We start from the raw sequence: 115,343 nt of genomic DNA on the forward strand, positions 1-115,343 counted from the left end.
TTGTGGGCGATTTCCAGCCCCGGGCGCGCCCCGCATTTCGGACGGGACCCGGCGATTTCGCTTACAGTAGACGTTTAGCCTTTACCAACCCCCACATTTTCTGCCGGAGTACCGATGTCATTCAAACCCTTGTCTTCCCTTCGCCGGGGTTTCGGCGTGTTCTGGAGAGCGGTCGACAGCACGCGCCGGGGCGTGCTCAACGTACTGTTCCTGGCCATCGTCGTGTTCCTGCTGATCGCCGTTTTCAGCGGCGGCGGCGTCAAGCCGATGGCGACCAAGACCGCGCTCGTGCTCGAAATTAAGGGCAGCCTGGTCGAGCAGCACAGCGGCAACGTGCGCGAGGCGCTCATGGCCAACGCCGGCGCCGGCGAAGTGCGCAGGTCGGTGCAGCTGCGCGACGTGCTCACCGTGCTCGATCGCGCCGCCAAGGACCCGCAGATCAGCAGCGTGCTGCTGCTGCTCGACGAAATGGATGGCGCCGGACTTGCCATGCTCAATGAAGTCGGCCTGGCCATCGACCGCGTCAAGGCGTCGGGCAAACCCGTCATCGCCTGGGGCAGCGCGTTCGACCAGCGCCAGTACCTGCTCGCCTCGCACGCCACCCAGGTCTATATGCATCCGATGGGCGCGGTCATGATCGAAGGCTTCGGCCGTTACCGCAATTACTACCGCGATGCGCTCGACAAGGTCGGCGTGACGGTCAACCTGATGAAGGTCGGTACTTACAAGAGCTTCGCCGAGCCGTACATCGGCAACGGCCCCTCGCCGGAAGCGGCCGAAGCGGACGCCTTCCTCTTTAAAGCGCTGTGGAGCGGCTACACCACCGACGTCGAGAAAAACCGCAAGCTGCCGGCCGGCTGGATCGCCCAGCGCATCGAGACCCTGCCCGCCGAGATGGAGCAAGCCGCCGGCGACACCGGCAAGCTGGCCCTGACCAGCAAACTGGTGGACGGCCTGAAAACGCGCGACGAAGTGCGCGCCATGATGATCACGCGCGGCGCCAAGGACGATGAAGGCACGAGTTTTCGCCAGGTCGGTTTCGGCGAGTACCTGATGCGCGTGACCCCGGAGCTGATGGGCGACGCCGTTGGCGTGATCGTGGCCTCCGGCGAAATTAGCGACGGCAATGCACCCGCGGGCTCGATCGGTGGCCTGTCCACCGCGAACCTGATCCGCAAGGCGCGCGAGGACAAGCAGATCAAGGCCGTCGTACTGCGCGTCGATTCGCCCGGCGGCAGCGCCTTCGGTTCGGAACTGATCCGGCGCGAGCTGGAACTGACGCGCGCCGCCGGTAAACCCGTGGTGGTGTCGATGGGCAGCGTGGCGGCGTCGGGCGGCTACTGGATTTCGATGGCATCCGACGAAGTGTTCGCCGACCGCGCCACCATCACCGGTTCGATCGGCGTGTTCGCGATCCTGCCGACGGCCGAAAAGGTGGTCGAGAAACTGGGCATCCACACCGCCGGCGTGACCACCACCTGGCTGGCCGACGCCTACAATCCAATGCGTCCGCTCGACCCGCGCTTCGCCCAGCTGATCCAGAGCAGCATCAACCATATTTACAGCGACTTCACCACCAAGGCCGCCGCGGCGCGCAAGACCACCCAGCCGAAGATCGACGAAGTGGGGCAGGGCCGCGTGTGGACCGGCGTGCAGGCCAAGGAACGCGGCCTGGTCGACACCATCGGCAGCTACACCGATGCGCTCAAGTCGGCCGCCAAACGCGCCAAGCTGGCCGACGGCTACCGCGTGGCCTACGTCGAGCGCGAGGTGTCGGCATTCGAGCGCGTGCTCACCTCCGTGTTCGGCGTGAGCGCCGCGCACGCGGTCAACATCGAGGTCAAACTGGGCCTGATGCCGACCGGCGTGCCGTCGAGCGCCGTGGCCGAAGTGAGCAAGGAACTGAGCTGGCTGGCCGACCTGGCCAAGGATCGCAAGCCATTCACTGCGGTCACCCACTGCATGTGCACGGCGCCCTGACGCCTTGCTGTACGCGGATGGGCAGTCCATGCCCATCCGCGCGCCACGCCATCGATTTGTAGCGGGTTTGTAACGCCATGTAGTTTGTTACAAACTCGCCCGTATCACCCATTCCCCCTATGACAATGCATGCCCCGCCACCACTCGAAGCGTGCCGGCGGCATGCGCTTGCCATCACAGCCCATGAATCGACCCGCTTTGGGGCTTGAACCTGCCCCGGCCGAAACATGTCAAACCCCTTGTCCATGCTAGAGTTCCTTCAATAATCGTTGCAATCAAGACAAGGAAATGCATGAACCCATCACCCTCCCAGCCACGGCGCGGCCGCCGTGCCAAGCTTATCGGTAGTGTGATTGCCGTACTCGCCATGGCCGGACTGGGCGGACTCGCCTGGTACCTGACCCACCAGAGCCCGGCCAGCGGCCCTGGCGGCGCGCCGGGCGCGGCTTCCGGCCCGGGCGGTGTCGGCGGTGGCCGTGGTGGACGCGGCGGCGGCATGGCCACCACGGTCGGCGTGGCCACGGCCGAACGCACCGACATCCCGGTCATCCTCGACGCTCTCGGCACGGTCACGGCGGCCGCCACGGCCACGGTGCGCCCGCAAGTGGCGGGCATCCTGCAAAAGATCCACTTCAGCGAAGGACAGCTGGTCAAGGCGGGGCAGGTGATGGCCACCATCGATCCGCGCCCGTTCGAGATGGCGCTGATGCAGGCGTCCGGCACGCGCCAGCGCAACGAAGCGCAGCTCGATAGCGCCAAGGTCACGCTGGAGCGCTACCGCACCCTGCTCACGCAGGACTCCATCGCGCGCCAGGAGGTCGATACCCAGGCCGCGCTGGTCAAGCAACTGCAAGGCACCGCCATGACCGACCGCGCGGCCGAAGGTGTGGCGCGCCTGAACCTGAGCTACACCCAGGTCAAGGCGCCGATCACGGGCCGGGTGGGCCTGCGCGTGATCGACATGGGCAACCTGGTCGGCAGCGGCGACGCCAACGGCATCGCCGTCATCACCCAGCTCTCGCCCATCGACGTCGAACTCGCGGTGCCGCAAGACCGCGTGCCGGACCTGCAGGCGCGCATTCGCGACAGCGCCAGCCTGGCCGCCACCGCGTTCGACCGCACCCGTACCACCTCGCTCGCCAGAGGTGAATTCAAGGCGCTCGACAACCAGGTCGATGTGCAGACCGGTACCGTGCGCGCCAAGGCGCGTTTCGCCAACGGTGACCAGGCGCTGTTCCCCAGCCAGTTCGTCAATCTGCGCCTGGAGATGCGCACCATCAAGGATGCCGTCGTGGTGCCGGTGACCGCGCTGCGCCACGGCAGCACGGGCGACTTTGTCTACGTGCTCAATGCCGCCGAACGCACGGTCGCCGTGCGGCCCGTTACGCGCGGCCAGGCCACGGTGGACAAGGTGGAAGTGAAAACAGGCCTGAAAGCGGGTGAGCAGGTGATTACCGAAGGCGCGGACCGCCTCAAGGATGGCGCCAAAGTGACCCTGCCGACCGACAAGCCGGCTGTCGGCGCCGGTGGTGGCCGTCGCCGCCAGCGCGAAGGAGCGCCGAAATGAAGGGCGTGCGATGAATCCGTCCGCCCCGTTTATCCGGCGCCCGGTCGCCACCTCGCTGCTGATGCTGGCGATCGTGCTGGCCGGCTTCGTCGGCTTCAAGTTCCTGCCGTTGTCGGCGCTGCCGCAGGTCGACTTCCCCACCATTCAGGTGCAGACGCTGTATCCAGGCGCCAGTCCGGAAGTCATGGCGCGTACCGTCACGGCGCCGCTGGAACGCCGCTTCGGCCAGATGTCCGGCCTGCAGCGCATGAGTTCCACCAGCGCCTCGGGCGTCTCCATCGTCACCCTGCAGTTCGGCCTGGGGCAAACGCTCGACGTGGCTGAACAGGAAGTACAGGCGGCCATTAACGCCGGCGGCTCGCTGCTGCCGGCCGACCTGCCGGCGCCGCCGGTGTACGCCAAGGTCAACCCGGCCGACGCGCCGGTGCTCACGCTGGCCATTACGTCCGACACGGTGCCGCTGACGGAAGTACAGAATCTGGTCAACACGCGCCTGGCGCTGAAAATCAGCCAGGTGTCGGGCGTGGGCCTGGTTACCCTGAGCGGCGGGCAGCGGCCGGCGGTGCGCATCCAGGCCGATACCGGCGCGCTGGCCACCTACGGCCTTGGCCTGGATACGCTGCGCAGCGCGATCTCGGGCGCCAATGCCAACAGCGCCAAGGGCAACTTCGACGGTCCCACGCGCTCTTACGCAATCAACGCCAACGACCAGCTCCTGACCGTGCCCGATTACGAAAAACTGATCGTCGCCTACCGCAACGGCGCCCCGGTGCGCCTGTCCGACGTGGCCAAGGTGGTCGACAGCGCCGAAAACGTCAAGCTGGGCGCCTGGGCCAACATGAAGCCGGCCATCATCCTCAACGTGCAGCGCCAGCCGGGCGCCAACGTCATCGCCACGGTGGACGCCATCAAGGCGCGCCTGCCCGAGCTGCAGGCCAGCCTGCCCGGCGCGCTGCGGCTCGACGTGCTGTCGGACCGCACCACCGGCATCCGCGCCTCCGTCACCCACGTCGAACTCGAACTGCTGCTGGCCGTGGCGCTGGTGGTGCTTGTGATTTTCGCCTTCCTGCACAGCGTGCGCGCCACCGTGATTGCCAGCCTTGCGGTGCCGATCTCGCTGATCGGCACCTGCGGCGCGATGTACCTGCTCGGCTACAGCCTGAATAACCTTTCCCTCATGGCGCTGACGATCGCCACCGGTTTCGTGGTCGACGACGCCATCGTCATGATCGAAAACATCGCGCGCTATATCGAAGAAGGCGAAACGCCGATGGCGGCCGCCGTCAAGGGCGCCGCGCAGATCGGCTTTACCATCATTTCGCTGACGGTGTCGCTGATCGCCGTCCTGATTCCGCTGCTGTTCATGGGCGACGTGGTGGGGCGCCTGTTCCGCGAATTCGCCATTACCCTGGCCATCACGATCCTTATTTCGGGCGTTGTGTCGCTGACCTTGGTGCCGATGATGTCGGCGCGCTGGCTGCGCAGCCACGAAGACGAAAAACCGGGGCGCATGGCGCAACGCACCCAGGCATTTTTCGACCGCGTGATCGTACGCTATGACCACGCGCTGAACTGGGTGCTGGCGCGCCAGGGCCTGACTTTGCTGGTGGCGCTGGCCACGCTGGTGCTCACGGCCGTGCTGTATGTGCTCATTCCCAAGGGCCTGTTCCCGACCCAGGACACCGGCCAGCTCCAGGCGCGCGTGGAAATGCGCCAGTCGATTTCGTACGACCGCATGGCCGAACTGCAGCAGGCGGCCGGCAAGGCAATCCTGGCCGATCCGGATGTGGAGTCGCTCAGTTCCAACGTCGGCGTCGACGCGGCCAACAACACCATGCTTCACACCGGCCGCATGCTGATCAACCTGAAACGCGACAAGGCGTCCAGCCAGGCCGAGATCATGCAACGCCTGCGCCGCCGCGTGGCCGAGGTGGCCGGCGTCACCCTGTACCTGCAACCGACCCAGGACCTGACCATCGACGCCGAAAGCGGTCCGACGCTGTACCGCGTCTCGCTCGAAGGAGCCGACAGCGCCACGGTCAGCCAATGGGCGGGCACCTTGGTCAGGCATCTGCAGCAGAACAGGCAGGTGACGAATGTGGTGACCGACGCCGGCGCCACGGGCGTCTCGGCTTTTGTCAGCATCGACCGCGATACCGCGTCGCGCCTGTCGGTCACGGCCGCCTCGATCGACGACGCCCTGTACAGCGCCTATGGCCAGCGCATCGTCTCGACCATTTTCACCGAGACCAATCAGTACCGCGTGATCCTGGAGGCGCAGCGCGACCCGCACATGTCGATCGCCGCCCTGGGCCTGTTGCCGATCAAGACCGGCTCCGGCAAGACCACGCCGCTGTCGGCGGTGGCAAGCATCACCGAGCAGCCGGCGCCGCTGCAAATCACCCACGTGGCGCAGTACCCGGCCACCACCATCGGTTTCGATACCGCGCCGGGCGTCTCGCTGGGCCAGTCGGTGGAGGCGATTCGCGCCGCCGCGCTTGAGATCAAGCTGCCGGCGTCGGTCAGCATGACCTTCCTCGGCGCTGCGGGCGCCTACCAGGCGTCGCTGTCGAACCAGCTGTGGCTCATTCTGGCGGCGGTGATATGCGTCTACATCGTGCTCGGCGTGCTGTACGAAAGCTATGTGCATCCGCTGACGATTCTGTCCACCTTGCCGTCGGCCGGCGTGGGCGCGCTGCTGGCGCTGATGATCAGCGGCCAGGACCTGGGCGTGATCGGCATCATCGGCATCATCCTCCTGATCGGCATCGTCAAGAAAAACGCCATCATGATGATCGACTTTGCCATCGAGGCCGAACGGGAGAAGGGCATGGCCCCGCGCGAGGCGATCCAGCAGGCCGCGCTGCTGCGCTTCCGCCCGATTTTGATGACTACCCTGGCCGCGCTGTTCGCGGCGGTGCCGCTGATGCTCGGCTGGGGCGAGGGCGCCGAACTGCGCCGCCCGCTCGGCCTGGCCATCTTCGGTGGCCTGATCGTCAGCCAGATGCTCACGCTGTTTACGACGCCGGTGATTTACCTCGGCTTCGACAGTCTGGCGCGGCGCTGGTCGCGTAAAGACGCCGTTACGGCGGGCGAGGTAGCCAAGTGAATTTGTCCGAGCCTTTCGTACGGCGTCCGATCGCCACCGTCCTGCTCACGCTCGGCATCGCGCTTGCCGGTATCGGCGCGTTCTTCGTGCTGCCGGTCTCGCCGCTGCCGCAGGTGGACTTTCCGACCATCTCGGTGAGCGCATCGCTGCCGGGGGCCAGTCCCGACACCATGTCGACCAGCGTGGCCACGCCGCTGGAGAGGCGCCTTGGCGTGATCTCCGGCGTGAACGAAATGACCTCGTCGAGCGGCAGCGGCTCGACCCGTGTGAGCCTGCAGTTCGATTTGAACCGCAAGATCGATTCGGCCGCGCGCGAAGTGCAGGCGGCCATCAGCGCCGCGCGCGCCGACCTGCCGTCCACCCTGAAGAGTAACCCGACCTACCGCAAGGCTAATCCGTCCGACGCGCCCATCATCATCCTGGCGCTGACGTCGAAAACCAAATCGCCGGGCCAGATCTTCGAGTCGGTATCGAACCTGGTGCAGCAAAAGCTGGCGCAGGTGCAGGGCGTGGGCGACGTGGAAATCGGCGGCGGCTCATTGCCGGCCGTGCGTGTCGAGCTGCTGCCGTATGCGCTGAACCGCTACGGCATCTCCACCGAAGACGTGCGCGCCGCGATCCAGTCGACCAATGCCAACCGGCCCAAGGGCGCGATCGAAGGCAACGGCATGCGCCTGCAAATCTATTCGCAGGCCAGCACCGCCACGGGCGGACGCAGCGCGGCCGACTACCGCAGCCTGGTGGTCGCCTGGCGCAACGGTGCTGCCGTGCGCCTGGACGACGTGGCCCAGGTGATCGACGGCGTCGAAAACGTCAATACATTGGGTCTGTTCAACGGCCAGCCGGCGGTGATCGTGCTGATCACGCGCCAGCCCGGCGCCAACGTCATCGAAACGGTGGACGGCGTGCGCGCCCTGGTGCCCATGCTGCAGGCGCAGCTGCCGCAGGATGTGAAGCTGGAAGTGGCGTCCGACAGCACCAACTCGATCCGCTCCTCGCTGGCCGAGATCGAGCTGACGCTGATGATCTCCATTTTGCTGGTGGTGCTGGTGGTCAGCCTGTTTTTGCGCAGCGTACGCGCCACCATCATTCCGGCGGTGGCCACGGTGGTGTCCCTGCTCGGCACGTTCGGCGTGATGTACATGCTGGGTTTTTCACTGAACAACCTGTCGCTGATGGCGCTGACCGTGGCCACCGGTTTCGTGGTCGACGACGCCATCGTCGTGCTGGAAAATACCGCCCGCCACATCGAAAACGGCATGGACCGCATGCAGGCGGCGCTGCTCGGTGCACGCGAAGTCGGTTTTACGGTGCTGTCGATCAGCCTGTCGCTGGTGGCGGTGTTCATCCCGCTGCTGTTCATGGGCGGGCAGGTGGGCCGCCTGTTCCGCGAATTCGCCGTCACCCTGTCGGCGGCGGTGATGATTTCGCTGGTCATTTCGCTCACCACCACGCCGATGATGTGCGCCTGGCTGCTCAAACCCACCGACCATGAGCGCAAGCCGGGCCGGCTTGCGCGTTGGGCCGAGCGCGGTTTCGACCGCATCCACAAGGCCTATGAGCATTCGCTCGACTGGGCACTCGACAGCATCGCGCTGGTGATGCTCATTTTCGTGTTCGTGATCGGCCTGAACGTGTACCTGTTCAGCGCCGCGCCGAAAGGCTTCTTTCCGCAGCAGGACACGGGCCAGATCAGCGGCGGCATCCGCGCTGACCAGAGCATTTCGTTCCAGGCCATGCAGGCCAAGTTGAAGCAACTGGTCGACATCATCCGGCGCGATCCGGCGGTGGCCACGGTGGTTGGCTTTACCGGCGGCGGACGGGCCGGCGGTGGTTTCATGTTCATCAACCTGAAACCGGTGTCCGAACGCAGCGATGGCGGCCAGGCCGTGATTGCGCGCCTGCGCCCGCAACTGGCCAAAGTGACTGGCGTGTCGATGTTCCTCAATCCGGTGCAGGATCTGCGCATGGGCGGGCGCCAGTCCAACTCGACCTACCAGTACACCTTAAAGAGCGACAACCGGGCCGACCTCAAACTGTGGGCCGGCAAGCTGGCCGACGCCATGAAACGGCAGCCTGCGCTGGTCGATGTCGACACCGACCAGGCCGAAAACGGGGTCGAGATGTTCGTCCAGATCGACAAGGACAGCGCCGCGCGCCTGGGCATCAACCCGCGCGACGTCGATAATGCGCTCTACAACGCCTTCGGCCAGCGCCAGGTGACGACCATCTACGATGAACTCAATCAGTACAGCGTGATCATGGGCGTGGCAAAGCAGTACCAGCAGTCGCCCGAGGCGCTGAACGATGTGTACGTGCCTTCGCGCGGCACCGCCAGCGCCGGTGGCACCGCCAGCGCCGGTGGCGCGGCCGCGCCTGCCAACACCACCGCGGCGCGCGATCCGTCCAGCGGCCAGGCCCTGAGCAGCGAAGCGACCACCATGGTGCCGCTGTCGGCCATTGCCAGCTTTGCCGAAAGCTCGACGCCGACCTCCGTCAACCATCAGGATGGCGAACTGGCCACGACCGTGTCGTTCAACCTGGCGCAGGGCAGCAACCTGGCCGATGGACAGGCGGCTGTGAAGCAGGCGGAGGCCGACATCGGCATGCCGAACAATGTGCGCGGCAGCTTCCAGGGTACGGCGCGCGCGGCCGACGAGTCGAACAAGGAGCAGCCGATGCTGATCGCCGCGGCCATCGTCGTCATCTACATCGTGCTCGGCATCCTGTACGAAAGCCTGGTGCATCCGATCACCGTGCTCTCGACCCTGCCGTCGGCCGGCGTGGGCGCGGTGCTGGCCCTGCTGCTGTTCAAGATGGAGTTTTCGATCATTGCCCTGATCGGCGTGTTTTTGCTGATCGGGATCGTGAAGAAGAATGCGATCCTGATCATCGACTTCGCGCTGGAAGCGGAGCGCACGCGCGGCCTGACCCCGCTCGAAGCGGTGCGCGAGGCCTGCCTGCTGCGTTTCCGCCCGATCCTGATGACGACCCTGGCCGCCGCACTGGGTGCCTTGCCGCTGGCGATCGGCTTCGGCGAAGGTTCGGAGCTGCGCCGCCCGCTCGGCATCGCCATCATCGGTGGCCTGATCGCCAGCCAGGTCCTGACCCTGCTCACCACGCCGGTGGTCTACGTCGTCATGGACAAGCTGCGCCGCCGCAGCCCTGCCGAGCGCCAGCTCGGTCATCACGCCGACAACGCTGCCTCACCTAATCCACAATGAGTAATCCTATGCGCGCAATTGAGTTCCTTCGCCTTTTACCGCTGGCCGCTTTCCTGCTTGGCGGCTGCGCCGCCGGCCCGGCGTATGTGAAGCCCGGCACGCCCGAACCGGCGGCATTCAAGGAAGCGCAGGGCTGGTCGCCCGCCGCCCCGGCCGATGCGCTCGACCGCGGCCCGTGGTGGACCCTCTTCAACGATCCGGTCTTGAACGAACTGGCGGGGCAGATCGAGGTGTCGAACCAGAACGTGGCCGCCGCCGTGGCCTCGTATGCGCAATCGCGCGCGCTGGTGCAGCAGCAGCGCGCCGGCCTGTTCCCGAGCGTGTCGCTCAGTACGAGCGGCGAGCGTTCGGGCACGCGCAATGCCGGCGCCGACAACAATTACCGTCTCAACATCGGCACCAGCTGGGAGCCTGACCTGTGGGGCCGCCTGCGCGCCGGCGTGACCGCGGCCAGCGCCAACGCCCAGGCCAGCGCCGCCGATTTGGCCTCGGCGCGCCTGTCGGCCCAGGGCGAACTGGCGGCCAATTATTTTGTGGTGCGCCAGACCGACGCCCAGGCGGCGCTGCTGGCGACGACCATCGAAGGCTACCGGCGGGTGCTGCAGATCACGCGGAACCGCTTCGACGCCGGCATCGCCACCAAGTCCGACGTGCTGCAGGCGCAAACGCAATTGGCTAACGCCCAGATCGACGCCTTGTCGCTGGCGCGCCAGCGCGCCCAGTTCGAGCACGCCATCGCCATCTTGCTGGGCAAGGCGCCGGCCGACTTCACCCTGGCAAGCGCACCATGGCAGCCCTTCGTGCCTGAGATTCCCGTCGGCGTGCCATCGGCGCTGCTGCAGCGCCGGCCCGACATCGCCGCCGCCGAGCGGCGCGTGGCGTCGGCCAATGAGCAGATCGGCATCGCGCGCTCGGCCTATTATCCGAATATCAGCTTGAACGGCTCCGTGGGCAACGCGGGCAGCCGCGTGTCGGACCTGTTCAGCGCCTCGAACGCGCTGTGGTCCTTCGGCCTGAGCGCCGCGCAAAGCCTGTTCAATGCCGGCGCCACGCGCGCCAGCGTGGCGGGCGCCGAGGCCGGGCAGCAGGCGGCGGTGGCGCGCTACCGGCAGACGGTGCTCGACGCCTTCGGCGACGTGGAAAACCAGCTCTCCGCCACGCGCGTGCTGGCGCAGCAGCTGGTGCTGCGGCGCCAGGCGTCCGAGTCGGCCGATCAGGTCGAGGCGCAGATGCTCAACCGCTACAAGGCGGGGCAGGTGGGATACAGCGACGTGGTGCAGGCCCAGGCCAGTGCGCTGTCGGCGCGGCGCGCGCTGGTGCAGGCGCAGGGCGACCGCCAGAGCACCGCAATTTCGTTAATTCAGGCATTGGGCGGCGGCTGGCAAGCGCAGTAAAATAGACGTATGAACACCACACCCTCCACATCCAGCAAAACCGAGCCCGCCTGTTACGAAGTGCGGCGCTCCACCATCCACGGCAATGGCGTCTTCGCCACCCGCGATATCGAACCGGGGGAGCAGATCGCCGAATACACGGGCGAGCGCATCTCGTCCGACGAATCGGCGGTGCGCGCCGAAGCCGGCGGCGGCCCGGTCAACCACACCTTTTTCTTTTCGCTGGCCGATGGCATGGTGATCGATGGCGGCTGTGGCGGCAACGATTCGCGCTTCATCAACCACGCCTGCGAACCGAACTGCGAAGCGCAGGAAGACGAGGGCAGAGTGTTCATCTACGCGCTGCACCCGATCATGCGCGACGAAGAACTCAAATACAACTACGCGCTGATCTACGAAGAGCGGCACACGCCGGCCGTCAAGAAAGCCTTCGAATGCCGCTGCGGCGCGCCGACCTGCACCGGCACCATGCTGGCGCCAAAGAAGCGCAAGCGCGCCAAGGCAGGCTGACCTCAGCCAGCCTTGCCCGTGCTGCGGAAGGCGGGCGGCACCCGGCTTTCGCGCTTGTTATTGGTGCGCACGGCCAGCGCGTAGAGTGCGGCCGTCATCAGGCGTTTCGGCACATGCGCTACCGCCTCCGGGTCGATGCCGACCGCCAGGTCCACCATCGCCCGGGTGATGCGGCGCCCGGGGATTTGCGACAGCACCAGCGGATTGGAGCGCAGTTCCTCGAGCACCATTGCCTCGTCGGCTTCATTGAAAGCGCTGCGCGCGATGGTGCGCAGCCAGTCCGTGTCGACCGCCGGCCCGAATTCGGGCTCGTATTCGCTGCATAAGGACCGCACCTTGGCTGCCTCCCCGGCAGCCCGAAACGCCTGCCCGTTCGCGCGGTATGCGCTGGCCAGCACGTAGTGCATGTGCGCGGGATCGTCGACATGCCCGAGGGCCAGCAGCGCGTCGCTGATCGCGCCTTCCCAATTCCTGTTCCACAGCCGGGTCCAGGCACGCAGTGCGTGCCAGCGGCAGCCGGTTTCCTTTGTCCCGGCCGGGCCCTGATGGCGCGCGATGATGCTTGTGGCGATATCTTCCTTGAGCGCGTCCGGCACGCCGGAAAACGCCTGCGTGTTGCGCTTGACCGCCGCCAGGCAAAGCTCGGGGCTGCGCAGCGCTTCGGGCAGGTAGCCCAGCGACATCGGATCGGTCTTGATCCAGTCCCGGCATACATCGGCGCTCAGGAGAGCCTCGGGGATCAGCGCAAGATCGCCGGCATCGACGCGCATGACCATGTCCGCCGTGATGGATGCCCGGGGGATGTGGCGCAGGTTGGCGCTGCTGCCGAGTCGGACCGTGGCGTACATGGTTTCGCTGCGCAGCCACAGGGGGACCGAGCCGAGATCGGCGCCGGCCGCCAGGGCCCTCATGCAAAATTGTTCGTCGATCAGGCAACCCCAGACGTCGTAAAGGCAGTTGACGTCAAACGTGGTGGGGACGCGCGAGCCGCGCTTGTCGCGCCGGCACCAGTCATCGTCATCGCCGTACAGCGAGCGGGCCAGGGCCAGTCCCTCGGCCGTCATGCAGCGGCCCGGCACATCCGCGGCGTGATCGGCGCCACGCCTGATGATGCGTTCCAGCCGTGCCGGCGTTTGCAGGTGCGCCGGCAGTTCCTGGAGGGCGTCCGCGTCGCGCTCGACGGCGTAGTCCGCGACGGCGTCGTCGATCAGTTCCGGCGGCATGTGCGTGATGGCGTGTTTCGCACCATAGGCCCAGTCAAACCATTCCTGCGCGGTTTGCGGCACGGGTTTTACTTCGACCGCTGGCGCCGGAGCGGCCGGGCAGCGTCCTGCGAGCGCGGCCTCCAGCGTCTCCTTGGAAGGGGAGCAAAGCAGGCGGATGTTGTGCCATTCGTTGCCGTCGCCATTGTCGCTTTCCAGGTCTATGGACAGCCATAACTGGTTCGATTCGGGCCGGGGCGCATCCGGACCGGCAATCGGCTGGCGCAGCGCGACCTGCCATGCAGGCAGGCCGTCCCCGGGCGAGCCGTCCGGAACGTCGGGGTCCGGGTCGGCCGGCCCGAAGTGCGCAACCAGTCGCTCCATGCAACGCGTGTACATCGCTTCGGACATCCGCTCGCGTTCATAACTGAGGAATTCATACACGGCGTTTACGTGTCCGTCCACGTAGGACTGATAGATGCGGCGTGAGGTGCTGACCGATTTTGCCAGCTTCTCGTCGCTGTCGAGGTCATCGTCCTCATCCTCGTCGTCCTCGTCGTCCTCGTCGTCATCCTCATCCTCATCCTCATCCGTGCCGTCGGGCGCTTGCAGCAGGGCGTCGATATTGTGCAGTTTTTCTTCCGCCTTCAGCATCATCGCTTCCACGAAGGTGATCAGATCGTCCACGCTATCGATCGCTTCGAGCAGCGCATCGGCGGACACGGAGAAAAACGGATGGGGCATGTGCTGCGCCGCATGTGGCGCTCCTTGCCAGAGAAGGGCGCCAGCGGCGTCGTACAGTGCCGCATGGCGGCCTTTCGGCCCGCGCTCGGCGCGCAGGCGGTACGCCACGCGCGCATCGCGGTCGAGCAGGGCGACGCTCTTGTCGCTGGCGATGAAGGCAGCCAGGGGCGTATTCGCCTCGGCCGATACAACCATGCAGTCGTCATCCGTTACCGGTTCGAGCACGTCGGCGGGTGGCATGGCAATGCTTGCGTCGTCCCTGGCAATGGCCCATACGGGCGGCAGATCGACGGCGCCCTGCGGTGTTTGTTCGACGCCGGCGAAGCGCGCGATGCCGAATCCGAACTGGTTGAAACGGTGTGCCCAGCTGACGTACACGCCGAAGTCCAGCGTTCCTTGCGCGTTGACGTACGCGCCGTTGGCTTCCACCGCGAACCCGCACGACATGCTCGGCGACAGGCGCCGCTTGTGGCGGATCACGTGCTCGCCGCGCGCGTTGATATAGCCGCCATCGTCCCAGCGCTCGCCGGCTTCTTCGCAGTAGGCCAGGCCGTCTGCATTGAATTGGCCGATCTTCCGGTGGCAAGGCTGCAAGATCCACTCTCCCCGCAGGCCGATCAGCCCAAACAGCTCACCGTCTTCCGAGGCCGGCGCCACACCTTGGGCGCTGAACGCCAGTGCCCTTGCGAAGCGCGGCGCGATGGCCCAGTCGCCGCTGGCGTCGATGTAGCCGAACAGGTCGCGCTTGGTGCTTGCCACGGCCAGGCCGGCGGCGCTGAAGCTACGCGCTTCGCGGAAGGCGCCTTTGAAGGCTGGCTTGCCGCTGGTGTCGATGTAGGTCCATTTGTTCGCGGCTGTCCGCACGGCTGCCAGTCCTGCGCTAAACGCCTGTGCGTCTTCGTACTGCGGCGCGATGACGGTGTTCCCTGTCAGGTCAAGATAGCCCCATCGCCCATCGCTGCAAAAGCGCGCCAGGCCGTTGTCGGCAAAGGTACGCGCCTTGTCGAGCGTCGGCTCGATCACCCACGCGCCGTGCGTATCAAGGTAGCCATAGCGGCCATCGGCCGCCTGGGCCGCCGCGATGCCGCCGCCCTGGCCATTGTCGTGGAAAGCACCCAGGACGTGGTTCAGGGCCGGGGCGGGCTGTGTTACCTGGCCATGGTTCAGCACCAGCAGGTAGGGCTCTTCATCGGGGGCATGCATGTAATTTCGGATGAGGATTGGCTGCTCGATCATGTGCGGACGGCTTTCGTGTGAGTGATTGTTCAGACGGACGATGTGGCGAGCGCGCCAAGGACGGCTTCACGCAGTGGCGCGGGCACGTCGTCGATCACCCAGCTATTTGCGCGCACCGATGCGATGCACAGGGCGAGCGTGCGCAACTCCGGCGGCACATGTTTCAGTTGGTAGCCTTGCTCGTTCACGGCGGAGAGACAAAACGCCTCGCTCATGACCGGCGGCGGAAGCTGCTCGAAGTGCTTGCAGCCTTCCCTGAATGCCAGTTCGTAGAGCGCTGTCGTCATCAGGCGTCGCGGCACGAATTGCACGGCTTGCGCATCGACGCCAACGGCCAGGTCGACCATTGCGCGGGTGATGCGTCGCCTCGGGATGGTTGCCAGCAGGTGCGGCTGCGATGCCAGTTCTTCCAGCAGCGTTGCGTCGTCCGCCTGGCTTGCCGCCCCCTGTGCCAGGGCGTGCAGCCAGGCGATATCGGCGTCTGCGTCGAACCGGGGAACGTAGTCGCTCCACAGCGACAGCACCTTGGCCGCTTCCAGCGCGGCGCGCTGAAGATCGCCTTTATCGCGCCAGGCGCTGGCAAGCACGTAGTGCATGTGCACCGGGGAGTCGGTGCGGCCGATTGCGCACTGGGCATCGGCGATCGCTGCATCGCGATCGCCGTTTGCCAGATGTGTCCAGGCGCGCAAGGCATGCCAGCGGCTGCCGGTGCCGCCCGCCGCGCCCGGATCGCGCGCGATCAGCGCGTTGGCCACTGTCTCCCTGAGCGCATCGGGCACCGCGGCAAACGCGTCCTCGTTCTTCAGAACCGCCCGCAGGCACAGTTCCTCGGTCAGCAGCGCGGGCGGGATGCGTGCCATCAGCTTCGGGTTGCCCCGGCTGGCCACGTACTCGGCAAGTTCCGGCGTGATCGCCGAGCGGTCAATGAAATAGATGTTGTTGATGTTCGCGGCAAGCGCCATGCCGGCGATCTTCTCGCTGTGCAGCCACCACGGTACATGGCGGATATTCGCATCGTTGAACAAGGCCGTCTCGCACATTTTCTCGTCGAGCAGGCAGCCCCAGATGTGGTCCAGGCACGCATGATCAAGTTTGGAGGGGATGGCCGAATTGCGCGCGTCGTAGTACTTCCATTCGGGGTTGCCGGCATATAGCGAGCGCGCCAGGGCCAGGCCGTCGGCGTTCATGACCATCGGCGGGATGTTCGCTGCAGTCGATGCGTCACGCCGAATCAGCGCCTCCAGCCGTGCAGCGGTTTGCAAACGCGGCGGCAAGAACGGGTAAGCGCGGATGTCGGACTCGATGGCGGCATCGGCGATTGCGTCGTCGATCAGTTCCTCTGGCATGGTAAGGATGGTTTCAGGCGATGCGCGTACGCGCGCCAGGCACTCGCCAGTGTCTGGTGCGTGATCGCCGTCATCGTCGTCAACGCGGTAGGCTAGGTCGCGGCCGGTGAGAGCTGCTTCCAGCGTCTCTTTCGAGGGTGCGCAAACCAGCCAGATGTGGTGCCATACGTCGCCGTCACCATAGCCGACCTGGGTGGAAATGCCCAGCCAGAGCTGGTTCGATTCCGGCCGCGCCGATTCCGGTCCTGCCACCGGTTGGGCAAGCTGGATACACCAGGCCACGGTGTCGGGCGTGGCCGCTTCGCCGGCGTAATCGGGGTCGCGCTCCGGTGAACCGAAGCGCTGCGTCAGGCGTACCACGCAGCGCGCATGCATCGCTTCCATCAGCGCTTGCCGTTCGGCCGCGAGAAACTCATAGCGGGCGTTTTCATCCTCGTCGAGATAGGAGCGGAAGATGCGGTGTCGCGTACGTAACAACTTCGCCAGCTGCTCTTCGTTGCTGAGGCTATCGTCGTACTCCTCGAAGTCATCTTTATCGTTGTTGTAAATGGTCCCTTCGTCCTCGCCGCTTGCCAGCATCTGCAGCAACCCATCGATATTGTGAAGTTTGCCCTCGGCTGCCTGCACCATCGATTCGGCCAGCCCGGTCAGATCGTCGAACTTGCCGAGTTCAGTGAGAAGGGAATCGGCGGACGCTGAAAAGAAGAACATCGGTGCATGCAGCACGGCGTTTGGTGCCCCTTTCCACAACAGCTGGCCGGCGCCGTCGTACAGCGCGGGGTATTTGCCCTCGGGGCAAGGCTCTGAATACCAGCGGTAGGCGATGCGCGCGTCGCGGTCGATCAGGACGATGCTCCTGGCGGGAGGGGCGCCGTCCGGCCGGGCGACGCGCGTGTCGCTCGCCAGGAAGGCGACCAGCGGTGTGTTCGCTTCCGACGGAACGACATGCGCATGCTGAACCTTGAGCGGTTCAATGACGTCGGCGGGCGTCGCGACGAAGGTGCCGTCGGTGCGGGCGATACCCCATGCAGGCGCTTGCGTTGCACTGCGCAGATGCGCGACCGCGAAGCCGTCGGCGTTGAACTGGTCGCACCAGTCCAGGGAAGCGTCGAATGACAGCTCGCCTTGCGCAGTCATGCACGTGCGATGGGAATCGACGGCAATCCCGCACTGCATGGTCTGCGACAAGCGGTCCATGTCGCGAATGACGAGCACACCATGCGTGTCGAGATAGCCGTCATGGTTGTACGACTCCCTGCAGAAGGCGAGATTGTCGTCATTGAAGTCGTGGATTTGCTCGTAAGACGGCTCAAGAACCCATTTGCCTTGCTGGTCGATGAGGCCATATTTGTTGTTTTTCTCGGTTGCCGGCGCTACGCCTGCCGGCGCGAACGCGTACGGCAATGCAAAGCGCGGCGCGATCGCCCAGGCGCCAGTGCGGTCGATGTAGCCGTATTTGCTGGAGGTGCCGCGCGCGGCGGCCAGGCCGATCACGCTGAACGAGTTGGCGAGGCCGAAGCTGGCGTCGAATGCGAATTGACCGCTCATGTCGATGTAGCGCCATTTGTTTCGTCCCATCTGAACGGCGGCCAGTCCTTGCCGGAACGGTTCCACCCGCATGAACTGAGCCGGGACGGCGACCTTTCCGCTCAGGTTCCGGTATCCCCATAAGCCATCTTCGCAGAAATGCGATAGTCCTTCGCTGAACGGAAGCGCATATTCGAGTGTCGGCGCCACCACCCATTCGCCTTTGGCGTTCAGATAACCGTACATGCCGTTGACGGCCATCGCGGCGACAATGGTCCCTCCTGCGCCGTCATCAAGAAATGGCCCGAATACTTGCAGCAGTCCGGGGGACGCGACGTGGACCTGCCCATCGTGGAGCACGAGCAGTTCGTTCCACTCGTCGGTTGGTCGCATCATGTAGTTTCGGATGAGGGTAGGCTGGGTAATCATATGTCGCATGTTTCAGTCGATTGGGCGGTGGTAATGGGCGCTCAGGGCGCGCCGTGGCTTGCCAACGCCGTATCCAGCGCTTCCCGGGATGGTGCGCAGACGAGCCAGATGTGCTGCCATGAGTCGCCGTCGCCATACTCGCTGTCGGCCCAGATTCCCAGCCACAGCTGCCCGATACGCCAGGCTTGCGTGTCCGGCGCCGGTGCGGCGCCGGCGTAGTCGGGATCGAGCGAGGGCGGGCCGAAATGCGCGGCCAGGCGCGCCACGCAGCGCGCGTACATCGCCGTCATCATGTCGTGGCGCTCGTCATTGAGGAATTCAAAACGCATGTTCTCGCCCTCGTCGAGGTAGGAGCGAAAGATGCGGCGCCTGGTGCGCAGCGATCGTGCCAGCCTGGCACCGGCGTCGGGGTCGTCGTCCTGGTTGAAGACGTCGTCGTTGCCGGTGGTGTAGGCGTAAGCGTCTTCTGTCTCCTCTTCGCCGTTTTCCACGGCTTGCAGCAGCGCGCCGATGTTGTGAAGTTTGGCATTGGTTGCCGCAACCATCGTTTCGGCATACGGGACCAACCCGTCGACGGAGCGCACTTCGACCAGCAGCGCCTCAGCGTACGCGCAGAAGTAGGGCTGCGGCAGTTGCAGCGTGGCGCACGGCGGGCCTTGCCACAGCAGGCGGTCCGCATCGTCGTACAGCGCCGCGTAGCTGCCGTTGGGGCCTGTTTGAGCGCGCAGGCGGAACATGACGCGGGCATCGCGGTCGAGCATGGCGATGCTGCCGTCGCGCGCGAGGAAAGCGACCAGTGGCGTGTCGGCCTGTGATCCGGCGATGTTGTGGTCCTTGTCCGTCAGCGGTTCAAGCATGTCGGCTGGCGCCATCGCGAAGGTCGCATCCGCGCGTGCGATGCCCCACACTGGTCCCCGCGCCGCGTCACGGGCGCGCGCAAGCGCGAAGCCGTGCGGGTTGAAGTCGCCGAACCAGTCCAGGGTAGCGTCGAATGCCAGCGGGCCGCGCGCAGTCACGTATCTGAGGTTGTTCAGCACAACGATGCCGCTGCACATGGTCGGCGACAGCTTGTACATGTCGCGGATGACCGGAACGCCGCTCGCATCGAGGTAGCCTTCGTGATTCCGGCCAGCCTGGAAGTAGGCCAGACCATCGTCGTTGAAGGCGTCGATCTGGCTGTGGCAGGGCGCCAGCACCCATTCGCCCTGCTGATTGATGATGCCATACAGCTCGCCGTTCTCGGTGGCCGGGGCCACGCCGAGCGGCGAAAACGGCGCCGGCCACTCGAAGCGCGGCGCGATCGCCCACGCGCCGCTGCGGTCGATGTAGCCGCATTTGTAGGTCGAGCCGCATGCCACGGCCAGGCCGGCTGCAGTGAACGGCCCGGCATGGGGCAGGATGCCGTCGAACGCGAACTGCCCGCTGGTATCGATGTAGCGCCATTGACGGTTGCCGATCATGACGGCGGCCAGGCCGAAATTGAACGCTTCCGCCTTTTCGTACTGGGCCGCGATGACCACGGCGCCCTTCAGGTCGCGGTAGCCCCACAGGCCCTGGTCGCAAAAGCGCGCCAGTCCATCGCTGCCGAACGAACGCGCGTCTTTCAAGGTGGGTTCGACGATCCAGTCCCCGCTGGCGTTAAGGTAGCCATGGCGCCCGTCGACAGCGACTGCCGCCACGATGGCGCCGCCGTCGCCGTCGTCGCAAAATTTACCGAGCACCTGCAACAGGGCGGGGACAGGCTGGCGCACCTGGCCGTGATGAAGCACCAGCAGATCGGGTGGCTCGCCCGCTGCTTTCATGGGGTTTCTGATGAGGATAGGCGATGTAGGCATGGAGCGAGGGTAATTATTTATTAACTATTGATTGTAACGCAGGACTTTGAAGATGCCGCCGCCCCGCCGGCGACCATTCGCTCCCGGCGCGCCGTCCGTCAATACGCCCCCGACAAAATCATTTCCACCGCTTTGCATCAGCGATATACTCCCCGCTTGCTTTTATCTTCTGGGGTATATCTTGTTGAAATCCATCGCCTTACCCGTCGCCCTGCTCGGCGTATTCGTTACCGCGAATGCCGATGAAGGCCAGTGGCAGCCATACCAGCTTCCGCAACTGTCGTCGGAACTGAAACGCATCGGCATCACCATCCCTGCCGAGAAGCTCGCCGACCTGTCCAAGCACCCCATGAGCGCCATCGTGTCGCTGGGCGGCTGCTCGGCGTCGTTCGTGTCGGGCGATGGACTCGTGGTCACCAACCACCATTGCGCCTACGGCGCCATCCAGCGCAATTCGACCGCCGACAAGAACTACATCGTCAACGGCTTCCTCGCCAAGACGCGCGACGCCGAACTGCCGGGCGGGCCGAATACCCTGGTGTACGTCACCGAAAAAGTCGAAAACGTCACCGACCGCGTGCTCAAGGGCCTGTCGCCGTCCATGTCCGGGCGCGAGCGCAACGAAGAAGTCCAGAACCGCATCAAGGCCCTGACCGCCGAATGCGAGACCGACAAAGCCTACCGCTGCTCGGTACCGAGCTTTCACCGCGGCCTTGAGTACTACCGCATCCGTCAGCTGATGATTCGCGATGTGCGCCTGGTGTATGCGCCATCGGACATGATCGGCAATTTCGGCGGCGACGTCGATAACTTCGAGTGGCCGCGCCAGACCGGCGATTACGCTTTCCTGCGCGCCTACGTCGGCAAGGATGGCCGTCCGGCCGATCCGTCACCGGACAACGTGCCGTACAAATCGAAGGACTTCCTGGTCGTCTCGGCCGAAGGCCTGAAGAACGGCGATCCGATCCTGCTGGCCGGCTATCCGGGCCGCACCAGCCGCTACAAGCTGCCGTCCGAGATCCGTTTCGCGCGCGACGCCAACTTCCCGGTGCGCGTGGCCGAAATGCAGGCCGACCTGGCCGTCATCGCCGCCGCCACCAAGGGCAACGCCGCCCACGACGTGCGCTACGCCAGCGTGGTCAAGAGCATCAACAACGTGCTCAAGAAAACCCAGGGCCTGCTCGACGGCTTCGCGCGCAAGGACATCGCCTCGATCAAGGACGTGCAGGACGCCGAATTCCGCGCCTGGTTCAACAAGCCGGGTAACCAGCAGGGCGTGTCGCCAACGCTGCTGGCCGACCTGGACGCCGCCATCGCCGCCGACATGGCGCTGTCGGAACAGGAATTCGCCTGGTCGGTCGCCAATAACAGCGACCTGCTGAAAAGCGCGCGCACGGTTTACCGCCTGGCGCTGGAAGCGGCCAAGCCCGACGCCAAGCGCGAAACCGGCTACCAGGAGCGCGACCTGTCGTTCATCAAGGCGCGCCTGACCCGCCTCGAGCAATCGTACGTCGGCAGCGTGGACGAGGCACGGTTTGCCGCCGGCCTGCAGCGCTACCAGAAGCTGGCCGCGAAGATGCATCCGCAAGGCCTGGACGCGCTGCTGCCGGCGCCTGGCGCCGTCGGTACGCTGTACAAACAGTCGGAACTGGGCGACACCGCCAAGCGCCTGGGCTGGATCGGCAAGGATGCCGCGGCGTTTGCGAAATCGGACGACGCCTTCATCCAGCTGGCCGTCAAGCTGCACGACGTGACCATGGCGCTGGAAAACCGCCGCAAGGAAATCGACGGCAATCTCGAACGCATCATCCCGCAGTACATGTCGGCCGTGATCGCGTGGAAGAAATCGCAAGGTAAGCCGGTCTACGCCGACGCCAATTCGACCCTGCGCGTGACCTTCGGCACGGTAGCGCCGTACTCGCCTCGCGACGGTATCGTCAAGGGTCCGTTCACGACCGTCGAAGGCATCGTCGAGAAGCACACCGCAGCCGAGCCGTTCAACGCACCGAAGCCGCTGCTCGACGCGGTCAAGGAAAAGCGTTACGGCGTGTTCAAGGACCCGGTGCTGAACACGGTGCCGGTCAATTTCCTGTCCAGCGCCGATACCACGGGCGGCAATTCCGGTTCGGCGGTGATGAACAAGCGCGGCGAACTGGTTGGCCTGAACTTCGATTCGACCTATGAATCGGTGACCAAGGACTGGTACTTCGACAGCGACATCACGCGCGCCATTCACGTGGACATCCGCTACATGCTGTGGGTGATGAAGGAAGTCGACCATGCCGATAACCTGCTCAAGGAAATGACCATCAAGTACCCGCGCAAGTAAAGTGGGAAGGGTGGGGCCGCGTCCCCGCCTTTTGGGAAGCGGCGCATACGCTACAATTGCGCCACTTTCCGCCACTACCTCCGTATGAACGAATCCTTTGTCCTGCTTGGCCTGACCACCACACCGCTCGAACTGACGGCGTCGGCCCTGGCGGTCATCACCGTCGTACTCAATATCCGCCAGACTCACTGGGCGTGGCTGTTTGCGATCATATCGTCGGCCGTCTACGGCATCGTCTTCCTCAACGCTCGCCTGTACGGCGACATGTGCCTCCAGGGCGTGTTCATCGCCGTGTCGGTGTGGGGCTGGTATCAGTGGCTGTATGGCGGCGAACAGCATTCCCCGCTCGTGGCGACGCGCTCGAGCCGCATCGGCTGGATTGGCGGTATCGCCGGCTGGCTGGTGCTGTACGCCGTGATCGGCTACGCGCTGCACAGATACACCGACTCCCACGTGTGGCGCATCGACGGCTTTCTAACGGCGGGCAGCCTGCTTGGCCAACTGCTTTTATCGCGCAAGAAGGTTGAAAACTGGCTCGTGTGGATCGTCGTTGACGTGCTGTATGTCGGCCTGTACATCCACCAGAACTTGCATGTGACGGCGGTGCTGTACGCAGCTTTTGTCGTGATGGCGTGGTTCGGATGGCGCGCCTGGGTGCGCATTGCGGACGGCAAGCAATGACGCCGGTGCTGCGGGTTGCCATCCTGGGCGCTGAATCGTCTGGAAAATCGACGCTGGCCGCGGCGCTGGCGGCGCACTTCGGAACCGTGTGGGTGCCCGAGTACCTGCGCGAGTTTGTCGATACTACCGGCCGCGTGCCGCAAGAGAGCGACCAGTTTTCGATTGCGCAGACCCAGATGGCGCGCGAAGACGCGGCCGCCCGGCAAGCCAGCCGTTTTCTGTTCTGCGATACCACGCCGCTGATGACGGCCATTTACAGCCGGTGGTACTGGAACAGGGTGGATGCACAGTTGTCGGTGCTGGAGCAGCGCCACGCCTATGCGATAACGCTCGTGACGGCACCGGACGGGCCGTGGGAGGCGGACGGATTGCAGCGCGAATCGGAGGCGGTACGCCAGACGATTCATGAGCAGGTGGTTCAGATGCTTGATGAGCGGGGGATCAGGTATTCGCTTGTCACAGGTAGCCTGGAAGAGCGGATGGTGCAGGCGGTACGGTTGCTCACCGCGTACCGCTAACTCGACGTCGGCTCTGGCATTGCCAGAACCGACTTCCCGCGCCAAGGCGGCACTCGGCGAACTTGGGTTCCCGCCTGCGCGGGAACGACGGTCTTTAGGTTAGCGGTGTCGGTACCTTACTTAAAAGTCAAACTGTGCCGACACCCGCACCGTACGCGGTGCACCCGGCAGCAGGTATCCGCCCAGTTCCTGCGTCACGTCGCGCCAGTAGAACTTGTCGGCCACGTTGTCCACCGTCGCGCGCACCGTCGTCGACACACCGGCGATACGCGTCGCGTACGCGGTTCCCAGATTGAACACACTGTAACCCGGCACCATCGTCTTGTTCTCGATGTCGAACGCCTTTTTGCCGGTGTACTGCCACATGCCGTTCACCTTCAAACCCGCGACCGCCGGCACCGCATATTCCAGCACCGTCGCCGTTTTGAACTTCGGTACATTGGTCACGCGCTTGCCGTCCAGTGATGCGGTGCCGGTACCTTCCTGCTGCGTGTCCAGCGCCATCAGCGAGACGCTGTACTTCAAATCCTTGCCAGCCTTGCCCTGGGCAGCCAGTTCCAGCCCGCTGTGTTTTTGTTCGCCGCTGCGCACGAACGTATTTGCCGCGTTGGTGTATTCCAGCCCTTTTTCGATGCTGAACACCGACGCCGACATGCTGAGCGCCTCGTTGACCATCGCCTTGACGCCAAATTCCACCTGCTTCGAGCGGCTCGGTTCGAGCGACGCAAATTGATTGCTGGTGCGCTTGGGCGCCACGCCGCCGTGTTCCATGCCGTGCGCCAGCGAGCCGTAGATCGTCCAGTCGGGCGTCGGGTTGTAAACCAGTGCGACGTTCGGCAGCAGGAAGCTGGTGTCGGTGCTTGCATTGCGCTTGATGGCGGCATAGCGCAAGCCGGTGTGCAGCTTGAACTGCGCGCTCAGCGACAGGATGTCCTGCACCACAAAGCCGCGTTCATGATCGTTCAAGCGTTCCGTGAGCGGTCCGGTCGTGCGGCTCGCGTCCACGGGCGGCACGATCAGGTTGTTGTAGATATTGCTGAAGCCGACGTAGTCGTACACGTATTCGCCGGCCTTGTCGCTGCGTTCAAGATAGGTCGCGCCGATGGTCAGTTCGTGGCCGATTGAGCCGGTAGCGAACTTACCCTGCAACAGGGCTTGCGCGCCGAGCGGCGACTTGCGTTCGTCTACGCTCTGGTAGTCGTACACGTCGTAGTCGCCGTTCGAGCAGTAGCCCGGATAGAAACCCTCGCCCTCGTTGCTGCAGCCGTAAGGGAAGGCGGTGAAGTCGTCGCGCTTGAATTCATGCTTGTTGGCGGTGATGGTGGTACGCCAGGCGTCGTTGATCAGATACTCGAAGCGCAGGCCGATATTGCTGGTGCGCGTGTCGACGGGCTTGGTCCACGGCTGCTCATTGAGCAAGGTCTTGGCCGAGATATTGGTCGGCAACGCGACGCCGCGAATGAGCTGGTAGCCGGGCGCGGTAATCTGCGATTTCTTCTGGTAGTCCATGTCGAGCTGCAGCAGCGCCTGGGGCGAGATCTGCCAGTCGAACGCGCCCGACACGAAGGAGCGCTCGCCGTCCGCACCCTTGACGTAGGAGCGCAGGCGCTCGCCGGCGGCGTTGACGCGGTAGCCGAAGCGCTTGTCGTTGAAGCGGCCGCCCAGGTCCACCGCGCCGTACACGGTGCCGCGCTCGCGCGCTTCCACGGTGACCGAGCGCAGTGGCGTGGCGGTCGGGCGCTTGAGCGCGTAGTTGACGATGCCGCCCGGCGCGGTCACGCCAGCCTGCAGGCCCGACAAGCCCTTGAGGATCTCGATGCGCTCCTTGTTTTCGAGCGGGATCTGGGTGTCCCCCGAGATGGCGATGCCGTCCTTGCGGTAGCTGGCGCCGTTATTGAGCGCGAAGCCGCGGATCGAGAACTGCTCGGCGTAGCCGACGGCGTTGTACGAATCGCTGACACTGGCGTCGAACTTCATGGCGTCGGTGCTGTTGCGGATGCTGTAGTCCTGCATCTGCTCGCGGCTGATCGACACCACCGTCGCCGGCGTGTACAGCAGCGGCGTGTCGGAGAAACCGGCCACGCTGGCGCGGTCGGCGGCGATCTGCTTGGCGCCGGTGACGACGACTTCCGGCATCGACTGCGAGGTCGTTTGCGCGTGAGCGGAAAAGGCGAACGCCTGCACGATGGACAGGGCGATGACGGACTGCTTGAATTTTGGCGATGACATAGTGTGCTCGTATTACGCGCCGGCGTGCGGTGCGTTGCTTGAAAAAGCCGGAGCCAACGGGGGAGCAAACAAAGGAGGGGACTACTTTGCGCTTTCCTTCGCTGGCATTATCCAGATCAGGTACGGAGGGTATCTCTCACCCGGAAAGTAAATTCCAGGACCCCTAGCGAATGTCGATTTTATCACAGCTGGCACGGGCGGCGCTGCCCGCGCCAGCGTGTGCGGCGTGCCTGACGCCCTGTTACAGGCTCATTTCCAGCACTTTGCGGCTCACGTCGAGGGTGACGTCGCGCTGTTCGCCGAGTTTGACCATGCGGTGCGCTTCGAGGGCGCTCAAGATGCCGTCCAGGTCCTTGGCGCCAAGACCGTAGTCGCCCAGGCGCGTTTTCACGCCCATCTGCTCGAAGAACTCCTCGGTGCGGGTGATGGCCGCTTCGATGCGGGTATCTTCATCGCCGCCGGACAGGTTCCACACGCGTTCGGCGAACTGCAGCAGCTTGGCGCGCTTGCCCTCCTTGCGCACGCGCAGCATGCTCGGTAACACGATGGCGAGCGTCTGGGCGTGGTCGAGATTATGCAGGGCGGTCAGCTCGTGGCCGATCATGTGAGTCGCCCAGTCCTGCGGCACGCCGGCGCCGATCAGGCCATTCAAGGCGAGCGTGGCGCACCACATGACGTTGGCGCGCACGTCGTAATCGTCGGGATTGGCCAGTGCCTGCGGGCCTTCCTCGATGAGCGTAAGCAGCAGGCCTTCGGCAAAGCGGTCCTGGACCTTGGCACCGACCGGGTAGGTCATGTACTGCTCCATCACGTGCGCAAAGGCGTCCACCACGCCGTTGCCGACCTGGCGCGTGGGCAGCGAATAGGTTTTGCTCGGGTCGAGGACGGCGAACTTGGGGAAGCACTTGCGGCTCATGAACGAGAATTTTTCGTGCGTCGATTTGCGGGTAACGACGCCGCCGCTGTTCATTTCCGAGCCGGTCGCGGGCAGGGTCAGCACCGCGCCGAAGGGCATGGCGGCGACGATATTGTTACCGCGCTTTTCGAGGATCGTCCACGGGTCTTCTTCAAGCAGGGCGCCGGCGGCGATGAACTTGGTGCCGTCGATGACCGATCCGCCGCCGACGGCGAGCAGGAAGTCGATTTTCTCGGCCTTGACCTGGGCGATGGCGCGCATCAGCGTTTCGTAGCTGGGGTTCGGTTCGATGCCGGCGAATTCGGTGACGGTAAAATCGGCCAGGGCGGCCAGCACTTCGTCGTAGACGCCGTTTTGTTTGATGCTGCCGCCGCCGTAGACGAGCAGCACGCGCGCGGACGCGGGAATCTGTTTGGCGATGGCGGCGATCTGGCCCTGGCCGAACAGGATCTGCGTCGGATTGTAGAAGTCGAAGTTGAGCACGGTGGTTCCTTGTATGGGCAAACTGGTAGTGGGAGATTATCGCTCAAGCACGGGATTCTTGCGGAAGGCGGGCGAAAACGGCGGATGGGCCATAATCGTCCCTCGACTGATCCATCCAAGGGGGCACGATGACGTACGAACTATATTACTGGCCGACGATCCAGGGGCGCGGCGAATTCATCCGACTGGCGCTGGAGGAGGCCGGCGCCGCGTATGTCGACGTGGGACGCCAGAAAAATGGCGCCGACAAGGTCGCCGCCGCCCTTGCGGCCCAGGCCACGCCATCGTTCGCGCCGCCTTTTCTCACCGCCGGGGCGCTGACCATCGGCCAGACTGCCAACATCCTGCTGTACCTCGGCGCCCGCCACGGCCTCGCGCCGCGCGCCGAAGCGGGGCGCTTGTGGGTGCATCAGTTGCAGCTGACCATTACGGACCTCGTCAACGAAGCGCACGACACCCATCATCCTGTCGGCGTGTCGCTGTATTACGAGGATCAGAAAAAGGAAGCCAAACGACGCGCCGCCGACTTTATCGGGAACCGGATTCCCAAGTTCTTGTCTTACTTTGAGGGCGTGCTGCAGCAGCCCAAGCGCCGCGGCGGGTTTTTGGTGGGCTCGCGCCTGTCCTACGCGGATTTGTCCATGTTCCAGGTGATGGAGGGCTTGCGCTATGCATTTCCCAAGGCAATGAAGCGGCTGGAACCGGCCTATCCCGGGCTGGTCGCGCTGCACGACCACGTGGCACAGCGGCCGAATATTGCCGCCTACCTGGCCTCGAAGCGGAGGATTGCGTTTAACGAAGACGGCATATTCCGGCATTACCCCGAACTCGACCGCTGAGTGCGGGGCCGTACGCCGCTGGGGTGAAGAACAGCACGACACTGGCTGCGGGTCTGTCGCAGCCCGCAGCCCGCGCAGCCCGCAGCCCGCGCAGCCTGTGGCCGCACGCCGGCACTCAGTGCGCGGCGACCGCGCGGCCAGTTCCCGCCACATGCACCAGTCCGTCGCGGCGGTCGAGCCAGCCGGCCAGCGTCGTCAGTCCCAGCGCGCCGACCACGACAATGGCGCCGATCCACGGCGTGGCCATCAGCCCCACGTGCGCCACGATCAGCCCGCCGCCCCAGGCGCCGAGCGCGATGCCGACGTTAAAAGCGGCGATATTCAGGCCCGATGCCACATCGACAGCCTGCGGCGCGTCGCGTTCGGCACGTTGCACCACGTAGACTTGCAGACCGGGTACATTGCCGAAGGCAACCGCGCCCCACAGCAGCACCGTGCCCAGCGCCAGCCACATGTTCGATGCGGTAAAGGTCAGCAGCAGCAAGACGGCGGCCAGCAGCGCAAACACAATCTGCAAAGCCTTGATCGGGCCTTTCTTGTCGGCTAGTTTGCCGCCCCAGATATTGCCGCATGCGACCGAGACGCCGTAGACCAGCATCACCAGGCTCACGCTCGACGCCGAAAAGCCGGACACTTCCTGCAGGATCGGGGCGAGGTAGGTGAAGGCGATGAAGGTGCCGCCGTAGCCCAGGGTGGTCATGGCGTACACCAGCAGCAGGCGCGGCTTCTTGAGCACGGCCAGTTGCGTCATCAGGCTCGCTGGCGGGCTCATGGCGATGGTGGACGGTACCAGGAAGTAACTGCCGATAAATGCGATCACGCCCAGCAGCGAGACCGCTAAAAAGGTCGATTGCCAGCCGAAGCTTTGGCCGATCCAGGTGCCCAGCGGAACACCGGTGACCAGCGCCACGGTCAGCCCGGTGAACATCAGGGCGATGGCGCTGGCGGCTTTTTCCTTGCTCACCAGGCTGGTGGCGATGGTGGAGCCGATCGAGAAGAACACACCGTGCGCCAGGCCCGTGAGCACGCGTGCGGCCATCAGGGCGAAGTAGCCGGGGGCCATCCAGGCGACCAGGTTACCGATGGTGAACAGCGCCATCAAGCCGAGCAGCAACTGCTTGCGCGGCACGCGGCCGGTGAGGGCCGTCAGGACAGGCGCGCCGATGGCCACGCCCAGCGCGTACAGGCTCACCAGCAGCCCGGCGGACGGAACGGACACGCCAAGGCTGGCGGCAATGGTGGGGATCAGGCCGACGATGACGAATTCGGTGGTTCCGATGGCGAAAGCGCTGAGTGTCAGCGCCCAGAGTGCGAGTGGCATGGATTCTCCAGTTGAGGCAGTGTGCGATGCCATGCAGTGTGCCCGGAACAAGAAGGAAGAAAAATGCCCCACGGCACACTAGACTTTTGACTGGGAGTCACTAATGAAGGGGTTTGGGATACATTCATCCCGCCTGTACGAAGGTAATGCGGGGACGGCTACGCGCTGTAGCGCAGATGCTCAATCAGCGCGCGCAATGCCGCTGGCAAATGCTTACGGCTTGGATAATACAAATAAAAACCCGGCCCCTCGGGCGTCCAGTCGGCCAGTACGCGGCGCAGCCGGCCTTGCTCGATGTGCGGCGCAACGTAGTCGAGTGCCGAATAGGCTAGCCCCAGGCCGTCCATTGCGGCCCGTACGATCAGTTCCTGATCGTCCATGAGCAGCCTGCCACCGACGTTGACGACCCGCTTTTGCGTGCCGCGCTCGAATTCCCATCCATACAGCGTTCCGGAACTGAGCAGCCGCAGCTCGATGCAGGCGTGTGCTGCCAGGTCCTCGGGCGATACGGGGGCCGGATGCACCTCCAGATAGGCCGGCGCGGCCACGACAGCCATCGCCACCGGCGCGCTGATCGGCACGGCTACCATGTTCGGCTGCAAGGCTTCTCCCAGGCGGATGCCGGCATCGAAACCGTTTGCCGCCAGGTCCTGGAAACCGTCATCGACGCTGATCTCCAGCGCGATGCGCGGGTAGGCACGCGCGAACGAGGGCAGCGCCCGCGCCAGCACGGTGGACGCCGCCATGCGCGGCGCAGTGATGCGCAGCCGTCCGGACGGCGTGTCGCGCACCTCGTTCAATTCCTCCAGCGCCCCGGCAATATCGTCGAGCGCCGGCTTGGCGCGGGCCAGCAATCGCTTTCCGGCGTCGGTCGGCGTCACGGCGCGCGTGGTACGGCGCAGCAGGCGCACACCGAGGTCGCGCTCCAGCTTGGTCATGGCATGGCTCAGGGCGGATGGGGTGACGGCGCGTTCCGCCGCCGCCGCGCGGAAGCTGCCGCAGCGCACGATGTCGGCAAAGGCGGACAAGGCGTCCAGATTGATTAAGGTCATTGCTGAATGATATTCAGTTGTCGGATGAACGCAAAGCCCTTTTTCATGAATGCACCGGGTCTCGTGCTGTATTTCATCGACACCGCAGCCGCTGGCGGGAGACGACGCGCTGCGCAGTTTGTCCCGCGGCATGCTGCTCGCCTTCGAGAACGACATCGACGGTGGCAACGGACGGGTGACGATCATCGACCTGCGCGGCCGCCGGCCAAGCTTGACCACGCTCGCCGACGGCTTGGCCGAGCCTGTCAGCGGCGTGGTACGCGACGGGCAAGTGATTGTCGTGGAATCGCAATTTGGCATCCTGTCCGGCAAGCGGGGCGGACAGGTGACCGGGCCGTTTGCGCTGCGCAGCATTGCCCTGTCTGAAACCCCGGCGGAGGCGGCAGTGACCGAGAGTGCTCCCTGAAACCCCGTCGCTGCTCTCCCGTACAATGCCCTTCTGACATGAGCCAAACAGGGGAGAGCGAGCAATGATCGACGTTGAAGCGCTGAGTGCGTTTGCCGCAGTCATCGATACCGGATCATTTTCCGCCGCCGCCGAACGGCTCGGGCAAACGCCTTCCGGCATCAGCCGCGCCATTGCCCGCCTCGAATCCCAGCTCGGCATGACGCTGATGCACCGCACCACGCGGCGCCAGGACCTGACCGAAGAGGGCGACTGGCTGCTCGGCCGCGCGCGCAAGATCCTGGCCGAACTGGAAGATACCGAAGCACAAGTGTCGGCGCGCCGGTCCCAGCCGTCCGGGCTGGTGCGGGTCAACGCTGCCACGCCCGCGCTCGACCATCTGGTTGCGCCGCTGGTGCCGGCCTTTCTGGATGCCTATCCCCTGATCCGGCTTGAACTGGCCAGCGGCGAAACGCTGGTCGACCTGATCGAAGAGCGGGCCGACGTGGCCATCCGCATCGGCCAGCTTGCCGATTCCAGCCTCAATGCGCGCCGCCTCGGCAGCAGCGCCCTGCGCCTGCTGGCCGCGCCATCGTACCTGGCCCGGCACGGAATGCCTGCCACGGTGCAGGAACTCGGCGCACACCGGCTGCTGGGCTTCACCGCGCCGGCCTCGCTCAACACCTGGCCGCTGGCGGACGCGGGCGTGGAGGGCGTCGGTGTGATGCCGGCCGTGATCGCATCGAGCGGTGAAACGCTGCGCCACCTGGTGCTGGCGGGGGCGGGCATTGCTTGCCTTGCGGATTTTCTGACGCGCGCCGATGTCGCGGCGGGCCGGCTGGTGCCGGTGCTCGAACCACTGACCCTGCCATGGTCGCAGCCGGTGTGGGCCGTGTTCTACAAGCAGGGTGCGCTGGCGCCGCGAGTGGCGGCGCTGGTAGACTTCCTGGCGGACCGGCTGGGCGCGACGGTACTGACGCGCTGAGCTGGCCCGCCGGTTGCTAGCGGTCGAGTTTGCGCAAGTGTCTGGCGATCACGTCCGCCGCCTTTTCGGCCGTCTCGTAATCGGGATGGATGCCGTCGCCGATATGCGTGTAATCCTTCCAGATATCGAGCACGATGGCGCCCGGCAGCTCGGCCTTGAGGCGCGTCGTGCCGAGCGTGCGCAACTGGGTGTAGTCCTGCTCGCCGATCACCCACGCCAGCCCGAACGCCGACTGGAACTTCGGCAGATCGAGGTGGTCATACTGTGGAGCGACATCAAAGATCGGTGTGACGCCTTTCGACAGCGCGAATTTGTCCACCGCAACGAGGCGGTCGACGCTTGCGTTCATGTCGTTCAGCGTGCACGGCTGCGATTCCGACTGGGGTATGCCGGCGGCGTCCGCATGCAGGCAATCGTTCGCTGTCGTCACCACCACGTACTTGGCCGTGTACGAGGTAAAGGTCGGCGGCAGGGCAACGCGCGACAGGGCACGTTCGAGCTGGGTCTGGTAACTGTCCCAGTCGGCCGGTCCGCAGGTGGCGGCGCCGGGTGCGCAGAAAGGATGGGCAAAGGTGCCCGCGCCGGCCTGTGCCTCGTTGATCACATAGCCTGGCAGCTTGCGGTGGCGGGTGAGCGCCTGGCCCAGGCTGAGGTAATTGCCGAAACCAACGGCGATGCCGCCCAGTGGCGCATCGGCACCGTGGTATGGCGTCTTACCTTCGGCGAACGAGGCGCCGATCAGCAGCAGGGGAGCTTGAGACGGAGGAGGTTGGGACGGTTTTTGCTGGGCGAACGAGGATTGGAAAACCAGCAGACTGCACGCGGCGACAATCCATTTTGACTATGCATTACCAAGGTGACTCCCAAAGTGACTGCCGCCGCGCGAGGCGCGCAACGGACCAGCTGACTATCGACATCGCACGGCCGGGGAGCTGCGGCAGCTCCCGCGACTATGTGAGTACGATACTACTTGGGCAATCCTCTCGATTGAAAATAAATTTGTCTTCGGCAATTATCAGAGGGTGACGGTGATGCTGCGCGGCGCCTGATACATTTCCTGGGTCATCAGGTCGACGCCGCAGGGCAGGGTGTCAATCCAGTCGAGGAAGCGCGCGATCATGGCGCGGCCCTTGAACGGCGCGCCGTGCTGCGGCACCATCCATTCCGGATCGAGCTTGCGCACCATCTCGACCCAGTAGCGGCAGACTTTGTTCGACACCATGTAGCGCGAGTGAAAGCCGCGCATGTAGGGCAGGTGCTTGTCGAAATCCTGCACCGGGTCCATGGCCAGCCCCTCCGGCAGCATCGATGCCCCCATGTCGCCCGAGAACAAGATGCGGCTGACCGGGTCGAAGAACTGGAAATTGCCTTCGGCGTGCAGGAAGTGGGCGGGCAGGATCTGGAATTCCGTTTCACCCAGCGGCACCAGGCTGCCTTCGTCCGGAATGGCGATGATGCGGCCCTCGGTTTTGCCTTGCGCGCAAAAATGCGGCACGAAGCGCGACCAGATGGAAGAAATCAGCAGTTTGGTATCCGAGCCGGCCAGCCAGCGCGGCAGCGAGGCGATGATGTCGGGATCGGCATGGGAAGCGAACACGTAGAGTAGCTGTTTGGGCGGAAAGTACTTGCTCATTTCCATGTACAGCTCATTGTAGGTCAGTACCCCGCCCGGATCGAGCAGGATGCCGGTACCGTCCTGAACAATCAGGAACTGGTTCGACTGCACCGACGCTCCCTCGCCTTCATCGACCAGGTCGGAGAACATCAGGCAGATGTGCTTGCCGTTATTGAACAGTTCGATCGCCATAATAACCCTACTTATAAAATGGTTTATTCTAAGCCATCAATTGGTTTTTAGCAATGTTTCCGTTTCAAATAGTCCGTGTTGTGCAGCTTCACGCGGATTTTTGCGGTAGGCTTATGCGGATGACATCAGGAGCAAGCGCATGAGCACACCGTATTCCCCGGCACAGCCGGATCGCAGCGATATCGACGCCACGCCGGGCGTCGTGGTGCTGGACTTCGGCACCGACTGGTGTGGCCATTGCCGCGCGGCGGCGCCGCTGATTGAACAGGCGCTGGCCGCGTTTCCGGACGCGCGCCATATCAAGGTCGAAGATGGCAGCGGCCGCAAGCTTGGCCGTTCCTTCAAGGTCAAACTGTGGCCGACCGTGGTGGTGGTCAAAGATGGGCAGGAAGTGGCGCGCGTGGTGCGGCCGGCTGATACGGACGAAGTGCGCAAGGCGCTGGCGGCGTAGACGCATGCCATTGCCTGCACGCCAGCGCGTGCGGCGGTCTCCCGATCCCTGCCAGGCTGTCCCAACCGGCTCCTGCGGCGAGGAAGGGGGGAAAGCGCCTCCGTCATGACGGCGCGGATGGCGATGAAACGCTTCATCCTGCCCGATCTGCGCTGGCTTACGCGGGAAGGGTGCATTTGCGGGTCAAACAGTCGCGAAATGTTGTTTTATGTGTTACGGTTGAGGTAAGGGTGATGCCAGAAAAACATCGCCCCGCGCACCCGATTGGACATCATGATCTTTGCCGCCGACACAGAAGAATGTTCCCTGCTCGTCTTCCCCGACGCGCTGACGGCGTCCGCCTACTGCGACGCGGTCGATGTCGAGGCGGCGCTGTGGCGTTTCTGGGATGACGAAGGGGCACCGCTGATGCCGGCGTTCACCGTCCCTAACGAGCGCCACTTTTTCACGACCACTACGGGTGTGTACAGCCTGGTGCCGGTGCGGGAGGGGCAGTATGAATTCTTGTGGGATGCATTGCGGCATATCCGCCAGGTGATCGGAGAAATGCCGTTTACCGACGTGCGCGCGGTGCGCGACTACCTTGTCACGCAATGCGGAGGCCAGCCGTCGCCTTGCTGAACCTGGCGCCATCCATGACTTTTGCCCCGCGCGGGCGGGACGACGGTTCAAGCTGCAGTGCGCGGCTTGAGCGGGACCTTGAACCCGGCGTGCGGCGCCGGGCCAGGCCCCATCCATCAATTACTGACGATTCGGATTGTTCGGCCGTTCATCGTGACGGTTCGGAACGCCATCGCCGTCGTTATCGCGTCGCCCGCGTGCCCAGTTACCGCGTTGCATTTCCCAGCGGCCATCGCGCTCCTGCCATGCCGGCGCGGTGTAGTGGTAACCCTTGCGGTCGCGAATCCAGGCACCGCGCACCCATACGTGATGATTGTTGCGCCAATCCCAGTGTCCCGGCGCCCATACATAGCCGCGGCGTGGCGGCGGCGTACGTTCGGAACGCGGTTCCGGGGGCGCCTCGCGCACGATGATCACCGCCGAGCTGGCGGGGATGGCGGCGCTGCCGAGCGAGCCGGCGATCAGGGCGGCAATCAACAGTTTCTTCATCATCTTCTTCTCCTGGTTATGAACAGTGTTCTACCGTTATACGTCTTGCATAAATGCACGTATGTGCGAATTCGCGCATAGCGTTTCGCGTGCAACATGTTGACTTTTGCGTAGCGCGCGCCTATCGTCATCGCCACCATCACCCTACGAGAATGAGCCCATGATCCTGCGCACCATTGCCATCGTTCTGGCCAGCGCGCTGGCGCTGCCCTGCAATGCGGCCGACACCAACGGCGCGCGCGATGCATTTTTCGCCAACCTCGGCAAGTTGTGCGGTGCCGTCTACGAAGGCGCATCGGTCGCGCCCAACGATGGCGGAGAAGCCTTCGCCGGCAAGAAGCTGGTCGCCACCGTCAGCGCCTGCAATGCCGGCGAGATCCGGATTCCCTTCGCCGTGGGCGAGGACACGTCGCGCACCTGGATCGTCACCCGTACGCCGTCCGGCCTCACCCTGCAGCACGACCACCGCCACGCGGACGGCACGCCGGACGCGCAAACGATGTACGGCGGCGCGGCCGGCAGCAACGGCAGCGCCATTGCGCAATCGTTCCATGCCGACGCCTACACGGCCAAGCTGATTCCCGCCGCCGCCACCAATGTCTGGACCCTGAGCGTCTCGCCCGACGGCCTGAAACTGATCTATGCGCTCGACCGCGACGGCAAGCCGCGCTTCAGGGCCGAACTGGTGCAGACGCGCGTGCCGAATCGATGACAGTTCCGCAGTTCGATGCCGTCATCATCGGCAGCGGCTTCGGCGGCCTGTGCGCAGGCGTGCGGCTCAAGCAGGCGGGCATCGACAACTTCGTGATCCTCGAAAAGGACAAGCAATTCGGCGGCACCTGGTGGGCCAACACCTATCCCGGCTGCGCGGTCGACATACCCAGCCATCTGTACTCGTTTTCGTTCGCGCCCAACCCGCACTGGACGCGCCGTTTCGCGGGGCAGGGCGAACTGCTCGACTACACCGGTTCGGTGGTGCGCGACTTCGGCCTGGCGCCGCACCTGCGCCTGTCGACCGCGTACCAAGGCGCGCAGTTCGACGAAGCGGGCGGCTACTGGACCGTGCGCACCAGCGCAGGCACGCTGACCGCCAGAAGCGTCATCAGCGCCCCCGGAGCGCTGAGCCGCGCAGCCATTCCCGCCTTGCCCGGCCTGGACGGCTTTACCGGCCCCACGTTCCATTCGAGCCGCTGGGACCATACGGTCGACCTGTGCGGCAAGCGCGTTGCCGTCGTCGGCAACGGCGCCAGTGCGATCCAGTTCATTCCGGAGATTGCGCCGCTGGTCGCGCAGCTCGATGTCTATCAACGCACGCCGCAATGGATCATGCCTCGTCCGGACCGCATGATCGGACCGCGCGAGCGCTCCCTGCTGGCGCGCGTGGCGCCGCTGCGGCTGGCCTACCGCGCGCTGAACTACCTGCTGTACGAATCGCGCGCGCCGCTGTACCTCTACACGCCGCGCATGCTGGCGCTGCCCCAGTGGCTGGCGCGGCGCCACCTGCACAGTCAAATCGCCGATCCGCTGCTGCGGCGCCAGCTCACGCCCGACTACAAGTTCGGCTGCAAGCGGGTGCTGATGGCGAACGATTTCTACCCGGCCCTCACGCGCTCGAACGTGAAGCTGATCACCGGCGGCGTCAAGCAGGTGAGCGCAAGCGCCATCGTCAGCGAGGGCGGCGCCGAACGGGCTGCCGACGTGATCATCTTCGCCACCGGTTTCGAGGTCGAGCGCGTGCTGCATGCCGTCGAGGTGCGCGGACGTGGTGGCAAGCGCATGTTCGCCGACAGCCTGGAAGCCTACAAGGGCTGCACCGTGGCCGGCTTCCCCAACTACTTCACGATCGTCGGGCCGAATACGGGCCTGGGGCACAGCTCGATGATCTACATGATCGAATCGAGCGTCAATTACGCCGTCGACGCCATCAAGACCATCCGCGCGCGCAAGCTGCAATCGGTCGAGGTAAAGGATGAGGTGCAGCGCACCTGGAACGCGACATTGCAGCGCAAGCTGCGCGGCGGTGTCTGGAGCAGCGGCTGCAAGAACTGGTACTTGGATAGCCACGGCAGGAATTACGCGATCTGGCCCGGCTTTACTTTTACTTACCGCTGGGCCACACGGCGTTTCGATATCGGCAATTACATCGTGCGGCCTTGAAACCTACTGTGTAAGCGGTGCAATGTCGCGCCAACACGACACTAAATTGCAGTTGGGAATTGCCTGTGTAAATACACAAGGCGGCGATTTTATCCCCTGTAGAATTTATCAGGTTCCACGTCCTCAATGTCATCCATTTTTATTCAGTTACCTCATCTGGAGAAAACCATGTCGATGAATACACGTAGATTCCCCTCAGCAGATTCACCAATACGCTTGTGTCTTATCCATTTCATCGGAATGATGCTGCTGTGTTTTTCCATTTCGCCCGCTTTTGCACAGGTAACCGAGGTGAACACGAGCGGCGCCGACAGTGGAGCAGCGCTTGTCCCCGTTCCTGTGCTGTATGGCCAGATCTATACCCTGCAAAATGGCTACAGAAACTGGACCGGAGGTTATCTGGACGTGCGCGACAGCCGCTGCAACAGCAACACCTTGTGTGTGTCCACCGCTAAACTGGCCAATCGGGACAAGGGCAGTGGCCGTTGGATGATCCTTCCCGTGGATGTGTCGAAGACGAGCGGGGACCCGGTGATCCAGGGAGATCACGTGTATTTGATAAATCAATATCCAGCGACAACCGGGACAGGCGACGGCGCTCCCGGCGGCTACCTCGATGCCCGTGGCGAGCTCTGTCAAAGCAACGTGCTGTGCGTGTCGACATCCCTGACAAAAAATACCAGCGCCAGTAGCAGCATCTGGCAGATTCTCCCTATGGGCGGGGGGATGACGGGACAGCCTATTAATTTAGATCAGGAAATCCATTTGCTAAATCGTAAGGTTATTAACGACATGCACACGTATCTGGATGTGCGAGGTAACAGTTGCCAGCAGAATTGGCTCTGCGTGTCGACCAGCATGGGCTGGAATCGCGACCAAGGCAGTGGAAGCTGGCGCTTTGTCGCGCTCGTGCCAGCGCCCTGACAGCGGCGCCCTCTGCACGCCGCCGCAAGGCGGCATTCGGCGTCAGCTCGCCAGCGGCATCACCAGCGCGATGCGCAGGCCGCCGCCTTCGCGGTTGCTGACCTGCAGTTCGGCGTTGTGGCGCAACACCACCCGTTCCACGATCGCCAGCCCCAGTCCGGCGCCGTTGGCCTGGCCGCGCGCGCTGTCCATGCGCGTGAATGGCTTGAGCAGCAATTCGATATGGTCGTCCGGCACGCCCTGGCCGTGGTCCTGCACTTCGATCACCACGCGCTTGCCCAGGCCGTGCGGCTTGATGCGGCACGAGATATCGAGTTCCGTAAAGTCGCTGCCTTGCGTCTTGCCGTAGCGGCGCGCGTTCTCCACCAGGTTGTTGAAGACGCGCCGCAGGTCGGTCGCGTTGCCCATCACATGCACGCCTTCTTCGATATGGGTGCTCACATGGATGTCGAGCATGCGCTCCGCTTCGCGCGCGGTGTCCTGCAGCAGCTCGCTGATATCGATCGGGACGAACGTGGCCGCCTCGGTCGGCTTGGCGTAGTCGAGGAACTGGCCGATGATGGCGTCCATCTGGCCGATATCGGACTGCATGCCTTCGCGTGCCTCGTTACTGAGCTTGGCCATTTCCAGTTCGAGCTGCATGCGCGCCAGCGGCGTGCGCAGGTCGTGTGAAATGCCGGCCAAAATCACGGCGCGGTCCGATTCGACCTGCTGCAAGTCTTCCACCATCTGGTTGAAGCTGCGATTGGCCTCGATGATCTCTTTTGAGCCTTTTTCGGGCAGGCGGTCCGGCTTCTTGCCCTGGGCGATGGCGCGCGCGGCCGCGGTCAGGCGCGCCAGCGGCAGGTTGACCAGGCTCGAAATGAGCGCCGCGCCGACCACCGACAGGGCGCCCACCACCGTCGCCCAGCCGAGCCACTGCACGCCCGTCAAGCCTTCGAGGCGTTCGCGTTCGAGCATCAGCCAGTAACCGTCGTCGTCGATCTTGAAGCTGATCCAGAAGCCCGCAGTGCCGTTCACGCGGCTGGAAAAGCGCGTGTCTGCGCCGAGCTTGGATTTGATGATGGCTTCGATTTCCGGCATCAAGGCACTGTCGGGCGGCGGATCGACCGCGTCCGAACTTTCCAGCGTAAAGATGCGGATGCCTTCGTTGCTGACCAGCTCAAACAGCAGCTCGCGCCGCAGTTCGGGCGCCGAGTGGGTCAGGGCGGCCTTGGTGATGGTCACCACCGAAATGACCAGATCGGCCGTCTGCTCGACCTGCGGGCCGCGCTGCACCGCGCTGATCATCCCGATCCAGGAGGCCATGGACACCGTGGTCAGGATACTGAGCAGCAGGAAGGTGCGCCAGAACAGGCCGCTCCTGAGCCAGCTCAGGCGCGTGCCATGGGGCGTGGTCGAATCGCGCGAAAACACTAGCGTGGCTGGCCTTCAGGAATGAACACATAGCCCAGGCCCCACACGGTCTGGATGTACAGCGGCGAGGAAGGATCGGGTTCGATCAGCTTGCGCAGGCGCGAAATCTGAACGTCCAGGCTGCGGTCGAATACTTCGTATTCGCGTCCGCGCGCCAGTTCCATCAGTTTTTCGCGCGAGAGCGGCTGGCGCGCATGGCGTGCGAACACCTTGAGCACCGAGAATTCGCCGGTGGTCAGCGGCACCGTGTCGCCATTCTTCTTGAGCGTGCGCGTGCCCAGGTCCAGCACGAACTGGCCGAACTCGAAGGACTGCGGCGTTTCCGACGGCGCGCCCGGGATCTCGTCCGGACCTTTGCGGCGCAACACAGCGCCGATACGGGCCACCAGTTCGCGCGGATTGAACGGTTTCGGGAGATAATCGTCTGCGCCCATTTCGAGGCCGACGATGCGGTCCACGTCTTCGCCTTTGGCAGTAAGCATGATGATCGGGGTCTGGTCGCCGGCGCCGCGCAGGCGGCGGCAGATCGACAGGCCATCTTCGCCGGGCAGCATCAGGTCCAGTACCAGCAGGTCGTAGCGCTCGCGCAGCCACAGCTTGTTCATGGCCGGTGCGCTTTCGGCAGTGACCACCGAAAAGCCTTGCTCGGTGAGGTAGCGGCGCAGCAAATCGCGCAGGCGCACGTCATCGTCGACTACCATGATTTTGGCGGCATGACCATTGGCGTTAGCCTGCGTTGTATTGTTGCCTGAGATCGGGGTCGAGGGTGTGTTCATTTGGCTGTCAGATTTGTCAGATTCATGTCGCTATGGTAACGTCATATCGCCCGATAAAACACCCAGCACGAAGGTCATTACATACTGTTACAAACTTTACCCAATTCGGCTTATGCCCCGGTGCAAATGGTCATACACTGGGTTCAAGCAAGTCAAGCTTATATGTTTACCAGGCACCGCGGAAGAGGAATCATTATGAATAACGCGCACACAACAACCAAGGCAGTCGCAAGCGCACAGCGCTGCGGGCGTGCGTTCGTCCGTCGTGTGGCCGTGTGCTGCCTGTTCGCTTGCGCCAGCTTGTCCATGGCCCAGGCCAATTCCGGCGACAAGGAGCGCGACGCCCAGCGCATCGCCGATGCCCAGCGCTCCCAGCAACAGCAGCGCCAGGATACGCAGCGCCAGTTCGAGGCGCGCGCCGACGAGCAGCGCCGCCAGTTGCAGGCCCAGCAGGAACAGAATGCCCAGAACACTGCCGATGCGGCCCGCCGCGGCGGCCGCATGATGACGCCCGACGAGCGGCGCGACCTGCGCCGCCAGATCAATGAGGCCGGCGTCGACATCTACCGCAACGCGCCGCGCCGCTGACCGCCTTTCCGGGCGCGCCACGGCGCCCGTTCCCGCCCGCACCATCCCCGCCGTCCGCCTCCCCGTCCAAAACGTTACATTTGTTGAGTTTTACGCATCCGCATGTTTATTTGGGCGGCACAACCTGTTACGCTAGGAAAAACTTACTAATAGCGAAATATACTTGCCAGGTATATAAGCATGCAATGGAGCGCCGTCGTGTCGATTGAATCATCTGGCGTCAGTGCGCCGCGTTCGCCCGCGGTAGCGGGGGATGCGCAACTTGAGCTGGACCACTGCATCATCAAGCGCCCCGACGGCGTGTATGGCGACCCGAGCGTGCTCGGCACGACCTTCGGCGCCGCCATCGACCGCATTTTCGCCACCAGTTACCTGGTCGATCTCGACTATCCACTGCTGATCAAGGCCATTTACGGCGCCGGTCCTCCGTTGCCGCGCTCGCCCGACGGCCACTTGATCATCCGCCTCGCTTCCGATATCCAGCCTTTCAGCGCGCTGCGCCGGCCGCTCTACAAGGCGGTCAAGATCAACCGCGGCAAGGCCGAGTATTTTTTCGAGCCGGTGTACGTGGCCAACCCCGACGATCCGGAAGGGCCGGAGATCCTGGCCCGCCTCGATGTCGACGAATTCATCGCCGACATGTGGGGCAAGGGTATCCGCTTCGGCATCGACGTCGACGCGGTGCGCCAGGCCATCGACGCCGGCAAGTCCGAGCGCGTGGTGGTGGCCAGCCTGCTCGAACCGCGCGCGGGGCGCGATGCGCACGTGATCGAAGTGACGAGCGACTTGCACCGCAGCGACGCGCCGCTGCAACTGGCCAACGGCAAGCTCGATCTGATGGCGTTCCAGAACCGCTTTCCGCAAGTCGACAAGGGCGTGCGGCTGCTCAAAAAGGTGCCGCGCGTGCCCGGCACGGCCGGTTTCGAGCTGTCCGGACTGCGCATCGATCCGCCCATTCCCAACGATACGGAAGTAGCGCCCATGGCCGGCCCGGGCACCGTGGTCGAGGTGTCGGGCGAGGGAGAATTCCTGATCGCCCAGCAGGCCGGCTTTTTGAACGTGGATAGCGCAACCGGGCGGATTTCGGTGGGCGACAAGATCGTCAGCCGCGACGGCGTGAGCGCGCGCACCACGGGTAACCTCAAGCTGACCGGCGACTTCGAGGAATTCGGCGAGGTGCAGGAAAAGCGCGTGGTCGAAGGCGAGGGCATCACCATCCATGCCGACGTCTTCGGCAGCATCATCTCGCGCGGCGGGGCGGTCCTGTTGAACCGCAACCTGGTCGGCGGCAGCGCGCACAATGCGCGCGGCGACATCCGCGTCAAGGGCGTGGCCTCGGGCTCGGTGATTCAGGCCAGCCTGGGCGAGGTGGTCATCAACCGCGCCGAGAGCTGCATCGTGTCGGGCACGCGCGTGACGATCACGCATGCGGTGAACTGCGAGATCATGGCCGACGAAGTCGTGATCAGCCAGGCCGAGGGCTGCGCCATCGCGGCGCGCACGGTCGCGATCAACAGCGCCGGGCCGCGCCGCCAGAGCGAGATGAGCATCTTCGCGCTGCAGCCCGACACGGCGCGCCTGGACGAGGTGATCGCTGCCATGTCCGCGCGGGTCGAGCAGTTCGGCGAACTGGCGGCGCGCCGCAAGGCCGAGATGGAAGCGATGACCAACGAGCCTGAGGTGCGCAAGTACGTCATGCTGGCCTCCAAGGTGCGCAAGAAGGAATTGATTCTCACCGAGGAGCAGGTGCCGATGTTCCAGAAGATGGCCCTGGCCGTGGGGCCGGCGTTGAAGGCGATCGCCAAGGTGTCACTGGACGTGAAGGCGGCCGAGACGGAGCAGCAGGCCGGCGCCACGCTGGTGGCGGAGCTGGTGCAGCAGCGCAGCGACAGCACCGGCGTCAGTTCGGTGGCGGTCAAGCGGCTTGAGGGCGAAACCGTGGTGCGTTCGATGACCTACAACCCGGACGGCACCAGCATCTACGATTTTCCGGCCAAGGACATCAAGCTCAGGCTGCGCACCAAGCGCGCCGAGGGCGATGTGATTTTAGTGGCGGAAGAGGGAGCGGTGGACTGGCAGAGCGGCGTATCGGGCGCATGAGGCGACGCTGTGGCAAAGGGCGTGAAACACGGCCGCTTATTCGCTGACCTTGCCCCGCATCGCCTTGGTCTGCCCGCTGCGGGTCTTGGAGTCGAGCCGCTTGCGCTGCGAGCTGCGGGTCGGCCGCGTGGCGCGCCGCACCGTGGGCAGCACGGCCACGCTGTCGACCAGTTCCTGCAGCCGGCGTAGCGCGTCTCCCTTGTTCTGTTCCAGGCTGCGCGACTGCTGCGCCTTGAGCACCACCACGCCCGCCTGGGTGATGCGCTGGTCCGACAATGCCAGCAGCCGTTCCTTGATGGCGTCCGGCAGCGACGACGCCACCACGTCGAAGCGCAAGTGCACCGCGCACGACACCTTGTTCACGTTCTGCCCGCCCGGCCCCTGGGCGCGGATCGCGGAAAACTCCACCTCGCCCGGATCGATGGCCGCGCTCACGGCGCCGGCGCCGCGGCGGGCGGCGCCACCGCATCGTCAGCGATCGCATCGAGCTCGCGGTAGCACGCCATCGCCCGAGGCGAGAGGCCCTTGAACAGTACCGGATCGTCCTTGTCCAGGCGCTCGTTATCGACCAGGAGGCGCACCTTGCTCAGGTAATCGGACTGGGTCAGCAAGCGTCCCAGTGGCGACACCGTCACGCCCTTGCGCATGCCTGCCTGTTCGCCGATGGCGGTGACCACGCTTTCGGGGAAATTCCATTCGCGCCCGATGCTGCAGGTGAGGATGCGGGCGTCGCGCACCAGGCGCGCGCAGAACATCTCCGAGCCCAGCTCTTTATCGTCACGGCTCATCTGGTCCATGATGCGCAGGGTGACGATCAGCCCCACGTTCTGCACCAGGCCCGCGAGGAAGGCCTCGAAGGGATCGATGCCCATGTCCTCGGCAAGCATGCGGTTGGCCACCGCGCAGCGCTCGGACTGGTCCCAGATGCGCGGCGCCAGCAGGCGCGTGTACTGGCCCGAATTGAGGTCGATGATGGGGCGGAAGGCGACGCTGGTGAGCAGGTGGCGCAAGCCTTCCTGGCCGATCAGCATGACCGCGTGTTCGACGCTGCTGATCGTGGTGCCGCTGCCCTTGAACGAGGTATTGGCCATGCGGATCACGGCCGCCACCAGCACCACATCGTTGGAAATGGTGCGCGACAGTTGCGCGCCCGAAAAGTTATCGCTGCGCAGGCTTTGCAGCAACTGCGGCAGCAGCCCGGGCAGGCGCCGCACCAGCGCCGCGCCCGACTGCTGCGACGCCAGGATGGCGGTCAGCGCATCGAGCACCTGGTTTTCATGCGGCGTGGTGTCCAGGCCGGTCACGTCGGCATTGTCGAACAGCCAATTGAAGTAGCTGCCGTTGACCCCGTCGCGTTGCTCAAAAGATAGCTGGGCGGCGCTGCCCACTGGCGCCGCGCTGACGGCAACGGCAGGTGCCGGCTGGCTGGCTTGCACTTGGCCGGGCGCATCCCGCGCCGGCTCGGAAGCCGAAAAGATTCGCTTCACCCATTGATACATTGTCCATCCTTCAAGTATGCAATGATCCCCCTCCGGAATATTGCCGCCCCATTGTAAAGCGTTCCGCTTGCATTGCAAGCACAGCCAGACGGCCGGAAACCTTGATCGGGCTCAACGAGAGGCTTGCACACGCGCATTACGATGGGGTTTCGCGACCTTGCCGCAGCCCCCGCAGAGACGAAAGGACCACCATGCACACGATTTCAACGCAGTCTGCCCCCATCGGCAAGATGGAGTTCCTGAGCTTCCAGTTGGGGGGCATGGAATACGGGGTGGACTTTCGTAAGGTCAAGGAATTGCGCACATTCAAGTCGCTGGAATGCTTCGCGTCCGAAGGCGCAATCGTCAAAGGGGTTGCGGTGTCGCGCGGCGTGATCATGCCGCTGGTGGACATGCGGGTCGCGTTCAACGACCGCGCGGCTTCACCCGACCCGATGACCGACGTGATCATCCTGCAATTGTCGACCTGCGTGATGGGGATGGTGGTCGATGGGGTAACCGATGTGGTGCGCCTGTATCCGGACCAGATCTCGCCGATTCCGGGCCTGGCCCGCGACAGCGATTGCGATTACCTGATGGGACTGGGCGAAACCGATGGCAGGCGCCTGATCCTGGTGGACATCGACAAGCTGATGTCGATCCGGCGCGAGACCGTCGCCGGCGCTCAAAAGGCCGCATAAGAACTCTCGTCCCGGCATTTTTGGGCTCCCGTTAACCTCAAAACCGTCGCCCCCGCGACGGCGGGGGCCCAAGTTGGCTCCGTAGCCAACGACTGAGCCACGAACTTGGGCCCCCGCCGGCGCGGGGGCGACGGTTCTAGGGGTAGCGGCCTTGCGTGCGTGTTAAGCAGCCAAACCTTCCAACTGCTCCTGCAACTCCATCCATTCCGCTTCCAGCTGCGCCAGGTCCTTCTTGTAGAACGACTGGTCCGCCAGCAGCGTTTTCAGCTTGGCCTTGTTGGCCGCTTCATAGATGCTCGCTTCGCCGAGCTTGGCGTCAACGTCGGCCTTCTGCTCGTTGCGCTTGGCGATCTGCTCTTCCAGGCGCTTGATCTTGCCCTCGATCGGTTTGCGCAGCGCGGCCGTGCGTTGGCGCTGCTCCGCGTCCTGGCGCTTCTGGTCCTTCTTGTCGGCTACCGGAGCGGCTGGCGTGGCCACTGCTGTCGCGACCGGGAAGGCCGTCTTGTTGTCCTTGCCCGCCGCCGGCAGCACGGTGGTGCCCTTGCCAAGCTTGGTCTGGAACAGCCAGTCCTTGTAGTCGTCCAGGTCACCGTCGAACGGCTGCAGCTTGCCGTCGGCGACGATGATGAACTGGTCGGTGGTGGCGCGCAGCAGGTGGCGATCGTGCGATACCACCACCAGCGTGCCCTCGAACTGCGCCAGCGCCATGGTCAGCGCCTCGCGCGTTTCCAGATCCAGGTGATTGGTCGGTTCATCGAGCAGCAGCAGGTTAGGACGCTGCCAGACGATCAGCGCCAGTGCCAGGCGCGCCTTTTCGCCGCCGGAGAACGGGCGGATCGGACTGGTGACCATATTGCCCGGGAAGTTGAAGCCGCCCAGGAAGTTGCGCAGCTCCTGCTCGCGCACGGTCGGCGCAATTTTCGCCAGGTGCCACAGGGGCGATTCGTCATGGCGCAGCATTTCCACCTGGTGCTGGGCGAAGTAGCCGATCGACAGGCCCTTGCCGAGCGTGGCGTCGCCGGTCAGCGGCATCAGTTCGCCGGCGATGGTCTTGATCAGCGTCGATTTACCGGCGCCGTTCACACCCAAGAGGCCAATGCGCTGGCCGATCTGCAGCGAGAACTTGATGTTCGATACGATCACCTTGTCGCCGACCTTGTCGCCATGCTCGTCGAGGATATGGTAGCCGGCATCCACGTCTTCCATCACCAGCAGCGGATTCGGTGCCGCCAGCGGCTCGCGGAACTCGAACGAGAATTCGGCGGCGGCGCGCAGTGGCGCCAGTTCTTCCATCTTTTCCAGTGCCTTCATGCGGCTCTGGGCCTGGCGCGCTTTCGAGGCCTGCGCCTTGAAGCGGTTCACGAACGACTCGAGGTGGGCGCGCTGGCGCTGCTGCTTGGCGAGGGCGCCGGCGGCCAGGATCATCTGGGCCGCGCGCTGGCGCTCGAAACCGGAGTAGTTGCCCGAGTAGCGTTTCAGCCTGCGCTCGTCGATGTGCACGATGACGTTGACGATTTCGTCGAGGAAGTCGCGATCGTGCGAAATGATGATCAGGGTGCCGGCGTAGCGTTTGAGCCAGTCTTCCAGCCAGATGATCGCGTCCAGATCCAGGTGATTGGTCGGTTCATCGAGCAGCAGCAGGTCGGAAGGGCACATCAGCGCCTGCGCCAGGTTCAGGCGCATGCGCCAGCCGCCCGAGAAGCTGGCGATCGGCTGCTGCATCTGCGACAGCGAAAAGCCAAGGCCCAGCAGCAGCTGTTCACCGCGCGACTGCACCGTGTAGGCGTCGGCGTCGGCCAGCGCGCTGTAGATCTCACCGATGGCGATGCCGTTGTCGGTCGATTCCGGCTCGGACTCCAGGCGCGCCAGTTCCGCTTCGAGTTTACGCAGGTGGACGTCGCCGTCGATCGCGTAATCGAGCGCCGCGCGTTCGAGCGGCGGCGTTTCCTGGGCCACGTAAGCCATGCGCCATTTGGCGGGGAAATCGATCTCGCCCTGGTCCGGGTGCAGTTCGCCGCGCAGCATGCCGAACAGGCTCGATTTGCCGGCGCCATTGGCACCAATCAGGCCGATTTTATCGCCCGGGTTGAGGGTAAGGTCGACGCCTTCCAGCAGCGGCTTGGTGCCGCGCATCAGGCTAACGTTCAGGAAACGGATCATGTTCTACTTTTTGTAATGAGTGGGGATTACTGTGCTTGCAACTGTTCTGCGGTGAGCAGGAAAACCATGTCGTCGCCGGCGCTGGTGGTTACCCAGGTCAGGCCGAGGTGGCCGAAGGCCGCTTCCGCGTAATCGCGCTCGTTGCCGATTTCGACCATCAGGATGCCGTTTGGCGTGAGGCGTTCGGCCGCACCGGCGACGATCTTGCGCACCAAGTCCATGCCGTCGGCGCCGCCATCGAGCGCGATCTGCGGCTCGCGCAGGTACTCGGGCGGCAGCGACGCCATCGACGCCGAATTGACGTAAGGCGGGTTCGAGATGATCAGGTCGTACTTCTTGAACGGGACATTCTGGTACAGGTCCGAGGCGATCGGGTTGACCCGGCCTTCGAGCTTGTATTCGCGGATATTGTGCTCGGCCACGGCCAGCGCATCGGGCGAGATATCGACCGCATCGACCACGCTGTCGGGGAAAGCGTCGGCCATCATGATCGCCAGGCAGCCCGACCCGGTGCACAGTTCGAGGATGTTCTCGACCGCGTACGGATCTTCCACCCAGGGGCTGAACTGGTGCGGGATCAGTTCATGGATGAAGGAGCGCGGCACGATCACGCGCTCGTCGACGTAGAAGGCATAGGTGCCCAGCCACGCTTCCCTGGTGATGTAGGCGGCCGGCACGCGTTCGTTGGCGCGGCGTTCGATCACGGCCAGTACCTGCAGCACTTCGTCCGGCAGCAGGCGGGCGTCGAGGAAGGGATCGAGCTTGTCGAGCGGGAGCTTGAGCGTATGCAGGATCAGGTAGGCCGCTTCGTCCAGGGCTTCGGCGCTGCCGTGGCCGAAAAACAGCTTGGCGCCGTTGAAACGGGTAATTGCATAGCGCAGCAGGTCGCGCGGCGTGGTAAACAGGGTAGTGGTCATGGCTGTTCTCGGGTCATGTGTTGTGCGGCGCAGGCGCCAGCAGGTTGTCGAGCGTGCGGCGATAGATGTTCTTGAGCGGATCGATGAAACGCACGTCGATGTGCTCGTCGATCTTGTGGATGCTGGCATTCGGAGGGCCGAATTCTATCACCTGCGGGCAGATGCGGGCGATGAAGCGCCCGTCCGAGGTCCCGCCCGTGGTCGACAATTCGGTGTGCAGGCCGGTCTCGGTAAGGATGGCACTCGATAGCGCATCCGACAGGGTGCCGCGCGGGGTCAGGAAGGGCAGGCCGGACAAGGTCCACGCCAGGTCGTATTCGAGGCCGTGCCTGTCGAGGATCGCATGCACGCGCGCTTTCAGGCCCTCGGCCGTGCTGGCGGTCGAAAAGCGGAAATTGAAGTCGATCGCCAGTTCGCCCGGGATTACATTGTTGGCGCCCGTGCCGGCGTGGATGTTCGACATCTGCCAGGAAGTCGGCAGATAGTATTCGTTGCCCGCGTCCCACTGCTCGGCGGCCAGTTCGGCCAGCGCCGGGGCGCTCTGGTGGATCGGGTTGCGCGCCAGCTGCGGGTACGCGATGTGGCCCTGGATGCCCTTAATAAGCAGCTTGCCCGACAGCGAACCGCGGCGGCCATTCTTGATCATGTCGCCCAGTACATTGGCCGATGTCGGCTCGCCCACCAGGCAGTAGTCGATCTTTTCGCCGCGCTCTTCCAGCAGGCGGCACACCACGACGGTGCCGTCGGTGGCCGGGCCTTCCTCATCGCTGGTGATCAAAAAGGCGATCGAGCCGGTGTGGTCCGGATGTTCGGCGATGAACTCTTCGCACGCCACGACCATGGCCGCGATCGAGGTCTTCATGTCGGCCGCGCCGCGGCCATACAGCTTGCCGTTGCGCTGGGTCGGAATGAAGGGTTGCGATTGCCATTGTTCGACGGGGCCGGTCGGCACCACGTCGGTATGGCCGGCGAACACGAATACCGGGGACGCGCTGCCCTTGCGCGCCCACAGATTGGTCACGCCGTTCGATTCGATGGTCTCGCACGCGAAGCCGAGCGGCGACAGAAGGTCGATCAGGTGCTGCTGGCAGCCTTTGTCATCGGGGGTGATCGACGACAGCGCAATCAGTTTTTCGGTCAGCGCGAGGGTACGGGAAAAAGTCATTGAGTTCTTTGGCAGGGCATTACAGTGAAAAGATCTGGCGGTACTGGTCGTCGGAGAAGCCGACCGACAGCTTGCCGGCGCCCGCGAGGACAGGGCGCTTGATGACGGAAGGCTGTTCGAGCATCAGTTCGAGCGCGCTGGCCTTGTCGATGATGGCCGCACGGCGCTCGTCGGGCAGCTTGCGCCAGGTTGTACCCTTGCGGTTGACCAGCACTTCCCAGTCGAGCTGCTCAAGCCAGGCGGCCACGGTGGCGCGTTCGAGTCCCTGCTTCTTAAAGTCGTGGAAGTCGAAAGCCTGCTCGTGGTCCGCCAGCCAGGTGCGGGCTTTTTTGACGGTGTCGCAGTTGGGAATGCCGTACAGGGTTTTTTTCATGGTCGATCAGGAGCGTGGACAACCGGCGCCCGCATGCGGACGTGGTGGCCAGAGTATTCTTGGGGAACCCGGGAGGATACCACAGGCGCGCCCCTGCCAGCGCAGTCGCCGGGGTGGCGATCGCCGCGCGGGTGGCGCAGCCGGGGAAGAATCCCCCGCGCGGGTGGCGCAGAGGTGGGCGGCGGGCGCCGCCTGAATCAGCTGTTGAGCGTGAACTCGGTGAACGAGGATGATTCCTCGACCGGCTTGGGCGCCGCCTCCTGGGTGCTGGCAGCACGCACTTCCGGACCGTTGTTAAGAAGCCACAACAGGTTGGTGGCCGAGTCCGCATTGGCCAGGCCTTCTTCCTGGGTGATCAGGCCGCTCTTGACCAGTTCGTACAAGGCCGATTCGAACGTCTGCGAGCCGGGCGACAGGCTGTTTTCCATCGCTTCCTTGATCTGGCCGATCTCGCCGTTGTCGATCAGGTCGGAGATATAGCGCGTGTTGACCATGATTTCGACAGCCGCCTGGCGCGTGCCGCCGGCCGCCGAGCGCACCAGGCGCTGCGAGACGATGGCCTTGACCGCCGACGACAAATCCTGCAGCAGCGCCGGCCGGTTTTCGATCGGATAAAAGCTGATGATGCGGTTCAGCGCGTTGTACGAGTTGTTCGCGTGCAAGGTCGCCAGCACCAGGTGACCCGACTGGGCGTAGGCCAGGGCTGCGGCCATGGTTTCCTTGTCGCGGATCTCGCCGATCAGGATGCAATCGGGCGCCTGGCGCATCGAATTGCGCAGTGCCGTGTAGAAACTACTAGCATCGCTGCCGATTTCGCGCTGGTTGACGATCGATTTCTTGTTCTTGAACAGGTACTCGATCGGGTCTTCCAGGGTCAGGATGTGGCCGGCGCGCAATTCGTTGCGGTGGTCCAGCATCGAGGCGATGGTGGTCGACTTGCCCGAACCGGTCGCGCCGACCAGCAGCAGCAAGCCGCGCTTTTCCATGATCAGGTCGGCCAGCACGTGCGGCAGGCCGAGGTCTTCCAGCGCCGGAATCACGGCCGGCACAAAGCGGAACACGGCCGAAATGGTGCCGCGCTGGCGAAAGGCCGACAAGCGGAAACGGCCCAGATTGGCGACCGAAATACCCAAGTTCAGCTCGTTTTCACGCATCAGCTCATCCATCTGGGCCTGGGTGCAGATTTCCGCGAGCAGGGCGGAAATGTTTTCCGGCTCCAGCTTTTGCTGGTTGATGGGAATCAGGTTGCCGTTAATTTTGATGTGGACGGGCGAATTGACCGCGAAGAACATGTCCGACGCGTTTTTTTCTTTCATCAGATGGAACAAGCGGTCCATTGCCATTTTTTTTCTCCTGGTTTGGACTTTTACTGTATCAGATACCGCGCAGCAATTCGTTGATACCGGTTTTCGCGCGTGTCTTGGCGTCCACACGTTTCACGATCACGGCGCAGTACAGGCTGTAGCTGCCATCTTCCGAGGGCAGGTTGCCCGAGACGACCACCGAACCGGCCGGCACGCGGCCGTAGCTCACTTCGCCGGTGGCGCGGTCGTAGATCTTGGTCGACTGGCCGATGTACACGCCCATCGAAATGACCGAGTTTTCCTCGACGATGACGCCTTCGACAATCTCGGAACGGGCGCCGATGAAGCAGTTGTCTTCGATGATGGTCGGATTGGCCTGCATCGGTTCGAGCACGCCGCCGATGCCCACGCCGCCGGACAGGTGCACGTTCTTGCCGATCTGCGCGCACGAACCGACCGTGGCCCAGGTATCGACCATGGCGCCTTCATCGACATAGGCGCCGATGTTGACGTACGACGGCATCAGCACCACGTTCCTGGCGATGAAGCTGCCGCGCCGGGCGACTGCCGGCGGCACCACGCGGAAACCGCCGCGCGCGAAATCGTCGGCGGTGTAGTTGGCGAACTTGGTCGGTACCTTGTCGTAGAACTGCATGGTGCCGTCGGACGTCATCACGCTGTTGTTCTCGAGGCGGAAGGAGAGCAGCACCGCTTTCTTGATCCACTGGTTGACGACCCAGTCGGCACCGGTTTTTTGCGCCACGCGCATGCTGCCGTCGTCCAGGCCGGCGATCACGTGGGCCACTGCGTCGCGCAGTTCCGCCGTGCCGTTGGCCGGTGTGATCTCGGCGCGCTGTTCCCAGGCGGTGTCGATGAGGTTTTGAAGTTGTTGGGTCATGATCGGTATCTTATTAGGTGTTGTGGCGGATTCGGTGCGACGGATTCAGTGCGACGGATTCAGTGCGACTTCAGGGCCTTGCAAAACTGGACGATGCGCTGGGCCGCTTCGACACCCTCGTCGACTTCGGCGACCAGGGCCATGCGAATGCGGTTGCTGCCCGGGTTGATGCCGTGGGCCTCGCGCGCCAGATAGCTGCCCGGCAGGACCGTGACATTATATTCGGCGTAAAGACGGCGCGCGAATTCGGTGTCCGACAGGCCGCTGCGGCGCACATCGGCCCACAGGTAAAAGCCGGCGTCGGGCAGTTCCACATCCATCACTTCCTTGAGCAGCGGGGTGACGAGGGCAAATTTCTCGCGGTACTTGACGCGGTTTTCCTGGACGTGGGTTTCATCGCCCCAGGCCGCGATGGACGCCGCCTGCACCGGTGGCGACATGGCGCCGCCGCAGTAGGTGCGGTACAGCAGGAACTTCTTGATCACGGCCGGATCGCCCGCCACGAAGCCCGAGCGCATGCCCGGCACGTTGGAGCGCTTGGACAGGCTGGAAAACACGATCAGGTTCGCGTACGGGGTCTCGCCACCGCTGCGCCCCAGCTGGTGCGCCGCTTCCAGCGCGCCGAGCGGCGCAGTGCTGGTATGGTAAATCTCGGAATAGCATTCGTCGGCCGCGATCACGAAGCCATGGCGGTCGGACAGCGCGAACAGCTGCTTCCAGTCTTCCAGCGACAGGGTGGCGCCGGTCGGGTTGCCCGGGGTGCACAGGTACAGCAACTGCACGCGCGGCCAGATATCGTCCGGCACGCTGGCGTAGTCGCAGCCGAAATTGCGGCCCGGTTCCGAATTGACGAAGTACGGCGTGGCCCCGGCCAGGTAGGCCGCGCCCTCGTAAATCTGGTAGAACGGATTGGGGCAGACGATCAGCGGCGCCGGTCTGGAGGCATCGACGACGCAATGGGCGATCCCGAACAGGGCCTCGCGCGAGCCGTTCACCGGCAGCACCTGGCTGGCCGCGTTCAGTGCCGGCACCCCGTAGCGGCGTTCCAGCCAGCCGGCGATGGCGCCGCGCAGGGCGTCCGTGCCGGCCGTGGTCGGATACGTGGCCAGTCCCGGCACCCCGTGCGCCAGCGCCTTCTGGATGAAGGCGGGCGTCGGGTGTTTCGGCTCGCCGATGCCAAGGCTGATGGCGGCGTAGTCCGGGTTCGGGGTCACGCCCGCGAACAACTGGCGCAGTTTTTCAAAAGGGTAGGGATGCAGTTTGTCGAGATGTGGATTCACGGCGTTGCCAGGTTTGGCGCTGGGGAAGCGCAGGGTTAGCGTAGATCGGAACAGCGACGTATTATAGGCGCAAATGGCCGCCATCGCGCCATGCTCCAGGATTTACACCGGACCATTCCTTGAACGCGTGGGAGAACGCGCTTTGCTCCTGATAGCCCAGCAAAAACGCGATATCGACCAGCGACAGGCTCCCCTGGCGCAGGTAATCGGTGGCCAGCGCGTAGCGCGCCTGGTCGAGCACCTGCTGGAAGCTGGCCCCGGCCTCGCTCAGTTTGCGCTGCAGGGTGCGCGGCGAGAGCTTGAGTTCCTCGGCGATGCTGGCCAGCCGCACCCGGTCGTGCGCCAGATTGCGGATAATGGCCGCATGCACCTGGGCCACCACGCCGTCGTCGCGCCGGCTGCGTTCGCGCAGCAGCTGTTCGGCGTGCTGCTGCAGCACCGGATACAGCCCCACGTCGGCGTTCGGCACAGGCCAGCCAAGCAGCTGGGCATCGAAACCGGCCGCGTTGACCGGCGCCCCAAAGCGCGGAAGCACGCCGAAAATGCGCTCGTACTCGGCGCCGTCGGCCTGCTGCGCATGCGTAAACCGCAGTTGCGGCGCCGGCAGCGCGGCCCCGGCCAGCCAGGTGCTGAAGGTACGGATGCCGGCAAACACGCTTTCGACCAGGTGGCGGTTACCCTCCGGGTAGTTGCTGACCCATTCGTAGTGCGCCTGCTCGCCGTCCAGATGCAGCAGCGAGCGTCCCAGGTCGTGCGCCAGCTGCTCGTAGCGCAAGGTCTGCTGAAATGCCTGGCCAAAATCGCGGCAGGACAGCAAAATCAGTCCGTACACGCTGTAAGTACCCAGTTTTACCCGTTCGCCGACGTGCAGCCCGAAATGCGGATCGTCCGCCAGCTCGGCCCCGGCGCCCAGCAGGCGCACGTAATCGGCCGCGCCGAGCGAGTCGGGCAGCCGGTCGAGCGCTGTCGCGGGCAGACCGGCGGCAGCGGCCAGCGCGGCCGGGGCCACGCCGCGCGCCTGCGCCGCTTCGATCAGCGGCTGCAGATAGGAACCGGTGACGCGGCGGGCGTCAGGCCGAAGCACTGGCATGTTTGAACAAAGCGGTTGTCATAAAAGCGCAATACGTGAAGCCTGCCTTCGCATACGCTGGCGGCCGTGGATGAACAGCCAAGTATAACGGGAAAAAACGATGAAGCGGTGGAACGGATGGGGCGACGACGCCATTGAATTTGCGTTGAATGCGGACGCGCTGGCGTTTCTGGGCGAGCGCCTTGGGCCCGCGAGCGCGGGGGCGGAGACCAGCCACGCCGACGCCTGCGCGCGCATCGGCGCCAGCCGCCTGCCGCCGCATCCGCTGGTCGACACCTCGGCCGGCGCGCGCCTGGCCAATGCGCTCGGCCAGAGCCTGCCCGACTGGCTGCGTCTTCGCTACGGCAAAATCGACACCGCCCCGGACGGCGTGGCGTATCCGGAAAGCGGGGAAGAAGTGCGCGACCTGCTCGATTTTGCGGCATGCAGCGGCGCCATCGTCATTCCCTACGGCGGCGGCACCAGCGTGGCCGGCCATGTCGGCGTGGAAGCGGGAGCGGCGCCGGTCCTCACCATCAACATGACGCGCATGCGCGCCCTGATCGATCTGGACAAGGAAGCGCAGCTGGCTACGTTTGGGGCCGGCGTGCTGGGGCCGGACCTGGAAGCGCAACTGCGTGCCTTCGGCTACACGCTGGGCCACTTTCCGCAATCGTTCGAATATTCGACCCTGGGGGGCTGGGTGGTCACGCGCTCCTCGGGCCAGCAGTCGCTGCGCTACGGGCGCATCGAACAGCTGTTCGCCGGCGGGCGGGTCGAAACGCCGGCCGGCACGCTCGACCTGCCGACCTTTCCGGCGTCGGCGGCGGGGACCGACCTGCGCGAGATCGTGCTCGGTTCCGAAGGACGCCTGGGCATCCTGACCGAAGCGACGGTGCGCGTGAGCCGCCTGCCGCAGTACGAAGCGTTCCACGCCGTGTTCTTCCCCGACTGGGAATCGGCCGCCGCCGCCACGCGCGAACTGGCCCAGGCCAGGTTGGCGCTGTCGATGCTGCGCCTGTCCAATCCCCTCGAAACGCTGACCATGCTGACCCTGGCCGGCCACAAGCGCCTGATCGGCGCGCTGGAAACCTGGCTGCGTTGGCGCGGCTGCGCCGACGGCAAATGCATGCTGATGATCGGCGCCAGCGGCACCGCCGCCAACGCGAAACACGCGCTGCGCGCCGCGCTGGCGGTCGCGCGCGCCGGCGGCGGCGTGCACGTGGGCCGCACGATGGGCGACAAATGGAAGCAGAACCGCTTCCGCAACGTCTACCTGCGCAACGCCGCATGGGAGCAGGGCTACGCCATCGACACTGTGGAGACGGCGGTCGACTGGCCGGGCGTCACCCCGATGATGCACGCGTTGGAAGAAGCCGCCACGCAGGCCATGGCCTCCTGCGGCGAGCGGGTGCACGCCTACACCCACCTGTCGCACCTGTACGCGCAGGGCGCCAGCGTCTACACCACGTTCGTGTACCGCCTGTCGGGCAGTTACGATGAAGACTTGCGGCGCTGGCGCCGTTTGAAGAGCACCGTGTCGGAAGCGATCATCATCAATGGCGGCACCATCAGCCACCAGCACGGCGTTGGCGCCGACCATGCGCCCTACCTCGCTTCCGAAAAAGGATTATTGGGCATGGGCGCGATGCGCACGCTGTTCCGCCACTTCGATCCGGACGGGCGCATGAACCCGGGCAAGCTGGTGTCGCCGTGACTGCCCATTGGCGGAACGGCTGGCATGAGACCTTGCCAGTGCTGCTGGCGCGCGAATGGGACCTGTTGATCATTGGCGGCGGCATCACCGGCGCCGGCATCCTGCTGGAGGCGTCGCGCCGCGGCTTGAAGGCGCTGCTGGTCGAACAGCGCGATTTTGCCTGGGGCACATCGAGCCGTTCGTCGAAACTGGTGCACGGCGGCTTGCGCTATCTGAAAGAGGGCAAATTCGCTCTCACGCGCGAATCGGTGCACGAGCGCGACGCGCTGTTGGCCGGGGCCGCCGGACTGGTGGAACCGCAAAGCTTCGCCTTCGGCGACTACGTGGGCCGCAAACCGGGCCGCAAGACCTTCCTGCTCGGACTGGCGATCTACGACCTGATGGCCGGAAAACGTGAACGCCACTACGTCAATGACGGTGAATTCGCGATGATGACGCCCAACGTGGCGCGCACCGGACTGCAGGGCGGCATGCTCTACACCGACGCCAAGACCGACGACGCGCGCCTGGTCCTGCGCGTGCTGCAGGAAGCCCAGTCCCATGGCGGCGTGGCGATCAATTACATGGCCGCGCGCTCGCTGCTCAGGAGTGGCAGCACGGTCAATGGCGCGCTGCTGCATGACGGGCGCGATGGCGCCACCCACGAGGTGCGCGCGCGCCTGGTCATCAACGCCACCGGGGCCTGGGCCGACGAGCTGCGCGGCCATGCCGGCGCCGCGCCGCGCCTGCGCCCGCTGCGCGGCAGTCACCTGGTGCTGCCGGCGTGGCGCCTGCCGCTGGCGCAGGCGGTCAGCCTGATGCACCCGGCCGACGGCCGCCCGGTGTTTGCCTTTCCGTGGGAAGGCATTACGCTGGTCGGCACCACCGACGTCGATCATGGCGACGGCCTGGCCAGCGAGGCCGCCATCACGCGGGCGGAACTCGACTATTTGATGGCGGCGCTGCACGCGCAGTTCCCGCAGCTGGCGCTGCAAGAGTCGGACGTGATTGCCACTTACGCTGGCGTGCGGCCGGTGATCGACAGCGGCGCGGGCGATCCGTCGAAGGCGTCGCGCGACCATGCGGTGTGGCTGGAAAACGGGCTCTTGAGCGTCACCGGCGGCAAGCTGACCACCTTCCGCGTGATCGCCCTCGATGCGCTGCGCCACGCGATGCCCTTACTGGCAGGCTGGCGCGACGACCTGGCGCCGCGCCCCGTGTTCGCGCCAGCACCGTCGGTGATCGCACCGCTGCGCGCGGCGGTGGTGCGGCGCTTGCGGGGCCGCTACGGCGCGCACGCGCAGGCATTGATCGACGCCGCCGAAACGGGCGAGCTTGACACCATCCCCGGTACCGAATCGCTATGGGCCGAACTGCGCTGGGCCGCGCGCACCGAAGCGGTGCAGCATCTGGAAGACCTGCTGCTGCGCCGCACCCGGCTTGGATTGCAGCTGCGCGGCGGCGGGGTGCGCCACATGGCGCGCATCCGCGCCATCTGCCAGCGCGAGCTGGAATGGGACGACGCGCGCTGGAACGCGAGCGAAGCGGCCTATCTGGCATTATGGCAGGCGCACTACGGCCTTCCCGCCTGACCGAGAGGATGAACAGCCATGATTGACAAGACCATCCTCGCCATCGACAACGGCACGCAGAGCGTGCGTGCGATCCTGTTCGACCTGCAGGGTAATATCGTCGCCAAATCGCAGGTGCACTTCGAGAGCTATTTTTCCGAGCATCCCGGCTGGGCCGAACACGACCCGGAAGACTACTGGCAGTCGCTGTGCCGCGCCTGCAAGCAGCTATGGGAGCAGCCTGGCGCCGACAAGGCGGCAGTGCAGGGCGTGGCCGTGACAACCCAGCGCGGCACGGTGATCAATGTCGGCCAGGATGGCAAGGCGCTGCGCCCGGCCATCACCTGGCTGGACCAGCGCCGCACCGACCTGGCGCCGCGCGTGGGCATGTGGTGGAACGCCGCGTTCCGGCTGGCGCGCGTGAAGGGCACGATCGACTACTTTCGCGGCGAGGCCGAGATCAACTGGATCAAGGCGCACCAGCCGGACGTGTGGGACCGCACGCACAAGGTGCTGCTGTTGTCCGGCTACCTGAATTACCGGCTGTGCGGGCGCTACGTCGATTCGACCGGCTCGCAGGTGGCGTATCTGCCGTTCGACTACAAGCGCCAGCGCTGGGCCGGGCCGCGCGACTGGAAGTGGCAGGCGCTCGCGATCACGCCGCAGATGCTGCCCGAGCTGGTGGCGCCGGGTACCGTGATCGGCCTCATTGGCGACGCGGTGGCCGCGCTGACCGGCATCCCGGCCGGCATTGCGCTGCTGGCCGCGGCGGCCGACAAGGCGTGCGAAGTGATCGGGGCGGGCTGCCAGGCGCCGCATATCGGCTGCCTCAGTTACGGCACCACTGCCACCATCAACACCACCAGCCGCCGCTATGTGGAAGTGACGCCCTTCATTCCCCCGTATCCGGCCGCCATTCCCGACACCTACAGCACCGAGGTGCAGATTTTCCGGGGCTACTGGATGGTCAACTGGTTCAAGGAGCAGTTCGGCCACCACGAACGCGCGCGCGCACTGGAAGAGGATGTGGCACCGGAGCAGCTGTTCGATGAACTGGTGAACGCGGTCCCGGCCGGGGCCATGGGACTGATGCTGCAGCCTTACTGGAGTCCGGGCATCCGCGTGCCGGGGCCGGAGGCGAAGGGCGCCATTATCGGCTTTGGCGATGTGCATACGCGCGCGCATGTGTACCGCGCGATCCTGGAAGGGCTGGCCTATGCGCTGCGCGAGGGGAAGGAACGCACCGAAAAGCGCAGCGGGGTGCCGATTACCGAGTTGCGCGTGTCGGGAGGCGGGTCGCAGAGCGACGCGGCGATGCAGCTGACGGCCGACATTTTCGGGTTGCCGACCGCGCGTCCGCACGTGTATGAAACGTCGGGACTGGGAGCGGCGATCGCGGCGGCGGTGGGGCTGGGTTTGTATCCGGACTTTGCGGCGGCGATTGCGGGGATGACGCGCATCGGGCGTGTGTTCGAGCCGATTGCGGCGAACCAGGCGATGTATGACCGCCTGTACAAGCAGGTGTACCGCAAGATGTACGCGCGGCTGCAGCCGATGTACGCGCAGATTGCGGAGATTACGGGGTATCCGAGGAAGCCTTAAGCCTGTTGTTCGCTTGCCTTGCCACCGGCGTTATTTCCACCCACACCCTCGTCGTTCCCGCGCCAAGGCGGCACTCGGCGGGAACCTAATTTCGCACCGCAACCGACGGCTCGACAAACTTGGGTTCCCGCCTGCGCGGGAATGACGAGGGTGTGGGTGCGAACAACGAGAGTGGCTGCTATGTAATGTGCGCCCGCTGTTCCCAGCTGTCCACAAACACCAGATCCTCCAGCTTGCGGCGCTTTTCCCATCCCTCCATCTCCAGCATCGGCATCGGATAAAACTGCGCCACATGCCCGAGGCAGACCACCGCCACCGGCCTGCCTCCCTCGGGAATCGACAGCAGCGCGGCCAGCTTGACCGGGTCGAACAGCGACACCCAGCCCATGCCCAGCCCCTCCGCGCGCGATGCCAGCCACATATTCTGCAGCGCGCAGGCGACCGACGCCAGGTCCATCTCGGGCAGGGTGCGGCGGCCGAACACATATTCCTCGCGCCGGTCCATCAGCGCGACCACCAGCAGTTCCCCGCATTCGCGGATGCCTTCGACTTTCAGCCGCATGAATTCCGATCCGCGCTCGCCCAGCGCGTCGGCCGTGGCCAGGCGCTCCTCGTCGACCAGCTTCACGATGGCTTCGCGCACCGCTTCGCTGCGGATGCGGATGAAACGCCACGGCTGCATCAGCCCCACGCTGGGTGCCTGGTGCGCCGCTTCGACCAGCCTTGCGAACAGTGCCTCGTCGATGGCGCCCGGCACGAAGTGCCGCACGTCGCGCCGCGCGGCGATAACGCGGTAGACGGCGTCGATCTCGCTCTGGATGAATTGGTCGGTCAAGGTCTTCTCGCAGGTTGTCGCGGCGGCGCGAGGTGCGCCGCTCCGACCTGCATTATCCGGCAGCGCGCCTACTTGAGCAAACGTGTGATGAAGGTCTGGATCAGCTCCGTGCTGTCGCTCGCTGCGCTCATGTGCGGACAGTGCCCGATATTGTCGACAAAGGCCAGCCAGCTCACCGGCAGGTGCTTGCGCATGTATTCGCCGACTTCACGCGGGGCGATCATGTCGTCCGTGCTTTGCAGGACCAGCGTCGGCGTGTGCGAGCGCGGCACGTCGGCGCGGTGGTCCGACAAAAACGTGACGCGCGCGAAGTGCCGGGCGATCTCGGGATCGTTGCGGCAAAAGCTGGCGGTCAGCTCCTGCCGCAGGTCGGGCTGGTCCGGCGCGCCCATGACCAGCGGAGCCATGTTGGCGGCCCACTTCAGGTAGTTGTCGTGCATGAGGCTCAGCAGGCCATCGATGTCTTCGCGGTTAAAGCCGCCGACGTAGTCGCCATCGTTGATGAAGCAGGGCGAGGGGCCCACCATGACCTGGCCGGCGAACATGGCCGGCTCGCGGATCGCGGCCAGCATGCCGATCATGGCGCTGACCGAATGGCCGATGAACACCACCGGCTCGTTGGAAAATTCGTGGATGATTTCGAGCAAGTCTTCCGCGTGGCGGTGCAGGGTGGCGTAGTCGACTTCGTTGTAGGCCGACAGGTCCGACTTGCCGCTGCCAACGAGGTCGTAGAGGATCACCTTGTAGCGCTCGGTGAACGAGGGCAGCAGTTTGCGCCACATGCCCTGGTCGCAGCCGAAGCCGTGACCGAATACCAGGGTCGAGGGACCGTTCCCGTAACAGTTCACGTTGTTGCGGTGCTGAATATTCATGGCGCATCCACGAGTGTGCCCAGCATTGGCTCCCCTACCTATCAGAGCGCGCTGTTGTCGGCTTATTGTATTCCTGTTACCAATTCAATTGTGCCTGTTACGGCGATTGTGTGGCTTTATGCCTTATGGGTAAATGGCGCCGCTTGCTGTTCGTTTAATGCGCGCACCGGTGGTCGGAATCGTTCCGGTGGGAACTTTCTGGTGCAATCAATAATGAACGGATCAAGCGCCCTGGTGCGGGCAAGGGCAGCGCGATTCGCCTGGAAGGCCGCACAGCCGTGCTTGAATCCTCGCGCGGCGAGCATGCCGCCGGCTTGCCGGAGCGCGACCAAGCCGCCGCTTACATGGCGTGCCTGATCTGCAGCGATAAGGCGCGTCCCGGCATCGGCAGGTCGAACGGGATATTCCCCGGAGCGACGCTCGGCTCGCGCACGTCGCGGTCGAACAGATTCAGGACCGAGGCACGCAGCTCCCAGTTGCCGAACAGGCGTTCGCGCAGCACGCTCATGTCGGTGGTGGTGTAGTCGGCGATGGGCGCGCGCGTGTCGCCCGGTTCGCGGCGCCGGCCGGCCACGTGGTTGACGTTGGCGCCGACCTGCCACGACGGCGCCGCACGCCAGTCGGCGCGCGCGAACAGGCGCCGGTGCGGCGCCAGCCCGGCATCCCTGCCGCTGGCTTCATCGATGCTGCGCTGGTACGACATGCTGGCGGCCAGGCGCAGCGCGCGCACGGGCGTCCAGGCGGCCTCGAACTCGAATCCGCGTCCATTCTGGTCGCCCGTGTTGCGGAACGTCTTGCCGGTGCCCGGATCGGCGGTGGGCGCGGCCACGATGATGTCGCGCATGCGGTAGCGGAACAGATTGAGGCTGGTGCGCCAGTCGCTGGCCGGCTGCCACGACATGGCCAGCTCGCCCGTCTCGATGGTTTCCGGGTTGAGGTTCGGATTGCCGACGTTGACCGGGTTGTTGATCGTGTACTGTTCGACGAAATGCGGCGCGCGGAAGGCGCGGCCGTAAATGGCCTTGACGATGACGTTGTACGCGGCGTCCCACACCAGCGCCGCGCGCGGATTGGTGGTGCCGCCGAAGTCCGAATAGCGGTCGTGGCGCACGCCCGCGGTCAGGGTCCAGTCGTTGGCGATGCGCCACTCGTCCTGGGCGAAAGCGTACTGGATGTCGCGCTTGTGCGGGGTCAGGTAGACCAGCGCCGGATTGCCGGTCGCGTCCACCAGCGCGGGCAGGGGAGTGAGGGTGGCACCCACGCCCGGCACCAGCGCGAAGCTGAAGTTCTTCATTTCGGTGGCGCTGTGGAGGTCATCGACGCGGTAGCCGGCGCCGATGCGGATGCGGTGCGCATCGAAGCCGGTGTAGAAGGCCGACACGCTGGTGTTGTAATGGCGCTCGGCGTGGCCGGGATTGCCCACCACCCCATCGCGCCAGGCGCCGCCGAAGGCGCCGGCCGGGAACAGGCGGTAGGCCGGGTCGCCCGGGCGGTTGTTGAGCGCATGGTAGCCCAGCACCGCCGACAAGTCCCAGTGCGGAACGAAGCCCGCCTTGCTGTAGCTCAGGTCCAGGTAGGTGCGCGTCTCCGGTACGCGCGCGTCCGGGTCGAGCGCGTCGGCCAGGCCCACGCCGATGCCCGTTTCGCGCTTCTGGTACGCGCCGCGCAGGCGCCAGTTGCCCCATTCGAGATCGGCGCGCGCATCGAACGCGCGGCGGCTGGCGCTGACTGTGCCGGGAGCGCGCGAGGCGCGCGTGCCGAAGATGGTATCGAGGCCGCTCTGCACATCCTGTTCGACGACGCGTTTGGCGCCATCGGTGCTGCCGGCGCGCAGATACAGCGCCGCGCGCAGCGGACCCCAGGCGTGGCCGGACTGCACCCAGGCGTCGCGGCTCTTGAAGCTCCCCAGGCGCACGCCCGATTCGACGCCGCGGATCTCGGCCGCGGTTTTGGTGACGACGTTGATCACGCCCGAAAAGGCATCGGCGCCATACAGGGCCGAGCCGGGGCCGCGAATGACCTCGATGCGCGCCACGTTCTCGAGCGGCATGCCGCCCCAGGCCTGGCCGCGGTTGCCGGCGAAGACGGAGGTGATCGGCAAGCCGTTCACCAGCATCAGCACCTGCGGGTTGTAGCCGGTGTGAATGCCGCGGATGCTGTAGATGGGATTGAAGGGTGCCGAGAAGCTCGATACGTGCAGGCCAGGCACGCTTTCCAGCACCTGATCGAGGTCGCTCGCGCCCATGGCCGCAATGTCGGCCGCGGAAATGACCGAGGCCACGGCCGGAGCGCGCGCCAGCGGCTGTTGGGTCCCGGTGGCGATGGTGACCACGGCGCGCTCGCCGTAGGTCAGCGCCAGTTCTTCTTCATCGGTGCTCTGGGCCATGGCCACGCCGGGACAGGCCAGCGCGATGGACAAGGCCAGCAGCCGTGCGTTCGCGATCCGATTGACCATCCGCTTCCTCGACGCTGTTGAATTAGCCTCAAGATAACATGGGACCCATGCTGCATACAAATGCAACAACGCCGTCCGCCAGTGACCTGGGGGACGGCGTCCTTCTGGTGCAGCGACGCTTACAGTTGCGCGGCGATCAGCTTGCCGAGGATGGCGACGCCTTCACGGATGCGCTCCTGCGGCACGGTCACGAAGGACAGGCGCAGGGTGTTCGTTTCGGCTTCGTTGGCGTAGAACGGCGCGCCCGGCACGAAAGCCACCTTGGCCGCGATGGCCTGGTCGAGCAGCTTCATGGCGTCGATATGCTTGGGCAGGGTCACCCAGATGAACATGCCGCCTTCGGGCTTGGTCCAGGTCACGCCGGCCGGGAAGAATTCGGTGATCGCATCGAGCATCGCCTGGCACTGGTTGGCGTACAGCGCGCGGATGGTCGGGATGTGCTGATCGAGGAAGCCATCCTTGACCACTTCATAGACCACCATCTGGGTCAGCTGCGCGGTGTGCAGGTCGGCGGCCTGCTTGGCCAGCTCCAGGCGGCGCACCAGCGGCAGCGGCGCGACCACGTAACCGAGGCGGATGCCGGGCGTGAGCACCTTCGAGAACGAGCCCATATAAATGACGCCGTCCGGATTCATGTTCAGCATCTTCGGGAACGGCTCGCCCTTGTAGCTCAGCGCGCCGTACGGATCATCCTCGATCAGCGGCAGGCCGAGGCGGGCGCAGGTTTCGACCAGTTCCTGGCGGCGCTCGATGGACAGGCTGCGGCCGGTCGGGTTCTGGAAGTTCGGCAGCGCGTACAGCAGGCGCGCGCCTTCGGCCACGGCCTCGATCGAGGACGGCACCAGGCCATGCTCGTCGGTGGCGACCGACTTGAATTCGGGACGGTAGACCGAGAACGCCTGCAGCGCGCCCAGGTAGCTCGGCGTTTCGACCAGCACGCGGCTGCCTTCGTCGATCAGTACCTTGCCCAGCAGGTCGAGCGCCTGCTGCGAGCCGGAAGTCATCAAAACCTGTTCCGGCAGGATTTTGCAGGTGGCCGTGGACAGCGAATTGGCGATCCACTCGCGCAGCAGCGGGTAGCCGTCGGTTGGGCCGTACTGCAGCGCCACTTTACCGTTTTCGGACAGGACCTTGTCGAAGGCCGCCTTCATGTGTTCGACCGGGAAGGTGGCAGGCGAGGGCAGGCCGCCGGCGAAGGAGATGATCTCCGGACGCTGGGTGATCTTCAGGATTTCGCGGATGAACGAACTCTGAAGCTGGCTGGCGCGCTCGGAAAAACGCCACTCGATGGGGTTTGGATTTTCGATTTTCATACTGGTCTCACAGTCAAGGCGGCCGGGTTCGCACTGGGCCGATTATAGAGCACGCTGGGTAAGCGGCTGGAAAGACGCCGCCGGATAAGCAGCGTCCGGGATGTTGATGTTGGTTTAAGCGACTTCGACGATCATTTCGATTTCCACACAGGCGCCGCGTGGATTCTGCGCCACGCCGAAGGCCGAGCGGGCATGCTTGCCAGCATCGCCGAATACCTCGCCCAGCAGTTCCGAGGCGCCGTTGGTGACGATGTGCTGGTCGGTGAAGCCGGGCGTCGAATTGACCAGGCTCATCAGTTTAACCACGCGCTTGACCTTGCCGAGGTCGCCGCCGCAAGCTTCCTGAAGCGTGCCCATCAGATCGATCGCAATCGCGCGCGCGGCGGCGACGCCCTGTTCGGTGGTGATTTCCTTGCCCAGCTGACCGGCGTTCACGGAGCCATCGGCATTCTTCGCGATGTGTCCGGAAATAAACACCAGATTTCCTGTCTGCACGTACATCACATACGCGGCGACGGGTGCGGCTGGCGGGCTGAGGGTGATATTGAGCGATTTCAGTTTGTCGTAGACGGTCATGGAGATTCCTCGATGCGATAAGAAAGAACAAGGCAGTATTGTACGTCGGGCACGACCGGCTGCCCACCGGAATCGCGCCCTGCCAGAACCTCGCATAACCGGCGGCAAACTCCGGCTAAACAACTTCTAAAACTCCTACAACCGGGGTCAGAGCTCTGACTCGAAACATTTGCTTCACGTCAATACAAATCGCTTTCTGTCGGTATCAATTCTGACGCTTCTCGGGCATGTCGACCTTGCTCGCCCAAGAAAACTTGCTTAACCGAGGTCTGATCCTGGTTGAGCAACAAAAAAGTTGCGACTTAAAGCTCTGACCCCGGTTGGCGGGTTAAAAAGTTGCGAGTTAAAGCTCTGACCCCGGTTGGCGGGTTTAGCGCTTGATTTGCATGCGGCGGCCGATGGCGACCACGGCGATCACCGCGAGCGCGAAGCTGATGTTGGCCACTTCCAGCGGCTCGCCCAGCAGTATCCAGGCGCCGGCCAGGGTCATGAACGGTTGCAGCAGTTGCACTTGCCCCACCCGGGCTATGCCGCCGCGCGCCATGCCGCGGTACCAGAAGAAAAAGCCGATGAACATCGAGAACACGGATACATACGCAAAGCCAATCCACGCCCGCGCCCCAGCTTCGGCCATCCTGTCCACTTGGGGCCACGCCAGCCATACCACCAGCGGCAGCACCAGCGGCACCGACAGCACCAGCGCCCAGCTGATCACTTGTTGCCCGCCCATGCTCCGCGATAACTTTCCGCCTTCGGCGTAGCCCACCGCAGCCGCCGCCACGGCGCCGAACATCAGCAGGTCGGCCTGATGAAAGCTGCCGCCGCTCTGGCGCAGGGCGAAGCCGATGACGATAGCCGAGCCCGTCAGTGCGGTCAGCCAGAATCCCAGCGAGGGCTTTTCATTGCCGCGCAGCGCGGAGACGAGCGCCGTGGCCAGCGGCAATATGCCGACCAGCACCGCGCCATGCGATGCCGGCAGGCTGCGCAAGGCAACCGAGGTCAGCCACGGAAAGCCGATCACGCAGCCGAGCGAAACCATCGCCAGCGGCCACAGCGCCGAGCGCGGCGGCAGCGGCGCGCGCTTCCACACCAGCCAGATGCCCGCGAGCAGCGCCGCCACCAGCGCCCGTCCCAGCGCGACAATCACCGGCTCCAGCCCGGCCACCGCCATCCGCGTGAACGGCAGGGTCAAACTGAACATGGCGACTCCGACCAGCCCCAGCAGCATGCCGGCACTCTCGTCGGACATCCCGGGCCGCGCCGCACGCGTCAACTCATTTGTCACGCTCGTCGTCATGCTTCAAGGCCCTTGCAAGATGCGACGGAACAGCTCGGCATCGACATTGCCTCCGGTCAACGGCAGGCCGATTTTCTTGCCACGGATCAGGGCGCTGTCCTTGATCTGCATGGCCGCCGCCAGCGCCGCCGCGCCCGCGCCTTCGGCCAGGTTGTGGGTGCAGCGGTAGTACAGGCGCATGGCGCGCGCCACTTCGTCGTCGGTCACGGCCAGTACGTCGTCGGCGCATTCGAGCACGGCCACGAGCGACGCGGCATCGGCCACGCGGCACGCCAGCCCGTCGGCCACCACGGTGCTGACCGCCGCCTCGATGCTGCGCCCGGCCCGGAACGAGAGCTGGTACGCCGGCGCATGGCTCGACACCACGCCGATAATCCGGGTCTTGACACCCAGCGCGTGGCGCGCCGCAATCGCGCCGCAGATGCCGGAGCCCTGGCCGATCGGCACCAGCACCAGGTCCAGGTCGGGCTGGGCGCGGAACAGTTCGAGCCAGCCGCTGGCCACGCCCGCCACCAGGTCCTCGTGATACGAGGGCACCATGTGCAGTCCTTCTTCGCGCATCAGCGCCAGCGCATGCTCGCGGCTTGCCTGGAAGTCGTCGCCATGTTCGATGACCCGCGCACCGAGGCCGCGCATGCAGGCGTTCTTTTCCACGCTGTTCCCGTGCGGGACCACCACCGTCACCTGCAGCCCCACGCGCGCGCCGCTGAAGGCAATCGCCTGCCCATGGTTGCCGCGGGTCGGGGCGATGATGCCGCGCACCTCGGGCGCGCGGCGCACCAGCGCGTCGAGGTAGACCACCGCGCCGCGCGCCTTGAAGGTGCCGAGCGGCGTGTGGTTCTCATGCTTGACCCAGACGCCGGTGCCGACCGCTTCGTTCAGCAGCGGCCACGAATACTGCGGCGTGGGCGGCATGGCGCGGTAGACCAGGGCGGCGGCGGCATCAAGCTCGGCGAGGGAAGGCAGGTACATGGCGCTCTTTCAAAGGGTGGAACGGGAAGGTCGATAGGTGTATCCTAGACGAGAAAACCAGTACAGTACCAATACACTTAACCATATAATTACGCATACTGTGACGGTGCCATGACCAATACAAGCAATGCCGCCATCGGCCTGCTCACCCGCGGCTCCGGCGAAACGCTGATCGACCAGATCGTGCGCTCGGTCTCGAGCCGCATCGACGACAAGCTGTTGCGCAGCGGCGCGCGCATGCCGTCGATCCGCCAGTTCGCCGCCACCCACGGGGTGTCGTGCTTCACGGTGGTGGCCAGCTACGACAAGCTGGTGGCCAAGGGCTACGTCGAATCGCGCCGCGGCGCCGGATTTTTCGTGCGCGAGCGCTCGCCCCTGAACGCCGGCGAACGGTCCATGCCCGACGCGCCGCCGGCAGCGCTGGAAGCCAAGCCACTCGATGTGGTCTGGCTGATCCGGAACATGTTCCGCCCCGCGCCATCGCAGCGCGTGCCCGGTTCCGGCGTGCTGCCCTCCGAATGGCTCGATGGTCCGATGATCGCCAACGCCCTGCGCGCTGTCAGCCGCCAGAGCGGCGCGCTGCTGGTCAACTACGGCGCGCCGCAGGGCTTCCTGCCGCTGCGCCAGCAGCTCCAGCTGAAATTGGCCGAACTGGAAATCGACGCCGCGCCCGAGCAGATCGTCACCACCGTCGGCGTGACCCAGGCGCTGGACCTGGTGGCGCGCGAGTTCACCCGCCCTGGCGACACCATTTTCGTGGACGATCCGGCCTGGTTCCTGATGTTCGGCGCGTTCGCGGCAATGGGCCTGAAGGTCATCGGCATTTCCCGCCTGGCCGACGGTCCCGACATCGCGCAACTGGCGGCCATGGCGGCGCTGCACAAGCCCAAGCTGTACGTGATCAATTCGGTGCTGCACAATCCCACCTCCACCTCGCTGTCGGCGGCCAAGGCGTTCCAGGTGCTGCGCATCGCCGAGGAACACGGCTTTACCATCGTCGAAGACGATATCTATTGCGACCTGCATCCGGGCAGCGCGGTGCAGCCGGCCACGCGCATGGCGGCGCTCGACCAGCTGCATCGGGTGATTTACCTGGGCGGCTTTTCCAAGTCGCTGGCGGCCAACCTGCGGGTCGGCTTCATCGCCACGTCTCCCGAATGGGCCCAGCGCCTGTGCGACCGCAAGATGCTGGCCACCCTCACCACCAGCGACATCGGCGAGCGGGTGGTATACAAGGTGCTTTCGGAGGGCTTGTACCGCAAGCACGTGGACCGCCTGCGCGGCCGGCTCGACGCGGTGCGCGCACGCACGGTGCGCCAGATGGAAAAGGTGGGCTTGCACGTCGATGTGGCGCCGCCGGCCGGCCTGTTCGTCTGGACCGACACCGGCATCGACACCAGCGCCCTGGCCGAACGCGCCATGATCGAAGGCTTGCTGCTGGCCCCCGGCGCCCTGTTTTCGCCCAGCCAGCTGCCCTCGACCCGGATGCGCATGAATGTGTCGACCTCGCAGGAGCCGGGCGTGTGGGAGTTCCTGGCCCGGGAACTGCGGCGCTGAGCGCGCGGGCCTTGAAATCGCCCGGAACACCCCCATTTCTCTCCAATCCGTTCAACCCGTCTTACACGAGGACTAAAAATGGCTGTTGCCGAAAAAGAAACCCTTGGTTTTCAAGCAGAAGTAAAACAGTTGCTGCAACTGATGATCCACTCCCTGTATTCGAACAAGGAGATCTTCCTGCGCGAGCTCATTTCGAACGCGTCCGACGCGGCCGACAAGCTGCGCTTCGAGGCGATCAATAACGACGCTTTGTACGGCAACGACCACGAACTGAAAATCCGCGTCGCCTACAACAAGGAAGCGCGCACGGTCACCATTTCCGATAACGGCATCGGCATGAGCCGCGACGAAGTCATTTCGCACCTGGGCACCATTGCCAAGTCGGGCACCAAGGAATTCTTCGGCAAGCTCTCCGGCGACCAGCAGGCCGACGCGGCCCTGATCGGCCAGTTCGGCGTGGGCTTTTACTCGGGCTTCATCGTGGCCGACAAGATCACGGTCGAAACCCGCCGCGCCGGCGCCGACGCATCCGAAGGGGTGCGCTGGGAGTCGGCGGGCGAGGGCGATTACAGCGTCGAAGCGATCGAGAAAACGGCGCGCGGCACCGACATCATCCTGCACCTGCGCGAAGGCGAGGATGAGTTGCTGTCGAGCTGGAAGCTGAAATCGATCATCCGCAAGTACTCGGACCATATTTCGCTGCCGATCGTGATGCAAAAGGACGAGTGGGATGCCGAGAAAGGCGAGACGGTGCTCAAGGATGAAGTCGAAACGGTCAACCAGGCCAGCGCGCTGTGGGCCCGCAACAAGAGCGACATCACGCCCGAGCAGTACGAGGAATTCTACAAGCACGTCTCGCACGACTTCCAGTCCCCGCTGACCCACACCCATAACCGGGTCGAGGGCCGCAGCGAATATACGCAGCTGCTGTACGTGCCGAGCCACGCCCCGTTCGACCTGTGGGACCGCAACAAGCGCGGCGGCATCAAGCTGTACGTCAAACGCGTGTTCATCATGGACGATGCCGAGCAGCTGATGCCGGCCTACCTGCGCTTCATCAAAGGCGTGATCGACTCGAACGACCTGCCGCTGAACGTGTCGCGCGAGATCCTGCAGGAGTCGCGCGATGTGAAGGTGATCCGCGAAGGCTCGACCAAGCGCGTGCTGGGCATGCTGGAAGAACTGGCCAACGCCGACGAGCAGGAAAAGAAGGACAAGTACACGACCTTCTGGACCGAATTCGGCCAGGTGCTCAAGGAAGGCATCGGCGAGGACGCCGGCAACAAGGACCGCATCGCCAAGCTGCTGCGCTTCGCCTCCACCGCCAACGACAACGCCGACCAGAATGCATCGCTGGCCGACTACATCGGGCGCATGAAGGAAGGCCAGGAAAAGATTTACTACGTGGCCGGCGACAGCTACACCGCAGCCAAGAACAGCCCGCACCTCGAAATCTTCCGCAAGAAGGGCGTTGAAGTGCTGTTGATGACGGACCGCGTCGATGAATGGATGCTGTCGTTCCTGACTGAATTCGAAGGCAAGGAGCTGGTGTCGGTGGCCAAGGGTGGCCTGGATCTGGGCGGGCTGGAAGACGAAGCCGAGAAGAAGGAACACGAAGAGACCGAGACCTCGTACAAGGAACTGGTCGAGCGCATGAAAGCGGCGCTGGGCGAGAAGGCCAAGGATGTGCGCGTGACGTTCCGCCTGACCGATTCGCCAGCCTGCCTGGTGGCCGACGAGAACGAGCTGTCGGGCAATCTGCTGCGCATGCTGAAGGCGGCGGGGCAGAGTGCACCGGAATCGAAGCCGATCCTGGAGATCAACCCGAACCACCCGCTGGTGACGCGTTTGAAGAACGAAGACGCTGCCAGTACCCAGTTCGGCGACTGGGCGCACATTTTGTTCGATCAGGCTTTGCTGGCTGAAGGCGGTTCGCTGAGCGACCCGGCTACGTTTGTGAAGCGCTTGAATGAGATGCTGCTGGCTGGGGCGAAGTAACGCTCTTTTTTAGCACCACCGTCATAAGATCCGTCATTCCCGCGCAGGCGGGAATCCAAGTTTTCTATGCTAAGCGAAGGTGCCTTGGATTCCCGCCTGCGCGGGAATGACGGTCTGAAAGTCAACGTAATATTAGTTGAAATTGGTGCCTATCCCGACACCTGCTTGCAAAACTCGCCCAGCAGCTTTTCCCCCTCCGGCCAGTCCCCATACCCGCTATCCCCATTGATATGCCCGGCGTCGCCAATCTCGACGAAGCGGCTGCCCCACGCCTGGGCAAACGCGCGTGCGCGTTCGATCGATACGTACGGATCGTCGGTGCTGGCCACCACAATGCTTGGAAACGGCAGCTTTTCCAGCCGCATCGGCGCAAACCCCACCGCTTCTGACGGAAACGACGCGCTTTCCGCGTCGGCCGGCGCCACCAGAAACGCGCCGCCGATGCTCAGCACCGACTCCGAACGCGCCCAATGCGCCACCAAACCGCACGACAAACTGTGCGCCACCAGGATAGGCGGACCTTCGCTCATGGCAATCGCCGCATCCAACTCGTCCACCCATTCCTGGCGATCGGGGTTATTCCAGTCGCGGTGCGCGACACGCTTCCATGCCGGGTTGCGCTGCTCCCAGTGCGTTTGCCAGTGCGACGGGCCCGAGTTCCAGATTCCCGCCAATGTCAATACGTCGCAATCCATTACCCCTCCGCGTCAGTCGTTTGATTACGTCGATTGTACGACTAATGACGGGGACCAGCTGCGCACCCGGCCACCCATGCCGCCTTGGCATCGCGCATGCAGCGGCCGAGCGCTTGCGACGGCGTGCCTTGCCGCCGCAAGCATCAACGGCATGCGGCCCGCTTAGCGCGCGCCCTTGCTCACCTTGATCCAGTTCAGGTTCCAGCCGCCCTGTTTCGCGTAGATGCCGAATGCATGGCTGCCGGCTGCCAGCGTCACGGTCTTGTTGACCGAGGCCCAGTTCTGCCAGCCGCCGGTGGCGGGAATGGCCACCGTGGCGTGGGTCGGCTTGCCGCCGGCTTCCTCGAAACTCAGTTCGCCTCCGCCCGGGCTGGCGACCCGGAATTCGATGGTGTAGTTCCCGCTTTCGGGAATGAGCACGGGCGCGTTGGTGTACGACATCCAGTCGCCGCTGTCGATATGGCTGGCGTTCCTGCCGCCGCCTGCGTCGCTGGTCTGCTCGGACTCCACGCCGCTCATGGCCGCATGGTCCTCGGCCTGGATCAGCGCGATCTGCCCGCCCGATCCGGCCGCGGCGATGCTGATCCAGTTCAGGTTAAAGCCGCCAGCCTTGGCCGCGATCCCGATCGACTGCTTGCCGGCCGGGAGCTGCACGTCGTGCGATATGGTGCTCCAGGTCTGCCAGCCGCCGGTCGCGGCCACCGCCTTGGTGCCGAATACCGGGCTGCCGCCGGCCCGTTCCAGACTGATGTTGCCGCCGCCATTGGCGCTGGCCACACGGTAGGACACCGTGTACAGGCCGGCCGATGGCACGTCGACGGTGTAGTTCATCCAGTCGCCGCTGTCGATGTAGCCGACGTTCTGGCCGCCGCCGGCGTCGCCGGTCGATTCAAGCTGCACGCCGCTCATCTGGCAGTACGCTTCGGCCTGGATGGTGGCCGGTACCGTGGCCGTCGTGCAGCCCGTGTCGGACGTGGATGGCCAGTTGCGCACGGTCTCGCGGGCTTGCTTGCCCGATTCGGTCAGGTCCCAGTTGGCCCAGCCGCCGGTGGCGCTGGCGCCCGGCACCAGGCTGGCCGAACCCTCCCTGGCATCATCGAGCGCCCAGTTGGCGTTGCTGATGTTGTGCTTCTTCATGAAGTCGATCCAGGCATTGGTTTCGGGGTAGTTGACACCACCGTTGCCGTCGGCGTTGACCGAACCCCATTCGGTCACGAACAGGGCCAGGCCGTTGTTCATGGCGGTGGCGGCCTTCTCGCGCAAGAATTGTCCATGGGTGCCGGCGTAGAAGTGCAGGGTGTAGGCGATGTTGCTGTGGCCCGTGATCGGATTGCGCGAGGCGATGTCGGCATCCTGCGACCAGTGCGGCGAGCCGACGATGATCAGGTTGTCCGGGTCGATCGCGCGGATCGCCGCGATCACCGCCTGCGCGTACGGCTTGACGTTGGCGTCCCAGGTCACATCGTCCTTGGGTTCGTTGTAGATTTCGTAGATGACGTGCTTGTTGTTGCCGTAGGTGCGCGCCATCTCCTGGAAAAAGGCGATCGCTTCGTTCTGGTGGCGGAAGGCGTAGTGCGAGTGCCAGTCGATGATGACGTACATGTCCTTGGCGATGGCGGCGTCCACCACGGCCTTGACGCGCGCCTTGTTCGCGGCCGGGAACTGGATGTAGCCGCCCGGTTCTTCCACGCCCATGGCGGCGCGCACCAGTCTGGCCTTCCAGTCGTCCTTGAGCCAGCCGACCGCGCCGGCGTTGTAGAAGCGCTCCCCGGGCCAGCCGGTATTGGACCAGTACATGCTGCTGCCGCTGATGCTGCCCGGTTTGCCGCCGACCAGCACCTGGTTGCCGCTGACCGACAGCGCCGGCACGTCGGCCAGCGCGGCGCCGGCGCACAGCGACAGCGCCAGGGCGATGAGGGTGGTGCGGAAAGTCGGACGTGATACTGCTGCATTGCTGAGGGTCATGCTCATCGCTATTGTCTCCTGAGTGGATGTTCGTGAGCGAGGGGCGACGGGCCAGTGGCGGGATCGGGCTTGGTGCCATCTCGATGCTTCATTCGGCGCGCGTGGCGCCTCGGCAGTCCCTGAGGTTATAGGTGAAATCGTTTTCAGGTGACTGTGGAGCATTTGACATCAGCGTGCTGGCGAAGTCAATGGAAACGTTCCCGCATTGCGTCGCGGAAGATACACTGACTTACGGCAAGTGCAGCCGGGAAGTGCGTTTTGAACCGCTTACAGCGCCGTGCGCAGCGCGAACAGCTCCGGAAACAGCACCACGTCGAGCATCTTGCGCAGGTAGCTCACGCCGGCGGTGCCGCCGGTGCCGGTTTTAAAACCGATGATGCGTTCGACCGTCGTCACGTGGCGGAAGCGCCAGAAGCGGAATGCCGTCTCCAGGTCGACCAGCTTTTCGGCCAGTTCGTACAAGGCCCAGTGCTGCGATGGTTCCTGGTACACGGCCAGCCAGGCCGCCTTGACCGATTCGTCGGCGGCGGTGGGCAGGGTCCAGTCGGCGTTGAGGCGTTCCGGCGCGATGGCAAAGCCGCTGCGCGCGAGCAGCATCACCGCTTCGTCGTACACGGACGGCGCGCGCAGCTCGCGGTCGAGCACCGCGTGGGCCGCCGGCGCGGTTTCGTGGACGCCCAGCAGGGCGGCATTCTTGTTCCCAAGCAGGAATTCGAGTTCGCGGTACTGGTGCGACTGAAAGCCCGACGACGCGCCCAGGAATGGGCGGATGGCGGTGTACTCGGGCGGCGTCATGGTGGCCAGCACGTCCCAGGCGTGCACCAGCTGGTCCATGATGCGCGCCACCCGCGCCAGCATCTTGAAGGCGGGCGCCAGTTCGCCGGCGCGCAGGTTCACGCGCACGGCCTGCAGTTCGTGCAGCATCAGCTTGAGCCACAGTTCGCTGGTCTGGTGCTGCACGATGAACAGCATTTCATTGTGATTGGGCGAGCGCGGATGCTGGGCGTTGAGGATCTGGTCGAGCCCCAGGTAATCGCCATAGCTCATCGCTTCGCTGAAATCCATCTTGGCGCCGTGCCATTGGGCCGGGCATTTTGCTTCATCGGACATGATTCGCTTTCAGGTAACGGCGCCGCGGCTGGCGGCAATATCGTAGGCTTGGTCGTCGAGGATCTGGCGCAGGATCTCGACCGCATCCCATACATCGGCGAAGCTGGTGTACAGCGGCGTGAAGCCGAAGCGCATGATGGCCGGCTCGCGGTAGTCGCCGATGACGCCGCGCGCGATCAGCGCTTGCATCACCGCGTAGCCGTGCGGGTGGGTGAAGCTGACCTGGCTGCCGCGCCTTGTGTGCTCGCGCGGGGTGGCAAGACCGAGCGGATGGGTGGCGCAGCGCGTCTCAACCAGGTCGATGAACGCATCGGTCAGGGCCAGCGACTTGGCGCGGATGGCGTGCATGTCGGTCTGTTCGAACACCTCCAGCCCGCACTCGACCAGGGTCAGCGAGACGATCGGCTGGGTGCCGCACAGCGCGCGCCCGATGCCGGCGGTGGGCGTGAATTCGGGCGCCATGGCGAAGGGCTTGGCGTGGCCCCACCAGCCCGACAGCGGCTGGCTGAAGGCGCCCTGGTGGCGTTCGGGCACCCAGATGAAGGCCGGGGCGCCCGGGCCGCCGTTGAGGTACTTGTAGGTGCAGCCGACGGCCAGGTCGGCGCCGTCGCGCTGCAGGTCGACGGGGACGGCGCCGGCCGAATGGGCCAGGTCCCACAGGATCAGCGCCCCTTGCGCGTGCGCGTGGCGGCTCATGGCGGCCATGTCGTGCTGGTAGCCGGTGCGGTAGTTGACGTGGGTGAGCATGACGACGGCGCAGTCGGCGCCGATGGCGGCCGGCAGTTCTTCCGCAGAGTCGACCAGGCGCACCTGGTAGCCGCGGTCGAGCCAGCTGGTCAGGCCCTGGGCCATATATATGTCAGTGGGGAAGTTGCCGCGCTCGGTGACGATGACCTTGCGCCCAGGGGCGCCGGACTGCATGTGCAGGGCCGAAGCGAGTGCCTTGAACAGGTTGAGCGAGGTGGTGTCGTTGACAACGACTTCACCGGCGCGCGCGCCGATCAGGGGAGCCAGGCGGTCGCCGAGGCGCTTGGGCAGGTCGAACCAGCCGGCCGTGTTCCAGCTGCGGATCAGGTCCTGGCCCCATTCGCGCGCGATCACGTCCTGGGCGCGGGCGAGCGCGGCGCGCGGACGGGCGCCCAGCGAGTTGCCGTCGAGGTAGATTACACCCTCGGGCAAGTCGAATTGCTGGCGCAGGGGGGCGAGGGCGTCGCCGGCGTCGAGGGCAAGACAGTCGTTACGGTTCATCGTTCACCTCAAGAAATACTTTAGGCTTCATCTAATTTAAGCCGGTGCGGGAGTGTAGCAAGAATTCGGCGCGGATTGGCAGCCTGGCATGGCTTTGCTGTAGGGGAGTTAGCCGGAGCTGAATCGCTCCGGCGCGGCAAGCTGCGCCCTTTCCGGATGCGCGCCTGCTACGGATGAGTTGTATCTGCGACACACTTAAATTTTTCGCCACAAAAATTTCTGAAAAAAGATGCATTCGGGCCCTAAAGTTTCGTCCGGGCATGCCGCTAACAACTCAGACACGGGGGAATCCGAAGAATAATTTGAATTCTTTTCAAATTATTTTAAAAAAACCCTCAAGTTCTCCAGCAGTTTGACGTAACCGGTACAAGACGACAGAAAAACCGCGTCGACGGGTCAGTTACACCGCGTCCCACAAATCGCTTTTCCGCCCTGGTTTCATAGGGGCGCGACCATGATCCGGCAGTGTTCGTAGGACGAACACCTACGGACTCGCCTCATCTGTACCTCACCCAAAATACAGGCGCGCGCCTATTCTCGTATTGTTGCTGTACAGTCAGAATCTATCTCACTGGCAATACGAACACAGCGCCAGATTTCAACGGATTGAAGGAGACGGAAAATGACTGCGAACGACATGATGGCTGAAATTCGTGATGCGAACCTGAGCTACCTGATGCTCGCCCAGCAGATGATTCGCGCCGACAAAGTGACCGCGATCTTCCGTCTCGGGATTTCGGCGGACATCGCTGAACTGATCGAAAACATGAGCAATTCCCAGATCCTGAAGCTGGCCGGCGGCAACATGATGCTGGCGCGCTTCCGTTTCGACGACAGTGCTATTCTGTCGATGTTGACCAACAACAGCAAAGACCGCGTTCTCGCCCAGTCCCACGCCGCCATCCTGATGGCCGGCCAGGCAGTCGAAGAAATCGTTTAAAGCTCGTTGGCTTTTTTGCAGCAAGCGCCGCTGAAAACAGCAACGTCGGGAGTCCTCATGTCCAAGAAAAGCGTCGTATCGGAAGCCCAGGAAATCCAGCTGGCGATCGAATTGATTCACCTTGGCGCCCGGCTGCAACTGCTCGAAACCGAGGTCTCGCTCTCGCGCGAACGCCTTCTCAAGCTGTACAAGGAACTCAAGGGCGTCTCGCCGCCCAAAGGCATGCTGCCTTTCTCGACCGACTGGTTCCTCACCTGGCAGCCGAATATCCATTCCTCGCTGTTCATCAATATCCATAAATTCCTCACCGACCACGCCGGCGCCACCGGCATCGAAGCGGTCATGAAGGCGTACAAGCTGTACCTCGAACAGATGCCGCCCGAGCCCGGTGTCGAACCGCTGCTGTCGCTGACGCGCGCGTGGACTCTGGTGCGCTTCTTCCAGAGCAAGATGCTGGCCATGGCCCCGTGCGACAAGTGCCAGGGCAAGTTCGTGGTCGATTGCCTGGACCTGAACCACGCTTACCAGTGCGGCCTGTGCAACATGCCTTCGCGCGCCGGCAAGACCAAGAAGGTCAAGGACGCCAAGGATGCCAAGGACGCCAGCGACGCCAAGGATGCCCACGACGCCGCCGCGGCGCTGCACGGCGCGTGACCACCGGCCAAGCCCCTCGTACCCCTCGTACCTCCTCCGAAGGGCAGGGCGCAAGCCTTGCCCTTCGCCGCATCTGGCGCGTGCCCGCGGCGCAGGCGCTGGTGCTGCAGTGCGCCGCCGTTCCGCTGACCCTGATCGTGGTGTTCCTGCTGGCGCGCGCCGGCGCCAGCCTGTCTTACGCCGACGCCGCCCTGATCCAGGGCATCCTGGCCTGCGCCCTGACGCGCCTGCGCGGCCTGGCCGTGTGGTGGCTCGGCATCCAGCTGGTGTTTCCGCTGGCCCTGATGGGCACGCACCGCCTGCAGATTCCGCCGCTGCTGTTTCTGGCCATCTTCCTGTTCCTGCTGGCCCTGTACTGGTCGACCTTCCGCACCCAGGTGCCGTACTACCCGTCCGGCAAGTGGGTGTGGAATGAAGTCGACAAGCTGCTGCCGAACGACAAGCCGCTGCTGGTGGTCGATATCGGCAGCGGCCTGGGCGGGTTTACGATGGAGATGGCGCGCCGCCGGCCGGCCTCGCAATTTGTCGGCATCGAACTGGCGCCGCTGCCGTGGCTGCTCAGCTGGATGCGCGCGCGCCTGAGCGGCAGCCGTGCCCGTTTCGTGCGCGGCGATTACGACCATCTTGATTTCGGCAGCTACGACGCGGTGTTCGCTTATCTGTCGCCGGCGGCCATGAGCGCCTTATGGAAGAAGGCATCGCGCGAGATGCGTCCGGGTGCGATTTTGCTCAGTTATGAGTTTCTGATAACGGAAAAAACACCGGATATTATTCTTATGCCTACAGGGCGTGGCGCGCCTCTGTACGGATGGCACTTTTAGGAGACAACCGGGAGGGTTTTCCTTGCCGCTCGCGCCTTCTCACGCTATTGTAGTTCCGTATGTAAATTAAATGAATCGAGCTTTTTAAAGATCCGACAGCATGAATTGCCATTCATATATTGGCGTTGTTATCTTTAAAACGTCGGGCGCTGCCCGAGCTCTTTCCACCTTGGGAGTCAGCGCACTTTGTTAGTCATACTCGGATACATCATCGTTTGCGGGTCGGTCTTCGGCGGCTTTGCCGCCAGTGGCGGCCACCTCGCGTCGCTGTTCCAGCCGCTCGAACTGGTGATGATCGGCGGTGCGGCTTTCGGCGCTTTCTTCGTCGGCAACAATAGCAAATCGATCAAGGCCACGCTCAAGGCCGTTCCCGGCCTGTTCAAGGGCTCGCGTTATACCAAGGACCTGTATATGGAAATGATGTCGCTGCTGTTCGACGTCCTTTCCAAGGTGCGCAAGGAAGGCTTGATGTCGATTGAAGGCGATATCGAAAATCCGGAACAAAGCCCGGTATTTTCCAAATATCCCGGCGTGCTGGCCGACCACCATATTGTCGAATTCATGACCGATTATCTACGGCTGATGGTATCGGGAAATATGGATGCTTTCCAGATTGAAAATCTGATGGATAACGAAATTGAAACGCACCACCATGAAGGCGCGGTGCCGGCCCATTGCATCGCCAAGCTGGGCGACGGCTTGCCGGCGTTCGGCATCGTGGCCGCGGTGATGGGCGTGGTGCACACGATGGAGTCGGTCGGCATTCCGCCGGCCGAACTGGGCATCCTGATCGCCAAGGCGCTGGTCGGTACTTTTCTGGGTATTTTGCTGGCGTACGGCTTCGTCGGTCCGCTGGCCAGCCTGCTCGAACAAAAGCTGGAAGAGTCGACCAAGATGTTTCAGTGCGTGAAAGTGACCCTGCTGGCCAGCCTGAACGGCTACGCGCCGGCGCTGGCGGTCGAATTCGGGCGCAAGGTGCTGTATTCGACCGAGCGCCCGACCTTTGCCGAGCTGGAAGAACACATCAAGAAATCGAAGACCAAATAAGCCCATCATGCACAGCGACCCTTCTTCTTGCATGATGCCGACCGCACGGAGCGCTTATGTCCGATGAAGGCTTGCGCCCGATTATCGTCAAGCGCATCAAGAAGACCGCCGGCGGCCACCACGGCGGCGCCTGGAAGATCGCCTACGCCGACTTCGTGACGGCGATGATGGCCTTCTTCCTGCTCATGTGGCTGCTGGGCTCGACCAGCAAGGGTGACTTGAACGGCATTTCCGACTTTTTCCAGACCCCGCTGAAGGTGGCGATGGCGGGCGGCTCGGGCAGCGGCGACAGTTCTTCGATCGTGCAGGGCGGCGGGCAGGACCTGTCGCGCCGCAACGGCCAGGTCAAGCGCGGCAGCAACGATCCGGACAAGAAGAATTACGACCTGAAAGCGGCCAAGGCGATTCTCGAAGCAGCCGAAGCGGACCGCCTGAAAACGCTCAAGGCCAAGCTGGAAGCGACCATCGAGGCCAATCCGCTGCTGAAGAAATACAAGAACCAGCTGCTGCTCGATATCACCAGCGAAGGTTTGCGGATCCAGATCGTGGACGAATTGAACCGGCCGATGTTCAACCTGGCCAAGGCCGAACTGCAGCCGTACACGCGCGACATCCTGCACGTGATCGGGATCGTGCTCAACGAAGTACCGAACCGGATCGGCCTGTCGGGCCACACCGATTCGACGCCCTACATGAGCGACACCGGCTACAGCAACTGGGAATTGTCGGCCGACCGCGCCAACGCCTCGCGGCGCGAACTGGTCATCGGCGGCATGAGCGACGCCAAGATCCTGCGCGTGGTGGGGCTGGCCGCGGCCGCGCCGCTGGACCGCCAGGACCCGTTTTCGGCGATGAACCGGCGCATCAGCATCATCGTGATGAACAAGCGCACCGAAGAAGCGGTGATGCGCGATGGCGCCTCGCTGGACGTGCCGGAGCAGTCGGGCGTCGCTACGCCGGGCGTCGCTACGCCGGCAGCGGCGGCAGGGCAAACAGCGGCACCGGCGGTGCCGAAGGCAGCGCCATGATGGTCAGGGAAGATAGGGGAGAGGGCGAATGACAAGAAAGAAAATACTGGGCTCGCACGTGAAGCGCTTGCTGTCGGGCGTGTCGGATCACGGCAAGAAGCACCTGACGGAAGTCGAGACCGATCTGATCCAGACCGAGCTGCTGCTGGAGGAAGCCATCGACAAGCTCACCAGCAGCTTCATGGCGATCCACACGGCGGTCGGAGCCCAGCAGGACACCATCAACCTGCTGCTGGCCGGCGGCACCCCGAGCGCGGAGGATGGCGCGCGCCTCGGCGGCATGTCCGACGAGATCGGCGCGCACGTGAATACGGCCATCACCAGCATGCAGTTCCAGGACATGACGAGCCAGCTGATCGACCGCACCCTGAAACGGGTGACCGGCCTGCGCGAATTTCTCGGCACCCTGGGCTCGCACGGCGCCGACATCGTGCCGGAGGCGGGCAGCGAGGAGATCGTCGAACTGCTCGGCAAGGTCAGCATGGCGCTGGCGATCCAGTCGCTCGAATTACGCAGTGTACTAAGAAAAGCAGTCAATCAGCAGCATCTGGAAAGTGGCGACATAGAACTGTTTTAAGGTTCACTCTCGATGATTATGGGCGCGGTGCCCCCGATTTAAAAAAAAGCAGGAGCAAAAATGGCTAAAACAATACTCGCAGTTGACGATTCCAGTTCGCTGCGCCAGATGGTGGCATTCAGTCTCAAGGCCGCCGGTTATCTCGTGGTGGAAGCGGTCGACGGCCAGGACGGGTTGGAAAAGGCCAAGCAGCAGACGGTCGACCTGGTGCTGACCGACCAGAACATGCCGCGCATGGACGGCCTGTCGCTGATCAAGCTGCTGCGCGGCCTGCCCGCGTACCAGAAGGTGCCGATCCTGATGCTGACCACCGAATCGTCCGACGAAATGAAGACCAAGGGACGCGCGGCCGGCGCCAACGGCTGGCTGGTCAAGCCGTTCGACCCGCAGCGCCTGATCGAAGTGGTCAAAAAAGTCATCGGCTGATGACCGGGGTGGGAGCACGCGCAATGATGCATCGCGAAATTCACGGAGTCTGAACATGACCATCGACATAAGCCAGTTTTTCCAGGTCTTCTTCGATGAAGCCGAAGAACTGCTGGCCGAAAAAGAGCGTCTGCTGCTGGCCGTCGACATTGCGTCGCCGGATCCGGAAGACCTGAACGCCATTTTCCGCACCGCCCACTCGATCAAGGGCGGTTCGTCGACGTTCGGCCTGAACGACATGACCGAAGTGACGCACATCCTCGAGTCGCTGCTCGACCGCATCCGCAAGGGTGAAATGGCGCTCACCGCCGAGCACGTGGACGCCTTTTTGGCGGCCAAGGACATCCTCAAGATGCAGCTCGACGGCCACCGCAACGGCGCCCACGTCGACCAGGATGCCGTGGCCGACGTGCGCATGATGCTGCAGGAGCTCTCGCAGGACGTGGTGCCGGTGGCCGCGCCGCCGGCGCCGTCGTTCATACAGAGTTCGATCAAGGCCAACGTGAGCAGCGGCGGGCGGCGCTTTCGCATCGAGATGCCGCATGTCGAGCAGCGCGACGTCAATGCGCTGACCGCCGAACTGGGGCTGCTCGGGCGCGTGTCGGTCATGCCGCTGCCGGGCGAGCGCCATGCGATCACTGTCACGACCCACGAGTCGCTCGAGGACATCATCGCGATCTGCTCGTTCGTGCTCAATCCCGACGACCTGAAAATCTTCGAGGCGCCCGCGCTCACGCCCGAACAGCAGGTCATCGAAGACCGCGAACGGGCCAAGGTCGAAGACGACATGGGCTACGGCTTCTTCGACCCGATCGACGCGCCGAGCCAGGAACAGACCGACGAGGAACGCGGCTACGGCTTCTTCCAGCCGATCGAGCATATCCGCGCCAGCGCCGGCATTGTGGCGCCGCCGGCGGCCAGCGCGGCGCCGGCCGCCGTGCGCGCCGAGCCGCTCGACGTCACCGAGACGGCCGAGAAAAAGGTCGTCAAGAAGGACGACAAGCACGCCGCCGCCGAATCGTCGTCGATCCGCGTCTCGATCGAGAAGGTCGACCAGTTGATCAACCTGATCGGCGAACTGGTGATCACCCAGGCCATGATCGAGCAGCGCAGCGACGCGCTCGACCCGATGCTGCACGAGCGCCTGTTGAACAGCGTCAGCCAGCTCACGCGCAATACGCGCGACCTGCAGGAAGCGGTCATGTCGATCCGCATGATGCCGATGGATTTCGTGTTCTCGCGCTTTCCGCGCATGGTGCGCGACCTGGCGGCCAAATTGGGCAAGAAGGTCGACTTCATCACCAACGGCGCCGCCACCGAATTGGACAAGGGCCTGATCGAGCGCATCGTCGATCCGCTCACCCACCTGGTACGCAACAGCATCGACCACGGCATCGAAATGCCGGAAGCGCGCGCCGCCGCCGGCAAGACCGAAGCGGGGCGCCTGTTCCTCTCGGCCGGCCACCAGGGCGGCAATATCGTGATCGAAGTATCCGACGACGGCGCCGGCCTGAACCGCGACCGTATTCTCGCCAAGGCGGCCCAGAGCGGGCTGCCGGTGAGCGAGAACATGAGCGACGCGGACGTGTGGCAGCTCATTTTCGCGCCCGGCTTTTCGACCGCCGAAACCGTGACCGACGTGTCGGGACGCGGCGTGGGCATGGATGTCGTCAAGCGCAACATCATGGCCATGGGCGGCTCGGTCGATATCCGCTCGGCCAAGGGCTTCGGCACCACGATCTCGATCTCGCTGCCGCTCACGCTGGCCATTTTGGACGGCATGTCGATCCGCTGCGGCGAAGAAGTGTACATCCTGCCGCTCGGCTTCGTGGTCGAGTCGCTCCAGCCTTCGCCGGAAGACATCAAGGAAATCTCCGGGCGCGGCCCCGTGATCAAGGTGCGCGGCGAATACCTGCCCCTCATTCCGCTGTACCAGATGTTCGACATCGTGCCGCGCTTTACCAATCCGTGCGAAGGCATTGTCGTGATCCTGGAGTCGGACGGGCGCAAGGCCGGGCTGTTTGTCGATGATCTGGTCGGGCAGCAGCAGGTCGTGGTCAAGAACCTCGAATCGAATTACCGCAAGGTGACCGGGATTTCCGGCGCCACCATCCTCGGCGATGGCGGCGTGTCGCTCATTCTCGATGTCTCGGCCCTGATGCGCTCCTCGCGCCAGCTGGCCGACGACGCCATCTTCTCCTAACCAATACCAGCAACCAGATAGGAATTCATCATGTCAATGACCTCAACCTCCGCCAAGAACGGCGACGTCAAGGATGGCGCCGGAAGCGAGTTCCTGGCCTTCACGCTCGGCTCCGAAGAATACGGGATCGACATCCTGAAAGTGCAGGAAATCCGCGGCTACGAAGTGGTGACCCGCATCGCCAACGCGCCAGAGTTCATCAAGGGCGTGATCAACCTGCGCGGCATCATCATTCCGGTGGTGGACATGCGCATCAAGTTCAACCTCGGCACCCCGGTGTACGACCAGTTCACGGTGGTCATCATCCTCAATATCGGCGGGCGCATCATGGGCGTGGTGGTCGACAGCGTCTCCGACGTGACCACCCTTACGCCCGAGCAGATCAAGCCGGCCCCGGAAATGGGCACCGCCTTCGGTTCCGACTACCTGGTCGGCCTGGGCACGGTCGACGAGCGCATGCTGATCCTGATCGACATCGACAAGCTGATGTCGTCTGGCGAAATGGGCCTGATCGAAAAACTGGCCGCCTGAGACACGCAAGACGGATAACCGCAAGGCCGGCGCGAGCGGTTCGACAGAAGCTGCCACGCCACCATCATATGAAGTATCGAGGAGAGAACGATGAATCTGCGCGATTTTAGAATAGGTACGCGTCTGGCCTTCGGTTTCGGCAGCATCCTGCTGATTCTGGTGGCGATGGCGTTGATGGCGAGTTTGCTCAATTCGCGCAACAAGAACAGCCTGATGACGGGTCTGGCCAGCGCCAGCGCCCAGAACCTGCATGCGGCAAGCATGAAGAGCGCGATGCTCGAAACCGGCATCGCCATGCGCAATATCGGCCTGCAGGCCGACGTCGCGCTGATGCAGAAGGAACAGGACAAGGTCAAGGTGCAGAGCAAGCGCTATGAAGAGGCGCGCACCAAGCTGCAGGCCACCGGCCTGGACGAAGCCGAAACCAAGCTGCTCTCCGACATCGCCGCGCTCGACAAGGAAGTCGACGTCGCCTTCAAGGAAGCCATCGGCCAGGTGCTGGCGTTTAACAGCGAAGGCGCGGCCAAGGTGATCGCCCAGCGCATCGATCCGCTGAACCAGAAGACGCTCGATGTGCTCAACAAGCTGGTCGACAAGCAGCAGCTGGAAGCGGACGATTTCCTCAAGAAGTCGGTGCTGGCCGACCAGCGCGTGGGCATGATCATGTTCGGGGTGTGCGCCCTGGCCGTGGCGCTGGGCGTGGTGTGCGCCCTGGTCATCACGCGCTCGATCGCCGCGCCCCTGCTGGGCGCCGTGCGGGTGGCCAAGAAGGTCGCCGCGGGCGAGCTGACCTCGGAAATCCGGGTCGAGGGCAAGGATGAAACGAGCGAATTGCTGCAGGCGCTCAAGGACATGAACGACAGCCTGTCGAAGACCGTGGGCGACGTGCGCTCCGGGACCGACATGATCACCGTGGCTTCGCAGGAAATCGCCTCGGGCAACGCCGACCTGTCCTCGCGCACCGAGTCGCAAGCCAGTTCGCTCGAAGAAACCGCCAGCTCGATGGAAGAACTGACCAGCACCGTCAAGCAGAATGCCGACAATGCGCGCCAGGCCAACCAGCTGGCCGTGTCGGCATCGTCGGTGGCGGTCAAGGGTGGCGCCGTGGTGTCGCAGGTTGTCGATACGATGGGCTCGATCAAGGAAAGCTCGCGCAAGATCGTCGACATCATCGGCGTGATCGACGGCATCGCCTTCCAGACCAACATCCTGGCGCTGAACGCCGCGGTGGAAGCGGCGCGCGCCGGCGAACAGGGGCGCGGCTTCGCGGTGGTGGCGTCGGAAGTGCGCAACCTGGCGCAGCGCTCGGCCGGCGCGGCCAAGGAAATCAAGTCGCTGATCGGCGACTCGGTCGACAAGGTCGATGCCGGCAGCAAGCTGGTCGACGAAGCCGGCCAGACCATGGACCTGATCGTGACCTCGATCAAGCAGGTGGCCGACATCATGGGCGAGATCACCGCGGCGACCCAGGAACAGAGCAACGGCATCGAAGAAGTCAACCAGGCCATCACCCAGATGGACGAGATGACGCAGCAGAACGCGGCCCTGGTCGAGCAAGCCGCGGCAGCGGCCGAGAGCATGCAGGAACAGGCGCAGTTGCTGGCCGCCGCCGTGAGCATCTTCAAGCTCAGTGGCGACGAGCGCAAGGCGGCGGTGCATGCGCCGGCCCCTTCCCGCGCCGCGCCGGCGCCGCAGCGCGCCCCGGCGCGCGCGGTGGCCACCGTGGCCAAGCCGGCGCCGGCATCGAAGCCGCGCAAGCTGGCCGCGGCGGCGCCGGGAGACGACTGGGAAGAGTTTTAAGCTGCCGGCGGCCAGCCGGCCGCACGCGCATATCAACGGAAACAGGGTGAAGCAAGGTGACGCAAACGAAAACGGAAACCGTCAAGGAATTCAACTTCACCAAAAGTGATTTTGAGCGCGTGCGCGCACTGATTTACCAGCGCGCTGGCATTTCGCTGGCCGACAGCAAGCAGGAAATGGTCTACAGCCGCCTGGCGCGCCGCCTGCGCGCCACCGGCATCGTCTCGTTCGGGCGCTACCTGGACGACCTGGAAGCGGGGCGCCTGGGCGAGGAGTGGGAGTCGTTCACCAACGCGCTCACCACCAACCTGACTTCGTTCTTCCGCGAATCGCACCACTTCCCGCTGCTGGCCGAGCATGTGAAAAAGCTGCGCGACCATCCGATCCAGATCTGGTGCTCGGCCGCTTCCACCGGCGAGGAACCGTATTCGATCGCCATGACCGTGTGCGAAGCGTTCAACACGCTCACCCCGCCGGTGCAGATCATCGCCACCGACATCGACACCAACGTGCTGGCCACGGGCGCCAACGGCGTGTACGGGATCGAGCGCATCGAGAAGCTCGAACCGGAACGCGCGCGGCGCTTTTTCTTGCGCGGCAAGGGCGACCAGGAAGGCATGGTGCGGGTGCGTCCCGAACTGCGCCAGCTGGTCACCTTCAAGCAGCTCAATTTATTGGGCGACGGCTGGCCCCTGAAAGGCCCGTTCGACGTCATTTTCTGCCGTAACGTGATGATCTATTTCGACAAGGCGACCCAGCGCAAGATCCTGTCGCGCTTCGTGCCGCTGATGAAGCCCGACGCACTGCTGTTTGCCGGCCACTCCGAGAATTTCCTGTACGTGTCGGAGTCGCTCAAACTGCGTGGCAAAACCGTGTACGAACTCGATGGTCGCCGGAGCTGATGCGACCCGCAGTGAACTGAGAACTGAACATGGCTATCGAAATCAAAGAACAATTCGCAACCAACGTGTATTACGACCGCACCTTCGACTGCGACGCGGCCAAGATCCTGCCGGGCGAGTACTACTACACGCCCAAGGACATGCTGATCGTGACGGTGCTCGGTTCCTGCGTGTCGGCCTGCATCCGCGACAAGGTCACCGGTCTGGGCGGCATGAACCACTTCATGCTGCCGGACGGCGGCAGTGATCCGAACAGCCCGATTTCGGCCTCGATGCGCTACGGGACGTACGCGATGGAAGTGCTGATCAACGACCTGCTCAAGGCCGGCGCGCGGCGCGAGAACATGGAAGCGAAAGTGTTCGGCGGCGGCGCGGTGCTGCGCGGCTTTACCGCGATTAACGTGGGCGAACGCAATGCGGCGTTCGTCATGAACTTCCTGAAAACCGAAAAGATGCGCGTGGTGGCCGAAGACCTGAACGACATCTGGCCGCGCAAGGTGTATTTTTTCCCGCGCACCGGCAAGGTGCTGGTCAAGAAGCTGATGCAGACCCATAACGATACCCTGGCGCGGCGCGAACTCGATTACGCCAGCCGCCTCAAGGTCGAACCGGTCGGCGGCGCGATCGATCTGTTTTAGCCTACCGCTCCTGAATCCTGAAAGCCCTATATGAAGATCAAAGTACTGATCGTGGACGACTCGGCGCTGATCCGCAGCGTCATGAGCGAGATCATTTCGAGCCAGCCCGACATGGAAGTGGTGGGCGTGGCGCCCGATCCGCTGGTGGCGCGTGAACTGATCAAGCAGACCAACCCGGACGTGCTCACGCTCGACGTCGAGATGCCCAAGATGGACGGCCTCGACTTCCTCGAAAAGCTGATGCGCCTGCGCCCGATGCCGGTGGTGATGGTGTCCTCGCTGACCGAGCGCGGCTCCGAAATCACCATGCGCGCGCTGGAACTGGGCGCGGTCGATTTCGTGACCAAGCCGAAGATCTCGATCCAGAGCGGCATGCGCGAATACACGGAACTGATCTCGGACAAGATCCGCGCCGCGTCCAAGGCGCGCATCAAGCCGCGCACCGTCACCAGCGAAAAGCCGGCCGGCGCGCTGCCGGCCCTGCGCAATCCGCTCACGTCGTCGGAAAAGCTGATCATCATCGGCGCCTCCACCGGCGGCACCGAAGCGATCCGCGAATTCCTGATGCAGATGCCGTCCGACTGTCCCGGCATCCTGATCGCCCAGCATATGCCGGAAGGGTTCACCACCTCGTTTGCGCGCCGTCTCGACAGCCTGTGCAAGATCAGCGTGCGCGAAGCGGCCGGCGACGAGCGCGTGCTGCCCGGCCACGCCTACATCGCGCCGGGCCACTCGCACCTGCTGCTGGCGCGTTCGGGCGCCAATTATGTCACCCGCATCGAGCAGAGCGAACCGGTCAACCGGCACCGCCCCTCGGTCGACGTGCTGTTCCGCTCGGCGGCCCAGGCGGCCGGTAAAAATGCGGTCGGGGTGATCCTGACCGGGATGGGCAAGGACGGCGCGGCCGGCATGCTCGACATGAAAACGGCGGGGGCCTACAACTTCGCCCAGGACGAGGCATCGTGCGTGGTGTTCGGCATGCCGCGCGAAGCGATCGCCATGGGCGGCACCCACGAAGTGGGGGCCCTGAGCGCGCTGCCGGGCATGGTCCTTGGCTATCTGGCAACGCATGGCAGCCGCGCGTTGCGCGTTTGATCCGGTTTGGTCTGGTTTGGTCCGAATTACTGTCTTTTTGCTGCTCGTTTATTCGCTTCACAGCAACAAAACTGCTATCCTTTAGTCTGCTTCGCCAGTAGGGGGAAGTCTGTCAATAACCTAAGTAAGAGAATCAACGGAGTAATTTAATGGCTGATCCAAAGATGCGTTTTTTAGTTGTTGACGATTTCTCCACGATGCGCCGCATTGTGCGTAATCTGTTGAAAGAACTGGGTTATGCCAATGTCGACGAGGCGGAAGACGGCGTCATGGCGCTGGCCAAGCTGCGTAGCGAAACCTTCGACTTCGTGGTCTCGGACTGGAACATGCCCAATATGGATGGCCTGACCATGCTGCAGAACATCCGCGCCGACCCCGCGCTGGCCAAGCTGCCGGTGCTGATGGTGACGGCCGAAGCCAAAAAGGAAAACATCATCGCCGCCGCCCAGGCGGGCGCCAATGGCTACGTCGTCAAGCCGTTCACGGCCGCCACGCTCGACGAAAAGCTGAACAAGATTTTCGAGAAGCTCGAAAAAAGCGGAGCGTGACCATGAGCGAGCACCTCACCGAAGGCGCGGGCCAGGCGGACGGTGGTTTGGACGAGCCGGGCGTGCACGACGAGTTCCTCAGCCGGATCGGCCACATGACGCGCGCGCTGCACGAGAGCCTGCGCGGCCTTGGCCTGGATAAATTGATCGAAAAAGCCGCCAGCGACATTCCGGATGCGCGCGACCGCCTCGACTACGTGGCGCGCCTGTCCGAACAGGCAGCCCAGAAGGTGCTCACCGCGACCGAAGGGGCCGGCCCCCTGCAGGACCAGATCGACAGCGGCGCGGCCGGCCTGTCGGCCTCATGGCAGGCGCTGCTCGACGCGCCCGCCACCAGCGATGCCGAATGGCGCGCGCTGGCCGAGCGCAGCGTGGCGGCCATGGCCCAGGCACGCAGCGCCAGCAGCGCCACCAAGGGCTACCTCATGGACATCATGATGGCCCAGGACTTCCAGGACCTGACCGGGCAAGTGATCACCAAGGTGACCACCATTACCCGCAACCTGGAACAGCAACTGGTGCAGATGCTGGTCGATTTTGCGCCGGCCGAGGTCAAGCGCGAATATGACAACGGGCTGCTCAATGGCCCGCAGATCGACCCCACCCGGCACGACGTGGTGTCGAACCAGGGCCAGGTCGACGATCTGCTGGACAGCCTGGGCTTTTGAGCCGGCTGAGATTTTGAGTCAGGCGGGGCGCATTGCCCCGCTTTCGCATGGCACCACCTAAACGACCCATACAATGCACGAATCAAACTTTATCGTCCGCGAACCCCTGCTCGATCCCAAGCAGCGCGTGATCGGTTATGAATTATCCTGGCAGCATCACGAAGACCAGCCCGTCACCGACGAAGAGCTCGAGGCGCTGATCGGCTTCGTCGCCGAGAACGTCAATGACGACGAGCACGGCTGGCTGTTGAAAGACAAAGTCCTGTTCCTCGACGCGGTCCCGAACATGCTCTCGACCGACGCCCTGTTCGCCATGCCGCCCGAGCGCACCGTGCTGACCATGAAGGCTTCCGACCTGGCCGACCCGGACACCCTGGCGGCGGTGCAGGGCTTGCGTGCCGGCGGCGTCGGCATTTCGGTGCGCGACGGCGACCTGGCCCACCTCGGCAAGAACCTCGGCATGAGCGCTTCCTACATCGAAGTGCGCTTCTCGGGCGCGGACGTGGCGTCCCAGGCGCGCACGTATGCGGCCGCCAAGCAATCGTCGGTGCGCATGGTGGGCCGTCCGGTCACCACCTGGGCCGACTTCGACGCCTGCGCCGCGCTCGGGCTCGATGCCTTCGTCGGCAAGCTGCACCTGACGCCGCGCGCCGGCACGCCCGTCAAGGGCATGAACCCGGCCCAGACCATCATCCTGCAACTGATGCAGATGGTGCAAAAGAACGAAGACATACCCAAGATCGAAAGCGTGCTCAAGCGCGATCCGGCGCTCTCGTACAAGCTGCTGCGCTTCATCAACTCGGCCGGTTTCGGGGTCGGGCGCGAAATTCAATCGCTACGCCAGGCCATCACCATGCTCGGCTATTCGCCCATGTACCGCTGGCTGACCCTGTTGCTGGCCACGGCCAGCACCAGCGGCTACTCGCCGGTGCTGATGGAAACGGCGGTCGTGCGCGGCCGCCTGACCGAGCTGCTCGGCAACAAAGGCTTGCCGCGCAGCGAGAGCGAAAACCTGTTCATGACCGGCATGTTCTCGCTGCTCGACCGTCTGCTGGGCCTGTCGATGAAAGAAGTGCTCGACACCATCCAGCTGCCGGACGAAGTGGTGCGCGCGCTGCTCACCCGTGGCGGGGCGTATGGCCCGTACCTGGCGCTGGCCGAAGCGTGCGAGCTCAACTCGCAGCTGGTCGCCTCGCTGGCCAAGTCGATCAACATCACGCCGGTCGACGTCAACAAGGCCCACCTGTCGGCACTTGCCTGGGCGCAAAACGTCAGCACCTGACCATCCGCCTTGCCTTTGTTGCCCAACCGGGGTCAGACCTCCGATTAGAAATCTTTCTAATCGGAGGTCTGACCCTAATGCCGTTAACTTAAGCTCCGTCATTCCTGCCATTGGCAGAAATGACTTCCCGCGCAGGCGGGAATCCAAGTTCGTCGAGCCGCCTGTGACTGCGCTACGGAATTGGATTCCCGCGCGGGAATGACGGTTTTGAAGTTTGCGGTCGGAAAACGGCTTAACTTTACGGCATTAAGGTCTGACCCCGGTTCTTTCACGACCGCGAATGCACATGAAGAACGGCACATTCCTCTCACCCATCGGGATCGGACGTCTCCTTCTGCTCGTCGGCCTGCTGGCCGCGGGCGCCGGTGCGCAGGCCCAGGATGGGGCCGGTGCGGCCCCGAAGGAAGCGGCCGCGCCGCCAAACGACACCCCGAAGACACCGGACGAGACGTCCTCTGTCGACGTGGCGGCCCGGATTGTTCCGTCGCCGTGGTCGCCGTTCCGATACTGCACCTCGCCGCAATACCCTAAAGGTTCGCTGCGCAACGGGGAAGAAGGCGTGGTCAACATCGCCTTTCAGGTTGCGGAGAACGGTCAGGTGATCGATCCGCGCATCATGAAATCGAGTGGATTCGAGACGCTGGACAAGGCCGCCATTGGCGCGCTGTTAAAGTGCCGCTTTGCGCCCGCCGTCATGTTTGGCGTGCCGATTCGAAAATGGCTGGGGACGGGATATAACTTTGTGATCCATTGACGGAGGTTATCTTGCTAAAATGCCATTGCGCATGAAGGTCTATCTGGACGATGAGCGAGCCACGCCCGATGGCTGGGTGCGGGTGTACTGGCCGGACGAGGCGATCGCCCTGCTGGCGCGCGGGGAAGTGACGCACATCAGCCTCGACCACGATCTGGGCGATGACGCGCGCGGCACCGGTTACGACGTGGTGCTGTGGATCGAGGAGCAGGTATTCACCGCGGGTTTTCGCCCGCCCGCGATGCGGGTGCACTCGGCCAATGCCTCCGCGCGGGAAAAAATGGAAGCGGGAATCAGAACAATCGAAGCTTACGCCGGCCATGCTGGCACTGAATAAAGGAAATTTTGTGGGGAAACAATTGATCTCACGTGTGATCGCAGGCGCCCTGATCGCCGTGTTATCGGGCGCGGCATGCGCCAATCCGGTTCACATGACGCTGGCAAAGATGACGCAAACCAAGCGCAAGGCGGCGCTGGGGGAGGCGGTGACGGATGCGGGCATCAAATGCATCGGCATCAAGCGCGCGATCTATCAAGGTAGCGATGAGCGCGACACGGCGCTGTGGAGTGCCCGCTGCGTCGATGGCAGGCTGTTCGCGGTGGAGATCGACAGCGACGCGCAAGGCACGACGCGCGTACAGCGTTGCAAGTCGCGCAAACGGGGCGCCAGCAACTGCAAGTTCAAGGGCAGATTCTGACGGCTGCAAGCGCGCGACCGGCGTAAGCAAAACCGGGGTCAGAGCTCTAGCAAAACCGGGGTCATAGCAAAACCGGGGTCAGAGCTCTGATTAGAAATCTTTCTAATCAGAGCTCTGACCCCGGTGCGAGTATGTTGCGATAATGTTGCTGAATCGCGGTTCATTCCTGGTTATGTCGACGAAAGCATCCGACATCGGTCAGGGCAAGAACAAAAATCGGTCGTGTTTCAATTTAGAGCTCTGACCCCGGTTGTCGGAACTTTTCGCCTTCCGGCGTCGGCGTGTGGCGCGGCGGTGTCAGATTTCGAGGTTGTCGATCAGACGCGTGGTGCCGAGCTTGGCTGCTGCGAGCACCACCAGCGGCGCGCCTTGCGCCAGGTCGCCCGCAGTCGGCGGCTGCAGGTCGTTCTGCTTGCGGATGGAGATGTAATCCGGCTTCCAGCCGCGCCGCGCAAGGTCTTCCATCGCCTTGTGTTCGAGCTGGAAGATGTCCAGGTGGCCGGAACGCACTTCATTGGCCACGGCATTCAGACTCTGGTACAGCGCCGGCGCCTCAGCCCGCTCCGCTTCCGACAGGTACATATTGCGCGACGACAGAGCCAGCCCGTCGTCGGCACGCCAGGTCTCGGCCGCGATAATCTGCGTCGGCAGGGCGAATTGACGGCTCATGTTGCGCACCATCATCAGCTGCTGGTAATCCTTCTTGCCGAACACGGCGACCTTCGGTTGCACGCACGAAAACAGTTTCAGGACGATGGTGGTCACGCCAGTGAAAAAGCCCGGACGGAATTCGCCTTCCAGCGTATTGCCGAGGTCTTGCGGCGGGCTGACGCGGAATTCCTGCGGCTCCGGATACAAATCCTTCTCGGTCGGCGCAAACAGCACATACACGCCTTCCTTTTCGAGCTTGTCGACGTCGGCCTGGAAGGTGCGCGGGTATTTGTCGAAGTCTTCGTTCGGCCCGAACTGCAGGCGGTTGACGAAGATCGAGGCCACCACCGGGTCGCCATGCTTGCGCGCCAGACGCATCAGCGACAGATGCCCTTCGTGCAGGTTGCCCATTGTCGGCACGAAGGCCGTGCGCAGCTGGCCGCTGAGCTGGTCGCGCAGTTCTTCAACGGAAGAGATGATTTTCATGGGGGCAGTTCCTCAAACGGGTATCAAATGAATCGGCTTACGCCGGGGAGTAGGCGAGGCGCACGTAAATCGGCGCGAACGGCTCGGCCTGGGTAATTTCTATCAGGGTTTCCTTGGCCAGTTCCAGCATGGCCACGAAGTGCACCACGACGATGGGCACGCCGCCCTGGCCCTGGAACAAATCGGCGAATTCTACGAAGCGCGCCGATTGCAGTTGCCGCAAAATCGAGGTCATGTGCTCGCGCACCGACAGTTCCTGGCGGCTGATGCGGTGATGCTGGGTCAGCTTGGCGCGCTTGAGCACGTCCAGCCAGGCGCGCTGCAAGTCCACCGGGTCGACATCGGGCCAGTTGGGGATGTTGCTCTGTTCGACGAACAGGGCGGGGCGGGTGAAGTCGCGGTCGAGCTGGGGAATGGCGTTGATTTCGTAGGCGGCCAGCTTGATCTGCTCGTAGTCGAGCAGGCGCCGCACCAAGTCGGCGCGCGGATCGTAGGTGTCGAGCAGGTCGTCGTCGACCACGCGCTGCGGCAGCAGCATGCGCGACTTGATTTCGATCAGCATGGCGGCCATCAGCAGGTATTCGGCGGCCAGTTCCAGGTTGTGCAGGCGGATCTGGTCGACATATTTCAGATATTGCAGGGTGACCTGCGCCATCGGAATGTCGAGGATGTTGAAGTTTTGCTTGCGGATCAGGTACAGCAGCAGGTCGAGCGGACCTTCGAAGGCGTCCAGGAAGATCTCGAGCGCGTCGGGCGGGATGAACAGGTCGGTCGGCATGCGCAGCAGCGGCTCGCCGTATAGACGGGCAAAGGCGGGCACCTCGGGCGCTGTTTCCAGCACCGCCGGCAGCTCGACCGGCGCGGCAGGCGCGTCGCTCAGCAAGCCACCTGGCTCGGTGGCGAGTTCCTCCGTCGCCGCCTCTTCTGGCAACATGGTCTCGCCCTTGGACGTCAGAGTTTGTTCTGGTACACGTACGCTTGTTGGCTGACGCGCGATTCCTTGGTTTTATCCTGCTCGGCCAGGGAAGTCGGCGCCTTGTCCCACAGCAGCGCACGGCCGGCGATCTGACCAGCTTCCATCTCGGGATTCTTGGCCTTGAGTTCGCGGATGAACTTGGTGTGGTCGGATTCGTACAGCTGGAATTGTTTGGTCAGTTTCATGATATGGACACGGGTAGCGACGCGGGTAGCGCCTTGGGTAGCGGACAATGCTATTTTACCGCGAGCAAGGCGGCAGGGGGAATTCGTCGGCCGCCACGGCGGCCGACGACCAGTTGCGCTCGCGCGCTTACGGGTGCAGCAGGTTCAGTTGCTTGGCGATGATGTCGTGATTGAGCCACACCACCGGGGCGATTTTCTCGGCCGCGCCGTGGAACATCAGCGGACCGGCGCTTTCCAGCACCAGCGCGCTCAGGTGGTCGGTGATCAGGGCCTTGCGGTCCTTGTGCAGCTTGGTCATTTCGTCCGAAGTGCCGATCATCACTTCCGCCAGGGGCGGCGTGTTGTCCATCGGCCAGGCCTCGAAGTTGCGGAAACTGGCGCTGACCGGGTCATTGTTATAGGCCTCGATCTGGTCGATCAGGCTTTGCAGCGAGACGCCATCGTTCAGCAGTTCCTGGCAGGTGGCCCATTGCTGCTCGGCCCAGGCGCCGCCGCCTTCGCGCTTGAGCGCGGCGAGCAGGGGGAACAGCGACAGTTCGACACCAGCGAAAATGTCCGACGAGTTGGTGCGGATTTCCGGGCAGTTGAACACGGTCGCGCTAACTCCCTGCGCCCAGGCTGCCTGCGCAACACTTTCGAGGCGCATCTTGGCGTAGCCCTGGGTGTAGTTGGTGTAGGTCTGCCACTGGTACTTGCCGTCGATCAGGATTTCGCTGCCGTGGTAGCCGTAGGCCGTGTAGCGCACCTGGCCGCCCTTGGCGGTGATGCGATCGCGGATGGCGGCGCTGGCGGTAATCAGGTGTTGCAGGGTGTTGGCGGTGACTTCGTCGAAGTTCATCAAAATCAGCTTGCCGAGGTCGCTGTCGAGCAGTTCGCGCGAGGACATGAAGCGCTCGCCGCGGCCTTTATAGATACGGTTGGCGATGGCCAGGAACGCCTTGATCTTCGGAATGCCGCCGGCCATGGTGTGGGCGAAGAAGACATTGCTGCCGTCTGGAATGAGCTTGTCGATCTCGGCCATCGCCTGGGCGGCGGAGGCGGCGAAGCGGCGCACGCCGACTTCACGGCAGCGCTCGACAGCGGCCCAGTCCAGCTTTTCGTCCTGCCAGCCCTTGAGGGTGAGGCCGGCCAGCATTTCGGTCGGGTTCTGTTCGCCTTCAGGCGCGTCGAGGTCGAAGCCGGCCATCAGCGGCACGTTGATGATGCGTCCGCCCAGCTTGGCTTCGGCTTCGGCCAGTTCTTCTTCGTTGAGTGCGCGCAGCGCGTTGTTGTCGTCGCGGCGGCCGACGGTGATGCCGACGATGGTCATGCCGGCCTTGCGTGCCTCATCGATCAGGCCGTTAGCGTAGCCGCGGCCGAACAGTTCGCCGAACAGTACGAACACGTCGCCCTTGCGAAACAGGTTGGCGTGCGGGATGTGCCTCAAGGAAGTCAATTCGGTCATAGATACCACTCAAAAGTAAGAAGGTTCGGGCCCCGGGCCCACCACCCCGGCCGGCGCCATGAGGGCGCAGGTGCGGGGCATGTTGTTTTTCTCGTCAAGCGCGACATTATAGCCCCCCGCTTGCGGCGTCCGATTTCGGCGCCCGATATCGGCGTTCCGATATCGGCAACCATGTGATTAAGGACTAGGGTGGTGATCGTCTCAATGGCGCAGCACGCGCCGCATGACGCGCGGCGGCGGTTCGAGCGCGTTGGCGTGGGAGTATTCAAGTTCGTCGGCCAGCTCGAATTCGTAGGCGGCGTACAGGTCGAGCAGCTTGGGTTGGTCGTTGCGCACGGCCAGGCGTAGTTCCTGCACGCCGCTGGCCAGGCCCTGGTGAATCACCGCTTCGAGCAGGTGCTGCGACAGGTTGCCGCCGCGGCATTGCGGAAGCACGCCCATGCGCCGGATCTCCCACACGTCCGGCTCGAACTCGTGCGGCGCCCAGCGTACCGAGCCGACCGGCGTATCGCCCTGCAACAGGATGAAGGCGCCGCCGTCGCGCAGCTGTTCGGCCACGCGCTGGGCGGTCTCGCGGTGGCCGCTCGACGTCACCGTCACCGTACCGGCCCAGGACGCCCGGGTCAGGTCGGCGATCAGTTGGGCATCCTCATCGGCTGCCGGGCGCACCACGAGGTTCATCGGCGTCCTTAGCGAATACGCATGCCCGGCTGCGCGCCCGGCCATGGTTCCAGCACGTATAAGCCGGGATCGGCTTTTTCGTCGGCGGCCGAGGCGCACAGAACCATGCCTTCGGAGACGCCGAATTTCATCTTGCGCGGCGCCAGGTTGGCCACCAGCACGGTCAGTTTGCCGATCAGCTGCTCGGGCGTGTAGGCCGACTTGATGCCGGAGAACACGTTGCGCAGACGGCCTTCGCCCACGTCCAGGGTCAGGCGCAGCAGCTTGTCGGAGCCGTCCACCTGTTCGCAGTTGACGATCTTGGCGATGCGCAGGTCGATCTTGGTGAAGTCGTCGATCTTGATTTCCGGCGCCAGTTCTTCGATATCGCCGCGTTCGGGCGCGTCCAGGGCCGGTGCGGGGACGGCTGGCGCCGGTGCAGGCACGGCCACCACGGCCGGCTTGTCGATCAGCGCTTCGACCATCTTGGCGTCGATGCGGGTCATCAGGTGGCTGTAGGCGCCGATTTCGCGGCCGAGCATGGTTTCGTACACGGCGGCGCCCGTCGTATCGCTCCAGGTCAACGCATCGTCGCGCAGGAATTCGGCGACCTTGGCGGCAATTTGCGGCAGCACCGGCGAGAGCATGATGGTGATCTGGCGGAACAAGATCAGCGCTGTGGTGCAGACATCGTGCAGGTGCGCGGTTTTTTCCGGGTCCTTGGCCAAAATCCACGGCTTGTTTTCATCGACATACTGGTTGGTGATGTCGGCGATTTCCATGATTTCGCGCAGCGCCTTGCCGAACTCGCGGTTCTCGAAGTTGGCGGCGATGCTGGCCTGGCGTTCATTGCCGTCGACCGTCAGCGCGCGGCCGATCCACTGTTGCGCGTGAGGCGACAGGGTGGAGGTCAGCTTGCCCTCGAAATTCTTGGCGATGAAACCGGCGCAGCGGCTGGCGATGTTGACGTATTTGCCGATCAGGTCGCTATTCACGCGGGCAATGAAGTCCTCGCCGTTGAAGTCGAGGTCTTCGACCTTCGAGTTCAGCTTGAAGGCGATGTAGTAGCGCAGCCATTCCGGATTCATCTTCAGGTCGAGGTAGCGCAGCGGCGAAATGCCGGTGCCGCGCGACTTGGCCATCTTTTCACCGTTCAGGGTCAGGTGGCCGTGCACATTGACTTTCAGCTTGTCGATCACCGGGTGGCCGGCGAAATTGAGCATGGCTGGCCAGAACAGCAGGTGGAAGGACACAATATCCTTGCCGATGAAGTGGACTTGCTCGGTGTCCGGGTCGTTCAGCAGGGCATCGAAATCCATCCCTTTTTTGCTGCAGTAATTTTTCAGGCTCGCCAGATAGCCGACCGGCGCGTCCAGCCAGACATAGAAAAACTTGCCCGGCGCATCAGGAATCGGGATGCCGAAGTAGGGCGCATCGCGCGAAATATCCCAGTCGGCCAGTTTTTCGCCGGCGTCGCCGAGCCACTCGGAGACCTTGTTCACCATTTCCGACTGCAAACGGCCAGGCGTGTTCAGCCATTCCTTGAGGAAGGTGTAGCAGCGCGGGTCCGACAGGGCGAAGAAATACTGTTCCGATGGCTTCAGAATCGGAGTCGAGCCGGTGAACACCGAAAACGGGTTCACCAGTTCGGTCGGCTGGTAGGCCGCGCCGCAGACTTCGCAATTGTCGCCGTACTGGTCCTTGGCGCCGCATTTCGGGCATTCGCCCTTGATGTTGCGGTCGGCCAGGAACATGCCCTTGACCGGGTCGAAGAAGCGGTCGACCGTCTTTGTGACGATCAGGCCGGTATCGCGCAGCTTGCGATAGATGCCTTGCGACAGCTCCACGTTCTCGGGTGAATCGGTCGAGTACCAGTTATCGAAGGCAATGTGGAAGCCGTCCAGGTATTGCGGACGGTCGGCCGCGATCTTGGCCACGAATTCCTGGGGCGTGATGCCTTCCTTTTCGGCCGCGATCATGATCGGCGTGCCGTGGGTATCGTCGGCGCAGACGAAATGGACCTCGCGCTGGCCGTCCGCATCGCGTTGCATTCGCTGAAAACGGACCCAGATATCAGCCTGGATGTATTCCATCATGTGGCCGATGTGAAAGGCGCCGTTGGCGTAAGGCAGGGCGGTGGTGACGAACAGCTTGCGAGTCATGGTTGAAATGCGCTTATTGGAAAGTTTATCAAGAAAAACAGAGAAGCATTTTACCAGCGGATGACCCGACTGCGCACAGGGGTTTGCCCGGATTTGCCATTCAGGCAAGGCTTGACAGGGCGATTTGCGCTAAACTTCGGCATGTTTCGGCATCATATTCCCTGGAGATTTACATGAGCATCACAGTAGAAGACGTCAAGAATGCACTGACGGCGGTTATCGATCCGAACACCCAGAAAGATTTCGTTTCTTCCAAGACGATCAAGAATATCAAGCTCGACGGCAACGACATCGCGCTTGACGTCGAGCTCGGCTATCCAGCCAAAAGCCAGATCGACGCCATCCGCAGCGCCATCGTGGCCGCCCTGCAGGCGCTGCCGGGCGCGGGCCGGATCAATCCGAACGTGTATTCCAAAATCATTTCCCATACCGTGCAGCGCGGCTTGAAGATCATGCCGAACGTGAAGAACATCATCGCGGTGGCGTCCGGCAAGGGCGGCGTGGGCAAGTCGACCACGGCGGTCAACCTGGCCTTGGCCCTGGCGGCCGAGGGCGCCAGCGTCGGCGTGCTGGACGCGGACATTTATGGTCCGTCGCAGCCGATGATGCTGGGGATTAACGGGCGTCCGGAAACCACCGACGGCAAGACCATGGAGCCGCTGGAAAACCACGGCCTGCAAGTGTCCTCGATCGGCTTCATGATCGATCCGGACGAGCCGATGGTGTGGCGCGGCCCGATGGTCACGCAGGCGCTGCAGCAGTTGCTGGAGCAAACCAACTGGCGCGACCTCGATTACCTGATCGTCGACATGCCGCCAGGCACCGGCGACATCCAGCTGACCCTGTCGCAAAAAGTGCCGGTCACGGGCGCGGTGATCGTCACCACGCCGCAGGACATCGCCCTGCTCGACGCCCGCAAGGGCTTGAAAATGTTCGAGAAAGTCGGCATTCCGATCCTCGGCGTGGTGGAAAACATGAGCACGCACATCTGCTCGAACTGTGGCCATACGGAAGCCATTTTCGGCCACGGCGGCGGCGCGAAAATGTGCGCCGACTTCGGCGTGGAATTCCTCGGCGCCTTGCCGCTGACGATGTCGATCCGCGAACAGACCGACTCGGGCCGCCCGACGGTGGTGGCCGAGCCCAACGGTCCGGTGGCGCAGATCTACAAGGATATCGCGCGCAAGGTGGCCATCAAGATCGCCGAAAAGGCGAAAGACATGACCAGCAAGTTTCCGAGCATCGTCATCAAGAACGACTGAGCAGGCAAGCGTGTGGCGCTTTCGCGGCGCCCACGTGCAAAATAGGCAAGGGTTGGCGTGCACTGCGCCAACGGCTTGTATTTCCCACTGTCGCTTTTCCAACCGCAAAGGAATTCACTTGAAATCGTTTATCAAGCACGTCGTCTTCTCCGCATCCCTGCTGGCCATGGCGGCCGCGTCGGCCCAATCGGTCTCGTTCGTCGAGCCTGCCGATGGCGCGACCGTCAAAAGCCCGTTCAAGGTGAAATTCGCCGTCGAAGGCATGGAGGTCAAGCCGGCCGGCGCGCTGGTGGCCAATTCGGGGCACCATCACCTGCTTATCAACGGCGCCGCGATCAAGGAGGGCGATTCGATCCCCTTCGACGACAAGCACTTGCATTTCGGCAAGGGTCAGACCGAAACCGACGTCAAGCTGCCGCCCGGCGAGTACACCCTGACCATGCAGTTCGCCAACGGTGCGCATCAGTCCTACGGCACGCCGATGAGCAAGTCGATTAAAGTCACCGTCAAGTAATTCCCCAGCGAGCGCTGGCGGCAGTACAATTGTTTTTATTGAGAAAACAATTTCCGCCATGAAGCGCTCCGATTCCCCTGTGGATGTTGCCAGACGCGCCCTGTTGCTGGGCGCGGCCGCGGCGTTGGCCCTGCCGGCGGGTGCCGCGCCGCGCGAGCTGCTTGTCGTCGGCGCCCACTTTGCGCGCGTCTACGAGCGCGCCAATGGCGAATTTTCGGGCATGGCGGTCGAGATCATCCGCGCCATTGCCGGCGAACTGGGCCAGCCCGTGCATTTCGAGCTCTATCCCTGGGCGCGCGCGCAGTCGATGGTGGCGCAGGGGCAGGCCGACATCCTCGTCGGCCCCTACAAATCGCCCGAACGGCTTGAGCTCTTCATCTTCTCCGAACGTCCTTTTTACCAGGACCAGATGGTGTTCTTTTCGCGCAGCACCGCCCCGTTCGCCTGGGATGGCCTCTACGCCTCCCTGCGCGGCAAGCGCATCGTGATCATCAACGGCTGGGCCTACGGCGACGAGTTCAATACCGCGCTCAAGGACTTGTCGGTGAGCGTGACCAACTCGGTCGAATCGGCGCTGACCATGCTGGCGCACGGACGGGTGGACTTGTTTGCCAGCAATGTGCGCAATACCGAGCCGGTCATCCCGCTGCTGGCGCTCGAGGGCAAGGTGGCGGCGGTGGGTCGAACGATCTCCCTGCAACGTGGTTTTTTCGCCTTCCCCAAGCGCCCGGAGTACGACATCATGCGTGCCCGCTTCGACCGCGCCTTCAATGCCTATGTCGACAGCGGCGAACTGCGCAAGCTCGGCAAGCGCCTCAACGTGCAGGTTCCCTGACCGACTGGGTACGGCCGGGCGTGTCTCAGGCGCGACTGCGCAAATTACTTCCTCGTAGAATCGACAACTTGCGGTTACCATACGCAGGATGACGCTTTGACAATGGTCATATACCAAGTTGATTTTTCGCAGGGATGCGTCTGTACGCCCACCTGCTCCCCCAGGAGACAAAATGATGAAGAAAAACATAGTGCGTGCTGCTTGCGTGTCGGCGGTAGCGGTGTTGGGCATGCAGGGTGCCGCCTCGGCCGCGGTGCTGAGCGTTGGCCCGGGCAAGACCTACGCCACCCCGTGCCGCGCGATTGCGGCGGCAAAAAACGGCGACCGGATCGAGATTCAAGGTGGCGTGTTGTACAGCGGCGACGTTTGCGGCATTTACGCCAGTTATCTGACGATCCAGGGCGTCAACGGCCGTCCGCGCATTGATGCAGCCGGCAAGAATGCGATGGGGAAGGCGACCTGGGTCGTCGTCGGCAACAGCGTGCTGATCGATAACGTGGAAATGTTCGGCTCCAAGGTGCCTGACCGCAACGGCGCCGCGCTGCGCCTGGAAGGTACTGGCTTCACCCTGCGCAATAGTTTCATTCACAGCAATGAAAACGGCATTCTCAGCGGCGCCAATCCGCTCAGCGATATCGTCATCGAAGGGACCGAATTCGGTCGCAACGGGTATGGCACGGGGCAAACGCACAATCTGTATATCGGCAAGGTGCGCAGTTTGATGTTCCGGCGCAACTTCTCGCATGATGCGCACGTGGGCCACAACCTCAAGTCGCGCGCGCAGACCAACCATATCCTGTACAACCGTTTTTCCAGCCTGCGTCCTGGCGAGACCGGTTCGACGGCGGCGGGGCAGCCGAGTTACGAGATCGACCTGCCGAATGCGGGTACGTCCTACGTGATCGGCAATGTGATCCAGCAGCCGGCCGCCAATCAGAACGGGGCGATGCTCGCTTATGGGGAAGAGGGCGCCACCAATACCGGACATGATTTGTATGTGGTGAATAACACGTTTGTGAACGACGATACGGCGCGCGGCGTGTTCGTGATGGTCGGTTCGGGCGTGACCAAGCCGGTGCTGCTGCAGAATAATATCTTTTCGGGGATCGGGACCTTGAGCACGCAGGTCAGCACGGTGGCCAAGACCAATTACCGCTCGATCGCACCGGGGTTCGTGAACCGGGCGACGTACGATCTGCGGCCGACGCCATCGCCGCTGGTGGTCAATGCGGGCACCGATCCTGGCGTGTCGGCGACGGGGTATTCGCTCACGCCGGTAGCGCAGTACAAGCACGTGGCGTTCTGGATCGGCCGGCCTGTGAGCAGCCAGCTCGATATCGGGGCGTATGAATCGACGTCGATTGCGCCGTAAGCGCTAACTCGCGCCGTCGTTCCCGTACCGTTACCCTTGGATCCGTCGTTCCCGCCTGCGCGGGAACGACGGCTAATAGATTTGCGCGGGAACCACCGCAGCGGACTCTACGGCTTAATCTCCACAATCCCCGCCTCCGCAGCCCACTGTCCCACATCACTGCGCTTGATCGCCGCAGCTATCAGCTCCGGAAACAAATCCGGCGTACACGCAAAACACGGTGCCCCGAGCGCCGCAAAATACGCCGCATTGGCGTGGTCATACCCCGGCGCCCCATTATCATCGAGCGCCAGCAGCACAATCACCTGCACGCCCGCCGCCACCATCGCCGCGGCTCGTCTGCGCATCTCGGCATTATTTCCACCCTCGTACAAATCGCTGATCAGCACGAAAATGGTATCGGCCGGCCGCACGATCAAGCCCTGGCAATACCCCAGCGCCCGATTGATATCGGTGCCGCCGCCCAGCTGCGTACCGAACAGTACATCGACCGGATCGGCCAGCATTGGCGTCAGGTCGATCACGGCCGTATCGAACACCACCACCGATGTACTGACTGCCTTGATACTTGCCAGCACCGCCGCGAACACGCTGGCGTACACCACCGACGGCGCCATCGAACCGCTCTGGTCGATGCACAGCACGATGTCGCGCAGCGATTGCCCCTTGCGCCCGAACCCGATGCGCGTTTCCGGAATAATCGTCCGGTACTCGGGCTGGTAATGGCGCAGATTGGACCGGATGGTACGCAGCCAGTCGATCTCGTGATGGCGCGGCCGGCGGTTGCGCGTGGCGCGGTTCAGGCTACCCGCCGGCCGGAACCGACTGGCCAGCCTGCGCTCCCTTCATATTCTCCGAACGTCCTTTTTACCAGAACCAGATGGTGTTCTTTCTCGCGCAGCGCCCCCCGTTCGCCTTGGACGGCCTGTACGCCTCCCTGCGCGGCAAGCGCATCGTGATCATCAATGGCTGGGCCTACGGCGACTAGTTCAATGCCGCGCTCAAGGACTTGTCGGTCAGCGTGACCAACTCGGTGGAATCGGCGCTGACCATGCTGGCGCACGGGGAAATTGCTAGCCAGCAACGTGCGCAATACCGAGCCGGTCATCCCGCTGCTGGCGCGCGACGGCAAGATGGCGGCGGTGGGTCGCACGATCTCCCTGCAACGTGGTTTTTTCGCCTTCCCCTAGCGCCCGGAATACGACATCATGCGCGCGCTTCGACCGCGCCTTCAATGCCTATGTCGACAGCGGCGAACTGCGCAAGCTCGGCAAGCGCCTCAACGTGCAGGTTCCCTGGCGGCTCTGTCCCGACTGCGTCTGCTTGACGCGAAAACTTCCTTGGATATTGAACACATGCGGTACCATTCCCGCAGGGCGTATTGATATTTATTAAACCTTGCATTGATTTCCACAAACCGCCCACATTCTTTAGGAGAGAATATGTTAACGAAACACATGGTTCGCGCTGCGTGCGTATCGGCGGTAGCGATGATGGGTGTACAGGCCAATGCCTCTGCGGCGGTGCTGAAGGTCGGTCCCGGCCAGACCTACGCACGACCCTGCCTGGCGATTGCCGCCGCTAAGGCGGGCGACACGATTGAAATCCAGGGTGGGGTGGTGTACAGCGGCGACGTGTGCGGCATTTATGCCAGCAACCTGATCATCAAGGGCGTCAACGGGCGCCCGCGCATCGATGCCGCAGGAAAGAATTCGATGGGGAAAGCAATCTGGGTCGTCGTCGGCAATAATGTGATCATCGATAACGTGGAAATGTACGGCGCCAAGGTACGTGACCTCAATGGCGCGGCACTGCGGCTGGAAGGCACGGGCTTCACCTTGCGCAACAGCTTTCTTCACGATAATGAGAACGGCATTCTCAGCGGCGCGAATGCGGCCAGCGATATCGTCATCGAAGGCACCGAATTCGGGCGCAACGGTTACGGCACGGGGCAGACCCACAACCTGTATATCGGCAAGGTGCGCAGTTTAATGTTCCGTGGCAATTTTTCGCACGATGCGCATGTCGGGCACAACCTCAAGTCGCGCGCGCAGACGAACTATATCCTGTACAACCGCTTTTCCAGCCTGCGCCCGGGCGAAACCGGTTCGACCGCAGCCGGCCAGCCGAGCTACGAGATCGATTTGCCGAATGCCGGCACCTCGTACGTCATCGGGAATGTGATCCAGCAGCCGGCCGCCAACCAGAACGGGGCCATGCTGGCGTACGGGGAAGAGGGCGCCAGCAATACCGGACATGATCTGTATGTGGTCAACAACACGTTCCTGAACGACGACACCGCGCGCGGGGTGTTTGTGATGGTCGGTTCCGGCGTGACCAAGCCGGTCCTGCTGCAGAATAATATCTTTTCGGGGATCGGGACCTTGAGTACGCAGGTCAGTACCGTGGCCAAGACCAATTACCGCTCGGTGGCGCCCGGGTTCGTGAACCGCGCGGCGTATGACTTGCGGCCGACGGCGTCGCCGCTGGTGGTCGATGCGGGGACCGCTCCCGGGGTGTCGGCCACGGGGTATGTGCTCAAGCCGGTGGCGCAGTATAAGCATGTGGCCAAGTCGTTCGCACGGCCGGTGAGCGGTGCGCTCGATATCGGGGCGTATGAGTCGACGTCGACTGCGCCTTAATCGGGTCAAGCGTCTCCGGCAGCGCCGCAGACGCCAAGGCGGGGATTACGGCTTAATCCCCACAATCCCCGCCTCCGCAGCCCACTGTCCCACATCGCTGCGCTTGATCGCAGCAGCCATCAGCTCCGGAAACAAATCGGGCGTACACGCAAAACACGGTGCCCCGAGCGCCGCAAAATACGCCGCATTGGCGTGGTCATAACCCGGCGCCCCATTATCATCGAGCGCCAGCAGCACAATCACCTGCACGCCCGCCGCCACCATCGCCGCGGCTCGTCTGCGCATCTCGGCATTATTCCCACCCTCGTACAAATCGCTGATCAGCACGAAAATGGTATCGGCCGGCCGCTCGATCAAGCCCTGGCAATAACCCAGCGCCCGATTGATATCGGTGCCGCCGCCCAGCTGCGTACCGAACAGCACATCAACTGGATCGGCCAGCATTGGCGTCAGGTCGATCACGGCCGTATCGAACACCACCACCGACGTACTGACTGCCTTGATGCTGGCCAGCACCGCCGCGAACACGCTGGCGTACACCACCGACGGCGCCATCGAACCGCTCTGGTCGATGCACAGCACGATGTCGCGCAGCGATTGCCCCTTGCGCCCGAACCCGATGCGCGTTTCCGGAATAATCGTCCGGTACTCGGGCTGGTAATGGCGCAGATTGGACCGGATGGTACGCAGCCAGTCGATCTCGTGATGGCGCGGCCGGCGGTTGCGCGTGGCACGGTTCAGGCTGCCCGCCACCGCCTGCCGGAACGGACTGGCCAGCCTGCGCTCGAGCTCGTCCACCACTTGCCGCACCACCATGCGCGCCGTTTCCTTGGTCTTGTTCGGCATCACCCGATTCAGACTGAGCAGGGTGGCGACAAGATGCACATCCGGCTCGACCGCCTTGAGCATTTCCGGTTCCAGCAGCATTTGCTCCAGGCCCAGCCGCTCCAGCGCATCTTTCTGCATCACCTGCACCACGCTGGACGGAAAATACTGGCGGATGTCGCCCAGCCAGCGCGATACATTCGGCGCCGACGCGCCCAGCCCGCCATTGCGCCCCGGCGGCGGGTTGTACAGGGCCGACAGCGCCCGGTCCATGGCCAGGTCATCGGCGCCCAGCGACACTTCCGGCTGGTTCGGTTCGCTGCCCAATACCATGCGCCAGCGGCGCGTTTGTTCCTGCGGGGTAAGCTCATGGGGCATGAACGGTCTCCGGTGTTGAGGTTGCAGCGCTGACGCCGAGAATCAAGCCAAGCACCGGCAGCACCAGCCGCGCGCGCGCTTCATCCAGGCTGCCTGCGGACGCGGCGAAAACCACCGTGCCTCCGGCGCTGCCGGCGCGTTCGCTCAGCTGGCGCCGCTCGGGCGCTTCAAAGGCGCCAAAGGTGCGCCGCAGCAGCGGCAGCAGTTCGACGAAGCTTTCCGGATCGAGTCCGTTGATCCAGTTGTTGACCAAACTCCACAGGCTGTCGTTGTGCAGCAGCAGGGCGGCACTGCCCTGCAGGAAGCCTTCGAGCCAGTTGCCGCTGGCCAGCGGCGCACTCGCATGCGAACAGCGCAAGGCCAATGCGCGCGCGGTGCGTTCTTCGTCCCAGTGGCCTTGCTCCGACAAAATGCGGGCGCAGCGGCCGCTGATCAGGGGATGCGACAGTTCATTGCCCGCCACCTGGTCGAGCGCGCCGAACCAGGCGTCCAGCAGCGTTTCTTCCTGAATCAGGCGAATGGCGCGGTCGGCGGCGATCAGTTGCTTGACCAGTTCGGCCGCAGGTTCGTCGGCCATGCCCAGCACGCCGAAGGGCAGGGCGATGCAGGCACGCGTGACGAGGCCGTCGACCACCTGCCCGATGGCACTGGTATCGGTGCCGCGCACGCTGCCGTAGCGCATGACGCTCGCCAGCGGCGGCAGGGCGGCGAGCATGAAGCCCACGTCCGGCGTGAGCGCGCCGACTTCCTGGATGCGCTGCATCAGCAAATCGACCGCGCGTGGCAAGTCGGCCAGAAGTACCTGTTCGATCAACGCGGTCAGCTCGGGCAGGGTGGTCGCCTCGGTGGCCTGGCTGACCGCCTTGCCGGTGGCAGCCGCTTCGACGCTGCCGCCCCAGACGTTCGCTTCGATCAGGCGGATGGCGAATTCCGGCTCCCATGCCAGGCGCCACCATTCGTGGAAGGTGCCCGTCTTGCCGGTGACGCGTTCGGCGCGGCCCCAGTCGACGCCGAGCAGTGCCAGGCGGTGCAGCAGCACGCTTTTTTCCAGGTGCGCCGGCTGGCGCAGGTCGAGTTCAAGCTGGCTGTGATCGGCCTTGACCGGCAGGCGCAGGCGCTTTTGCTGGGCTTGCACGTCCTGCGGCAGCGGCAGGGTCGGCACGCTTTCCGGCACTTCGCCCAGGCGGTCGTTGATCAGCAGGGCGTCGTGGATCAGGCGCAGCGGGGTGTCGCTGTCGTAGCAGAACACGGCACGCACCGCTTCCTGCAGCTCCCCCAGGCCCGGACGCGGCCGCTCGCGCATCGCCGCCAGCGTATCGGCCAGGCGCACCGCTTCGATGATGCTGGCCGACGAGGCGTCCAGGTCATGCTTGCGCAGCAGGATGGCGACATCGGTCAGCCAGTACAGGCTGGCCTGGGCCGGGTGGCTCCACATGTGGTGATACCAGCCGGGCGCGGTGACGCCGGCGCCGTAGCCGCTGCGAAATGCCAGACGGCCATAGCTCCACGGTGTCCAGGTCGCGGCCAGCTTGACCTTGGGCAAACCCTTGAGCAAATCGTTGTCGCTCTTGGCGGACGGCATGGTCGCCAGCGCCGGCACGTGATACGCGCCGCAGACCACGGCGATGCGCTGGTGGCCCTGTTTCTCGGCCAGGCGAATGGCGTTGCGCATCCACGCTTCGCGCTGCTGCTCGCGCAGATTGGGCGGGGCGGCGATCTCGGTGCGCACCGTGGTCATCATCTCGGCGATGGCGGCGAACAGGTCCAGGCTGTCGGCGCGCTGCTCGACCAGATGGTCCCACCAGGTGTCGGTGTCGGAAAAGCCGGCCGCGTTGGCCAGCCATTGGAGCGGGTCTTCGTGCAGTTCGTCGGTGTCGGAATCGGAAGCGGATTCCCCAGCTTCGGATTCATCGACAGCCGGCGCGGCCGCTTCCTCCGCCAGACGATGCGCCTGCGGCAAGTCGCAAAAACGCACCGGCACGCCATTGATGGTGGCATAGCGCATGGCCTGCCACTCCGGCGAGAACTCGGCGAAGGGGTAGAACACGGCGCGCTGCGGCGTGGCCGGCACGTAGACCAGCAGCGCGACCGGCGGCTTGATGGACGGGTCGGCGGCGAAGGCAATCAGGTCGTCGGCCTCGGGCGGGCCTTCGATCAGGATGCAGTCCGGCTGCAGCGCCTGCAAGGCTTGCGCCAGGCTGCGCGCGCAGCCCGGACCGTGGTGGCGGATGCCGAATAAATGAACGCTCATCGGCCAGTCAATTCATCACGTCGCGGCAGGCCCGGTACAGGTCTTTCCAGCCTTCGCGTTCCTTGACCACGGTTTCGAGGTATTCCAGCATCACGACGCGGTCCTGGACCGGGTCCTTGATGATGGCGCCGATCATGCCGGCGGCCACATCGGCGCCGCGCATGGTCCCGTCGCCGAAGTGGGCGGCCAGCGACATGCCGTTGGTAATGACCGAAATCGCTTCTGCCGTGCTCATGCTGGCGCTGGGGGCCTTGATCTTGCGCTTGCCGTCGGTGGTGACGCCAGCGCGCAGTTCGCGGAACACGGTGACGACGCGGCGGATTTCTTCCAGCGCCGGTACTTCGCCGGGCAACTCCAACGCGCGGCCGAGGCTGGCGACGCGCGTTTCGACGATGCGCACTTCCTCGTCGGCGGTGGCCGGCGGCGGCAAGACGACGGTGTTGAAGCGGCGCTTGAGCGCGCTCGACAGTTCATTCACGCCGCGGTCGCGGTCGTTCGCGGTGGCGATGATATTGAACCCTTTTTGCGCCAGCACTTCATCGTCGAGTTCGGCGATCGGCAGCATTTTTTCCGACAGGATGGTGATCAGGCTATCCTGCACTTCGCTCGGGATGCGGGTCAGTTCTTCCACGCGGGCGATTTTGCCGTCGCGCATGGCGCGCATGATCGGGCTTGGCACCACCGCTTCCATCGACGGACCCTTGGCCAGCAACTGCGCGTAGTTCCAGCCGAAGCGCACCGCTTCTTCGCTGGTGCCGGCGGTTCCCTGCACGATCATGGTCGAATCGCCGCTGATGGCGGCGGCCAGGTGTTCCGACACCCACGACTTGGCCGTGCCCGGCACGCCGAGCAGCAGCAGGGCGCGGTCGGTGGCGAGCGTGGCCACGGCGATTTCGATCACGCGCGCATTGCCGATGTATTTGGCGCTGATCTCGACGCCATTGTCCAGCGTGCCGCCCAGCAGGTATTTGGACACGGCCCATGGCGACAGTTTCCAGCGCGGCGGGCGCTGACGCGTGTCGACCGCGGCCAGCGCTGCGAGTTCCTCGGCGTATTGCGTTTCAGCGTGCTGGCGCAGGATGGTAGAAATGGCGGTCATACGGATTGCTCCTGAAAAGATTGATACATATCGTGTCGGAAACGCAGGGTGCGCAGGAATTTGTCGACCGTGTCTTCCCATTGCGCGAACTCGGGGATGTCTTTCGGCCAGCCGTTTTCGTAGGCGTCGATGCCACGCGGGTCGAGCACCAGCGCGAGCGAGGCCATGGTATAGCTCAGCGACCAGCTCTGCAGCGTGTTGGCCGCGCAGCCGGCCTGGATGCGGCTGACCACGGCCTTGGACAAGGCCAGCGGCCAGTTGCGCTGGGCGCTCTTGGCGGCATCGTCGAGCATGTCGATCAGGCTCGAATGGGCGCGCATCCACGCCGCCGGCGTCGCTTCGACCAGGGTGCTGAGCAAATCGTCGGCGGCATCGAAGGGCAGGGTGCCGAACAGGCCGAAAAAATCGCGCGGCATGTGGGTGTGGATGCCGGAGGACTTTAAATACAGGTCGAGGAAGGCGGTGAACCAAGCGTGCAGTCCGGCATCGTAGCCGGCCTGCAGGCTGCGCTGCAGCGCGCTCGACCAGCCCAGCAGCAGCGTGTGTTTGAACTCGCTGGCCATGGCCAGGGTCAGGCAGGTGCGCGGCGAAGCATCGAAGGTGCTCGACCAGTAAGTCGGCGGCACGGCCGCCAGAATGTCGACCAGCCAGCCCGATTTTTCGCCCATGGCGGGGTAAAGGCCAGCGCCGACGCCGTCGCGCTGCATGCTCTTGTCGCGCTCATGCGGCACATCGGCCAGCAGGTGGGCCGAGTCGCCGTTGCGCTCGACGCGCAGCAGCGGCATGGCGCGCGCCAGCATGCGTTGCGCCAGTTGCGAACCGGGCAGGCCGGCCAGCAGGCGCTGGGCCACGCTGCGCACTTCCTTGCGCTTGTCGTCAAGCGCGCTTTCCAGGAAGGCTTCGTCGGCAAGGCCGAGGCCAACCGACAGGCAGCCGAGCAGGGTGGCGCGGTGTTCCGGCGTCTCGCTCGGCCAGGTCGCTTGCAGGGCCTGCAGGGCGGCGGCGGCATCGTGGGCGCGCATGTCGCGCAGCGCGTTGGCACGCTGTTCGATATTGCCGTCGTCCCACAGCAAGCGCACATCGTCGGTATCGGCCCCCACCCAGTTCCAGGAGGGATTCTGTTTCGCCAGCCAGTGGCCGCGCGCGCCGAGCACGCCATCGATCAGCGCGCGCAAGGGGCGATGCGCGGTGCCCATGTCCAGCACACCCGGCAGCAGACGCGGCGGCAGACGGCACTTATCAGCGTTGGCCAGGCGCAGCCATTCGGAGCGCACCTGCGGAAATTCATCTTGCAGCAGCAGCGCCAGCGCGCGTTCGGCCTGCGCCGGGCAGGCGCGCAGGGTATCGCTGTCGCTCGATGGCGCCGCGGGCGCGGCCGGCTGCGGTGCGGCCGGCTGATGGCCGGCGCGCTGCCACAGGGCGTGAGCGGCCAGCGAGAGCCACAGGTTTTCTTCTTGTGTGGCGGCAGCGGCGCCGGGACGGCTGCGCACGCTGTCGCGCAGGGCCAGCGGCAAGTCGTCGTCGAAGCCGGGGGCGGCGCGCGAGGTGCCGATCTGGAGTGTCTTATGAATCTTTATCGGAAGCGGGGAACTCATGCTACGGTCTCGTTGTCAAAATGATGCAAGCGGTTTTCCGCGAATACGCTGAGCGGGACGATGGCATACCCGTCCCATTCGCCGATCACGGTCACCGGATGGCCGCCGCTGAGCGCGAGCAGGGGCCACAGGTGGCGAAAACCTGCGTGCAGCGGGATGATGCGGCCGTCGGCGCCAGCAAGGTGGGGCGCGCCGCCCGCATGCGGCACCATGGCGTCGAGCACGAGCGGAAAGCGGTCGAGGAAAGGGTTGCGCGCCAGCGCCTCGGCGTAGGCCGCCAGCGAAGCGTCGAGCGTGGGAGCGTTCGCCAGACTTGCATCGAGCGTGCTGAAGGCGTCTTGCTGCTTGATGAGGGCGCGCAGCGGATACGCGCTGTGATAGAAGCACAGTTCGCCGTCGAACTGCGTGCCGGGCGCGAGCACCTTGTCGTAGCCTTGCGTGCCGGCGGCGTACTGCAGGATCATGGCCCAGCGTCCGCTTGCCATGCCGCGCAGCCAGGTGGTGCGCGCGCGGATGCGCTCGTTGTCGCCGGTGTGCTGGGCCAGCACTTGCCAGCGGTCCTGCACGCCGGCCTGGGCCAGCACCTCTTCCTGGCTGACGGTCCAGCCGACCAGGGTGCGCACGTCGCTTTGCAGTTCGGGCGGCAGGTCCGGCAGGCGGCGGCAGGCGGTGCCGAGCAGGTAGATCGATGCCAGTTCGCGCGCCAGCTGGGTTTCCCAGTCGGGCAGGGTGGTGTCGAAGCACATGCCGCTGGCGCGGCGCAGGCGCGCAGCCAGGCCGGCGGCCTGGGCGTCGACCATGCGCGCGGCAATGTCGTTCCAGAACGCCGGGCCGCGTGCGCGCAGGGTGGACAGGCCTTCGCGCGCCAGGTCTTCGAGCCAGGTTTGCAGTTCGGCGATGCCGGCCGCGACCTTGCTGTCGCGCTTGTCCTCGCGCTTTTGCGCCGCCGCGGCCTGGGCTGCCGCCTGCTCGGGGGTGGTGGCGATGGCTTTTTCGGCGGCGCTCTGGAGTTTCTTTTCGCTGCGCTGCTGACGGCTGTCGAGCCAGTCGCTGACCCATTGGGGCGGCGCGCCGTCCGTGAACAGGGGGCCATGGCTGGCTAATAACAGATACAGGCCGATGCCGTGCTTGCACGGGAACTTGCGGCTGGGGCAGGAACACTTGAAGGCCGGCTCGCCCAGGTCGATCTGGGTGCGGTAGGGGACTTTGCCGCTGCCCTGGCATTCGCCCCACACGGCCGTTTCGGTCCGGCCCAGGTTGCCCCACTTGGCGGGCCCTGCCAGCTGGCTGCCGGCTTTGGCGGAACTCGCATCGGGCGCCAGTGCGAGGATTTGATCGGCGTTCAAAGTCATGGAGGAACAATGCCACCGGCCCATGACCGTTGGCAAATGATTAAAGATAGTAAGTTAACCGCTGACGTTAATTTTGGGAAGTCTTTTTTGCCGGAAAGGCAGTGTGGGGACAGCCAGGGCCAGGTGTGCTCCCGGCCCGGGCTGTCGCGTCAGGTTGTCGCCTGAGGCTCTCGCCGCAGGCTGCGGCCCCGGGCTGCTGCTTCAGGCTGCAGTCTCAGACTGTCCCCTCAGGCTGCCGCTTCAGGCTGTCGCTTCAGGCATAACCCAGCCAGAGCGCCTGCGCGCGTGCGAACACGGCGGCGCCAACCTGGGTGCCCAGGGTGCGCCCGTCGGTGCTGGCGCGCTCGAAATGAATGCCGGCGTAGACGCGCGAGATTCCCGCTTCGGCCACGGCATCGCTGAACGTTTCCCATGCCAGGGGCACCGGCGCGGACGGCAGGGCCGGGTCGATCAGCAGCGAACGCGCCGCTATCGTCACCTCGTGCCGGAAGGTGTCGCTGCCGGTGAAGCGGCGCAGGATTTCGGCCGAGGCGGCGCTGAACGTGCTGTGGCCGGACACGTGGTCGGGAAACGCGGGCGTGGGCGCGCTCGCCGGGTGGAATGGCATCCAGGCTTCGCCGGCGACCGGGCGCAGTCCGCCGGCCGGGCCTTCGGGGCCGAAGCTCTGGATGATGCGGCCCTGCATCAGATAGCGGATGGCGCTGATTGGGCGTGCGAAATCGTAGGCGCGCTTGGCGTCCCAGGCGGCGATGCTGGCGTCGAACACCGCATTGGACAGGGCGAAGAACAGTTTGATGTTGTCATCCTCGCTGTAATCGTTGCGCTCCGATATCAGTTGCGCAAAGCGGCACCAGTAAGAGCCGGGCAGCTCGCCGACGGTGCTGCCGGCCCAGTAGTCGGCGATCGCCTTCTGGCGTTCGGTCAGGGCGGCCTGGAGCTGGACGACCTGCTCGGCCTGGTCGATGAATTCCCTGCTGCCGAAGGCGGCCGGCGGAGGCGGGCGGAACTGGCCGCCCGCGCCCAGGGCGAATGGGCGCACGCTGCCCCAGAACGGCGTCAGGAACGTTTGGGTGCGGCGCACGCCGCCAGCGTCGAAAGAAAGCGGCTGCCACAGGCCCGGGAAGGGAATGTTGGCGCGCGGCGTGGGCTGGGTGACCAGCAGCGGCGGGTTGCGTGGCAGGTAGCCGCTGTAGTCGGCGAACGGCACGCCGCCCGGCGTCAGCTTGCCGTTCTGGTTGGCGCCATCGTCGCGGCATCGGTCGAGCACCGCGTGCGCGGCAATGGTGCCCAGGCGCGGGGCCGTGGCGCTGTTGTTGTAGGCGTCGATCGGGCGGCTGTTCAGCGCGGCGAGGTGCGCATCGAAGGCAACTTGCTGGCTGGGAAACTGATCGAGCAGGGCCGTGTAGGCGGCGAAGCTGATCGCCAGCGCCTTGTTGGCGGGGGTGCGTTCGGCGGCCGGCCTGCGTAGCTGCGCGCCAAGGTACTGGCCGAGGGCGACGCTGTCGTAGGCCGCCCACGCTTCGTACATGGCGCTATGGACGATCGCCAGCGCGCGCGCGGCGATCGGCGGCGGCATGCGGGTGGCGCGCACGGCGTCGAGGGCAATGTTGTTCCAGGCAATCACCGTACCCAGCTGCGCTGGTGGTGCCGGCTGGGAAGGAGGTGGCGGCTCGTCCGACCCGCCGCAAGCCATCAGGGCGCTGCCGAGGGCGGCTGCGCTGCCCATCGTTAAGAAGGTGCGTCGTTTCATGGTGATTTCCCAGAG

95 protein-coding genes, 1 pseudogene and 1 riboswitch (1 of these 97 running past the window's edge) are annotated in these 115,343 nt (G+C 64.1%); of the genes and pseudogenes, 50 read left to right on the forward strand and 46 right to left on the reverse strand.

The genetic code is table 11. The annotated features are described in order from the left end of the window. The 7 genes from CR152_RS18035 to CR152_RS18065 all read left to right on the forward strand — a co-directional run. On the forward strand, positions 1-78 hold the 3' end of the coding sequence (locus CR152_RS18035; RefSeq protein WP_099876697.1) for a sodium:solute symporter. The gene continues 1,416 nt to the left of window position 1, outside the view; the window shows 78 of its 1,494 coding nt (coding positions 1,417-1,494); its start codon lies off the left edge, out of view; the stop codon is at positions 76-78. Positions 79-114: 36 nt separating this feature from the next. Then, on the forward strand, positions 115-1,980 hold the full coding sequence (sppA, locus tag CR152_RS18040) for a signal peptide peptidase SppA (protein ID WP_099876700.1): 1,866 nt from the start codon (positions 115-117) through the stop codon (positions 1,978-1,980). A 292-nt stretch (positions 1,981-2,272) separates the two neighbouring features. Further along, a complete protein-coding gene (locus tag CR152_RS18045; protein ID WP_099876702.1) occupies positions 2,273-3,547 on the forward strand; it encodes an efflux RND transporter periplasmic adaptor subunit in 1,275 nt (424 codons plus the stop codon). A 10-nt stretch (positions 3,548-3,557) separates the two neighbouring features. Next, complete coding sequence (locus CR152_RS18050; RefSeq protein WP_099876706.1) at positions 3,558-6,656, forward strand: efflux RND transporter permease subunit; 3,099 nt, start codon at positions 3,558-3,560, stop codon at positions 6,654-6,656. Further along, positions 6,653-9,880, forward strand: a complete 3,228-nt coding sequence (locus CR152_RS18055) for an efflux RND transporter permease subunit (RefSeq protein WP_099876709.1) — start codon at positions 6,653-6,655, stop codon at positions 9,878-9,880. Before CR152_RS18050 ends, CR152_RS18055 begins: the two co-directional genes overlap by 4 nt. Positions 9,881-9,888: 8 nt before the next feature. Next, the gene (locus CR152_RS18060; RefSeq protein WP_229413440.1) at positions 9,889-11,274 is read left to right on the forward strand and encodes an efflux transporter outer membrane subunit; all 1,386 of its coding nucleotides are present in this window, start codon (positions 9,889-9,891) and stop codon (positions 11,272-11,274) included. Positions 11,275-11,283: 9 nt separating this feature from the next. Continuing rightward, positions 11,284-11,784 (forward strand): SET domain-containing protein, encoded by a 501-nt coding sequence (locus CR152_RS18065; protein WP_099876714.1) that lies wholly within the window; start codon positions 11,284-11,286, stop codon positions 11,782-11,784. Positions 11,785-11,786: 2 nt separating this feature from the next. Here the strand turns inward: CR152_RS18065 and CR152_RS18070 are convergent, their stop codons facing one another. From CR152_RS18070 to CR152_RS18080, 3 genes are all read right to left on the reverse strand, one after another. After that, positions 11,787-14,933 carry a WG repeat-containing protein gene (locus CR152_RS18070; protein WP_167399908.1) on the reverse strand — a complete coding sequence of 1,049 codons (3,147 nt, stop codon included), beginning with the start codon at positions 14,931-14,933 and terminating at the stop codon, positions 11,787-11,789. A 62-nt stretch (positions 14,934-14,995) separates the two neighbouring features. Continuing rightward, positions 14,996-18,235, reverse strand: a complete 3,240-nt coding sequence (locus tag CR152_RS18075; protein WP_167399909.1) for a WG repeat-containing protein — start codon at positions 18,233-18,235, stop codon at positions 14,996-14,998. A 74-nt stretch (positions 18,236-18,309) separates the two neighbouring features. Then, positions 18,310-20,070: a WG repeat-containing protein gene (locus CR152_RS18080; protein ID WP_167399910.1), complete on the reverse strand. Its 1,761-nt coding sequence runs from the start codon at positions 20,068-20,070 to the stop codon at positions 18,310-18,312. A 214-nt stretch (positions 20,071-20,284) separates the two neighbouring features. On the opposite strand from CR152_RS18080, the gene CR152_RS18085 reads away from it, so the two are divergent. The 3 genes from CR152_RS18085 (at position 20,285) to CR152_RS18095 (ending at position 23,631) form a co-directional block, all read left to right on the forward strand. Next, positions 20,285-22,432: a S46 family peptidase gene (locus CR152_RS18085; RefSeq protein WP_229413441.1), complete on the forward strand. Its 2,148-nt coding sequence runs from the start codon at positions 20,285-20,287 to the stop codon at positions 22,430-22,432. 84 nt (positions 22,433-22,516) lie between these two features. Continuing rightward, entirely contained in the window at positions 22,517-23,113 is a 597-nt protein-coding gene (gene pnuC / locus CR152_RS18090) for a nicotinamide riboside transporter PnuC (RefSeq protein ID WP_099876728.1), read from the forward strand. Then, entirely contained in the window at positions 23,110-23,631 is a 522-nt protein-coding gene (locus CR152_RS18095; RefSeq protein ID WP_099876730.1) for an AAA family ATPase, read from the forward strand. Before pnuC ends, CR152_RS18095 begins: the two co-directional genes overlap by 4 nt. Positions 23,632-23,751: 120 nt before the next feature. Here CR152_RS18095 and CR152_RS18100 read toward each other — a convergent pair whose 3' ends face one another. Together CR152_RS18100 and CR152_RS18105 are read right to left on the reverse strand one after the other, a co-directional pair. Then, positions 23,752-25,860, reverse strand: coding sequence for a TonB-dependent siderophore receptor (locus CR152_RS18100; RefSeq protein WP_099876733.1), 2,109 nt, complete (start codon positions 25,858-25,860; stop codon positions 23,752-23,754). A 76-nt stretch (positions 25,861-25,936) separates the two neighbouring features. Further along, positions 25,937-26,035: riboswitch (TPP riboswitch) on the reverse strand. Between the two features lie 66 nt (positions 26,036-26,101). Beyond that, positions 26,102-27,259, reverse strand: coding sequence for an iron-containing alcohol dehydrogenase (locus CR152_RS18105; protein ID WP_099876736.1), 1,158 nt, complete (start codon positions 27,257-27,259; stop codon positions 26,102-26,104). A gap of 128 nt (positions 27,260-27,387) precedes the next feature. Between CR152_RS18105 and CR152_RS18110 the strand changes: the two genes are divergently transcribed. Next, the gene (locus tag CR152_RS18110) at positions 27,388-28,098 is read left to right on the forward strand and encodes a glutathione S-transferase (RefSeq protein ID WP_099876739.1); all 711 of its coding nucleotides are present in this window, start codon (positions 27,388-27,390) and stop codon (positions 28,096-28,098) included. A gap of 115 nt (positions 28,099-28,213) precedes the next feature. Here CR152_RS18110 and CR152_RS18115 read toward each other — a convergent pair whose 3' ends face one another. Both CR152_RS18115 and CR152_RS18120 read right to left on the reverse strand, forming a co-directional pair. Further along, a complete protein-coding gene (locus CR152_RS18115) occupies positions 28,214-29,419 on the reverse strand; it encodes an MFS transporter (protein ID WP_099876741.1) in 1,206 nt (401 codons plus the stop codon). Between the two features lie 158 nt (positions 29,420-29,577). Then, positions 29,578-30,471 carry a LysR family transcriptional regulator gene (locus CR152_RS18120; protein WP_099876744.1) on the reverse strand — a complete coding sequence of 298 codons (894 nt, stop codon included), beginning with the start codon at positions 30,469-30,471 and terminating at the stop codon, positions 29,578-29,580. Positions 30,472-30,601: 130 nt separating this feature from the next. On the opposite strand from CR152_RS18120, the gene CR152_RS18125 reads away from it, so the two are divergent. Together CR152_RS18125 and CR152_RS18130 are read left to right on the forward strand one after the other, a co-directional pair. Beyond that, positions 30,602-30,877 (forward strand): hypothetical protein, encoded by a 276-nt coding sequence (locus CR152_RS18125; RefSeq protein WP_099876747.1) that lies wholly within the window; start codon positions 30,602-30,604, stop codon positions 30,875-30,877. A 64-nt stretch (positions 30,878-30,941) separates the two neighbouring features. After that, a complete protein-coding gene (locus CR152_RS18130) occupies positions 30,942-31,841 on the forward strand; it encodes a LysR family transcriptional regulator (protein ID WP_099876749.1) in 900 nt (299 codons plus the stop codon). A gap of 16 nt (positions 31,842-31,857) precedes the next feature. Here CR152_RS18130 and CR152_RS18135 read toward each other — a convergent pair whose 3' ends face one another. Together CR152_RS18135 and CR152_RS18145 are read right to left on the reverse strand one after the other, a co-directional pair. Continuing rightward, a complete protein-coding gene (locus tag CR152_RS18135; RefSeq protein WP_099876752.1) occupies positions 31,858-32,445 on the reverse strand; it encodes a hypothetical protein in 588 nt (195 codons plus the stop codon). Between the two features lie 411 nt (positions 32,446-32,856). Continuing rightward, positions 32,857-33,648 (reverse strand): oxygen-binding di-iron domain-containing protein, encoded by a 792-nt coding sequence (locus CR152_RS18145; protein ID WP_099876757.1) that lies wholly within the window; start codon positions 33,646-33,648, stop codon positions 32,857-32,859. 139 nt (positions 33,649-33,787) lie between these two features. Between CR152_RS18145 and CR152_RS18150 the strand changes: the two genes are divergently transcribed. Both CR152_RS18150 and CR152_RS18155 read left to right on the forward strand, forming a co-directional pair. Then, on the forward strand, positions 33,788-34,099 hold the full coding sequence (locus CR152_RS18150) for a thioredoxin family protein (protein ID WP_099876759.1): 312 nt from the start codon (positions 33,788-33,790) through the stop codon (positions 34,097-34,099). Between the two features lie 264 nt (positions 34,100-34,363). After that, positions 34,364-34,720: a hypothetical protein gene (locus tag CR152_RS18155; protein WP_099876762.1), complete on the forward strand. Its 357-nt coding sequence runs from the start codon at positions 34,364-34,366 to the stop codon at positions 34,718-34,720. Between the two features lie 120 nt (positions 34,721-34,840). Here CR152_RS18155 and CR152_RS18160 read toward each other — a convergent pair whose 3' ends face one another. Then, positions 34,841-35,212, reverse strand: coding sequence for a YXWGXW repeat-containing protein (locus tag CR152_RS18160; RefSeq protein ID WP_370663822.1), 372 nt, complete (start codon positions 35,210-35,212; stop codon positions 34,841-34,843). A 157-nt stretch (positions 35,213-35,369) separates the two neighbouring features. On the opposite strand from CR152_RS18160, the gene CR152_RS18165 reads away from it, so the two are divergent. The 3 genes from CR152_RS18165 (at position 35,370) to CR152_RS18175 (ending at position 38,290) form a co-directional block, all read left to right on the forward strand. Continuing rightward, positions 35,370-35,921 carry a hypothetical protein gene (locus CR152_RS18165; RefSeq protein WP_099876765.1) on the forward strand — a complete coding sequence of 184 codons (552 nt, stop codon included), beginning with the start codon at positions 35,370-35,372 and terminating at the stop codon, positions 35,919-35,921. Beyond that, positions 35,918-37,366 carry a flavin-containing monooxygenase gene (locus tag CR152_RS18170; protein WP_099876767.1) on the forward strand — a complete coding sequence of 483 codons (1,449 nt, stop codon included), beginning with the start codon at positions 35,918-35,920 and terminating at the stop codon, positions 37,364-37,366. Before CR152_RS18165 ends, CR152_RS18170 begins: the two co-directional genes overlap by 4 nt. 168 nt (positions 37,367-37,534) lie before the next feature. Beyond that, on the forward strand, positions 37,535-38,290 hold the full coding sequence (locus CR152_RS18175; protein WP_157778575.1) for a hypothetical protein: 756 nt from the start codon (positions 37,535-37,537) through the stop codon (positions 38,288-38,290). Between the two features lie 42 nt (positions 38,291-38,332). On the opposite strand, the gene CR152_RS18180 is transcribed toward CR152_RS18175, so the two are convergent. Continuing rightward, the gene (locus tag CR152_RS18180) at positions 38,333-39,706 is read right to left on the reverse strand and encodes a sensor histidine kinase family protein (RefSeq protein WP_229413442.1); all 1,374 of its coding nucleotides are present in this window, start codon (positions 39,704-39,706) and stop codon (positions 38,333-38,335) included. Further along, complete coding sequence (gene ompR, locus CR152_RS18185; protein WP_229413824.1) at positions 39,706-40,407, reverse strand: osmolarity response regulator transcription factor OmpR; 702 nt, start codon at positions 40,405-40,407, stop codon at positions 39,706-39,708. Before ompR ends, CR152_RS18180 begins: the two co-directional genes overlap by 1 nt. A gap of 270 nt (positions 40,408-40,677) precedes the next feature. Between ompR and CR152_RS18190 the strand changes: the two genes are divergently transcribed. Beyond that, a complete protein-coding gene (locus tag CR152_RS18190; protein WP_229413443.1) occupies positions 40,678-41,070 on the forward strand; it encodes a hypothetical protein in 393 nt (130 codons plus the stop codon). Positions 41,071-41,268: 198 nt separating this feature from the next. Beyond that, positions 41,269-43,170 carry a flagellar assembly protein A gene (locus CR152_RS18195; protein WP_099882467.1) on the forward strand — a complete coding sequence of 634 codons (1,902 nt, stop codon included), beginning with the start codon at positions 41,269-41,271 and terminating at the stop codon, positions 43,168-43,170. 36 nt (positions 43,171-43,206) lie between these two features. Here the strand turns inward: CR152_RS18195 and arfB are convergent, their stop codons facing one another. Both arfB and CR152_RS18205 read right to left on the reverse strand, forming a co-directional pair. Next, positions 43,207-43,605: an alternative ribosome rescue aminoacyl-tRNA hydrolase ArfB gene (gene arfB / locus CR152_RS18200; RefSeq protein ID WP_099876779.1), complete on the reverse strand. Its 399-nt coding sequence runs from the start codon at positions 43,603-43,605 to the stop codon at positions 43,207-43,209. Beyond that, a complete protein-coding gene (locus CR152_RS18205) occupies positions 43,602-44,657 on the reverse strand; it encodes an HDOD domain-containing protein (RefSeq protein ID WP_229413444.1) in 1,056 nt (351 codons plus the stop codon). Before CR152_RS18205 ends, arfB begins: the two co-directional genes overlap by 4 nt. 203 nt (positions 44,658-44,860) lie before the next feature. On the opposite strand from CR152_RS18205, the gene CR152_RS18210 reads away from it, so the two are divergent. Continuing rightward, complete coding sequence (locus CR152_RS18210) at positions 44,861-45,349, forward strand: chemotaxis protein CheW (protein ID WP_099876784.1); 489 nt, start codon at positions 44,861-44,863, stop codon at positions 45,347-45,349. Between the two features lie 162 nt (positions 45,350-45,511). Here the strand turns inward: CR152_RS18210 and CR152_RS18215 are convergent, their stop codons facing one another. From CR152_RS18215 to CR152_RS18250, 8 genes are all read right to left on the reverse strand, one after another. Continuing rightward, positions 45,512-47,509, reverse strand: coding sequence for an ATP-binding cassette domain-containing protein (locus CR152_RS18215; RefSeq protein ID WP_099876787.1), 1,998 nt, complete (start codon positions 47,507-47,509; stop codon positions 45,512-45,514). A gap of 26 nt (positions 47,510-47,535) precedes the next feature. Continuing rightward, a complete protein-coding gene (gene prmB / locus CR152_RS18220; protein WP_099876790.1) occupies positions 47,536-48,426 on the reverse strand; it encodes a 50S ribosomal protein L3 N(5)-glutamine methyltransferase in 891 nt (296 codons plus the stop codon). Between the two features lie 13 nt (positions 48,427-48,439). Then, a complete protein-coding gene (gene dapE, locus CR152_RS18225; protein ID WP_099876793.1) occupies positions 48,440-49,591 on the reverse strand; it encodes a succinyl-diaminopimelate desuccinylase in 1,152 nt (383 codons plus the stop codon). A gap of 19 nt (positions 49,592-49,610) precedes the next feature. Continuing rightward, a complete protein-coding gene (locus tag CR152_RS18230; protein WP_099876796.1) occupies positions 49,611-49,964 on the reverse strand; it encodes an ArsC family reductase in 354 nt (117 codons plus the stop codon). Between the two features lie 197 nt (positions 49,965-50,161). Beyond that, positions 50,162-51,307: a PilT/PilU family type 4a pilus ATPase gene (locus CR152_RS18235; RefSeq protein WP_099876798.1), complete on the reverse strand. Its 1,146-nt coding sequence runs from the start codon at positions 51,305-51,307 to the stop codon at positions 50,162-50,164. 31 nt (positions 51,308-51,338) lie between these two features. After that, positions 51,339-52,166: a 2,3,4,5-tetrahydropyridine-2,6-dicarboxylate N-succinyltransferase gene (dapD, locus tag CR152_RS18240; protein WP_099876801.1), complete on the reverse strand. Its 828-nt coding sequence runs from the start codon at positions 52,164-52,166 to the stop codon at positions 51,339-51,341. 59 nt (positions 52,167-52,225) lie between these two features. Beyond that, positions 52,226-53,446, reverse strand: a complete 1,221-nt coding sequence (dapC, locus tag CR152_RS18245; protein ID WP_099882469.1) for a succinyldiaminopimelate transaminase — start codon at positions 53,444-53,446, stop codon at positions 52,226-52,228. Positions 53,447-53,507: 61 nt separating this feature from the next. Beyond that, positions 53,508-54,536 carry an AraC family transcriptional regulator gene (locus tag CR152_RS18250; RefSeq protein WP_099876804.1) on the reverse strand — a complete coding sequence of 343 codons (1,029 nt, stop codon included), beginning with the start codon at positions 54,534-54,536 and terminating at the stop codon, positions 53,508-53,510. Positions 54,537-54,636: 100 nt separating this feature from the next. Between CR152_RS18250 and CR152_RS18255 the strand changes: the two genes are divergently transcribed. Genes CR152_RS18255 through CR152_RS18265 form a run of 3 tightly spaced genes read left to right on the forward strand, consistent with a single transcriptional unit; the run spans position 54,637 to position 59,384 of the window. Next, positions 54,637-56,232 (forward strand): FAD-binding oxidoreductase, encoded by a 1,596-nt coding sequence (locus tag CR152_RS18255; RefSeq protein ID WP_099876807.1) that lies wholly within the window; start codon positions 54,637-54,639, stop codon positions 56,230-56,232. Then, positions 56,229-57,803 carry a glycerol-3-phosphate dehydrogenase/oxidase gene (locus CR152_RS18260; protein WP_099876809.1) on the forward strand — a complete coding sequence of 525 codons (1,575 nt, stop codon included), beginning with the start codon at positions 56,229-56,231 and terminating at the stop codon, positions 57,801-57,803. Before CR152_RS18255 ends, CR152_RS18260 begins: the two co-directional genes overlap by 4 nt. A gap of 18 nt (positions 57,804-57,821) precedes the next feature. Further along, positions 57,822-59,384, forward strand: a complete 1,563-nt coding sequence (locus CR152_RS18265; RefSeq protein ID WP_099876812.1) for an FGGY-family carbohydrate kinase — start codon at positions 57,822-57,824, stop codon at positions 59,382-59,384. A 178-nt stretch (positions 59,385-59,562) separates the two neighbouring features. Here CR152_RS18265 and bluB read toward each other — a convergent pair whose 3' ends face one another. The 7 genes from bluB to CR152_RS18300 form a co-directional block, all read right to left on the reverse strand. Then, on the reverse strand, positions 59,563-60,219 hold the full coding sequence (bluB, locus tag CR152_RS18270) for a 5,6-dimethylbenzimidazole synthase (protein ID WP_099876815.1): 657 nt from the start codon (positions 60,217-60,219) through the stop codon (positions 59,563-59,565). A gap of 68 nt (positions 60,220-60,287) precedes the next feature. Beyond that, on the reverse strand, positions 60,288-61,091 hold the full coding sequence (locus CR152_RS18275) for an alpha/beta fold hydrolase (RefSeq protein ID WP_099876818.1): 804 nt from the start codon (positions 61,089-61,091) through the stop codon (positions 60,288-60,290). A 340-nt stretch (positions 61,092-61,431) separates the two neighbouring features. Next, positions 61,432-63,546, reverse strand: coding sequence for a TonB-dependent receptor plug domain-containing protein (locus CR152_RS18280; protein ID WP_099876821.1), 2,115 nt, complete (start codon positions 63,544-63,546; stop codon positions 61,432-61,434). Between the two features lie 119 nt (positions 63,547-63,665). Continuing rightward, on the reverse strand, positions 63,666-64,859 hold the full coding sequence (locus tag CR152_RS18285) for an aminotransferase-like domain-containing protein (RefSeq protein WP_099876824.1): 1,194 nt from the start codon (positions 64,857-64,859) through the stop codon (positions 63,666-63,668). 114 nt (positions 64,860-64,973) lie between these two features. Then, positions 64,974-65,435, reverse strand: a complete 462-nt coding sequence (locus CR152_RS18290) for a RidA family protein (RefSeq protein WP_099876827.1) — start codon at positions 65,433-65,435, stop codon at positions 64,974-64,976. A 370-nt stretch (positions 65,436-65,805) separates the two neighbouring features. After that, complete coding sequence (locus tag CR152_RS18295; RefSeq protein ID WP_370663823.1) at positions 65,806-66,732, reverse strand: DMT family transporter; 927 nt, start codon at positions 66,730-66,732, stop codon at positions 65,806-65,808. A gap of 3 nt (positions 66,733-66,735) precedes the next feature. Further along, positions 66,736-67,704 carry a threonine dehydratase gene (locus CR152_RS18300; RefSeq protein ID WP_099876830.1) on the reverse strand — a complete coding sequence of 323 codons (969 nt, stop codon included), beginning with the start codon at positions 67,702-67,704 and terminating at the stop codon, positions 66,736-66,738. A gap of 111 nt (positions 67,705-67,815) precedes the next feature. On the opposite strand from CR152_RS18300, the gene CR152_RS18305 reads away from it, so the two are divergent. After that, positions 67,816-69,261, forward strand: coding sequence for an aminotransferase-like domain-containing protein (locus CR152_RS18305; protein WP_099876835.1), 1,446 nt, complete (start codon positions 67,816-67,818; stop codon positions 69,259-69,261). Positions 69,262-69,339: 78 nt separating this feature from the next. Further along, positions 69,340-71,259: a molecular chaperone HtpG gene (gene htpG, locus CR152_RS18310; protein WP_099876838.1), complete on the forward strand. Its 1,920-nt coding sequence runs from the start codon at positions 69,340-69,342 to the stop codon at positions 71,257-71,259. 149 nt (positions 71,260-71,408) lie between these two features. On the opposite strand, the gene CR152_RS18315 is transcribed toward htpG, so the two are convergent. The 4 genes from CR152_RS18315 to kynU form a co-directional block, all read right to left on the reverse strand. Continuing rightward, on the reverse strand, positions 71,409-71,954 hold the full coding sequence (locus tag CR152_RS18315) for an RBBP9/YdeN family alpha/beta hydrolase (protein ID WP_099876841.1): 546 nt from the start codon (positions 71,952-71,954) through the stop codon (positions 71,409-71,411). A 162-nt stretch (positions 71,955-72,116) separates the two neighbouring features. Next, complete coding sequence (locus CR152_RS18320) at positions 72,117-73,925, reverse strand: cellulase family glycosylhydrolase (RefSeq protein ID WP_208640141.1); 1,809 nt, start codon at positions 73,923-73,925, stop codon at positions 72,117-72,119. A 261-nt stretch (positions 73,926-74,186) separates the two neighbouring features. Further along, on the reverse strand, positions 74,187-75,029 hold the full coding sequence (kynA, locus tag CR152_RS18325) for a tryptophan 2,3-dioxygenase (RefSeq protein WP_099876843.1): 843 nt from the start codon (positions 75,027-75,029) through the stop codon (positions 74,187-74,189). A 9-nt stretch (positions 75,030-75,038) separates the two neighbouring features. Beyond that, on the reverse strand, positions 75,039-76,277 hold the full coding sequence (gene kynU / locus CR152_RS18330; RefSeq protein WP_099876846.1) for a kynureninase: 1,239 nt from the start codon (positions 76,275-76,277) through the stop codon (positions 75,039-75,041). A 622-nt stretch (positions 76,278-76,899) separates the two neighbouring features. Here kynU and flhD point away from each other — a divergent pair. The 19 genes from flhD (at position 76,900) to CR152_RS18425 (ending at position 92,889) form a co-directional block, all read left to right on the forward strand. Then, positions 76,900-77,217: a flagellar transcriptional regulator FlhD gene (flhD, locus tag CR152_RS18335; RefSeq protein ID WP_054267168.1), complete on the forward strand. Its 318-nt coding sequence runs from the start codon at positions 76,900-76,902 to the stop codon at positions 77,215-77,217. Between the two features lie 57 nt (positions 77,218-77,274). Further along, positions 77,275-77,871, forward strand: a complete 597-nt coding sequence (gene flhC / locus CR152_RS18340; protein ID WP_099876849.1) for a flagellar transcriptional regulator FlhC — start codon at positions 77,275-77,277, stop codon at positions 77,869-77,871. Then, complete coding sequence (locus CR152_RS18345; RefSeq protein WP_229413445.1) at positions 77,868-78,692, forward strand: class I SAM-dependent methyltransferase; 825 nt, start codon at positions 77,868-77,870, stop codon at positions 78,690-78,692. The genes flhC and CR152_RS18345 overlap by 4 nt, the downstream gene beginning before the upstream one ends. Before the next feature lie 186 nt (positions 78,693-78,878). After that, entirely contained in the window at positions 78,879-79,739 is an 861-nt protein-coding gene (gene motA / locus CR152_RS18350) for a flagellar motor stator protein MotA (RefSeq protein ID WP_099876852.1), read from the forward strand. A gap of 56 nt (positions 79,740-79,795) precedes the next feature. Beyond that, positions 79,796-80,767, forward strand: coding sequence for a flagellar motor protein MotB (gene motB / locus CR152_RS18355; RefSeq protein ID WP_099876855.1), 972 nt, complete (start codon positions 79,796-79,798; stop codon positions 80,765-80,767). Positions 80,768-80,795: 28 nt separating this feature from the next. Beyond that, complete coding sequence (locus tag CR152_RS18360; RefSeq protein ID WP_099876858.1) at positions 80,796-81,344, forward strand: chemotaxis protein; 549 nt, start codon at positions 80,796-80,798, stop codon at positions 81,342-81,344. A gap of 60 nt (positions 81,345-81,404) precedes the next feature. Further along, positions 81,405-81,770, forward strand: coding sequence for a response regulator (locus CR152_RS18365; protein ID WP_054267173.1), 366 nt, complete (start codon positions 81,405-81,407; stop codon positions 81,768-81,770). Positions 81,771-81,825: 55 nt separating this feature from the next. Next, on the forward strand, positions 81,826-83,973 hold the full coding sequence (gene cheA / locus CR152_RS18370; RefSeq protein WP_099876861.1) for a chemotaxis protein CheA: 2,148 nt from the start codon (positions 81,826-81,828) through the stop codon (positions 83,971-83,973). 36 nt (positions 83,974-84,009) lie between these two features. Next, positions 84,010-84,504 (forward strand): chemotaxis protein CheW, encoded by a 495-nt coding sequence (locus CR152_RS18375; protein WP_099876863.1) that lies wholly within the window; start codon positions 84,010-84,012, stop codon positions 84,502-84,504. Positions 84,505-84,594: 90 nt separating this feature from the next. Then, on the forward strand, positions 84,595-86,304 hold the full coding sequence (locus tag CR152_RS18380) for a methyl-accepting chemotaxis protein (protein ID WP_099876866.1): 1,710 nt from the start codon (positions 84,595-84,597) through the stop codon (positions 86,302-86,304). 56 nt (positions 86,305-86,360) lie between these two features. Further along, the gene (locus CR152_RS18385; RefSeq protein ID WP_099876868.1) at positions 86,361-87,206 is read left to right on the forward strand and encodes a CheR family methyltransferase; all 846 of its coding nucleotides are present in this window, start codon (positions 86,361-86,363) and stop codon (positions 87,204-87,206) included. Between the two features lie 29 nt (positions 87,207-87,235). After that, on the forward strand, positions 87,236-87,844 hold the full coding sequence (cheD, locus tag CR152_RS18390; protein WP_181002760.1) for a chemoreceptor glutamine deamidase CheD: 609 nt from the start codon (positions 87,236-87,238) through the stop codon (positions 87,842-87,844). A gap of 30 nt (positions 87,845-87,874) precedes the next feature. Continuing rightward, entirely contained in the window at positions 87,875-88,939 is a 1,065-nt protein-coding gene (locus tag CR152_RS18395; protein ID WP_099876871.1) for a protein-glutamate methylesterase/protein-glutamine glutaminase, read from the forward strand. Between the two features lie 149 nt (positions 88,940-89,088). Further along, a complete protein-coding gene (gene cheY, locus CR152_RS18400) occupies positions 89,089-89,487 on the forward strand; it encodes a chemotaxis response regulator CheY (protein ID WP_054267179.1) in 399 nt (132 codons plus the stop codon). Between the two features lie 2 nt (positions 89,488-89,489). Next, on the forward strand, positions 89,490-90,155 hold the full coding sequence (gene cheZ, locus CR152_RS18405; protein WP_099876873.1) for a protein phosphatase CheZ: 666 nt from the start codon (positions 89,490-89,492) through the stop codon (positions 90,153-90,155). Positions 90,156-90,228: 73 nt separating this feature from the next. Continuing rightward, complete coding sequence (locus tag CR152_RS18410) at positions 90,229-91,437, forward strand: EAL and HDOD domain-containing protein (protein ID WP_099876876.1); 1,209 nt, start codon at positions 90,229-90,231, stop codon at positions 91,435-91,437. A gap of 286 nt (positions 91,438-91,723) precedes the next feature. Next, positions 91,724-92,191 carry an energy transducer TonB gene (locus tag CR152_RS18415; RefSeq protein ID WP_157778576.1) on the forward strand — a complete coding sequence of 156 codons (468 nt, stop codon included), beginning with the start codon at positions 91,724-91,726 and terminating at the stop codon, positions 92,189-92,191. A 31-nt stretch (positions 92,192-92,222) separates the two neighbouring features. Then, positions 92,223-92,528, forward strand: a complete 306-nt coding sequence (locus tag CR152_RS18420; protein ID WP_099876881.1) for a cyclic-phosphate processing receiver domain-containing protein — start codon at positions 92,223-92,225, stop codon at positions 92,526-92,528. A gap of 34 nt (positions 92,529-92,562) precedes the next feature. Continuing rightward, a complete protein-coding gene (locus CR152_RS18425) occupies positions 92,563-92,889 on the forward strand; it encodes a hypothetical protein (protein ID WP_099876884.1) in 327 nt (108 codons plus the stop codon). Positions 92,890-93,186: 297 nt separating this feature from the next. On the opposite strand, the gene panC is transcribed toward CR152_RS18425, so the two are convergent. From panC to metG, 6 genes are all read right to left on the reverse strand, one after another. After that, positions 93,187-94,026 carry a pantoate--beta-alanine ligase gene (panC, locus tag CR152_RS18430; RefSeq protein WP_099876886.1) on the reverse strand — a complete coding sequence of 280 codons (840 nt, stop codon included), beginning with the start codon at positions 94,024-94,026 and terminating at the stop codon, positions 93,187-93,189. A gap of 37 nt (positions 94,027-94,063) precedes the next feature. Beyond that, on the reverse strand, positions 94,064-94,960 hold the full coding sequence (locus tag CR152_RS18435) for a segregation and condensation protein A (RefSeq protein WP_099876889.1): 897 nt from the start codon (positions 94,958-94,960) through the stop codon (positions 94,064-94,066). A 17-nt stretch (positions 94,961-94,977) separates the two neighbouring features. Further along, positions 94,978-95,187: a DUF3460 family protein gene (locus tag CR152_RS18440; RefSeq protein ID WP_099876892.1), complete on the reverse strand. Its 210-nt coding sequence runs from the start codon at positions 95,185-95,187 to the stop codon at positions 94,978-94,980. Between the two features lie 127 nt (positions 95,188-95,314). Next, positions 95,315-96,631: an enoyl ACP reductase FabMG family protein gene (locus CR152_RS18445; protein WP_099876895.1), complete on the reverse strand. Its 1,317-nt coding sequence runs from the start codon at positions 96,629-96,631 to the stop codon at positions 95,315-95,317. A 201-nt stretch (positions 96,632-96,832) separates the two neighbouring features. Then, positions 96,833-97,312, reverse strand: coding sequence for a GNAT family N-acetyltransferase (locus CR152_RS18450; RefSeq protein WP_099876898.1), 480 nt, complete (start codon positions 97,310-97,312; stop codon positions 96,833-96,835). An 8-nt stretch (positions 97,313-97,320) separates the two neighbouring features. Then, positions 97,321-99,453 carry a methionine--tRNA ligase gene (gene metG, locus CR152_RS18455; RefSeq protein WP_099876900.1) on the reverse strand — a complete coding sequence of 711 codons (2,133 nt, stop codon included), beginning with the start codon at positions 99,451-99,453 and terminating at the stop codon, positions 97,321-97,323. A 173-nt stretch (positions 99,454-99,626) separates the two neighbouring features. Between metG and apbC the strand changes: the two genes are divergently transcribed. The 4 genes from apbC to CR152_RS18475 all read left to right on the forward strand — a co-directional run bounded on the left by apbC (position 99,627) and on the right by CR152_RS18475 (position 103,436). Further along, entirely contained in the window at positions 99,627-100,715 is a 1,089-nt protein-coding gene (gene apbC, locus CR152_RS18460; RefSeq protein WP_099876903.1) for an iron-sulfur cluster carrier protein ApbC, read from the forward strand. Positions 100,716-100,881: 166 nt separating this feature from the next. Next, entirely contained in the window at positions 100,882-101,229 is a 348-nt protein-coding gene (locus CR152_RS18465; protein ID WP_099882479.1) for a DUF4399 domain-containing protein, read from the forward strand. 58 nt (positions 101,230-101,287) lie between these two features. Next, on the forward strand, positions 101,288-102,064 hold the full coding sequence (locus CR152_RS18470) for a substrate-binding periplasmic protein (RefSeq protein WP_099876905.1): 777 nt from the start codon (positions 101,288-101,290) through the stop codon (positions 102,062-102,064). A gap of 172 nt (positions 102,065-102,236) precedes the next feature. After that, positions 102,237-103,436 (forward strand): right-handed parallel beta-helix repeat-containing protein, encoded by a 1,200-nt coding sequence (locus tag CR152_RS18475; RefSeq protein ID WP_229413446.1) that lies wholly within the window; start codon positions 102,237-102,239, stop codon positions 103,434-103,436. A 107-nt stretch (positions 103,437-103,543) separates the two neighbouring features. Here the strand turns inward: CR152_RS18475 and CR152_RS18480 are convergent. After that, positions 103,544-104,275 (reverse strand): annotated as a pseudogene (locus CR152_RS18480) (VWA domain-containing protein); the annotation flags it as partial. Positions 104,276-104,878: 603 nt separating this feature from the next. On the opposite strand from CR152_RS18480, the gene CR152_RS18485 reads away from it, so the two are divergent. Continuing rightward, positions 104,879-106,078, forward strand: a complete 1,200-nt coding sequence (locus CR152_RS18485; RefSeq protein ID WP_229413447.1) for a right-handed parallel beta-helix repeat-containing protein — start codon at positions 104,879-104,881, stop codon at positions 106,076-106,078. Positions 106,079-106,123: 45 nt separating this feature from the next. Here the strand turns inward: CR152_RS18485 and CR152_RS18490 are convergent, their stop codons facing one another. The 6 genes from CR152_RS18490 to CR152_RS18515 all read right to left on the reverse strand — a co-directional run bounded on the left by CR152_RS18490 (position 106,124) and on the right by CR152_RS18515 (position 115,328). Further along, positions 106,124-107,281 (reverse strand): VWA domain-containing protein, encoded by a 1,158-nt coding sequence (locus CR152_RS18490; RefSeq protein ID WP_099876908.1) that lies wholly within the window; start codon positions 107,279-107,281, stop codon positions 106,124-106,126. After that, complete coding sequence (locus tag CR152_RS18495; RefSeq protein WP_099876911.1) at positions 107,271-109,532, reverse strand: DUF5682 family protein; 2,262 nt, start codon at positions 109,530-109,532, stop codon at positions 107,271-107,273. The genes CR152_RS18490 and CR152_RS18495 overlap by 11 nt, the downstream gene beginning before the upstream one ends. 7 nt (positions 109,533-109,539) lie before the next feature. Further along, a complete protein-coding gene (locus CR152_RS18500; RefSeq protein ID WP_208640270.1) occupies positions 109,540-110,622 on the reverse strand; it encodes an ATP-binding protein in 1,083 nt (360 codons plus the stop codon). 5 nt (positions 110,623-110,627) lie between these two features. Continuing rightward, on the reverse strand, positions 110,628-112,226 hold the full coding sequence (locus CR152_RS18505) for a DUF5691 domain-containing protein (RefSeq protein WP_099876916.1): 1,599 nt from the start codon (positions 112,224-112,226) through the stop codon (positions 110,628-110,630). Beyond that, positions 112,223-113,578 (reverse strand): SWIM zinc finger family protein, encoded by a 1,356-nt coding sequence (locus CR152_RS18510; protein WP_157778578.1) that lies wholly within the window; start codon positions 113,576-113,578, stop codon positions 112,223-112,225. Before CR152_RS18510 ends, CR152_RS18505 begins: the two co-directional genes overlap by 4 nt. Before the next feature lie 253 nt (positions 113,579-113,831). Continuing rightward, complete coding sequence (locus CR152_RS18515) at positions 113,832-115,328, reverse strand: vanadium-dependent haloperoxidase (RefSeq protein ID WP_157778579.1); 1,497 nt, start codon at positions 115,326-115,328, stop codon at positions 113,832-113,834. Positions 115,329-115,343: the final 15 nt, after the last annotated feature.

The sequence above is a fragment of the Massilia violaceinigra genome (assembly GCF_002752675.1).
In the GTDB taxonomy this organism is placed as follows: Bacteria; Pseudomonadota; Gammaproteobacteria; order Burkholderiales; family Burkholderiaceae_D; genus Telluria_A; species Telluria_A violaceinigra.

Excerpts from the sequence above, each read along its gene's own strand:
- sppA (WP_099876700.1), top strand. The coding sequence starts at position 115 with ATGTCATTCAAACCCTTGTCTTCCCTTCGCCGGGGTTTCGGCGTGTTC.
- CR152_RS18045 (WP_099876702.1), top strand. The coding sequence starts at position 2,273 with ATGAACCCATCACCCTCCCAGCCACGGCGCGGCCGCCGTGCCAAGCTT.
- CR152_RS18050 (WP_099876706.1), top strand. The coding sequence starts at position 3,558 with ATGAATCCGTCCGCCCCGTTTATCCGGCGCCCGGTCGCCACCTCGCTG.
- CR152_RS18060 (WP_229413440.1), top strand. The coding sequence starts at position 9,889 with ATGCGCGCAATTGAGTTCCTTCGCCTTTTACCGCTGGCCGCTTTCCTG.
- CR152_RS18065 (WP_099876714.1), top strand. The coding sequence starts at position 11,284 with ATGAACACCACACCCTCCACATCCAGCAAAACCGAGCCCGCCTGTTAC.
- CR152_RS18070 (WP_167399908.1), bottom strand. The coding sequence starts at position 14,933 with ATGCATGCCCCCGATGAAGAGCCCTACCTGCTGGTGCTGAACCATGGC.
- CR152_RS18075 (WP_167399909.1), bottom strand. The coding sequence starts at position 18,235 with ATGATGCGACCAACCGACGAGTGGAACGAACTGCTCGTGCTCCACGAT.
- CR152_RS18080 (WP_167399910.1), bottom strand. The coding sequence starts at position 20,070 with ATGAAAGCAGCGGGCGAGCCACCCGATCTGCTGGTGCTTCATCACGGC.
- pnuC (WP_099876728.1), top strand. The coding sequence starts at position 22,517 with ATGAACGAATCCTTTGTCCTGCTTGGCCTGACCACCACACCGCTCGAA.
- CR152_RS18095 (WP_099876730.1), top strand. The coding sequence starts at position 23,110 with ATGACGCCGGTGCTGCGGGTTGCCATCCTGGGCGCTGAATCGTCTGGA.
- CR152_RS18100 (WP_099876733.1), bottom strand. The coding sequence starts at position 25,860 with ATGTCATCGCCAAAATTCAAGCAGTCCGTCATCGCCCTGTCCATCGTG.
- CR152_RS18110 (WP_099876739.1), top strand. The coding sequence starts at position 27,388 with ATGACGTACGAACTATATTACTGGCCGACGATCCAGGGGCGCGGCGAA.
- CR152_RS18115 (WP_099876741.1), bottom strand. The coding sequence starts at position 29,419 with ATGCCACTCGCACTCTGGGCGCTGACACTCAGCGCTTTCGCCATCGGA.
- CR152_RS18120 (WP_099876744.1), bottom strand. The coding sequence starts at position 30,471 with ATGACCTTAATCAATCTGGACGCCTTGTCCGCCTTTGCCGACATCGTG.
- CR152_RS18125 (WP_099876747.1), top strand. The coding sequence starts at position 30,602 with ATGCTGCTCGCCTTCGAGAACGACATCGACGGTGGCAACGGACGGGTG.
- CR152_RS18130 (WP_099876749.1), top strand. The coding sequence starts at position 30,942 with ATGATCGACGTTGAAGCGCTGAGTGCGTTTGCCGCAGTCATCGATACC.
- CR152_RS18145 (WP_099876757.1), bottom strand. The coding sequence starts at position 33,648 with ATGGCGATCGAACTGTTCAATAACGGCAAGCACATCTGCCTGATGTTC.
- CR152_RS18150 (WP_099876759.1), top strand. The coding sequence starts at position 33,788 with ATGAGCACACCGTATTCCCCGGCACAGCCGGATCGCAGCGATATCGAC.
- CR152_RS18160 (WP_370663822.1), bottom strand. The coding sequence starts at position 35,212 with ATGATGAAGAAACTGTTGATTGCCGCCCTGATCGCCGGCTCGCTCGGC.
- CR152_RS18165 (WP_099876765.1), top strand. The coding sequence starts at position 35,370 with ATGATCCTGCGCACCATTGCCATCGTTCTGGCCAGCGCGCTGGCGCTG.
- CR152_RS18170 (WP_099876767.1), top strand. The coding sequence starts at position 35,918 with ATGACAGTTCCGCAGTTCGATGCCGTCATCATCGGCAGCGGCTTCGGC.
- CR152_RS18175 (WP_157778575.1), top strand. The coding sequence starts at position 37,535 with ATGTCGATGAATACACGTAGATTCCCCTCAGCAGATTCACCAATACGC.
- ompR (WP_229413824.1), bottom strand. The coding sequence starts at position 40,407 with ATGGTAGTCGACGATGACGTGCGCCTGCGCGATTTGCTGCGCCGCTAC.
- CR152_RS18190 (WP_229413443.1), top strand. The coding sequence starts at position 40,678 with ATGAATAACGCGCACACAACAACCAAGGCAGTCGCAAGCGCACAGCGC.
- CR152_RS18210 (WP_099876784.1), top strand. The coding sequence starts at position 44,861 with ATGCACACGATTTCAACGCAGTCTGCCCCCATCGGCAAGATGGAGTTC.
- CR152_RS18215 (WP_099876787.1), bottom strand. The coding sequence starts at position 47,509 with ATGATCCGTTTCCTGAACGTTAGCCTGATGCGCGGCACCAAGCCGCTG.
- prmB (WP_099876790.1), bottom strand. The coding sequence starts at position 48,426 with ATGACCACTACCCTGTTTACCACGCCGCGCGACCTGCTGCGCTATGCA.
- dapE (WP_099876793.1), bottom strand. The coding sequence starts at position 49,591 with ATGACTTTTTCCCGTACCCTCGCGCTGACCGAAAAACTGATTGCGCTG.
- CR152_RS18230 (WP_099876796.1), bottom strand. The coding sequence starts at position 49,964 with ATGAAAAAAACCCTGTACGGCATTCCCAACTGCGACACCGTCAAAAAA.
- CR152_RS18235 (WP_099876798.1), bottom strand. The coding sequence starts at position 51,307 with ATGGCAATGGACCGCTTGTTCCATCTGATGAAAGAAAAAAACGCGTCG.
- dapD (WP_099876801.1), bottom strand. The coding sequence starts at position 52,166 with ATGACCCAACAACTTCAAAACCTCATCGACACCGCCTGGGAACAGCGC.
- CR152_RS18250 (WP_099876804.1), bottom strand. The coding sequence starts at position 54,536 with ATGCCAGTGCTTCGGCCTGACGCCCGCCGCGTCACCGGTTCCTATCTG.
- CR152_RS18255 (WP_099876807.1), top strand. The coding sequence starts at position 54,637 with ATGAAGCGGTGGAACGGATGGGGCGACGACGCCATTGAATTTGCGTTG.
- CR152_RS18265 (WP_099876812.1), top strand. The coding sequence starts at position 57,822 with ATGATTGACAAGACCATCCTCGCCATCGACAACGGCACGCAGAGCGTG.
- CR152_RS18275 (WP_099876818.1), bottom strand. The coding sequence starts at position 61,091 with ATGAATATTCAGCACCGCAACAACGTGAACTGTTACGGGAACGGTCCC.
- CR152_RS18280 (WP_099876821.1), bottom strand. The coding sequence starts at position 63,546 with ATGGTCAATCGGATCGCGAACGCACGGCTGCTGGCCTTGTCCATCGCG.
- CR152_RS18285 (WP_099876824.1), bottom strand. The coding sequence starts at position 64,859 with ATGAAAATCGAAAATCCAAACCCCATCGAGTGGCGTTTTTCCGAGCGC.
- CR152_RS18290 (WP_099876827.1), bottom strand. The coding sequence starts at position 65,435 with ATGACCGTCTACGACAAACTGAAATCGCTCAATATCACCCTCAGCCCG.
- CR152_RS18295 (WP_370663823.1), bottom strand. The coding sequence starts at position 66,732 with ATGACGACGAGCGTGACAAATGAGTTGACGCGTGCGGCGCGGCCCGGG.
- CR152_RS18300 (WP_099876830.1), bottom strand. The coding sequence starts at position 67,704 with ATGTACCTGCCTTCCCTCGCCGAGCTTGATGCCGCCGCCGCCCTGGTC.
- CR152_RS18305 (WP_099876835.1), top strand. The coding sequence starts at position 67,816 with ATGACCAATACAAGCAATGCCGCCATCGGCCTGCTCACCCGCGGCTCC.
- htpG (WP_099876838.1), top strand. The coding sequence starts at position 69,340 with ATGGCTGTTGCCGAAAAAGAAACCCTTGGTTTTCAAGCAGAAGTAAAA.
- CR152_RS18315 (WP_099876841.1), bottom strand. The coding sequence starts at position 71,954 with ATGGATTGCGACGTATTGACATTGGCGGGAATCTGGAACTCGGGCCCG.
- CR152_RS18320 (WP_208640141.1), bottom strand. The coding sequence starts at position 73,925 with ATGAGCATGACCCTCAGCAATGCAGCAGTATCACGTCCGACTTTCCGC.
- kynA (WP_099876843.1), bottom strand. The coding sequence starts at position 75,029 with ATGTCCGATGAAGCAAAATGCCCGGCCCAATGGCACGGCGCCAAGATG.
- kynU (WP_099876846.1), bottom strand. The coding sequence starts at position 76,277 with ATGAACCGTAACGACTGTCTTGCCCTCGACGCCGGCGACGCCCTCGCC.
- flhD (WP_054267168.1), top strand. The coding sequence starts at position 76,900 with ATGACTGCGAACGACATGATGGCTGAAATTCGTGATGCGAACCTGAGC.
- flhC (WP_099876849.1), top strand. The coding sequence starts at position 77,275 with ATGTCCAAGAAAAGCGTCGTATCGGAAGCCCAGGAAATCCAGCTGGCG.
- motB (WP_099876855.1), top strand. The coding sequence starts at position 79,796 with ATGTCCGATGAAGGCTTGCGCCCGATTATCGTCAAGCGCATCAAGAAG.
- CR152_RS18360 (WP_099876858.1), top strand. The coding sequence starts at position 80,796 with ATGACAAGAAAGAAAATACTGGGCTCGCACGTGAAGCGCTTGCTGTCG.
- CR152_RS18365 (WP_054267173.1), top strand. The coding sequence starts at position 81,405 with ATGGCTAAAACAATACTCGCAGTTGACGATTCCAGTTCGCTGCGCCAG.
- cheA (WP_099876861.1), top strand. The coding sequence starts at position 81,826 with ATGACCATCGACATAAGCCAGTTTTTCCAGGTCTTCTTCGATGAAGCC.
- CR152_RS18375 (WP_099876863.1), top strand. The coding sequence starts at position 84,010 with ATGACCTCAACCTCCGCCAAGAACGGCGACGTCAAGGATGGCGCCGGA.
- CR152_RS18380 (WP_099876866.1), top strand. The coding sequence starts at position 84,595 with ATGAATCTGCGCGATTTTAGAATAGGTACGCGTCTGGCCTTCGGTTTC.
- cheD (WP_181002760.1), top strand. The coding sequence starts at position 87,236 with ATGGCTATCGAAATCAAAGAACAATTCGCAACCAACGTGTATTACGAC.
- CR152_RS18395 (WP_099876871.1), top strand. The coding sequence starts at position 87,875 with ATGAAGATCAAAGTACTGATCGTGGACGACTCGGCGCTGATCCGCAGC.
- cheY (WP_054267179.1), top strand. The coding sequence starts at position 89,089 with ATGGCTGATCCAAAGATGCGTTTTTTAGTTGTTGACGATTTCTCCACG.
- cheZ (WP_099876873.1), top strand. The coding sequence starts at position 89,490 with ATGAGCGAGCACCTCACCGAAGGCGCGGGCCAGGCGGACGGTGGTTTG.
- CR152_RS18410 (WP_099876876.1), top strand. The coding sequence starts at position 90,229 with ATGCACGAATCAAACTTTATCGTCCGCGAACCCCTGCTCGATCCCAAG.
- CR152_RS18415 (WP_157778576.1), top strand. The coding sequence starts at position 91,724 with ATGAAGAACGGCACATTCCTCTCACCCATCGGGATCGGACGTCTCCTT.
- CR152_RS18420 (WP_099876881.1), top strand. The coding sequence starts at position 92,223 with ATGAAGGTCTATCTGGACGATGAGCGAGCCACGCCCGATGGCTGGGTG.
- panC (WP_099876886.1), bottom strand. The coding sequence starts at position 94,026 with ATGAAAATCATCTCTTCCGTTGAAGAACTGCGCGACCAGCTCAGCGGC.
- CR152_RS18435 (WP_099876889.1), bottom strand. The coding sequence starts at position 94,960 with ATGTTGCCAGAAGAGGCGGCGACGGAGGAACTCGCCACCGAGCCAGGT.
- CR152_RS18440 (WP_099876892.1), bottom strand. The coding sequence starts at position 95,187 with ATGAAACTGACCAAACAATTCCAGCTGTACGAATCCGACCACACCAAG.
- CR152_RS18445 (WP_099876895.1), bottom strand. The coding sequence starts at position 96,631 with ATGACCGAATTGACTTCCTTGAGGCACATCCCGCACGCCAACCTGTTT.
- CR152_RS18450 (WP_099876898.1), bottom strand. The coding sequence starts at position 97,312 with ATGAACCTCGTGGTGCGCCCGGCAGCCGATGAGGATGCCCAACTGATC.
- metG (WP_099876900.1), bottom strand. The coding sequence starts at position 99,453 with ATGACTCGCAAGCTGTTCGTCACCACCGCCCTGCCTTACGCCAACGGC.
- apbC (WP_099876903.1), top strand. The coding sequence starts at position 99,627 with ATGAGCATCACAGTAGAAGACGTCAAGAATGCACTGACGGCGGTTATC.
- CR152_RS18465 (WP_099882479.1), top strand. The coding sequence starts at position 100,882 with ATGGCGGCCGCGTCGGCCCAATCGGTCTCGTTCGTCGAGCCTGCCGAT.
- CR152_RS18470 (WP_099876905.1), top strand. The coding sequence starts at position 101,288 with ATGAAGCGCTCCGATTCCCCTGTGGATGTTGCCAGACGCGCCCTGTTG.
- CR152_RS18475 (WP_229413446.1), top strand. The coding sequence starts at position 102,237 with ATGATGAAGAAAAACATAGTGCGTGCTGCTTGCGTGTCGGCGGTAGCG.
- CR152_RS18485 (WP_229413447.1), top strand. The coding sequence starts at position 104,879 with ATGTTAACGAAACACATGGTTCGCGCTGCGTGCGTATCGGCGGTAGCG.
- CR152_RS18490 (WP_099876908.1), bottom strand. The coding sequence starts at position 107,281 with ATGCCCCATGAGCTTACCCCGCAGGAACAAACGCGCCGCTGGCGCATG.
- CR152_RS18495 (WP_099876911.1), bottom strand. The coding sequence starts at position 109,532 with ATGAGCGTTCATTTATTCGGCATCCGCCACCACGGTCCGGGCTGCGCG.
- CR152_RS18505 (WP_099876916.1), bottom strand. The coding sequence starts at position 112,226 with ATGAGTTCCCCGCTTCCGATAAAGATTCATAAGACACTCCAGATCGGC.
- CR152_RS18510 (WP_157778578.1), bottom strand. The coding sequence starts at position 113,578 with ATGACTTTGAACGCCGATCAAATCCTCGCACTGGCGCCCGATGCGAGT.
- CR152_RS18515 (WP_157778579.1), bottom strand. The coding sequence starts at position 115,328 with ATGAAACGACGCACCTTCTTAACGATGGGCAGCGCAGCCGCCCTCGGC.